Here is a 115,343-nt window from a genome sequence, read left to right on the forward strand (position 1 = left end):
ATGTATACCCAGCATTAAATAGTGGTATACTTAATAATTTTAACGCTACACTCACTGCAATCCATAGCAGGATTCCAAATGGACTTCCATCTATCGCCATATTAGCTGCTATTGCTCCAAAAATTGTCCATGGAATAACAACAAATAAACTATCTCCTAAACCTGCTACTGGTCCCATCAATCCTGTTTTAATTGAGGTAACAGCCTCTTCAGTGTCTTCACTTGATAATTCCTCCATAGCTACATTAATACCCAAAATATAAGGTGCAACCCATGGGTTAGTATTAAAAAATTGTAAATGATTTAATACAGCATTTTTAAGTTTTTCTGGATTATCTTTGTATACTACTTTTAGAAATGGTAGTACTGCATAACAATATGCTAAAGCTTGCATCTTCTCATAATTTGAAGAAACAGAACTAGTGAAAAACCAACGCCACAGAACACTTTTTTTAACTTTTTCATTTGATTTATTTACTGATACATTATCACTCATCTTCATCCATACCTCCTGCCACAGTATAATGTTGTGCTTGATTTTCTACATTCTTTTTGTAAATTATAAGTGCAATTGCTCCTCCAATTAAAGCTACACCTAACAATGGTACTTTCATATATACTGCTAAAACAAAACCAATTACTAAATAACTAAAATACTCCTTAGCAGGAAGGTATCTAAGTAATAATCCTATTCCTACCGCTGGAAGTAGTCCTCCAGCTACTGTTAAACCACCTGTTAACCATTCAGGTGTATATTTTAAAATTGTGTTAATTAAAGAAGGTCCAAATATTACAGATAGAGCTACTGGAATACCTGTTGTAGCTGCTGTTAATAATACTCCTAACATTTGCATATATGTTATATTTTTGTAATTTCCTTTTCTAGCTCCATCTTCTGCTTTATGAACTAGCCATATACCAATAGTATTTCTAAGAACATCTAACTGTACCATCAATAAAGCAACTGGAATACCTATAGAAATTCCTACAGATGCTTCTTGCTTAGTTGTAATAGTTATAAATGTAGCTACTATACTTGCTGTTTGATAATCAGGTATTGATGCTCCACCAAAGTTACTAATACCTAATGATAATAGTTGTAGTGTACCTCCAATATATAAACCTGTGTTTATATCACCTAAGATAAGACCAGTAATAAAACCTGCTGTTACTGGTTGATATGTCCCAAACATTGTTGAATTTTTTTCATAGTTTATAAAAAATCCATATACTACTATTAATAATAATTGCCATAATTGTGGCTCCATTATGATTTCACCTCACTCAAAATATTTTTTAGTTCTTCAAAGTTATACTTAGAATTTTGCTTTAAGAAAATAGGAATTTCTTCAAGTGGGCATTCAATTTCATAAGTTTTTCCACCTTCATAACTAACACCACTAAAGATATTCTCCCATGTATATCCTTTTGGCAAATATACTTTTCTACTTCTATCTTTATAATTCATTATTGGAGCGACCAAAATTTCATCTCCAAGCATATATGTATTATCAATCTCCCAAGTTTTATCATCTTCAGGAAATTCATAAAATAAAGTTCTCATAATTGGTGTTCCTTCTTCATGAGCTTCTTTCATCAATTTTGATAAATAAGTTTTTATACTTTCTCTAATTTTGATGAACTTTGTAAGAATTACTTCAACTTCTTCACCATAAGACCATATCTCATTAGGAGCTCCAGTTACCATTGAACCTCCACCTTTATTTGATAATGGTTTGCTATGAGGCAATCTATCTCCATGCATTCTTAAAATTGGTGAAAAAGTAGCATATTGGAACCATCTTACCATAAGTTCTCTAAATTCTGGGTCTTTAGGATTTCCTCCGTGGAAACCTCCAATATCTGTCGTCCACCACGGTATACCTGCTAGCCCCATATTTAATCCTGTATTCACTTGATTATTAAAAGCTTCAAAACTAGAATCAATATCACCAGACCATACTAAAGCTCCATACTTTTGAGCTCCTGCCCAAGCTCCTCTTACAAGAGTTACAACTGACTCTGTATCATCATGTAAACCATGATAAATCATTTTTAAATAATCAATAGGATAAATGTTACCACAACTTAAAACATTTCCTTTTTTATATCTATAATTATCAAAATCATAAACAGAATATCCAGGTTCAGCTACATCTAACCAATAGTAATTAATTCCAAGCTGTTTATAATTTTTATCTATTCTATCCCAAACATAGTCCCTTGCATCTCTGTTTGTCATATCTACAAATACTGTATTTCCTTGAATTTGCATTGTCATTCTGACACCGCGATTAACATTAACTAAATAACCATTTTCTAAATAATCATTGTAGTTTTCTGCATCACTTTGAACTGTAGGCCATACTGATACCATTGGCTCTACTGAATACTCTTCTTTTAGTTTCCTAACTAATTCCTTAGGATTTTTCCAATAATCTAGGTCAAATTTATATTCACCTTGTTTAGGCCAATGAAAATAGTCAATTGCAATTGATGAAAGTTTAATTCCTCTTTTCGAGTATTCTTCCACAACATCTAAAACTTCTTCTGAAGTTCTATATCTTAATTTGCTTTGCCATAACCCCAAAAGGTTTTCAGGCATCATAGGAACAGTTCCTGTAACTTGAGAATAATTTTTGTTTAACTCTTTTGGACTTTCTCCACAAGTAATCCAATAATCTATAAATTTTGTAGAAAACATCTTCCATTCTGTCATATTTTTGGCAAAAGATACTTTTCCAATCCCTGGATTATTCCATAAAAATCCATAACCTAAACTAGAAATATAAAAAGGAACTGATATTTGAGAATTTCTTTGTGCCAGTTCTAGCACAGTATTCTTTAAATCTAAAAATTTATGTTGATATTGTCCCATTCCAAAAACCTTTTCAGAAGGCTCAGACTCAAATCTAGTAGTTACTTCAAAGTCTCCACTGTAACTTGGTCGATATTCTCTTGACTTTAATTTAAGAGTAGAGTTAAAGTCTTTGGTAATTTCAATTGTACCTACATCCTCTCCACCGTCATCATGTTTTACAGCTCTTAATCGAATATACTCTTTCAATAATATTTCATTTTTATCATTGTAAAAAGTAATTCTATCTCTATGGTCTAAGACAGCCTTTATCTTTCCATTTTTAATGATTACACTATTATCTTCATTTTTATTAATTATAATATCGTCTTTATTTAACTTAGGCTTTTCGTTAAGAGCATAGTTTTCGTCAACAAAATTTTGGTCTACAAATGACCTGATACGTAAGGAATTTTTTCCCCATGCTTCTATTCGCAATAGTTCATTGTCAAATCTTTTTTCAATATAGTCTTCAAATATTCTTACCACAGCCACCCTCCTAAATTGATGATATAGTGTTATATTTAATGTACTTTTAGGTCAACTACTTTAATATATGAATTGATGTAGAAGATTTTATATTAGTATTTATTTGTACGTTAAACTAACTTACCAATAATATACTTTATTTGACTCTATTTGTCAATCGTTTTCCATAATTTAACGTAATTTTCCAATTTGATAAAAGGTAATCATTTTTAATACCCTAAATTTCTTTTAATTTACACTTTTTTGGTTTCTCATGATTGGGTAAGATAACTAATCATATATTTCTAGTAGTTTTTTATGGCACTAACCCATACATATTAAATCATTCTATAATAGTAATGGTCATAATTTAAATTTGTTTGTAATTCAATTAACCATACATATTTTAAATGTAATTTATAGATTTCATGACAAAAAAAGATACTAGTTTTACCAAACTAGTATCTTAAAAAAATTCTACTCTTTTAATTTTAAAATTATTAAAAACTTAACTTATATATAAATAATACTTTTATAAACTTATTTATAGCATTATAGATATTCAATATTCTTTTAATTATAAATAATTATCATACTTTCTAAAAATATATTTATAATATATTTACTTATCTTCTCCAGATTCATCAAAGCCAACTATTGGTATATTCAAATTGTATTCATTAAGTAACTTCTCCAACTCTTCTATAAAGATTCCTTTACCATTTACTACTTGCACATCATTTATCTTGTTCTTTAAATCACGACAACCACTCAATTCACCAAACCACTTTTTAGAACTACACGTCTTATTATAACCACAACTTGGACTACCATCTATTGCAATAATACTTTTTATATCATAATTATTCTTTAAATACTCATCAAACTGCATTATATAAGGTAATAACATTTTTCTACATTGTTCTCTAAAAAACATATTGTCAAACTGTTCTTTTACATGTCCCCATCTATTTATTCCATACATAATTATCTCTGGACATGGCAGTTGAATTATTCCATATCCATTATTTATTAAATCTATTACTATACTTTGTGCACCTTTAAATTCTGATAGCCCCTCCACCTTAGAGTTACAGTTTAATATACAATGACATACTACTACAATCTCTCTATTTCTTTTCATAATAATCTCCTTAGTTATTCTTAATTTTAATAATACTATATATTTCGCCAATTATATTATTTATTTGCTCTATATTTGTAATATTCTATATAGAAATATACAATTAGTAATCTTTTATAATCTATAATATGATAAATGTATACATTTTTTTAGGAGGTATTATAATTGAATACTAAAAAAATCACATTTTCTTCAATGTGTATAGTTATTAACATTGTCTTAGGTATGTTTATATCTATGATAAACATACCATTATTATTTTTAGATACAGTTGGTACTGTACTTGGGGCTGTTGTATTAGGTCCTTTTTGGGGTGCTCTTATTGGTGGATGCACAAATTTAGTTTTAGGTGTTATATCAGGGCCTACAAATATACCTTTTGCTCTTGTAAATATTGCTCTTGGTCTTATTGTTGGTTATATTTCTAAGAAAAAAGGTTTTGGTTATAAAGAAGCTATTATCACAGGAATAATTTTATCTGTTGTTTGCCCTTTAATTGGTACTCCTATTTCAGTTTTATTGTTTGGTGGTTTAAGTGGAAGTGGTGCTGATTTATTGGTTGGTTTTTTAGTTCAGTCTGGGCAGAAGATATTTACTGCTGCGTTCTTCCCAAGAATTCTCAGCAATATAGTGGACAAGCCTTTATCTTGCATAATGGTTGTATATTTTATAAGTAAAATGCCTAAAGGTTTTATAAGTCAATATAGTAGAAATACGTCTAGTTCGTCTTAATGAGGTATTTATACATATGATTTATTAGTCTTTATAATGAAGTCATCTACTAGTTTTTGGATAATATTTTTTATTAATCTTTAATATTAACAATTTAATTAAAATGTATTTAGATTAATTTGACTATCTAGTTTATTAACCACAAAAAGAGATATTGCATAATTATTCAATATCTCTTTTTATATATCTATATTATCCATATTCAACTGTTTATTTTAATCTAATATTAAACTATAAATTTATTTAATATCCTCTGGTATATTCCTCATATAATCCACCTTATATTTATTATCTAATGTTACTTAGTTAAATAAATATATCCTAAATCTCCTCTAATTTATTTCTTAATTTTCATGTAATTGTATATAACTTTATCTCAAGTGTACATAAAATTATTTTATCATAGAAGTATATCCTCACCTTAGACAACTATCTCTCTATTATGCTATTAACTATTGACTTAAATATAACAAGAAACTTTTTGTTTAAGTATATCATCGTCATTATTTCAAACTTATCAATTACAATTCTAATCAAAAAATAAAATAAAGGTTCTACTATAGAACCCTTACTCTAATCTTACTTATTATTTTATTATTAACACTCTACTGTCCCTAATGCTTTTCCTACACATCCGCAAACTTCCATTCTACTCTTAACAAACTCTCTAACTGAATCTAAACCTTTTTTACCATACTTCTTAGGGTCAATCACTTCTGGGTCAGAATTAAGCACATCCTTAACTCCATTACTATAAGCAATCCTTAATTCTGTTGCATAATTAACCTTACAAATTCCTCTTTTTATAGATTCCTTAATCATCTCATCTGGTATTCCAGACCCACCATGCAACACTAATGGAACTGATACAACCTCTCTAATCTCGGACAATCTATCTAAATCAAGCTTTGGCTCTCCCTTATACAGCCCATGTGCAGTACCTATTGCTACTGCTAAAGATGATACTCCCGTTCTCTCCACAAATTCCTTTGCTTCTAGTGGGTCTGTGTATGCTCCACCATCACCACCATCTAAGTCATCTTCCTTACCTCCAACTTTACCTAATTCAGCTTCAACAGGTATATCTGAAGGCATACATGCATCTACAACAGATTTAGATATTGAAATATTATCTTCGTAACTTTCATGGGAACCATCAATCATAATAGAAGTATACCCAACTCTAAGTGCCTGCATAGCTAGTCCAAAACTTGAACCGTGGTCTAAGTGCATCGCTACAGGAACACTTGCTTTTTCTGATGCTACCTTTACATTTGCTAAATAATAATCTAGTCCTGCATACTTTATTGTTGAAGGTGTCGTTTGTAGTATTACAGGTGATTTAAGTTCCTCAGCAGCCTCTATTACTGCCATAACCATCTCCATATTTTCAACATTAAATGCTCCTACTGCATAATGTCCCTCTTGTGCATCTAATAATATTTGTTTAGTTGTCACTAATGCCATAATTCATCCTCCTATATACTTATAATGATTTAATTTCTTCATTGTTTAATTTTGATACTATTTCTCTACTTGTCTTACTATTTAATAACTCATTTAAAAATTCTTCATTCATTAACTTTGAAGATAGTTGAGATAATGTCTTTAAGTGTAAATTATCGCCATTATCTGTTGCAGCTATCATAAATATAATGTGTACTAAACTTCCATCCTCTGATTCAAAGTCAAATCCTTCTTTTGATATACCAACCGCTACACGTGGTATTTTTACTGCATCTGTTTTTGCATGTGGTATCGCTATTCCCATACCAAAACCTGTAGAAGATATTTCTTCTCTCTTAAGGATTTCTTCTTTAAACTTATTTTTATCTGAAATAACACCTGATTTATCAAGTATCCCAATCATTTCATCAATTACATCTGCTTTATTTTTTCCCTTAACATTTAAAACTACTGTTTCTTCACTATATAAAGAGATATCATTAGATACGTTTTCCGACTTTACATTTTTATGTTTGTTTTCATTTTTAATTTCACTTGTATTTTCTGTAGTATTTTTCTTATCTACTACCTTAGGTGTAACCATCATATAAAGCACAGCACCTACTAATGAACCTACCAATATACATCCTACCCATAAAAGCGGTTTATTGACTAATCCTAGAACTAAAAATCCTCCATGTGGAGCTGGTACCTCTATTTTCATTATATAAGTTAAAATTGCTGATATTGATGAACCAATCATAAGTACTGGCAACACTTTTAATGGATTCTTCGCTGCAAAAGGTATTGCTCCTTCTGTTATGTGAGTACTACCTAGTATATAGTTAATTAACCCTGCTGCTCTATCTTCTTCTGTAAATCGGTTTTTAAATAAAGTAGATGCTATTGCTATTACTAATGGTGGTGTTATACAAGCTGCAGATACACCTGCCATAAATAAGTAGTTTCCTTGTCCTAGAAGCATCGTTCCAGTTACATATGCTGCTTTATTTACTGGACCTCCCATATCAAATGCTGACATACAACCTATTACTATTCCCAAGATTATAGGACTTGAATTTTGTAATCCTGAAAGGAAGTTCATCATAGCATTGTTAAGTGCTGAGCATGGACCTCCAAGTAATAACATAACTACACCAACAATACCTACACTGACTATAGGAATTATAAAAATAGATTTAAGTCCTTCTAATTGTCGTGGTAATTTTCTTAATACATGTACAAATAAATTTACTAAGTAACCTGCTAAAAATCCTGCTATAATTCCACCTAAGAAACCTGAACCTGTGTCAAAGGATATCATTCCTCCAACAAGACCTGCTAACATACCAGGTCTTCCCGATATAGATTGAGCTATAAACGCTGCTAATACAGGAACCATCAAATTCATAGAATATCCACCAACAGATTTTAATGTAGCTGCTATCTGGTTATACTGTTCTGAATTTGGGTCAAATGAGTAAATCCCCCATAAAAATGATATAGCAGTTAGTACTCCACCTGCTACTACTAAAGGTAACATATGAGATACACCATTCATTAAGTCTTTATATAACTTTTGACCAAAGGACAAATTACCTTCTTCTTTAAGCTTACTACTTGACTTATTTCCTTTTCTAATAGGTACTTTCTCATCAATGCACCTTTGTATAAGTTCATTAGCTTTGTGTATACCTTCTTTGACAGGTACTTCTATTACTGGCTTTCCATTGAATCTATCCATATCAACATTTTTATCACAAGCCACTATTATTGCATCTGCCATTTCGATATCTTTTGCTGTTAATTTATTTTCTACTCCTATAGCTCCATTCGTTTCAACTTTTATATCACAACCTAATTCTTTGGCTGATTTTTTTAAAGCTTCTTCTGCCATAAAAGTATGCGCTATTCCAGTTGGACAACCCGTTACCCCTAGAATCATTTTCTTCCCCATTTTTATACCACCTTTCTGACTTTTATATTTTTTATATAATCTTCTACATTTTCTAGATTGCCTATCCCATTACTTTCAGCTACACTTGCTCCTGTTGCTGATGACCTTTTCAATGCATTTTCAATATCTTCTGGATTTTTCAACCATATACTTAGAAAAGCAGCCAATGCAGAATCTCCAGCACAGGCAGAGCTAACAACTGTAACTGGTTGAGTACTCGCATAATAAATTGATTTTCCATTATAGAAATAAGAACCTTTTTCTCCTAAGGTTAACAATATATTTTGAGCACCTTTCAAGTGTAATAACTTAAGTACATCTTTAATATCCTCTTCATCTCTTACAATAATTCCAAATATATCTTTGATTTCTTCATCATTTGGTTTTATTAAATATGGATTATATTGTAATAGTTCTCTTAATTTTGGTGAACTTATATCCAGTATTATTTTTATATTTTTATTTTTACATATCTTAAATATATCTTCATAATAATTATCATCAATGCCAGGTGGTAGACTCCCACTTATTGATAAATGACTTATATCTTCTAGAGCCTCTATCTTCTCTAACATATCTAGTTTTTGTTTTTCATCTACATATGACCCAGAGTTAACAAATTTAAACTCATCATTTCCATCATTTAAAAATATATTTATACGGGTTGTATCTTCTACCCAAGTGGGTAATACATCAAACCCTCTCTTTTCACTTTCTTCAACTATATATCTTCCTGAGAATCCTCCAAAAAAACCCAATATTTTAGATTCTATTCCATAATGACCTAGTACAAATGATACATTTAGACCTTTTCCATTAGGAGAATATATAGCATTGGATGTACGATTTACTAATTTACTCTTTATACCATTAGTAGATATATTCATATCTATTGCTGGATTCGTAGTTAATGTATATATCATTGTCTTCCCCCTTGCTTCTGTTGTGTATGTTTTCATTATAATAAAAAAGTCTATGAAAATCTTTTCACAAATAGAAAATCGATTTTCATAGACTTTTTAATTTAGTTTTCAGAATTATTATATCTGACCATATAGTCTATAATTATTCTAGATATAATATACAATGGTAACCTAGATGATACTTCATATTCAGAAATTGAGATATGCTCATGCTTATATCCAACAATATATAAATCTGAATAATTTATAAGTTTTGCATTTTCACTACAACAGCAAGTTATAACTTTAGCTCCTCCTAAGTTGGCATTTTGTGCTGATTCTACAAGTTCTACAGTATTTCCGTTCAATGAAAATATAATTATAAGCTCATCTTTTTTTATTGATTTAGATTTTATTTTCATTATATTTGGGTCATTTATAAACACTATATTGAAGTCGAGTAGTTGCAATTTAAGACTAAACTCTTTTGCTACATACTCAGTAAGTCCTCTTGCTAAAATGTATATCTTACTAGATTTATTTATAGTTTTTATTATATTAATTAATGTAGTTAAAGATATTTGTTCTATAACCCTCTGTGCTTCTATAAAAGATTTATTTATTATATCCCCCATATTTTGTATATCATCATTTTCATCTTTTACTGTTAACCGATACCTAAGTTCATTAAAACCATTTAAACCACATTTTCTAATTGCTCTTGAAACAGTTGCTGGAGATGAATATGTTTCGTGAGCAATCTCTACTATAGATAATTCTGGCAATATCGACTCATTTTCATTTATAAATTTAATTATTTCAAGTTCTGTTTTTGTTAGATTTTCAGAGTTGCTTTTGTTTAACTCAATTATCATATTTTTTATCTCCTCGTATATAGTTTTATTTTTCTAAATTTATCAAGTATTTATAATAATATATTACCTCTTAAGTATTAATTTTTATACACAATTAAGATTTAGTCAATGTCTATATATGTAAATTTATAATATCATAATTTTATGCTTTAATTCATTATGTTATTTTGCAATAAAAAAGGAATTATTCAATTACTAGTACTGATTAATCCCCCATTTTACAACCTTCAAGTAACTTAAACTATTAGAAATGATTTACAAACAATAAACTTTATCTTCTGCTTATATACTTGAGTAATATCTTTTTTTATTAATAGAAATTACCTTACTAACAATTGAAATTGTAGTGCCCGTACATAATATTGAAAATAGAGTTCCAAACCCTATATTTCCCCCTAAATATATACCTAAAATTAAAAACAATACGTCTGCTATAGTTTTTAAAACTTTGTATGAATATCTAAAATTATCTTCAATATAGATTAATATAGCGTCTAAGGGGCTCATCCCAATATCAAACTTTATGAGCATTGCAAATCCAGTGCACATAAGTATATGACCAATTATGAAACTCATTATTTTAATAGTAGTCCCTAAACTACCTATATTAAAATCTAATAATAAATATATATAAAAATCTATAAATATTCCTGCTAGTAATACATAAACACAGCTTCCTAATCCCAAATTTTTTTTATTCAATAACAATGCTATAAATAACAAAGTTCCATTATATATTAATCCTGCTATTGTATAATTTACACCTAATTTTAGATGTATACCTTCATTTAATAGTGTAATTGAATCACTACCAAGACCTGACTGAAGTATAAGAGATATACCACATCCCAACATATTTATAATTAAAAATACAAACATAAATTTTTTTATAACACTCATAATTAATAAACCACCTTATTTATAATTATAATCCCCCTTATAAAACTATATTAATAATATAGTATTTATAAGAGGGATTATTTATATTTAGAAATTATTTACTTTTTCTCCTAATTCTTCTCCATTAGTTTTTATTACATTTTGATACCAATAAAAACTATCTTTTTTATGACGTTCTTTGCTTCCATTTCCATTGTTATCTATATCTACATATATAAATCCATATCTCTTTTCCATTTCTTGAGATGAACAACTTATTATATCTATCGGTGACCACATACAATAAGCTAGTATTTCAGTCCCATCAGCTATAGCTTCACCTATTTGCTCTATATGTTTTCCTAAATAATCTATTCTATAACTGTCATGGATTTTTCCATCTTCAAATTTATCATGCATTCCAAATCCATTTTCCGCTATCATTATTGGTTTTTGATATCTATCATAGTATTGAGATAAAGTATGATATAATCCTTTTGGGTCAATTGCCCATCCCCATGGATTTGCTTTTAGGTATGGATTTTTTATATTGTCAATTGGATTCATAGTATTTTTACTTGCTGAAACCGTTGTAGAATAATAATATGATAAAGCTAGAAAATCCATAGTATTTTCTTTCAATACCTCTTCATCACCGTCCTTCATAACTATATTTATATTATTTTCTTTGAAAAACCTCTTAATATAAGCTGGATATTCCCCTCTAAAACTTACATCAGTAAAGAAGTATTGTATTCTATTTCGTTTTAAAGCAAATACTACATTTTCGGGGTCACAGTCTTCTGGATAGGATGTACAATCTGCCATCATCATACCTATCATCATATCTGAATTTATTTCTTTTCCAAGCTTCTTAGTTAAAGCTGTAGCCATAAATTGGTGATGAATAGCTTGATATTTAGCATTTTCTACATCTTCTACCTGATCTACACAAAATGCAACTGAATTAAATGATTCATGATACATCAAATTTATTTGGTTTATAACTATCCAGTACTTAACTTTATCTTTGTATCTATTTAACATTAATTCTGCATACCTAACAAAGAAATCTACTACTTTTCTATTAACCCACCCTTTATATTTCAATGTTAAATTTAAAGGTGTTTCATAATGAAGTAGTGTTACAATAGGCTCCATGCCATTATTTATTACTTCATTTATAAGATTATCATAGAACTTTAACCCCTCTTCATTAGGCTCTAAATCATCTCCATTTGGAAATATTCTAGCCCAATTTATTGAAAATCTAAAACACTTTAATCCTAGTTCTTTTAAAAGCTTTAAATCTTCCTTGTATGTATGATAAAAGTTTATTCCACTTCGCTTAGGATAATATCCATTCTTATCTTTCATAGCAAACTTTATTTTTTCTATAGTCATATCAGACTCATAATGTTTAGATATATCTCTATCTTTATCATATATATGTACATCAGCTAAACACCACCCTTTTCCACCTTCATTCCAGGCACCTTCTAATTGGTTAGCTGCTACGGCCCCACCCCATAAAAAACCTTTAGGAAACTTACTCAACTTAATCACTCCTTATTCTATTTGTTATTTAAATCATTTACTTTGTATTCTATAGACTTTACTATTCCTACTAAAGACCTAGTTATATTTAATTCGCTGAATATTGTCATAAGAGTATCTTGAGCATGTGCAAATAACAGTGAGTGAGCTCTTTTCTCTCCACTAGCTTCTCCTTGTATAATTTTAGTTTGAGCTCTATGTGCTTCTGTCATAAACTCTTTTGCTTTAGCTAGTTTCAAATCAGCATTTTTATAATCAAACTTTTCCAAATCACTAAGAGCTTGTTTAATTTCAGTTCTAGCCTCTCCTGCACTAAGTATTATTTGCATTGCTACTTCTACTAACTCTTCATCTATTATATGTTCTTCAATTGTCATAGTTATAATTTCCTTTCAACATCTAAATTTAAGCTTCTTGACTCTCTAATTTTAGTTCTTCTTTTTCATAAGCTTTAAAAAATGGATACCATATCATAAATAATAATACTATATTTATTGCTAAAACAATGAGTCCCTTAACATCTTGATTTATCATAAAAGTAGATATACCAAAAGGAAGATACCATAAATTAAACACCTTACTTGGAATTGCAACGAATCCCATACTCATTGATAAGTAAGTAGTTATTGATATTAACACTGTTCCTATCCACATAGGTAACATTAAAAAAGGGTTCCATGCTACTGGAGCTCCAAACATTACTGGTTCATTTATGTTCATTATTGAAGGAACAACACATGCTCTTCCTATTGCTTTTATTCTACCAGCTTTGGATATACACATCATTAATACTAGTGGCAATGTCGCTCCCCATCCACCTAAAGTTATCCATCCTGTTTGAATAACTTCATAAGTATATATATTAGTTGCCATGCCACCTGATGCTACAGCTGCTGCATTGGCGGCAATTGCACTAAGCTGAATTGCATAGGTTATTGGGGATAGTACCCAGCCACTTATACCTAAAGAGTATAAAAATACTACTAAGAAATTTAACAGCACAAATCCAGGCAATGTCTGTGCTATGTCTGATACTGGTTTAAATATTCTAACTATTATCTCAAACATATCAAAATTAAGTCCATAAATTAATCCCCAACCTATAAACATTATCACTGCTATAGGTAACATACTGTCAAACCATTTACTTACGAAATCAGGAAGTGCTGAATCTTCACCGAAAAATGAAAAAGAGCCAAATAAGGACATTATTAATCCAGAGAACAATCCTGCAACTAGTGCCACAAGCATCCCCTCTCCTCCAAATCTATTGAAGTTAAATAAAGCACCTTGTTCTGTAATCTCTGGACGAATCATCATCAGCATCAATCCAGCTCCTGCAAGGCCTGCAACTATACTCATATTTTCAAATTTCTTATTCTTCATTATTTCCATAGGTAATAAAAATGCTATAAACAATCCTAAAAGCCCAAATGTATATTGATTTATTGGGCTTAAATCAGGTAAAAAACTTATGTAATTTTTCAAGACAGAAACGATAGTTACTAAAGAACCTACAAATACCATAGGTAAAACTTTCATTATAGTTGATTGAACTGATTGTACCCATATATTCTTAGTTATTTTATTTACAACAGGAGTAAACTTTTCACTTAACAAATCTATAAATCTATTCATAAATAATCTCCCCATAAGTATTTTATTTGTTTGATATTAACTCTAATGCTTCTTCTAAAGCCTTAGCACCATCTAATCTTCCATATGCAGTTTTAGATATACATGCTACTGGCACATTATATTCATTAGCTTTTTGTTGAATTTCTTCCTTCATATAATCTAAGTGTGGCCCTAATAATAAACAATCTATTTCCGATAAATACTTATCTATTTCTGACTCACTTCTCGCTTTTATATCTGCTTCTATGCCCTTTTTCTTTGCACTCTTTCTCATACTAGTTGCCATAAAACCTGTACTGGCTCCTGAACCACATGCCAATAATACTCTTATATTTTTCATATTAATACCTCCAGTATTTTTATCCATTAGTTTATTTCTTAATGAATTTTTTATTTGATTATGATTATATTGTACTTCCTAAATAAGTTCATTTCACATAAATATATTTCCTAATAATAGGAAATCATTTACTCTTAACTAAGCCTATTAATATATAGTATAATGTACTTTATAATACGCACATTCAATTATATAATATATCATATCATGCAGATTTTATTTTAAAACTATGCGAGGGAATACTAATGAAAACATCTAAAAAAGAGCTATTTTTAAATTATATAAAAACGCAACACGATTGGATAGATTCATCCACATTAGCTAATTACCTTAATGTATCAACACGTTCGATTAGAAAATATGTAAATGAAATTAACTCCACTGGTGAATTTATACTGTCCTCTAAAAAAGGATACAAAGTAAATCTTAATAATAATTGTCAAACTAAAATTGATAGTTCAGAAAATACATCACCTGATAATAGGTTAAATTTAATTTTAAAAGAACTTATAGTTAATAGTAGTGGAATTAATATATTTGATTTAAGTGAAGAATTATTCGTTAGTTCAGCTACCATTGAAAGTGACATAGTTAAAGCTAATAAATTTATAGGAAGTTATAATTTAAAGATAAAACAATCAAGATTTTTATTGAAACTGATTGGAAATGAATCTGAAAAACGTAAATTAATGAGTTCCATAATATTTAAAGAAACAGGAAGTGATTTTTTAAGTTTATTTGATGTACAAAAAATATATCAAGAATATAATCTAACTAAATTAAAAGAAAACATAATATATATATTAAAAAAATACAATTTATTTATAAATGAGTACTCTATAAATAATATACTTCTTCATCTAATGATAACTATAGATAGAATAAAAAAGAATAACTACATAGAGTCTGTTGAAGTAGTAAACTATATAGACAATAATATAGATGTAAATATTGCAAAAGATATATCAAATTTTTTAGAATCAGAATACAACATAACTTTAACTAGTACAGAGTTATACTATTTAGTATTTCAGTTAACAAACAAAACCACAGTTTTAAACTATCATAAAATGGATACTAAATCTTTATCAAATTATATAAATGAACATTTTGTTAATCTAACTAAAAAAATAATTAAAAATGTGTATGATTTATACTTTATAGATTTATCTGATGATGAATTTGTTGTTAAATTTACTCTTCATGTAAAAAATTTAATCAGTAGGGCTAAGAATAATCAAATTTTGAGAAATCAAATACCTCAGAAGTTAAAAGATTCCTATCCTCTGATATATGATATATCTGTTTATATTTGTAATCAGATTCAAATTTTAGAAAACATAGAAATAGATGAAGATGAAATATCTTATATATCTCTACATGTAGGCTCATTTTTTGATAGACAAAAACTACTAGAAGATAAAGTTCTTTGTGCATTAATTACTCCAAATTACTATGATTTACAACTAAGAATAGTAAGAGACCTTGAAAAAAGATTTAATGAATCTATAGAAGTTATTCAAATTTTTTCAGATATTCATAATCTAGACTTTGATAGCAAAGTAGACATGGTCATCACTACCTTACCAATTAATAATAGATGCCCCATACCTTTTGTATATATAAATCCTTACCCAAATAGAAAAGATTATGATAATATCCAAAGTAAATTTATTCAAATCAAATATAGAAAAAACATACTTACTGTACAAAATCATTTAGAAATGTACTTCAGTGAGTCTTTATTTATGAAAAATATATATTTAGATAGTGCTAAAGATTATATAAAATTTATGGGAAATATTCTGCACAAAAATAAATATGTTAAAACTACTTATGTAGATGATGTTCTTATAAGAGAAAACATGTCTTCAACTGCTTTTAATAACAATGTAGCAATTCCTCATAGCATGAAAATGGATGCTTTAAAAACTGGTGTCTGTTTAATTGTCAATGATAAACCAGTTAAATGGGGTGAGGAAAAAGTACAAATTATAGCCATGATACCCATAAATGAAAATGAAAAAGAAAAATTCAATTACATATTCGAAAGCTTTATTGAAATACTGTCTGAGTGGAATAATGTTAAAGAACTTACTAAAGCAGATAGCTATAGTAGTTTTATGAATAGAATAGCTTATCTTATTCAGAATATCTAAATACATGTATTTACAATATATATTGTTAAAACTATTAATACAAAATAAAAAAGCTATTACACTAAAAGTCTAAATTTCTACGTGATAGCTTTTTTTTCATAATAGCTTTCTTCTTTAATTAATATATCTTATTTTTATTACTTATTTCATAGTTATTGTACACTAGTTATAAGATTAAATATTTGTATTGTTGTGGCAGTCATATTATCAATGGCAGTTTCTTTATCCATTGCTTCTTCTATTGTCATAGCCCTATTTACTATAGAAAAATAAGCATCTATCCCCTCTTCATTACACTTAACTGCATCTTCTGTTGTCGCTCCAGCTAAACCTATTACTTTTGCACCATATTTTTTAGCTAATTTTGCAACTCCTATTGGTGCCTTTCCCATAGCAGTTTGATTATCCAATCTACCTTCTCCCGTTATAACAAAATCTACACCTTTTAATTCTTCCTCTAATTTAATCTCTTCTAATATTATTTTTATTCCAGATTCTAACTTTGAATTTAAAAATGCTAAAAACGCAAAACCCAGCCCTCCTGCTGCTCCTACCCCTTCCACATTTGCTATATCTTTGTCTAAGTCATTTTTGACTACATTAGCAAAGTTTCTAAGCCCATTATCTAACTCTTCAATTATTTCTGCTGTTGCACCTTTTTGAGAGCCATATATATGTACAGCTCCATTTTTCCCAAACAGTGGATTGTTTACATCACAAGCTATTTTAAAATTACATTCATCTAGTACTTTTAATCTATTATCTATTTTTATATGTCTTATTTCATTTAAAACTTTTCCACCTAATCCTACTAGTTTGTTATTTTCATCATAAAACTCAAATCCTAAGGCTTGAAGCATACCTACTCCAGCATCATTGGTGGCACTTCCTCCTAAACCTACTATAAAGTTTCTACATCCCTTATTTATTGCTTCCTTTATTATTTCTCCAACACCATAAGTTGTAGTGTATAAAGGATTTCTAAGTTCAATTGGAACCAATGTCAGTCCTGATGCTTGAGCTATTTCTATTATTGCTGTATTTGTCTCTTTTAATAATCCATATGTTGCATTTACTTTTTTAACTATTGGACCAGTAACTTCTATGATTTCTTTTTCACCATTCATTCCTTGAACTAAAGCATCTACTGTTCCTTCTCCACCATCTGCAAGTGGTAATATCTTTACTTCTGCATCTTTTTTAACTTTTAATATTCCTTTTTTTATTGCATTCGCTGCCTCTATTGAAGATAAGCTTCCTTTCAAGGAATCTATAGAGATTAATATTTTCATATTTATCTACTCCTTATTTTATTATAAGAATAATTTCATTTTTATTTTATACCCTACATCTTTCTTTGTATATAACATATACTATTTATCTTATTTTTATTTTGTAAAAATACAAATATATATTAAATAGATTTTCGTTTGTAGAACTATTTACGTAATTATTATCATACATGTTTCTCTTTATACACCCAAATTGGTTATAGCAAGCCTTCACTTCCATCATATAAAAAAGGTATTACCAATTTTTAGGTAATACCTCTTTGTTTTATTTTCAATTTAAATTAATTTAAGTGATTTTTCTTAATCTCATCAAGTAGCCCATCTTCCAGATAAATCTCCAATGCACAGCCCACCATTGCCTTTACTGATTTATGAAGTTTATCATAAGCTTCCTCAGAATTTGCATAATTTAGAAACTCTTTTTCATGAACATATACCATTGGATTTATATCTAAAGCTATTTCTGTATACATAGTAGGACAAACTTGACTTACATTACCTATATCTGTAGAACCTACTGGCCCATCTTTCCCTTCTAGTATATCTGTTATACCTGCTTCGATTAAATTGTTTTTTGTTATCCTTTGAAGTACTTTATTGTTTATTATATTGTCAAAAGAATTTTCAAAATATCTATAAGAAAGTTTAGCTCCTGTCATTAACTCTGCTCCTTTTGCACAGTTTATAACTTTTTTAGTTACTTCATCTAAATAACTTCTTTCAGCAGCTCTTACAAAAAACTTACAAGCTGCTTTTTCTGGAACTATATTTGGGGCTTCTCCTCCATTTGAAACTATACCATGTATTCTAACATCTGATTTTACATGTTGTCTTAAAGCGTTTATTCCAGCAAAAGTAAGTTGCACTGCATCCAATGCATTAACTCCCATATGAGGATGACTAGCTGCATGTGCTGATACCCCTTCAAAACTAAACTCTAATGAATCTATTGCCAAAGCCTTGCAGTTTATATTATTGAACGCTTCTATATGCATCTGATAGCTTACATCAACATCGTCAAAAGCTCCTGCTTTAACTAAGTCACATTTTCCTCCTGTTGTTTCTTCAGCTGGTGTCCCTATTAATACAATTTTTCCTTTAAAATGTTCTTTTAACTTACTTAATACTATACAGGCTCCTAGTGTAGATGCCGCAATCCAGTTGTGTCCACAAGCATGACCTGGCTCTTTATCTTCTCCATATCCAGGAAGTGCATCATACTCAGCTAAAAATGCTATAGTAGGACCATCACTATCTCCTAATTCTGCTCTAAAAGCAGTATCCATATTGCAGTACGGATAAGTTGTATCAAATCCATATTCCTTCATTTTCTCTACTAAGTACTTTGATGATATATATTCTTCTTCGCCTAGTTCTGGGTTATTGAATATAAAATCACATACTTCTTCAATTTCTTTTCCAAGTTCATCCTCTATCTCATAAGCTCTTTTCTTTACACTCTCTATCATAACTTACCTCCTATTAGAATCCTAGATATAATCCTATTGTCAAGAATACCATTACAAGAATTGTTAATACTACCATTAGAGGAACTACGAATCTAACCCACTTTGACCAAGGAATATTAGCTACTGCTAGTGCTCCCATTAAAACACCTGATGTAGGTGTTATTAGGTTAGTTACACCTATACCAAATTGATAAGCTGTAACTATCATTTGTCTAGATACATCAACTAAGTCTCCAAGTGGTGCAAGTACAGGTATTGTAAGTGATGCAAGTCCTGATGCTGATGGTATTAAAAATGCTATTAAACCTTCTATCAAGAAAGTTAAATTTATAAATATAGTTTTTGGTAGTCCATTTAATAAATTTGCTGCAGAATTTAAAATTGTATCTATTATAAATCCATTTTCTGCTATTATTACGATTCCACGTGCAAATGCTATACATAACCCAGCTGTCATTAAATCTCCTGCTCCACTTATAAATGAATTAACTATTTCATCTTGTTTAAGCCCTGACGCTATTCCTGATATTATACCTATTGCTGTAAATATCATTGCAATCTCAGTTATATACCATCCTAACCTTAAAACTCCAAATATCATAATTGCCATACCTATTACGAAAATTGCTATTACCATGGCTTCTCTTTTTGTAAATTCTTTTATGTTTGTATCAGTATTAGTCATTGATTCTTGATTTAGTGATATATCGTGTACTAAAGACTTTTTAGGGTCTTTTTTAACTCTATTGGCATACATCATAACAAATCCTATGGATATAGCCATATATATTATAAACATAACAACTCTAAACTCTATTCCAGAACCTGGTGTTATTTGTGACAATGCCTGTGCTATTCCTACAGAGAAAGGATTAGTAGTTGCCGCTCCAAATCCAGCTGTTGCTCCTATAAACACTGTTGCCACCGCAGTTAATGAATCATATCCCATGCTGGTCATAAGTGGAATAAATATCATATAAAAAGGTAATGTTTCTTCACTCATTCCAAAAGTTGTACCACCAAGACCAAACAAAATCATTGATATAGGTATTATTAAAAATTGAAACTTCTTCATTTTATTTACAGTGTGTGCTATAATGGCTTCTATTGCACCTGTTTTGTTAACTATTCCAAAAGCTCCTCCAACTATCAAAACAAATCCAACTACTTCAGCTGCATCTATAAATCCCTTTATAGGAGCTGAAAATACATCAGTAACACCTTGTGGATTTGATGGTGCTTTTTCATAAGTTCCAGCTACAACAACTGACCTTCCATCTATATCTACCCTTTCAAAATTTCCACTTGGTACTATCCAAGTAAGAACTGCCATTACCACTATTAATAAGAATATTATAGTAAGTGTCTGTGGCATACTAAACCTCTTCTTTTTTAAACTGCTCATTTGTAATCTCCCCACTTTTTAAATTAAAATATTTTATTATTGCATCCCTTTTCTATCCTATTTTGCATAGATGTAAAAAAGCTCAACATGGATACATGTTGAGCTAAATGTGCTAAATACAACATACCTACATCTTCCCTTTATCTTATCTAAGATAGCTCTCCATCAAAATTCGGGCTGATTTTGATGACAGTACTGTACTTATTAAATACAGTCCCAGCACTAGCTTTGGACACTAGCACTTCGGCACTTACTCCTTTTATATTGCTTCATTGGTTTCCGACCTCTTCAATATTAATCTTAGTAAATGCAACCTCTACCTCAATCTTTTTATTAGATGAGGTAATGCTTATTAAATTTTATTTATTGTAAATAATTGTAGCATAATATGTCGAGATTGTAAATATTTTCAATATAATAATACTTACATTTAATGACATTGACAAGTTTAATTTATACTATTCCAGTATATAATTATAACTTTAGTTTTATGTTTAAAAATATATTTATCTTCTCTTTTTTCTATATTATCTATATATTTATCTACCACTTCACCAAAATTAATCTTTTTATTTAATTCAGTTTCCATTTTAAGATGTATATCTTCTATGCTATCAAATTCAATTTCATTTTCTACATCAATAAACTTTGTGTCTGCACATATATTCAAAGAATGTAGTATATTTGGAATATATATATAATCTGGGCAGGTTCTATCTTTCTCCCCTAAATCAATATACAAGTCATTGAATAATGGCTTTTGAATAGTCCTTACTATAATTACTTTTTCTTTAGCCAACTTATTCATTTTATTCAAGGCATCTTTAATATTCCAAATTCTATAAAGTGAATTCACAGATAAAATGTAGTCACTGCACTCAATATTGACATCTTCCCACTTACCTTGTACTGTGTTTATATTAGTTATATTATGTTCCCTAATCTTTTGTCCAAGTACATCAAGCATATCCCTTGAAAAATCATTAGCAGTTACGACCTTGCATTTTTTAGAAAGTGGTATAGTAAATTTACCTGTACCTGCACCAATTTCTATAAGATTTTTTCCTTCATCTATTAATTTATCAATAAAATCAAATACTTCTTTTGAATAATCATAAAGTGTTGGATTATCATCATACTTATGAGATAATTTTTTTAAAAATAGTCTTTCCACCTCATCATCAAATGCTCTTTCCTTTGCATATCCTTCTTTATTTTCAATATACTCATGCAATTTTTTTTCGAAATCTATATCTTTATAATACATGATTAATCTTCCTTTCTAAAAATGTTAAGGTTGAGATTTATCATTTTCCATAATCAAAGTAAACCACTTTTACTAAATTAATGCTATATTAATTAAGTGCTTAACTAAATAATTGATTACTCTGCTCTAAAAATTAATAAAATTCTCAATAAGCTCTTTAGTGTAAGTATGCTTTGCACTTTTATATAATTCTTTGGAACCTATAATTTCAACTATCTTACCATTTAACATAACTGCAATTTCATCACTAAATTCCTTTACTAAGTCTATATCATGAGATATAAATAAATAGGTTATATTAAATTGTTTTTGAGCTTTTTTCAGAACTTGTACAACTTGAGCTTGTACAGATACATCTAACATTGATGTAGGCTCATCCAATATTATAAATTTAGGCTTTAATAAAAGGACTCTGGCTAAAGCAACTCTTTGTATTTGTCCTCCACTGACTTGATATGGGTATCTAGTTAAGATTTCCTCGCTAATTCCAACAAAACTTAAGTATTCCTTTATATATTCTGTTGATTTATTCTTCTCATAGATTTTATGAATCTTTAATGGTTCTACAAGGCTATCATATATAGTTTTCTTAGGACTTAGAGCTGAATCTGGATGTTGAAATATTACTTGCATCTCTTTTCTTAAATTCCTCATCTGAGAAAAATTATAATTACTTATATTTCTACCATTAAAATAAATTTTACCTCCATCAGATTTAACAAGTCTTAAAATAATCCTTGATAAAGTTGATTTTCCACATCCACTTTCTCCTACAAGACCCAAGGTTTTTCCTTCTTCTATTTCAAATGATACATCATCTACTGCCTTAACTATTTTCTTATTAATTATTCCGCTCCTAAATTCCTTATAAAGATTACAAACTTTTATCATAAATAAAACACCTCACCTTTGAGCCATTTACATCAAATAGCACTGGCTCATAATCAGAACATGATTTTTTTGCAACTTTACATCTTTGAAAAAATCTACATTCTTTTGGTAAGTTTATTAGACTTGGTGCTATCCCATCAATAGGCATTAATTTTTTATTTGGCTGTGAATCAATTAGACCTTTTGTATAAGGATGTAAAGGGGTATTAAATACACTATCTTTAGAACCCCTTTCTATGATTTTCCCTGCATACATAACCATAACTTCATCACAAAGTTTTTTGGCTAACATTAAATCATGAGTTATAAGTATCATGCTAACACCCATATTACTTCTTAAATCACAAAATACCTCGTATACTTGTTTTCTTATTATTGCATCTAGCCCTTTAGTTGGTTCATCTGCAATTATCCAGTTTGGGTTTAGTGCTGTCCCTATAGCTGCCAATACTCTTTGGCTCATTCCTCCACTTAGTTGGAAACCATAAGAATTGTAAATTAAATCAGTATTTGAAAATGAAAATTTTCTTAATATATCTAAGCTCTTACTCTTACATGAGCTCTTTTTTTCTTTTGCATGATAATAGAAAAGTTCATTAATATGACTTCCTATCTTTAATATAGGATTGAAAGAACTCGATGGATTTTGTGGTATTAATGCTATCTTTTTTCCTCTAATTTCTCTGAGTTCTTTTTCCTTAAGTTTTAATAAATCTTTGTCTTCATATAAAATGCTACCTGAGACAATTGAATTATTGGATACAAGGTTTAAAATTCCCAATCCTAGTACTGATTTTCCACTACCAGTTTCTCCAATAATTCCTGTAATTTTACCACTTTGAAAAGTTACAGATACTTCGTCTACAGCTCTCACTTTTCCTTCTTTAGTATTAAAATAAATTTTTAAATCTTTTATATTTATATCTCTGCTCATATTTTTGATTCCTTCTAAAGATATTGACTTAAAGAGTTGATTTTTTCATCAAACATATCCCTTAGCGCATCACCAACTAAATTTATACTACAACACAATAATAATATGCTAAAGCCTGGTGCCAGCAACAAATTAGGATAACTTCTAAAATGTGTTTTAGCATCATTTATCATAACTCCCCAATCTGCCTGTGGAGGTTGTATCCCTAATCCTAAAAAACTTAGCGATGCCATAGAAAGTACACTCTTCCCTATTCTTATTGTAAATAGTACTATAAATGGAGCAAATATGTTTGGAATTATATAATGAAAAATTATATGAAGATGGCTGGCACCTAATGCTCTTGCACCTTCAACATATTTTTCCTCTTTTACCTTTAGTACCTCTCCTCTAACTACTCTTGAAAACCCAGCCCAAGAAGTAAATACTATTGCTATTAATAAACTTTTTATTCCTGGACCAAGAACTCCAGCAAGAGCAATCATAAAGCTAAGACTTGGAAGACCTTGAAATATATTTACAATCGACTGAATTATCATATCTACTATACCACCACAATACCCTGCTACTATACCTACAAAACTTCCAAATATCATTGTTAATAAGGTTGCTACAAATGCTAAAGATATAGACACTCTAGCTCCATACAATATCCTACTTAAAATATCCCTTCCTAGAGTATCAGTCCCAAGTATATGCTCTCTAGATATTCCCATTAACCTATCAGCCATTTGCACCTTATTAGGGTCATATGGAGCTAATTTAGGTGCAAAAAAAGCAACAAGTATCATAATTATTAACACTAAAAAAGCTACTTTATGTATAAATAACATTCCTTTAAATTTCTCCATATCATTTACCTCCTATCCTTATTTTAGGATTAAGAAATAGATAACATATATCCACAACTAAACTAAATAATACAAATATAATTCCTGTAAATAGTACGTATCCCTGTACAACTGGATAGTCTCTACTCATTATCCCTTGTATTACATAGCTTCCCATACCTGGAATACTAAAAATAACCTCAACTACTGTAGAACCTCCTAAAATTGCACCAAAATAGTTTCCTAAAACGGTTACAATAGGCATTAAAGAATTTAAAAAAGCATATTTAAAAGTAATTATCCTATTTGGCAATCCTTTAGATTTTGCTACTGTTATATAGTTTTGTCCCATACTTTCTATTAAAGTTGCTCTATTTAACCTAGCTACAGTTCCTATTGTACCAGCTGCTAAAACAAATCCAGGCATTATTAAGTGTTTAATTGTTCCATACCCACTCGTAGGTAGCCACCTAAGAGTTTCACAAAATATACCTAGCATGATAATTGCTAACCAAAATCCTGGGATAGAAGTCAGAAATAATGATACAAAAGTACCAATCTTATCTATAGCTGAATCCTTTTTAAGAGCCATGATTATAGCTAATGGTATAGATAATACTATAACAAAAAACATAGCCATTAAAGATAAAGAGAAGGTTATTGGCAACCTTCTCAATATATCTTCTGTGATAGATGTATTTTTGATATAGGAAAGTCCTAAATCTCCAGTTATAGCTTTTTTAGTCCAATTAATATATTGAACTACAATACTATCATTTAATCCTAACTCTTCTCTAACTATTTCTATTTCTTCTTCTGTAGGAGCAGAAACACCATCCATGCTTAAATATTCAACTGCTGGGTCACCAGGAGCTATAACACCCAATATAAATGCTAGAAATGTTATTCCTACCAAAATAGGAATAGTCATCAATATTCTTTTAATTAAATATTTAAATGAATTTTTCACTACTCACTCCACTCCATACTTACTAATGTAGTTCCATATAATGTCGGCTTGTACCCAGCTATTTTTTTATTATAGGCAATTAAGTTAACATCTTCAAATAATGGTATAGCTGATGGATGTTCTGCTGATATATCTTGAAGTTCATCATATATTTTACTTCTTTCATCTAAATTCATTGTTTTTTCTAATTTAGCTATTAACTCATCTGCTCTTTCGTTCTTATAACCTAACGAATAAGCTATATTACTTGACCCTGTACTTCTCATATAACTATCAAATATAGAAAATGGTTCTGCATTTGGAAGCCCTTGTGTGTGAAGTGCTATATCATAATTTCCTGTTTTTTGTGCTTCCTTAAAAGCAGCTCCATCAAGTATAGTTATTTTAGAATTTAATCCAACTTCACTTAATACAGATTGTATATATTCAGCAACAGTTTTATATGGGTAACGGTCTACACCATAAGATGGAATTATAAACTCTAGCTCCTTTATTTCCCCATTTAGTTCGTCCTTTATTATTTTCTTTGCTTTTTCTGCATCATAAACAGGTTTAATTTCCTTACCAAAAGGAGAACCTTGATTCAATATATTCATAGTTGGAGTTCCGTATCCTCCATAAAATTTATCTACTATAGTTTCTCTATCTACCAGCAAACTTAAAGCTTCTTTTATTTTCACATTATTAAACGGTGCTCTAGTACCATTTGTTGATATAAATTGAGTTATTGTTGATGGAGACGATTTAATCTCAAAGTTTTCATCCTTTACTAGTTCACTAGCTAACTCTGGAGTAATTGCCCCTAAATCCATAACACCCATAATTTCTTCTGATTTAAGTGCTGTGTAACGAGTTTGAGCATCTTTAATTACGTTTACTCTTACATTTTTAATTTTACTTTTTTCTCCATAATAATCTTGATTTCTCTCTAACAAAACATATTGTTCTTTTTCTCTTTCTTTTATTTTAAATGGCCCAGTTCCTTGTGCATATTTAGTAAAATCTCCAGTTTGTACATCAAAACACTCTGGACTATACATAGCACTTCCAAACCTAGCCATATTATATATTAAAGTTGATATCGGTTTACTAAAAGTAAGTTTAACTTCATAGTCTGAAACTTTACTCACATCTTGTAAATTAGGATATGTTTTTTCTATATCAAATGAATAAAAAGGCGAAGATTTAGTTTTCATACTCATATAACGCTCAAAGTTTTTTACTACTGAATCTGCATTTAATTCTACTCCATCATGGAATTTTACACCTTTCTTTATTGTAAATGTCCATTCTTTATAATCATCTGAATTTGACCACTTCTCTGCAAGCTCAGCTTTTGGTTTTCCGTCATCGCCTAACCCTATTAATGGCTCCCAGACATAAAGTATTGAACTTGTGTAATACGCATCTTGCTCTCCTGGAGCCAAATCCCTAGCTGCTGCTAAAACTACTTCCTTTTCATTATTCATCTTGCTAACATCATTATTTTCTTTTGGTTTGCCACATCCAACTAATAAGGACAACATTAACACAACTGTTAAAACTATACTAATCAGCTTCCCATTTAAATTCTTCCTCATGATATACTTCCCCCTTATTTATAAATATGAGCATTAAAAAAGTTATAGCAAATAATGCTATAACATCCCATTTTAATATGTATACTTTAGTTTCCAAATTCAATATACAAAATAATAAATTTAGTTGCTCCCCCCTAAATTTATTTACTAATATTTAATGTAGGTATCTGACTTACATTTTATACCTCAACCTTACCAAGTAACCTATGGTAGATATGAGGAATTTATTCATGCTTACAGTGATGGGTTCGTGTTGGACTTTCACCAACTTCCCTACTCTTTAAATATGTTTATTCAGTTATTAACTTAATTGTATGCAATCTTATATGGATTGTCAACTTAAATCAAAATATATCACTATTTGTAAAGTAAAATATTGTACTTATCTATGTTACGTACTTTAGAAATTAAAATTCTAAATACTTACTGTATCTCTACTGAATATTTTCCAAGTGATAATGATATTAATATTAATGCAATTAATATGATAACTAGACAAAAAATATTTTATATATCTCCCCATTATGTTTTATTTTACAACTTAATTATTATTAGACAACGTATAGCTAAAATGCCTATAATATACTATTTAAATCAAGTAGATATTTTTTTACTAGTCTTCTATAATTAAAAAATAAAGCCATACAAAATAATCTAATTTGTATGGCTCTACATCTATTAATCTACACCTAACACAGCTTTAACCTTAGATGCTATTGTAATAACCCTTGGTCCAAATATAACTTGAACTGAGTTTTTCTTTTTAACAACTCCACTTGCTCCTAACTCATTTACCCAAAAACAATCTTCATAAAATCCATCTATTGAATTTAACTCCACTCTAAGTCTAGTTGCGCAGTTCGTAATGTTTTTTATATTGTCACTCCCTCCTAAACCTTCTATTATAGAATATACAAGTTCTGTATCCTTATCTTCTACTGTCCCGTTGTCTGTAGATTTAACAGCACCTGCAGATTGTTTTTCTCTATATTCTTTCTTACTGTAAAGCTTAACTTCTTCTGAACTTCTTCCTGGTGTTTTTATATCAAACTTCTTAATTGCCCATGTAAATATTACATAAGTAACTACAAAGAATATTGGTATTAAAAATAATAGAGGTAATGCATCCACTTTTTGAGGTTGTAATAAGTTAGGGAACATATTTCTAAATGATTCACCCATTATAGAAACATTAAACATCTCTGTAAACACATATGTTAATCCTGCTAGTGGAACATATGCCACAAAGTACAATAATGGTGCAACAAACAAGAATGTATATTCTATAGGTTCTGTTACTCCTACTAGCATAGCTGTCACTATTGCTGGTATCAATATACTTAGGGCTTTTTTCTTATTAACATTATCGGATAATTTGTACATAGCTAAAGCTGCTGCTGGTAATATTGCAAAATGTATTAGTAATCGCCCTGTTGTAAAATTACGAGTAATATAAGATAGTGTATCTGGGTCTCCCATTTGAGCCAATCTGATATTGTTAACACCTTCGTAAATTGCTCCACCTACTTCCATTGTTCCACCTACTCTTGTGTATTCTATAGGAAATGCAATTAAATGGTGTATCCCAAATGGTAATAACGCTTTATCCATTGCTCCAAAAGTAAATGTTCCTAATAATCCACTTGAACCTATCCAATTACCAAGCTTAGATAATGCTAAACCTATTGGTGGCCATATGAAGTACATTCCTGTGCCTAACACTATTGCTGCTATAAACATCATAATCATTGAAGACCTTGCTCCTGAGAAAAAAGATAATGCACTAGGAAGTTCTGTGTCAACAAATTTGTTATGTACTGCACTAGCCACAAAACCTGCTATTATAGCTCCAAATATACTACAGTCATATGAGAATATTCCTAAGAAAGAACCATATAATGAGCTACGACTATATGCTTCTGCCTCACCTAATCCAGATGCCATAAATGCTTCCGCTGTAACTGTGTCTGAATTTATACCATTTGCTACTAATAATGTGTTTATAACTGTGTGCATTCCTATGAATAAAACAATTCCTCCTAATGCACCCCACCCTTTTTCCTTTTTAGATAATCCAAAAGCTATACCAGTAACAAAGAATATAGGTAAATATCTCATTACCATAAATCCTAGGTCATTTATTACTTTAAAGAATACATTTATAAATGAACCTTCCTGTATTAACCCGCTGAGCCCTAAAGCAGAAACGTTTTCCATATTTGCAAAAGCTGACCCTAATCCTATAAATACTCCTGCTACAACAAGTAATATAACAGGAATCATCATTGCTCCAGAAAGTACTTGTAATTTATCCTTCATAGTATTATTTCCTCCATTTTTATTGAAATGCTAAACTATATAATGCATATATATAAACTTCTATAGCTTTATATAGTGTGTCCATACTTATGTTTTCATTTGCCTGGTGTGAATTTGGAATATCTCCCTCTATTGTGGGACCAAATGCAACTCCATTTTCTAATACCCTTGCATAAGATGCAGCTCCTTTTGTAAAAAGTTCTGCTTCTTTTCCAAAAACTTGTTTATATGCAATTGATAACTTATTTATTAACTCACTATCTGGTTCTACATACAATAGTTTTAAATCCTTATATATATTAACTATTAAATTTTCTTTTTTTCCAATTTCATTGATTTTATTAATTATAAATTCCCAACTTATACCCTTAGGATATCTAAAATCTATTTTCATACTTAACTCATTTTTTTCTAATAAAAGGCTCATTATACATAGTGTAGAAATTCCCATATCTACATCTTCTGTATATAATCCTAATTTTTTTCCATGATTATCATCTGTAAAGTATGAATTTAAAATATCTTTTATTATGATTCCTTTATCATTTAGCTTTTTGATTTTATCTAAGTCTTTTGCTAAATTGAATGCACAGTTATACGACCTGTGTGGGTTCCTTGATAAAGCCCTTTTTCCTATATACCTTACTAATATTTTATCTTCTTCAATTTCTTCTATCTCTGTATAATAAACCAATAATTTTATTAAATCTTCCTTATCATTAGTTTTAAAAATAGCTTCAATTTTATCACATACAAATCCATCTTCTTTATTTGACTTTATCTCAACTAAATTGTGATTTCTAAGTCTATCTTCTTTTATTTCCTTTTTTAGATTAAAGTACAAAATACCCTTCTCTCCATTTACTATTGGGAAGTTTCCATCTGGAGAAAATGCAAACTTTGGCTGTTCATTGATGCTAAAGTAATGCTCCATACATTCCCAAGTTGTTTCTTCAGCTCCACCTACTATCAATCTAATCTTTCTCTTTGGTTTTTCATTAAGTTGCCTTAAGAAAAGTAATGCATATAAAATTCCTACCAAAGGTCCTTTGTTATCATTAACGCCTCTACCATAAAGATAATTATCTTTTTCACAAACTTTAAAAGGTTCACTCTTCCACAGCTCTTTAGTATATATTGGTACAACATCTATATGATTAAGTACCCCAACTACTTCTTCGCCTTCTCCATATTCTATATGGATTGCATATCCATCAAAATCTTTTACAACAAAATCTTTGTCTTTTGCTATTTGAATAAGCTTATCAAATGCATTTCTTATTTCTACCCCAAATGGCTGATTTATATCTGCTGTACTTTCATCTCTAACTGAAGGTATCTCAACTAGACTCGCAATATCTTTTACTATGTTCTCTTGATTGGATTTTAAATAATCAATAATTAGCTCTTTATTTACTATCATCTTAATTATTTATCACCCCTTTATATTAGTTTTACAAAGCATTTAAGTTCATATCTACATTATAAATTTTGAATATTGTTTTTTCAATATTTCAAATACTTCTCTAAATTACCATAATGATACGGTAAATAATCAACAGATTGTGACAAAATCATAATCTACCATTTATTAGCATTTTAATTAACTGTTATCTCTAAATTTAATGTAACTTACTTCTAATAAAATATCTCAAAAAAGAGAGTCTCTCAAAATGAATTTTTTAGTCCATGAGACATTCTTTGTTGTGTGAAATCAAATATATTTTCACCATTTCAACAATGAAAAAGAGGCTTATCTCTATTTTGAGATAGCCTCTTTATATCTATTCAATTTCCATTATCACACTATTGATATCTACATTTCTAGGTTCTAGCCTATACTTTATTATTCTCTTAACAGCATCCACATCATCCATTATTACTACAGGAGTTATTACGTGTAAATCATTTGATTTTATAATATCCAAATCTACTTCCATTATTAAATCTTTAGCTTTTACCTTATCTCCTGCCTTTACCTTAACATCAAATGGTTTTCCTTCTAGTGATACTGTCTCTAATCCTACATGTATTAACATGTTTGTTCCATCAGCACTCTTAATCATTACAGCATGCTTTGAATCAAATATGCTGACTATTTCACCATCAACAGGAGAATATAACTTCCCCTCGCTCGGTATTATAGCTACTCCATCTCCCATCATCTTTTGAGCAAAAGCTAAATCTGGGACATCTTCTAAATTAACTAAAATTCCCTTAAATGGACTATATATCTTCTCAGTCTTATTTTCTTTTTTCTTAAATATGTTAAACATAACACACTCTCCATACTATAAAATTTTATGCTAATACTTTTCTTAAAGCTTTTGCTACTCCATCATTTACATTTGTATCAGTTACAAAATCCGCCTTAGACTTTACTTCATCTATAGCATTTCCCATAGCAATACCAAGACCTGCAAATTCAATCATAGATATATCATTTTCATTATCACCTATACAAATAACTTCTTTGCTATCTATACCTAATATCTCACAAAACTTTTTAACTGCAATACCTTTTGAAGTACCTTTACTCATAACTTCAAAATTTATCTTTCCAGAACTTACTACTTCTAAATCTCCTTGTTTTTTAAGCTCACTCTTTGCTTTTTTTAGAGACTCTGAGTCTTCTGAAAATAGTATACACTTTAAAATCTCATCTTCAGCTCTTTCTAGTAAAATTTCACAGCTTGCATTTTCTATTATTTCAATTCTGTCTTCTTCTTTATTTTTACTGTTTACTAATCTGTATGGATGTTCTTCTCCTATTTCATTGTTAGCTATAATTCTTCTACATCCCTTAAAATGTCTATTTAAATTATATTTTTCACCTATTGTGTATATCTTTTCTAGTGCATCTTTACTTAAAGCTTTTTTATACTCATATCCTGGTAAATTAAAATATGTTCCATTAGTTGAAATAACATATATATCATCACCTAAAATGCTTGTAAAGTATTTCATAACATTATAAGGTCTTCCTGTAACTAATGCTACCTTAATTCCCTTTTCCATAGCTTCTTTTAATGCTTTAATATTTTCTTCTGATATTTCAAATCCTTTACCCATTAAAGTCCCGTCCATATCAGTGCAAATTAATTTATAGCTCATTTGTATCACATCCTAGTAAGATTTTTCTAATATTTCAACAAGGTCTTCTTTCTTTCCAAAAGGTAAAAATCCTAAAACTGGACAACTTATTATTTCTTCTAACTGCTCTCTTGTAACATTAAACTCAGACATTTTTGTCTTAAGGCCTACATTCTTTAAAAAACTTTCTATTTCATTCTTTAAAGCTTTAGCTGCTTCATTATCTTCTACATTTTCTAATTCTTTGTTGAATATTCTAGCTACTTTAGCAAATTTAGCTATATTATTGTCACAGAACTTTTCTGTAAATGCTGGGAATACTATAGCTAAAGCTTCACCATGAGGAATATGTGTAACCCCTCCTATTATCTCACTTAGTGGATGTGGTGCTGCTGCTCCAGCATTTGCTAGTGAGCTTCCACCTAATGTATCTGCTACTGCTAGTTTTGTTCTATATTCTATATTGTTTTTTTCTTCCATTACCTTAGGTAGATAGTTAACAACTAATTCCATAGATTTTTCAGACATTATCTCTGTAAAATCATTAGCATTTGGGTTTATGTAACTTTCAAATGCATGAGTAAAGGCATCAAATGCTGTTGATGCAGTAATTCTCTCTGGTAAAGTCAGCATAAGTTCTGGGTCTACTATACATTCTCTTGAGAAACAATTTTGATGGAATATTGTATTTTTCTCGCTTCCTCTTGATATTACTGCTGCTTGTGTAACTTGGCTTCCTGTTCCAGAAGTAGTTGATACAGCTATTAATGGTAATTCTTTTTCACTTACTTTATCATATATTTTAAATGCATTTGTATATGTATTAAACATATAATCCCAATCTATTTTTTCTAGTCCAAAAGTTAAGGCTAATATTTTAGCAGTATCTATACTTGAACCTCCACCAACAGCTAAAACAACATCTACAGATTCTTTTTTAGCTAACTCAAAGCCTTCATTTATTAGCTCTACAGTTGGATTTGGCTGTACCTTATCAAAGTGTACAACTTCTATACCTTTTCCTGTTAAATCTAATCTAACTCTTTCATATAACTTGTCTAATGGCTCTACATTTGGAGTAGTAACTAACAAACATTTCTTTCCATATTTTCCTATTATTCTAGGTAACTCACTTAAAGTTCCTTGTCCAAAATTGATTCTTGATGGTTGATAAAAGTTAATCATATTTTTCCTCCCTTAAATTATTGCCTTCATATTCAAATTATACCTATCACAGGATTTTTAAGGCAATACTTTAACTGTTAACTCTTATTTACTAAAGCTTATGGCAATTAATAAACAATCAATGTTTTATTATTACCATATCATTATGTAAATTTTATTAAGTAGTCATGTGATAATTTTATAAACAATCTTATTGTATAATTAACTTAATATCTTATAAATAAAAATTATTGTATTCAGAGGACGTCTATAGCTAATAAAAGAGTACTTTTATTGTAATAAATAAATTAAAGGAGAATTAAATTATGAAATATTTAATAGATAGTGCAAATCTTGATGAAATTCAAAAGTGTTTAAGGTATGGATTTAAAGGAATAACAGCTAATCCATCTATGTATCTTAAAGAAAATGTAAACTTTTATGAATTCATTGAAGCATGTACTAATTTAAATCCAGAAATATTAACTGCTGAAGTTATAGGAAATGATTTATATGAATTACTTGAGTCTTGTGATAAGATATCAAATATAAACAAGAACACTATAATAAAAATAAATTTTTCTGAAGTTGGCTTAGAACTTATAAACATATTGAATGGTAAAGGTGTAAAAACTGCATGCACCTTAATTTTTAATACAAATCAAGCGTCATTAGCTATAAATGCAGGTGCTGATTACCTATTCCCTTTCATAGGTAGAAATGATGAAAATGGATATGATGGTATAAAAAACCTTACAGAAATATGTAACCTTATATCAATAAATGGATATAATACTAAAGTTGTTGCAGCTTCTATTAAAAATGTATTCCACTTAACTCAAGCATCTCTTTGTGGATGTGATTATGCAGCTGTAACATATGATTTATTTAAAAAAGCTTCTTTTAACCAGCTTACAGTAGATGGTACCAATACTTTTGAAAAAGATTGGTCCCAAGTTAATAAATAGCAATTAAGATTTAGGAGGGTTTGCATTGAACAAAAGATTATTAGATATTGCAGAATTATTGCTAAATAGTTCAGACTATATTACTGTAAATACTATTGCTGAAGAATTAAATGTTAGTAATAAAACTATTCGTAATGACCTTGTTATTTTAGATGAATGGCTTTTAGAGTTTGACTTATCCTTAGATAAAAAGACAGGTTCAGGAGTTATTATTCTAGGTAATGAAGATATAAAACTTAAAGTTATTAGAGATATCAACGATAAATCAAATTGTATATATGCGTACTCTCCTGAAGATAGAAAAAGATATATTTTGAGTAAATTGTTTATTAAAAATTCTAAGTTTAGGATTCGTGATATTTGCAATGAACTACATGTTAGTAGAGCCACTGTGCATAAGGACTTGGTAGTTATTCAAAAATTTTTGCAAAACTTTAAAGTAGTACTAGTTAGAAAAACCAATAATGGTGTATATCTAGAAGGTAAAGAAAAAGATATTAGAAAGGCAATTTTTGAACTTGCTACTTCTAATAAAAGTTATACTGAACTTAAAGAAATATTATTCTCGATATCTGATAAAGATAAGGATACTCCTTCAACAAAAATATTTAAGGAGTTATTCAATTATGATTTCGAGAAATTATCTCAAATTACTCTACATACTTTACAAGTAGAAAAAAGTAATCTCAGTGATGAGTATTATATAAATTTCTTAATACATATAGCTATCTGTATTAAAAGAATTTCTATTAACAGATATATTAACTTATCTGAAAGTTTTTTTAAAGAATTATTAGAACATGAGTGCTTTGGAAAATCAAAAACCTTATGCTCTAATCTAAGTGAAGCTTTTGATGTAGAATTTATTGATGAAGAGGTTTGTTATATTCTTCTTCATATAGAGGGATTACTCAAATCAATAAAGAAAATAACTACTCTTGAACCCCTTAGAAGTGAAGAAATTACAGAGTATAATCTATCTGAAGCAATAGCTACTTATTGGGGTGATATACTAAATCTAAATTTAAAAGAAGATTTAGTATTAATAAAATCTCTTGCTAATCACCTTAAGTCAGTTTTACACCGAATAAATTATGGATTTACTATTACAAATCCCATATTAAATGATATAAAGAGAACATTTCCATACACATATAAGGCTGCCAAAGAGTCTAATACTGTTATTAAACGTTTGATGAATTACGAGGTCAATGAAGATGAAATAGGATATCTTACTTTATATTTAATATCAGCAATAGATAGAAACAAAGCTCCCTTAAATACTGTTTTAATATGTCATTGTAGTGCTGGTGTATCCAACTTATTAGTTCAAAAATTAAGCTTTGAGTTTAACCAGATTAATATAGTTGAATCTATCCCCATCTCTTCTATTTCATTTACAAATTTTGAAGATGTAGACTTAATACTAACTACTGCTCCTGTAGACTTTGAACATCATGCTGAGTTGATAAATATAAATGCTCTTTTAAGCAAGCATGATATCTCTAGACTTAGTACAATTATTAAAAAGCTATATTCTGAAAAAAATAAAATACTATCATTTAAATAAACATAAAAAATATCAAGATGACTTAAGTTATCTTGATATTTTTTATATTTAAAGTAAATTTTACTATTTTATTGAGTACAAGCACTATTCATATTGTTAGTTTCTTCAGTATTTTTTGCAAATTTTGTAGTTACAAACCCTATTGTTTTTATTATTAATAGCAAAGATATTAATGAATATATAGATATCATAAAGTTTTTACTTATGATTCCAGATGCCACTATTATAAATCCATCTAACATAAATAGTATAACTGGTAACTTCAAGAACTTAATTATCCTATTAATAAGCATGGCCACTAAATCAGTTCCACCAGTACTACATCCCCTTATTATCGCTATACCTATAGCAGTTCCCACTAATAACCCACCTATTACCCCTGCTACTAATAAGTTGTCAGTTATGTGAGTTTGTGGTATTACTTTTAAGAACAATGGACCCATAAGAGTTATATATAATGTTTTTATTCCAAAGCCCTTCCCTAAAAATAATAATCCCATTACTAAAAGTGGCATAGATATTCCTAAAGATATATTCTCAACAGGTATTGATAAGAATGTACTAAGCACAACTGATAATCCTGTTATCCCTCCTGGAGCTAGTGTATGTTCTGCAAAGAAAAAGTTAACTGCTAATGCCATTAAGAATGCTGATATTGTTATTAATAAATAGTCTTTTATCATTTCTTTTTTCATTTAATCTCCTCCAATAGTTGTATTATTTCAATATAAAAAAGCAATTAAATTAGTCTAATTTCCTATAGTTTTTCATAAAAGTAATGCTTCCTTAAAACATTAAGAAAGCATCTCTTTTATCATAGTTTATTTACCTTATTCTAAACCAAATTTTGCAGTTGCTTCATCTATAGCTTTTCTACAATTCTTAACACCTGCTGTTATACCATCTTTATCTTTGAATATTGCTGAAGATAATATTACAACATCTGGATTACACTCTATTAATGGTTCCATATTATCTGCTCTTAATCCACCATCTATTGCCAACTCACATTTAGGATTCTTTTCGTCTATCATTTTTCTAGCTCTCTTAACTAAATCAACAGAACTCTTTCTCCATCCCCAGTTATCTTTTCCATCTGTTTCATCAACACCATGAACAACTATTTGTAATCTATCTATATCATATATAGCTTCATCAACAAAACATAATGGTGTGTAACATCCAACTGTTAATCCTACTTTCATACCAAATTCTCTACAGTAATTTATTATGTATGCAAGAGGAGCTCCTAAGAATTGCTCAGCTGGTATTATTAACATGTTGCACCCTGCTGACGCTATTTTTTCTATAAATAATCTATCACAATCTCTTGTGTATATATGACATTCTATTGGCTTATCTGTTACTGGTCTTATTGCTTCTATTATTTGATGCCCACCCATAAGTTGCATATTTTTTAAGTCATGCATATCTGCTGCATCTGAATGTACGTAGTCTACACCAGCATCCATTGCTTCCTTAACTACTGCTGATATGTGCCCATAATTTACATGTGCTAATCCTGCTGCTATTTTTATGTGTTTCATATTTATATACCTCCATATTTTACTTTAATTAGTATTAGATATTAGTTTTTGATACTTTTTAACGTATTATTACTTTTATTGATGTCTGTATTTCTTGTATGAACTTATTCTGCTTTTGTGAACTTATTTTGCTTTGTAAATTAATATTACACTGATATAATTCTTTTCACAACAGTTTTACTACTCCTTAAAATTACCTTTATATTGTGGCAAATTATAGACATTAATTATGTATAAAAGTTAGTTTTTTACCACATTCTTATGGCATTTATTGTCTATACTAGGTCAATTGATATCACTAGTTCACTTAATATATAATCAGACTATAAATACAAATTTGCTTAATAAAAAGCATCATTCATAATAATATTAATAAAGGGGAGATGTAAAATGAGAAACTGTATTATTGCTCAATCTGGAGGCCCTACAGCTGTTATCAATGCTTCTGCCATTGGTATTTATGAAAAGAACTTAGAAACTAAATACTTTTATAAAGTGTATTTTGGTATCAATGGAATCGAAGGTATATTAAATAAGAATATAGTAGATTCAGAATATTTAAATAAGGAAGACGTACTAAATTTAAAACAAACCCCCTCTTCTGGTCTTGGTTCATGTAGGTATAAGCTAGCTGATTATAAAATAAATTCTTATGATTATGACAGAGTTATAAATATACTAGATGAGTATGAAATAGATACATTATTTTACATAGGTGGAAACGACTCTATGGACACAGTCATGAAATTTTCTCAATACTGTAAAAACACTACTTGTAAAATAAAGTTTATAGGAATTCCCAAAACAATAGATAATGATTTATTGGGAACTGATAACTGTCCTGGATTTGGTTCCGCTGCAAAGCTTATTTCTACACTAATAATGGAAACTTACTTAGATTTTTCTATATATAAAAATAATGGAATATTCATACTTGAAACTATGGGTAGAGATACTGGCTGGTTAGCCGCTTCTTCTGCACTGGCTAGACTCAATGACGACAATCCACTAGTTGATTTAATATACCTTCCAGAAATTGAATTCTATGAAGATAAGTTTGTAGAAGATGTTAGAAGAGTATTTAAAGAAAAAAATAAGGTTTATATAGTTGCATCAGAAGGTATAAGAGATAAATATGGAAACTTTATATGTGAGCAAAAAACTTCTACTCATGATAAATTTGGTCATTCTCAATTAGGTGGAGTAAGTAACTATCTAAAGGACCTTATAGTATCATCATCAATTACAACAAGAGTAAAAACTTTAGAACTTGGCGTAATACAAAGATGTGCTATACATTTAGCTGCAGATACTGACTTAAGACAAGCTGCTGAAGTTGGTGCACATGGATTAGAACTTTCTCAAAAAGGATATACAGGTGTTATGGCTACTATTAATAGAATAAGTAATACTCCTTATAAGTATGAAGTTAATCATACTGATATTTCTAAAATAGCTAATAAGACAAAGTACTTCCCTAGAGAGTGGATAAATAAAGAGTGTAATCATGTAACTGATGATGCTTTGGATTACTTATCTCCACTTATTCAAGGCAACCCAGATATCAAATATAAAAATGGGCTACCTTCTTTCTCAGTACTTTAATAAGCAATAGTCAAGATGTGGAATATATTCAATAGACTTACATTTGAATACACAAGGGACTGTCACTCTAACAATTATAAATCGTTATTTGACAGCCCCTCCACGGATTTCAATGGTAGATACAATTCCAAGGGATAGTATCCTTAATTAAATTTCGACAAAATTTTTCTAACATTCTTAATCAACTCACTATACTTTAATTTACCTACTATCATGTATAACCTGTAATATTATATCAGCTGCTTTTTTTGAACCTCCTGCATCATAAAAGCTTTTTGAGAGTCTATTTGCATTTTGTTTGTATTCACTGTCATTCATAACTTGAAATACTGCATCCTTAATATATTCTGTATTATTTTCTTTTAACATAAGTCCTGCCCCCAAATCAGCAACTCTATTAGCTACCATTCTCTGCTCTGAATGTTGTGGAAATAATACCATGGGTACTCCATAATATAAACTTTCATTAACACTATTCATTCCACAATGAGTAATAAACACATCAGCTTCTTGGAGTATGATAATCTGTTCAACACTATTTTCAACCTTAAAATTATTTGGTATATGTCCTAAATTTTTAATATCAGTATTTCGACCCACAGACATAATTACATCAACATCATAATCTTTAAATGCACTTATACAGTTTTCATAGAATTCAATATTTTTATTATTAATTGTACCAAGTGAAATATATATTAGTTTTTTCTTTCTCTCTTTAGATTCGACAATCACCTTTGATATTGATGGTCCTACAAAAGAATACTTACTAGAAAAAGTTTCTACTCTCGGTTGAAATTCTTTTGATGTATATACAATAGTATTCACATCGTTATCATTAGAAACTATAGAAATAAAATTTTTTACCTTATATCCTTTTTTTCGTAAGAGCTTTACTTTTTTATTAATGCGTCGCATACCAAAACTCATACGAATAATTTCACTAAAACTTTGCTTCATCATTTTTGCGGTATCTTTATTAATTGCAAAAGTTGTTGTAGAGCATATATATGGAATATTAAGTTTTTGTGCAAATAACTTTCCCCAAAAACTTAATGAATCTGATACAATACAATCTGGATTAAAATCTTTAAGTTCTGTACAAACTTTTACATCAAAAGATATCGTAGTATCTACAATCATCTCAATTAATCCAGCAAAATCCTTGCCTATTTTGCTCTCATCTCCAGGGTGTAATTCTGGAAGATACTTATCACAGCAAATAAATTTTGCTCCCGCACCCTCAATTTTATCTTTGAATTCTTTAAAAGAATAATACCATACTTCATTACCTCTACTTACCAATTCACGAACTACTTCAATCGTAGGATTAGTATGACCATATGCTGGAATACTGAAAAAGACTACTTTACTCATATTTTAATCCTCCTTTTACAATCTCTCTAGAACTCACTCTTCTTTACTTACCACTCCTATACTACCTACAAAATTTATCAAATCACGTTGATGAACAATTCCTAATCCTCTATCTTCATCTCCAAGTATCAATAATTTATCTCCTGCATTTATATTAAATATATCTCTGGCTTCTTTTGGAATAACAATCTGACCACGTTCACCAACTATGACAGTTCCAAAGAAAAATTTTCCTTTAGGTGGTACTATAATACCTGTTTTTTCTTCCGAATGATTAACTAAGTCATCTAGTTTGACATTGTACAATTTTGTAAGTTTAATGCAACTATCTATATCTGGAGTAGATTCTCCACTTTCCCATTTTGCTACTGATTGCCTAGAGACATCAAGCTTTTCAGCTATCTCTTCTTGTGTGTACTGGTGTATTTTTCTTAGTCTTTTCAAATTCGTATTAATCATATTTTTCATACCTCCTATATTTATAGTATTGGATTTATCACCTAAATTCTATCACCTAATCTTAACATTAATGTGTATACTTATATACATTTAGCTAACATATCTTCTTAAATTATAATTAGTTAGACAATAAATATTTAGTCATGCTATTATTATGTATAATAGTAAAGAGAGAAATAGTTTTATCATGACTAGAAAAAGTAAAAATTATATAGAAGATTTAATATGAAATAATTATACTAATTGAAAAGGAAGTAATATATGAAAATAGCAATCATAACAACAGAATTTTTAAAAGATTTTGTAGAGAATTCTATAAAAAAGTTAAATATTAATGCAGAAATTGAAATATATATTTATAAAGATTTTTCTCATGTTGGAGATTTGTATCTAGAAATCGAAGATAAATTTGATGGATTTGCAGTTAGTGGTCCTATTCCTAAGGAAGCTATTACAAAAAAGGCTGGGACTATAAAAAAACCTTTAGTTGATTTTGGTACTGATTTACAAAGTTACTATGATATGTTTCTAAAGCTTATTTTCAAATATAATACATTAGATTTTTCTAGAGCATACTTTGACCTAATGGATTGGGCAGATAATCCAAAAGACATCTCATATTATTTATCAAATGGTACATTTGGAGACTTAATGAATAGTATTAATAGAAATGCGTCTAAAATGAGTTTATCTGATATAGCAAAACTCGAAAAAAATATTGCAAAAAAACATATTAATTTATGGAATGAAGGTAAAATTGATTTTTCTACTACTCGTTTCAGTAGTATTGTTCCTATGTTACAAGATGCAGGAGTAAATTTTCATTTCATATACCCTGATATAGGTTTATTAAAAAGTACTTTTAACAACTTAATAAAAGATATTCATTTACATAGAATGAAGGGAAATCAACCAAGTGTAATATATATAACAGTTAAAGATACAAATTATGATGATTATACTTTAGACCAAGTTTATAAAATATTAAATAGTATAAAAAAAGATAAATTAACCGATTTTATAATTGAAAAAAATAGTAATTCTTTTAAAATCTTCACTAAATGTGAAACTATTAAATCATTAACTAAAAATTTTACTACGTGTTATATAAAAGAATCTATTGAAAATAGTATTGATATTAAGGTATGTGTTGGATATGGAATTGGTAATGATATAAAACAAGCTATGTCTAGTGCAATAAGTGCTAATAAGGAGTCTAAAATAAACCCTTTAAACTACAGTTTCTTAGTTAATGAAAATTATGAGACAGTAGGGCCTTTATTATCTGATAAGCTACTTACTGTTTCAAATAAAGTGACTCCACACATAAATACAATTGCTAAAAATTCTAAACTTTCTACTCTTACTATTCAAAAGATTATATCCGTTACTGAAATCCTACAAAGAGATGAAGTTACTCCTAAGGAATTATCTTCTTGTTTAAATGTAACAGTAAGAACTGCCAATAGATTTCTAAGTAGTCTATTAAAGTCTGGAAATGCTACTATATTATATGAAAAACAAAACTCAACAAAAGGTAGACCTGAAAGGGTATACAAATTATTTATATCAGAAAATGAGTATTAAAATATAGAATGCATAAAAATATTTTATATTTGAATGATAAATAAAATTATATAATTTTTTAAAAGGTATATCTTAAAAACACAAATATAAGATATACCTTTTGTAGTATTTATAATCAAACAACCAACAAAATTTCACGTTTTTTATAAGTATATAAACTAGTATAAAAATTATAATTCTATATTTTGAACTTTACATCTCTTTTAAGGAGTCGGAATACCCTCTGGAATAGGGCATTTGTATGTTCTTCCATTCATAGATTTATCAAATTCTTCTTTTGCTTTTTTAGCTATTTCTGGATTATTTAATATTTTAGCTCCAAACATAGCCATAATTTTCGCTGCATATATCATACCTTTTTCTCCTATAGAACTTCCTGCACAGGATGTAAACTGCCAACTATGACCTGGTGCACCTAGATTTGTACATCCTGTAAAAAAGTATGCTGTTGGAACTATATGCATTACATCTCCAATATCAGTAGAGCCATAACTATTAAAGTTTGTAACATTTCCTCCACCATAATATAGATGAGTTCCTTCTGGTAAATTATATTTACTTATCATAGCCTTATATTGTTGTGGGCTTTGTCTATCTAACTCAGCTGCAAAATCCAATTCCTCTTGAGTCCAAGGCTCTTGTTTAATATCATTCATACATTCTGATACAAGATTTGCTAAAACATGATTGTTTAAAGTATTATAGCATCCTCCTAAAAACTCTACTTCAACCTCAGTTTCAGTCATCATTGCAGCTCCTTTTGCTACTTTTATAAGTCTTTCATATGTACTTTCTACAGCTTCTCTACTTAAGGCTCTTGTATAATACCATACTGATGCTTTATCAGGAACTATGTTAGGTGCTACTCCTCCATCTGTAATAGTGTAGTGAATTCTTACATCAGAAGTAACATGCTCTCTCAAATAATTAGCTCCTACATTAGTAAGTTCTACAGCATCTAAAGCACTTCTTCCATTTTGAGGGTCTGACCCTGCATGTGCAGTTTTTCCCTTAAAATGAAATTTTACAGAGTTAACAGCTGTTGATATACCAACCGTAGCTTCACTAATTTTATTTGGATGGAAATTTATAGCTAAGTCTAGACCTTCAAATGCACCTCCTCTAGCCATAAATCCTTTTCCTGTTAATTGTTCTTCTCCTGGACATGCATAAAATACTATAGTTCCACTTAAATTCTTTTCTATCATTTCTCTTTTAAGTCCTACTACTGCTCCTACATGTGCAGTACATAATAAATTATGCCCACATCCATGACCATAAGCTCCCAGTTCAAATGCTTCTTGCTTTGTTGAAACTTTTTGATTTAAACCAGGTAATGCATCAAACTCTCCCATAAAACCTATAACTGGTTTGCCTGAACCAAAACTAGCTTTAATAGCTGTAGCTAAGCCTCCCACCCCTACTTCCACATCAAACCCTTCACTTTTTAGAAAATTTGCTGTATTTTCACATGCTTTGAACTCTTTAAATGCCTTTTCTGGATTTTTCCATATCTTCTTACTCAAATCATCAAGTTTAAATCTTTTTTCCTCTATCTCACTTATAGATATACTTCCTATCATTATTTCATACCCCCTATAAATCTATTTTAATATTAACCAAATATAAGTGGACCTATTATACTAGCAAATGCCACTGAGGCAATAGTAACTGTAACAAATCCCCCTATAATCATCTTTGGCAATAAATAATCTGTTGCCCTTTGTTTTTCTTCTAAAGTGCCTTCCATAGCATCAATACCTTCATTAGAAATTATCTGTGTTGCTGGATAAGCAAGCATACAAGTTACACCAATTGCAGCTGACATTCTTGGAGAATATCCTAATAATTTTCCTACGATTGCAGTAAAGAGTATGATAAATACAGCTCCTACAACAAGTATTCCTACAGTTGGAACAATCATTGAAAACAATGCAGTTGGAGTTACCTTAGCAAGTCCTCCAGGTAACATTAACATACAACCAAACATTATAATCCCATTAGATTGAGATTTATCTAAAATTCCTTTTTCTAAAAATCCTATTCTTGTAAAAATTAATCCCACTAACAAACATGCTATATTGGGATTTAAATAATAATTTGCAGGAGTAAAACCTGGTATTATAGTAGCCAATCCTACAAAGTTACCAATCATAGCAACAAATGAAAGTTTTGCAAGATATACTAAAGTAGACGATTTTTTACCTGATTCTTCTTTAAAAATCCTCATACTTGGAAGCTTAAAATCACTTTTTGATTCATCTTTTAAGAAATCTCCTTTATCTCTTTTAAATTTTAGTTCTTTATTTATACAATATGTAGTTATTGGAATACCAAAGAATTTTTGAAATGATAATACTAGAATTACAAATGCTGCAAGTTCAGGTCTATTTGCTGCTTCTGCAACAGTTGTTACAATAATACCAGCAACAGTAGAACCTGCTATTGGAGGTGCTGCTATTAAAGCATACTCTCTACCAAATAACATACTACCCACTGTTAAACAGCCAACCCCTATTCCTACAATACCTACTAATGCAATTACAACCGTTTTCCATTCATGACATAAGTCTTCAAGATTTATAAGTGTCCCTAAGTTAGTTATTAATAAAGCTATACCAAAGTTACTCATTGCAGCTAATATGCCTGATGCTCCTGTAATGTCTTTTGGTAGAATATTTGTCCAAAATCCTATTAAAAATATAATACATACAAATAGCAATGTTGAAATTGCACCTTTTGTTTTCTTAGATAAAAACTCACTAAAAGCATAAATCATTACACATACAGTAAAGCAAGTAAGTGGATTCCAAAAATTTTCCATTGTTGTTTCCTCCTGAATATAATAATTTTTTATCAATAAAACAATAATTATAAAATGTATATACTGTAGTTATTTTAACTACAAATAGTACAGCTTGATATTTCTCGTTTTTTATACGTCTCAAATTATTCTTAAAATAGTTAAATAAAGACAACTATAGTTAGCTTTTAAATATTAACCATATTTATTAATTTGCTAGATTTCTTTTAAGTATCTAATTTTCTGAGTCTTTATTTATTAATTTACTAGATTTCTTTTAAGTGTTTATCTTTCTTCGTCATTATTTATTAATTTGCTAGACTTCTTTAAGTATTTAGCTTTTTGCGTCATTATTTATTAATTTACTAGACTTCTTTTAAGTGTTTATCTTTCTTCGTCATTATTTATTAATTTGCTAGATTTCTTTTAAGTGTTTCGCTTTCTTCATCACTATTTATTAATTTACTAGACTTCTTTTAAGTATTTAACTTTCTGCATCATTGTATAAATACAGAATTATACTACAATCAGCTTCAATTTTAATATACATGTTAGAATACTTATATTAATTTAAATATTGAATATGTAATTTACGTTGTATATACGTCTCAAATTATTCCTAAAATATCTAATATAAATTAATAACATGTACATCATCACAGTTAAAACATATATTATTTCAATTCTTAAATTTAAACCTTCCTTTTGGTGCAAATTCTATCTGCTAGTACATCCCCCCCTCATTTATAAATTAGACTATCTCTAGAGACTTTAGAAATCATATGTCCAAAAACAAAAATTATTTATCATATTAAATCAATGATGAACTATATATTCATAGTAGTCCTAAATTATTCTTAAAATAAAAATAAAAAAATTTATTAAGTTCTAAAGTCACTAGTTTTTATTTTGTCAAACTATTCTTGATATAAATTATAATTTCAAACGTTATATTTGTCAATATATTCTGACAATAAATCGTAAATTTATAGTTTTATATAGTAAATAAATCATATTATGAACGTGTCCATCTCTTTACTTAAACAAAAACATAAAAGTGTCTATCCCTTTCATTGTCATAATATTTAATACTTTAATTATCACAATTCATTATATTTTAAACGAATATGAAGCCTATAAGACCGAATACTTTTACTATACATAAAAATGTGTACCTCCAGTTATAGTAATTAGATTTAATTTCTTTAATTACCACCATATTTAGGAGAGTACACATTTTATTTTACATATCTAATGAATTTAAATTATCTCCATTAGATTTTATTACTTCTTTATACCAATCAAATGATTTTTTCTTATATCTCTTAAAACTACCTTTACCTTCATCATCTAAGTCAACATAGATAAATCCATATCTTTTACTCATCTGTCCTGTAGTTGCACTAACTAGGTCAATTGGTCCCCACATTAAATATCCAAAACATTCAACATTATCCTCTTCAATTGCAGACTTCATTTGAGATAGATGCTTACTTAAATACTCAATTCTATAATCATCATTTATAGACCCATCGTCTTCAACTTTATCGTACGCCCCTAACCCATTTTCTGTAATTAAGATAGGTAATTGATACTTTCTGTAAATATAGTTTAAAGTAAATCTTAAACCTATAGGGTCTATTGCCCATCCCCACTTACTTTGTTCCAAATATGGATTTTGAATTCCACCAAATAAAGATTTATCACTTGATAAATTTTCTTTTGGAGTAGACACACTTGAAAAATAATAATTAAGCCCTATAAAATCTAACCTACCTTCTTCAAATGCTTTTTTATCTTCATCAGTCACTTCAATATTTATATTATTTTTTTCATATTCTCTTAATTTATATTGAGGAAACTTTCCATTACACATTGCATCAATTTGATAATAGTCACGGTCATTATCTAAAAATGCATTTAATACATTACTAGGATTGCAATTATATGGATAAATTGGATTTAATCCAAACACACATCCAACTTTATTATTTGGATTGATTTCTCTAGCCAACTTTGTAACCTTTACACTTGCTAATGTCATATTATACCCTACATTTGCCAATGTCTGAACCTTGTCTTGCATTTCACTATACTTAATCCCCGCTATCATATAAGTAAAAATATCAGAGTGCTCTGTTTGAGGGTCAATATGATTCATCTCATTAAATGTAACCCAGTACTTTACCTTACCATCAAACCTTCTTATTACAGTCTCACTATACTTTAAATACAAATCTATAAGCTTTCTGTTATTCCATGAACCATATTTATGTACTAAGTTCATAGGTAATTCAAAATGATATAATGTTACAATAGGTTCTATATTACTTTCTATCAATGTATCTATCAAATCTTCATAATATTTAATTCCTAACTCATTAGGATTCTCATCATCCCCATTTGGAAAAATTCGTGACCAGTCTATAGATACTCTTAATGCGTTAAAGCCCATTTCCTTAAATAAAGCTATATCTTCTTTATATCTATTATAAAAATCAATTCCATTATGAGATGGATAATCTAATTTTTCTTCTATTTTATCAGTAATTACTCTTGGTGTTTCATAAGAGCCTTTAGTTACAAAATCCATAATTGCAGGCCCTTTGTTATCAACATCCCATGAACCTTCACATTGATGAGCTGCAATACTTCCTCCCCAAAAAAATGTATCTTTAAAATTCATGAATTTCTCCTCCTAAAATTTATACTATTACAGTTAATAGCTCTTCTGATTCATCATTTGATGAAATTACATCTAAATAATCACTAGTATTTGTAACTACAGTTATTATAGTTGAATCAAATCCTTCTTCTATAATTTTATCAGATTCAAATACTGCTAAAGCATCTCCTTTTTTAACTCTTTGATTTTGTGTTACAAGACTTTCAAAGAACTTTCCATCTAGATTTACAGTATCTATACCAATATGAATTAATATTTCTAATCCTTCATCAGTCACTATCCCATAAGCATGTTTAGTTGGAAATACTATAGTTATAGTTCCATCTACAGGAGATATAACAGTTGATTTTGATTCACTAGGTGTAATTCCAACACCTTTGCCTAGTGCTCCAGATGAAAATGCCTTATCATTAACTTCTTCAAGTGCAATTATCTTACCTTTTGCAACACTTCCAACACTAATAGTTCTTGAGTCGTTTTCATTAACTACTAATTCTAATCCTTTTTCATTATCATTCTTAACTTCTTCTTTCTCATCTGAAGGTATTCCTAATAAATAAGAAGCTACTGTTGCTACTACAAATGCTACTACTACACCTATTATCATAAATGTAAAGTTGGATAGCTCTCCTCCAACAAGATACGTTGGTAATGCTGCTAATCCCCAAACCATTCCGTATGTTTTAACTTGTGCCAACCCTGCTATTAAACCACCTAGACCTCCACCTATCATTACTGCTACAAATGGTCTTCTATATTTCATAAACACACCAAACACTGAAGGCTCTGTAACTCCCATAAGTGCACTAAAACTTACCGTACCAAATAACTGCTTTTGTTCCTTATTTCTAGTTTTTAAGAAATATCCAAACATTGCACCACAAACTGCAATATCAGATATTGTTGCTGCTCCCATAAAAATTGGGTCATATCCTAATGCTGTCACAGAATTTAAAGCTATAGGCATAGTAAAGTTTGCTGCACCAAAAACTATTAAAAGTGGTTGGAAAGCTGCATACAGTGCAACAACACTCCAATTTCCTACTGTATCAATTAAAAACATACATGCATAGTTTAGTCCATCACCAATCCACATACCAATAGGTCCAAATATTGTTAATGTAACTGATAAAGTTATTATTAAAGATAGTACTGGAACTAAAAAGTAGTGTAATGCTTTAGGTAGGATTTTTTTCAAACCTGCAATTATAATTCCCATTGCCCATACACCTAAAAGTATTGGAATAAAGCTATTTGCATAAGTTGTTGCTTGTAAGTTTATACCAAAAATACTCAATCCTTCTACACCATCTATTGATGAAGACAATAACGTAACTGCTAATACTACTGCTATATAAGGATTTACATTAAGTCTTTTTGCTGAAGCTATTGCAATTAATACTGGTAAGAAGTGAAATGTAGCACTTCTTAATGTATCTAATATTTGATATGTAGGGCTATCACTATGAAGTATACCTGACATATTTAAAAGAGCTAATATACTTGCAAGTATACCAGCTGCAAGTAGTACCTCAATTACTGAAGTCATAGTCTCTGAGACTACTACAAATATGGAATTAAATATACCTTTGATACCTCTAACTCCTTTTTTTCTTTCACTCTTTATACTTGATTCACTTGAACTTAAACCTATCATAGACATAAACTCATTATATACATCTACAACATGAGTTCCTATTATAATTTGATAAGCAACATCATTAGAAACTACATCAATTACCCCTTTTAATTTTTTAATTTCTTCTGTTTGAGCTATACTCCTATCATTTAATGTCAATCTTAAGCGAGTAACACAATGTGCTACCGACTTTATATTTTCTTTTCCTCCTATGAATTTTATTATATTTTCATTTAACTCTTTATACTTCATCTGATTTTACCCCCAATCTTTGAGTCACCCTATTTATATGCAACATTAAATAAGTTTCTTCACTTATAGATATATCAACATTAAATTGTGATTTTACATATTTTCTTATTTTTTGAACACTTCCAAATGATTTTGGATAAAGTTTACTTACTTGTTTATATAAGTCTATTGAACCATCTTCATCTATTGAAGCTTCCTCTGATATAATTCTTTGTATGAAGTACTGTAGATGAGTTGTAAATCTCATATAGTTTGTTGAAGTTTCATCTAACTCTACATTAAAATGATATTTTATTATCGAAACTATATCTCCTAGAGTTCTTAATTCTACAATTGTGTCATCATGAGATTCTTTATTTACTTCCATATTTACAAAATGAAGTGCTATTGATACTGCTTCATCATCAGGAAGATTAATCCCCTTACTATCACCAATTAATTTTAGTGCATACATACCAATTTCAAAGTGCTTTGGATAAAATCTTTTGACATTCCATACTAAGGGACTTTTTATAAACTGATTCTTTTCACACCTTTTAAGCAAAAACTCTAGATGGTCTAGTAACGTTAAACTTAGATAATCACTTGATTTTATATTTAAAGCTTTCTCCCCATATTCAATTATTTCATTAATAAGAACTATGTTGTTAGAATCTGAGTTTTGTAGTAAGTAACTAAAGTGTTCCAACATATCATATGAATCTAGTATATAAGTTCTCTCTATTTCATTTTCACTTATTACTTGTCCTACTCTTTTTTTAAAACCAATGCCTTTGACAAATACAATAATTTCGTTTTTACCTCTTTTTACTAAGGCTACATTATTATTTAAAATCTGAATTATTTTCATATCTTCCTCCCTTCAATAAAAAGAACTCAAGCATATATGTATAGAGTATTCCTCTATTTTTTACATATATACTTGAGTTCTGCCTGCTAATCAGTAACATACTCAAAATTATGACTACGTCGCCATAACTAGAATTCTTTTTCGTTTAATTTTATATTCTATATATTATACTATCTATATAAATCTGTCAACGATTTCCTAGATATTTTTTAAACTTGATAAGTATAGGCTTGTTAAACAATCCTCTATAAAATTTACATCCTAAATTGATATTATTAAATGTTATATTATAGTCACTATGTAAATCCTTTGCCTATCTTATTTTAGAATAATATCTAGAATTCCTAATTATCGAAAAAATTAGTATTATTTTCAATACAAATTTTACTTTTTTCATAGAAAATCATATTCACAATTATTAATTTGTTAAAAAAAGAGTATAGATAGATTTATTTTCACAAAAATCTACCTATACCCACTATTCAAACTTTATTATTTTATAAACTTCACATATATTATATATCAAGTGCTGCATGATATCCTTGATATACTGCAGTTGTTATAGTAGATGGACGTACACAGTCACCTATTTGTGCCACATGTGGAGCACAATCTATTAACTCATCTACTATATTTCGATTAGCTCTTTGACCAAGTGCACATATAACATGTGTTCCTGAAACTAAAATTTCATTACCATCTTTATCAGCACAAAGAACACCCTTCTCTGATACTTTTAATCCTTTAAACTCTGTATGTACTTTAATATCTTGTTTCTCTATTTCACTTAAAAGTATTGGACGATGTCTTATATTTGCATCTGGAGCAAGTTCTCCTCTCATTTCTACTAGATTAACCTTCTTACCTTCTTTAGATAAATGTATTGCTGTTTCACATCCAGCAAGACCTCCACCAAGTACTATTATTTCTTTTGCAGTTTCTACTTTATCTTTTTCTAGATAATAATTATTTACAACTACTACATTATCACCATCAAGTCCTGGAATTGGTGGAACTAAAGGAGACGAACCTACTGCTATTATTAAGGCATCCACATTTTCTTTTTCTACATACTCTTTAGTAACTTCTGTATTTAAACGAATCTCTACACCTTCATCTTTTGCTAATTTGCTAAAAGTATTTCCAAGTTCATACATTTCGTATTTAAATGGTATAGCTTTTTCTCCTTTTAATATTCCACCTAATGCATCTGATTTTTCGCAAAGTATTACTTTATGACCACGTTGTGCTGCTGTTATTGCTGCTTTTAATCCACCTGGCCCTCCACCTGCTACTAAAACTTTTTTAGGTTTTAATACTGGATTTATTTCCATACCTTCTATTTCACGACCTATAAGTGGATTTACTGTACATCTTCTAGTGGAAGTTGCAGCTCTTTCAGCCATACAAGTGAAACATCTTAAACACTTAACTATATCTTCATCTCTATTTGACATTACCTTTCTTGGAAGTTCATGGTCTGCCAATAATGCTCTTGCCATTTCAACTACATCAGCTTTTCCACTTGCTATTATCTCTTCCATTTGAGATGGGTCATTTAATCCACCAAGAGTTGCAACTGGTACACTTACATGTTTTTTGATTTCTGATGCAAGATAAACATTACAGCCATGAGGTACAAACATAGATGGATGTGTTATTCCAAATCCTCTTTGATACGTTCCTGCTGAAACATGAAGTAAGTCAATTCTTGACTCTAATAACTTAGATATTTCAATACCCTCATCTAAATCATATCCACCTTCAAATAATTCAGAACCACTTAATCTAAATTCTATTGGGAACCCTGGACCTACAGCTTTACGAACACTATCTAATACTTCTTGTGCAAAACGTACTCTATTTTCTAAAGTACCTCCATATTTATCAGTTCTTTTATTAAAGTATGGTGATAAGAATTGATTGATTAACCATCCATGTCCTCCATGAACCATTATCATTTCAAATCCAGCTCTTTTAGCAAGACCTGCAACTTCACCATAAGATTTTACTATATCATCAATTAATTCTTGAGTTAATTCCTTTATTTCTAGACCATCAGCCCTTATACTTGGACTTACTCCATATTGTGACAAACCTTGCTTTTTATTTTTATCCACTAGGTAAGTCCCCGCATATTGACCAGAATGTGATAGTTCTACACTTGGTATTGCTCCATGGCGTCTTATAGCATCTGCTGTATATGTAAAACTAGCTAAAGAATCAACTATTTTTAAATCTAAATGATACGCATGTGAACCATCAGTTTCTGGATGAACCATGCACTCACTTATGGTTACAGCTCCAGCTCCACCCTTTGCTCTTAATTCATAAAATGCTGTTGACTTTGGTCCTATTGTACAATCAGCTGTTATATCTGTTCCACCCATTGGTGCAGAAAACATTCTATTTCTGAATACTACATTTCCTATTTGAATTGGCTTACATAAATTTGGATATTTTCTTTTCATAATATTATTTCCCCCATATTAACTTATTTTTTTACCTTGATATTTTGATACTTCTTTATTATTTACAAATCTATAAACAAATGTTAATCCTAATCCTATTATTGCCATAACAATTCCTATTGTGAATGCTCTTGTATAATTACCATCTACTGCATAAACATTTTTCATTACTGTAGGTCCAATGTATCCTGCAAATGCAAATCCTATAAACATGATTCCATAATTAACACTATTATTTTTAGGGCCAAACTGATCTACTGTAAATCCTGGGAATACACCCATAAATGACCCAAAACATACTCCTATAATAGAAATCCCTATGTAAAACTTCACTACATCTCCTTGTACTGAAGTTGATAGACATAATAAACCTACAATTGAAATTAGAAATGCCATTGATAAAGTATTTATTCTACCTATCTTATCTGATATATAACCTGCTACAATACGACCTGCTGTATTGAATAAAGCTAAAATAGAAACTGCCATCGCAGCTGTTGCTGATGTCATTCCTATCATATTTTGTGCTAAAGCAGATGCCATTGATGTACACATCAATCCGTAAAACGCTCCACATGTTAATAAAATAATCATCACATAGAATATAGATGAAGAAAGCATTTCTCTCCAATCTTTATTTTTTAATTGTTTGCCTTTCATAACTGGTGGAGTCCATCCCTCTGGTGCAAAATCATCTGGGCATTTTTCAATAAAAAATGATGCTCCACATACAATTATAAGAAATACAACTCCTATTGATTTAAATGCTGTTGTAATACCAAAGCTAGTAGTTATGCTATTTGCTATTGGTGGTATAATTACAGAGCTAAATCCATAGGCGGCAGTTGTTACTCCCCCTACTAACCCACGTTTGTCTGGGAAAAATTTAACAGAGTTACTTATTGTACATCCATATACCATACCTACCCCAAGTCCTAGTATGATTCCATATGTTAAAATTAACATTGGTAAGCTTTTTGAAAATCCAGATAAAATCATTCCAATACCAAATATAAGACCACCTACAAAAATAACTTTTTTAGGCCCAAACTTATCATTTATTCTTCCTCCAGTAATCATAGTTATAGGTCCAACAGAATTAGTAACCGTGAATACTATTGCTAAAGTTCCTGCAGTAAATACTGTTCCATTAATTCCACTTAAGTATTCTGCCATAGGTGTAGCAAATACACTCCATGCATAGATTGACCCAATGCACAAATTAATAAAACAACTTGCGATTAATATAATCCATCTTTTTTTAGTATAGTTCATTATTTTTTCCCCTCCAAATAATTCAATCTATTCCTTTTATTTAGGTTAATATTATCATAATAATGTTTTCATGTAAATACAAACATGTAATAAATTACATGTTTGTATTTATATTTTTTTTATTTAACCTATTTTTTTATAAATAATGATATAATAGACTTATTGATAATAAAACTAAAGAGGTGAAACATGGGAACCCTTAAATATGCAATATTAGGACTATTAAATAGAAAACCTATGACAGGATATGATTTAAGTAAAGAGTTTAATTTTCAACTAAATGAATTTTGGAGTGCAAAACATAGCCAAATTTATCCAGAACTAAAAAAATTAACTAATGAAGATTTGATAGTTCATGAAGTTGAAATTAGTGGTGATGTATTAGAAAAAAAAGTTTACTACATAACAGAAAAAGGAAAAGATGAATTTTTAATTTGGTTATCTAAAGATATTCCAATGGAACCTACTCCTAAAAATAAGTTTCGCTTGAGAGTGTATTTTTATAATAATTTAGATTTAGAAAATCGAATTGCTTTACTTAAACACCAACTTGTTCAGCATAGTAAACGACTTGAATTCTTAATAAGTCAAAAAAATGCTTATACTGAAATTCCTGATTTTTATGATGATTATTTTGGTGATTATCTTGTATTAGATGGTGCCATTATAAGAGAAGAAGGTCAAATTAAATGGCTAAATAACTGTATAGATATTTGTTTAAATCAAAGTAAAAAATAAATGTTTTTAAAGAGCTATACAACATAAAAAAGATGATTTCCATTTTGAATAGGAGTCATCTTTTTTATTCTCAATGATTCCTTTAACTATTACAGTAATACATATACTAATCTATCTCATCTTTTAACTATTTAAAATTAGAGCATAATTTTATATTTGATTCATTCTTAAAGTTATAAAAACTACTACAGTTCATATTAAATCATCCACGCTATATTTATTTTATATGTAAAAATACCCTACAAAATAGACTTTTTCGGTATCTACTCTATAGGGTACATTTTAATTTAACTCTATTTTCATATCTTTTTATGGATATTAAATCGAATCTTCGTCACAATCAATCTAATATAATAATTATAAGTTATTTCTCCAATATCTTTTTGTGAGTTTAAATAGTCGATACAAGGATGAAAAATTATACCCACTATTAGTTTTATATTCTTTTTATTTAATATAAATCCTCACCATTTGAAGCAATTACTTTCTTATACCATTCAAAGCTTTTCTTTTTCGTTCTTCTTAAACTTCCATTACCACTATTATCTCTATCTACATATATAAACCCATAACGCTTTTCCATTTCACCCGTACCAGCACTTACCAAATCAATAGGTGCCCATGTAGTATAACCTAATAAATCTACACCATCTATATAAACTGCATCACGCATAGCTTTTATGTGTTCTCTTAAATAATCAATTCTGTAATCATCTTCTACATAACCATTTTCGTCAGCTATGTCTTTAGCACCCAATCCATTTTCTACAATAAATAGTGGTTTCTCATATCTATCATATACATGATTTAATGTAATTCTTAAACCTAATGGGTCAATTGGCCATCCCCATCGGCTGTATGAAAGGTATGGATTTTTAGCAGATGTAAATATATTTCCTTCAGCCACATCATCTGTATTTTCATCAGTTCTAACACAACGACTATTGTAATATGAAAATGAAATAAAATCTACTGTATATTTATTCAATAATTCAATATCAGCAGGTTCCATTTTTGGTGTAATACCTCTTTGTTCCATATACTTTAGTGCATAGTTAGGATATTTTCCTCTAGATTGTACATCTACAAAGAAATAATTTTCTCTATCTAACTTCGTAGCTTCCCATACATCATTAGGATTGCAACTATAAGGGTATACACTTCCAGCTGCAAACATACACCCAACTAAGTTATTTGCATCAACTTCATGTGCTATCTTAGTTGCAACTGCACTAGCTACAAGTTCATGATGAGCAGCTTGATATTTTATCTTTTCAACATCTTCACCTTCTTCAAAATAAATACCAGCACCCATAAATGGAGCATGTAAAATCATATTTATTTCATTAAAAGTTAACCAATACTTCACTAATCCTTTATATCTTCTAAAGATAACATTACATAGTTTATCATAGAAATCTATCATTTTACGATTACGCCATCCACCATACTTTTCAATTAAATACATTGGACAATCAAAGTGTGTAATAGTAACTAGTGGCTCTATCTCATATTTTTTACATTCTTTAAATATATTTTCATAAAATTGAAGCCCCTTTTCATTTGGTGTTTCTTCATCACCTTTTGGGAATATTCTGCTCCATGCGATACTCATTCTGTATACTTTGAATCCCATTTCGCCAAACAACTTTATATCTTCTTTATAATTATGATACATATCAATACCAGTTTGAGCTGGGTAGTAATGCTCATCGTCAAAATTAAGCATTTTTAATTTTCCTGTAATAACTGCTGTTCTATCTTTTCCTGTTGGGCATACATCTACATTTGCTAGACCTCTTCCATCTTCATTATATCCACCTTCACATTGATTAGCAGCAGTAGCTCCTCCCCAGAGAAAATCTTTTTTAAAACTCATAGTTAAGCCTCCTAAAATTACAACTAAAGCATTAACCTATGCGAATACTTTAGTCTTTTATTAATACTTTAATATTTTACTAAAATATAACTGTAATCAGATTATCTTCTAATTCAGTATTTTTACTTTCTGTTTCTACTACATCTAAAAACTGTGATGAATTTGTAATAACAACTGGAGTTACAACACTATATCCTGACTCTTTTATTACATTAATATCAAATTTTAGTATTGTTTGACCTTTTGTAATCCTGTCACCTTGTTTTATACATGCCTCAAAACCTCTTCCTTCTAACTGAATCGTATTTAATCCAATATGAATAAGTACTTCAACACCTTCATCTGAAAGAATTCCTATAGCATGTAAACTTGGGAATAAAGTTGTAACCACACCATCTACTGGCGCGACTACTTTTCCATCACTAGGTATTATTGCCACACCTTGACCTAGTACACCAGATGCAAATGCCGCATCCTCTATATCGCTTAATTTTAATACTTCTCCTTTTATAGGGCTTGCTACTATCTCTTTTTCTAATTTAGCAGACTTAACTTCTTTTATTTCTTCTTTTACCTTATTTTCTACCTTTTTAGCTTCTTCTTTTTTCTCATCTTTATATAAAACCATAGTTAATACAAAAGCTACAACCATTGATATGGCTATACCAGAAAGAGCTACTATTAAGTTGCCCATTCCCCCATCTGGCTCAATCATCGCTGGAAGTTCGAATATTCCCATACCTCCAGTTATAAACTTTCTAAGATTAAAGAATCCATAGAAAGCTCCTCCAATACCACTAGCAATACAACTTATTATAAATGGTTTCTTTAAAGGTAGTAGTATTCCATAAATTGCTGGCTCTGTAACTCCAAATATACCAGATATAAAGTTTGGTATTGCCATCTCTCTTAATTTCTTATCTTTAGTCTTGAAAAATATCGCTAATACAACTGCTGAACTTGCAAATGTACAAGCAAAGAATGGCATCATAACATTATCGTATCCTAAAGTCATAACATTGTTTATATATACAGGAATAAATCCCCAGTGCATACCAAAAATAACAAGAATTTGCCAAGTAAATCCTACTATAGCACCTGCTAATAATGGACTAAAATCTCTTACTGAAAGTACAACTTGTGAAATAAGTGTAGAACCAAATGTTGCTATAGGACCTATAACTATAAGTGCAACAGGTAATGTAACTAATAATGTGAGCATTGGTACAAAGAAGAACTTAACTAAGTCTGGAATAAACTTATTAAATAATTTTTCACACCTAGATGCAAAATACACTATAAATATAATTGGTACAACTGTTCCAGTGTAATCCATTGATATTATTGGTAATCCAAGGAAATCAATATATACTGGTGATGCAAACATCGTTCCTTTAAATAGAGTGTACATCGCATCTGTACCTGCTGATATACTGCTACCTTGTATAGAAGGATAACACATTGTAGCTCCTAGTGCTAATCCCAACATTGGTTTTAAACCAAATTTTTTAGCTGAAGTATATCCTAAAAATAAAGGAAGAAATGTAAACAATGCATCTCCTGTTGCATTTATTACCATATATATACCAGATACATCACTGTATAGTCCCATTGCTACAAATAGAGCATTAAAACCTTTTAACATACCACAGGCTGCCATTATTCCTAATACTGGCTGGAAAATTCCTGATATTATATCTATACATTTATCTAACATACTACCTGACTTTTTCGTTTCTGAATTTGTACTTGAGTCATCTAAGTCAATTATTTCAACTACATCTTTATATACAGCTTCAACATGATTTCCTATAACTACTTGATATTGCCCTCCACTTTTCATTACAGTAACAATACCTTCCATATTTTTCAACACATCGTCATTTGCTACACTTTCATCTTTTAAAGTAAAGCGTAATCTCGTAATACAGTGTACTAATCCACTAATATTTTCTTTTCCTCCAACATTTTTTACTATGTCTTGTGCTAATTGTTTGTATTTTCCCATTTTCTCCTCCATATTTCGTTTAAATTAAATTTTTGAAATTTGAAGGTTTGGCCAACTCAATGTTACCATCCAACCATAGGTATATCTTTTTAGTATCACTCCTTTCAATGGCTATTCCTATATAAACTACTACAAGATTATTCAACTTATATTTTTGAATCTTTAACTACTTTAGCTAAATGTATAGTTAAATATATAAGTTCATCATCTGTTAATATGTAGTTATATTGTTTTTTAATAAAATTCTTAATCTTAATTACACATTCAAACTCTTTATTGTACTTAGACTTAATAATACTTAATAACTCTTTATCTGTCTCACCTTCATGTGCACTATTTAAAAGTAATCTCTGTGCAAAGAATTTCAGATGCATTATAAATCTATAATAAAATACTGATTCTTCATGAAATTCTATCCTAAAATGATATCTAACTATACTAAGTACTTCTTGTATTAGCTTTGTAATATCAGATGCCAAAGTATGACCTTCACTTAGCTGGGCATTTACTATATGAAAAGCTATAAATCCAGCTTCATCTTCGGGTAATTTTACACCTGTTTTGCTTTCGATAATGTCTAGTGCTTTCATTCCAATTTCAAATTCTTCTTTGTAAAATCTTTTAATTTCCCAAAGTATTGCATTTTTTACGTTTATTCCTTCTTTCATTCTTTGAATTGCAGAATATGTATGGTCACTTAGTGATATATAAATACTTTCATTTAAGTTCTTGTTTAACTTTGTCTGTGCATATTCTATAATTTCACTTGATAATTTCATGTGTTCTATAGGAATGTTATTAAGTAATTCTTGTAGCTTATTTGATATTTCTTTGTTTGATATTCTAAATACTTTGTTAACTTTAGTTTTATCTATTAGACTACCTTTTGATTTTTGATAACCAATGCCTTTACCCATGACGATAATTTCTTCATCATTTTCATCTAATGTGATTACAACATTATTGTTTAATATCTTATTAATTATCATGATTATCCTCCTTTTAAGCATAAAAAAAGCTTATCCATAATAATGGGCATACTCCTTCCTAGGATACTGCTATTATTAATGAATAAGCTTAGCTTGTACTTAAACAATTACTACCTAATTCCAATTATTATGATAAAACATTAGACATATTTTGTCAACGTTTTCTATACATTTATTTAATCTTCTAAGTTAGTCAATTATAATTACTTCTGTGATATTAAATTAAAATAATTTATTCTTCATATCTTTATTATATTTTTAAAATCAAAACTATTAAATTATATGATTCACTTATTTCTCAATAAATTACGTATTATTGTCTATTTTAGATTATATTTCAATTTTTCTATCTAAGTTATTATCTATTTTTTTATTTTAGGTATTAAAATAACTCTTTGTAATAATTTTATCTATCACAGTATACCATTTTTATGATTTACAAATTCAATTACTAACTTCTTAGTTTGACTTAAAATCCACTTAAAGAATAAAAAAATTTATGAATCTAACTTAATATTTTTTTGAGTAAATATAAATATAAAACAATTTATACTCAATACTACTAGAAATTCTATTAAAATCAATAAACAGTTAATACTATACTCTCTCTGTAGCAAAGAAATCAACAAAAATCTGAAAGATTCATAAAAAACTGCTATAAGAATACTTTGTACAATTGATATAATTATCCTTTCTAATAATCCTATTTTTATTAATTTTTTCTTACTCATCCCTACCCTATACATAATTTGATAATCTGGTACTCTCTTTATAAAAATAATTATTTGTGATGTTAGTATTAGAAGTATGCTTGATAATGACACTGCAAATATAATATTCAAAAGTAGTGACTTTTGGTCATCAACATATGTTTTCATAGAATAAGCAAAATCGTCATAGTCTTCTAAATTAGCATATTTATCATTATGTAATAATTTACTAAGTAAACTGTTATCTAGTTTTTCTTTAAAAATGTATATAACTGACTGATTTTTAGGTAAACCAAGGTTTTTGGGTGAAATATCTTTACTTGTATTTATATATCCTAAATCTATACCCTTGTTTAATGATTTTGGACTTAAAAAACCTATTACTTTAAAACTTATATTTTTTCCATTAATCTTTAATTGTACAGTATCTCCTAATTTATAATCTATTAAGTATCTATGCAGATAATTATTTATAATTATACTATTATCATTACTGTTTTCTTTAAACCAGCACCCATATTCTAAATCACTCTTCAATGTTGCTTCTTTATCATCAAATAAATCAACATTTAAATTATTTAAATCATTTATTACATCTTCTCTACTCTCCTTTGGCATTTTACTTATATAATTATTAATAGAAATATTGTTTACTGACTCTATGTTATCTATTTTTATAGGATAATATTGAAAATAATCTAGATTATTTTCAATAAGTTCTTTATCAACAATTAATTTTCCCTCTAGTGTTGTTTGATATATAACTGAATTTTTTATATCATTACCGACTTCATAATTGCTAAACATAGCAAATGTTATTTCAGATATCACAAATATCAACAAAACAAATATTATTGTTATCGTCAGTAAACTGGAACTAAAGGCATTCATTCTACAATCATTATTAAGATATATAAAAGTAATTGAGTATTTACCTTTAATAAATTTTTTAATTGTGCATACTATTTTTAATAATATATGTATCAAGCTATATACCAATAAGTTCAGTAGTATTACTCCTAAAATAAATAAAATACCTAGAAAGGACTTCACATATATTGTAAAAGAAATACTTGTTAAGAGTATTACAAGAATTATGTCTGGAATAAGATTGAACTTATATGAAGACAATATATTATCATCTCTATTTATCCCTTCATAAGGTATATTTTTAACAAAGCTTATTGGAATTAATGAGAATATTGATGTTTCAATAATTATTATAATTATTGAAATAAAAATATTTTTAATAATACTCAAAATAGAGATATCTAATAAATTAATATGCTGTAAGTTAATATAAAATATACTTATAGGTAGTCCCAAAATAATACCTATTATAATCCCCTTTATAGTAAGTGACATAAGTTCAGTAAATACTAACAAAGACAAAGTTCTTTTTTTAATACCTAAAGCTTTAAAAGTTGAAAAATCATTTATTCGATTCAAAATAAATACAATAAATGTAGAACACAAACAAATTCCAGTAATTAGTAACGAAATAGCTCCAATTAAATTTATCGAATCTAATTGCATAGATATTCTCTTCATTATTGACTGTTCTAGTTCGTCAATTGTTCTAACTTCAAAATTATTTTTAAATTTACCTTTTATTTGATTTTTAATGTTTTTCACATTATCTTTGTTTATTACATTTACATAAGCTACATTATATTTAGTTTCATTAGGTAAATACACATAACTTTCTCCAACTACCTCTTGACCAACCTCTGCTTCTTTTTGAGCTGTACTTAATGAAAACCTTTTTGGTATTATATCAGTAACTTTGAAATATGTATCATCATAAACTAAAGAATGTAGTTTTAAAAACACTTTATCTCCTATATTTACGTTTAATTTATTCGCTATTTTTTGAGACAAAATTATATCGTTTTCATTTTTTAATTTTAAAGGTTTATTTTGCATTTTTATATTATTTACTACGGTAAGCTCAGTACTTTCAATCATAGCGTTTGACAATATATTTGTGTTCATACTATTTCCTAACTGAAAGTCAATATATTTTTTATTTTTTAATTCTTCTAATTTATCTATTTGTTTACTTGTAAAATAGTATTTATTATATTCTATGTTTTGTATCTTTATATCCCCACCATTTGTTATAAGCATATTTTTTTCAACTTCATTTGAATATGTATCAGTTAGCACTCTTGTAAAGAGTAATATGGCTGTGGCAAATACAATAGATACTATACAAGATAGTTTTAATAATTTATTATTTTTCAAACTATTTTTACTATATATTTTATAAACATTGTAAAATATCAATTTATCACCACCTATTTTATAATAGTTCCATCTTTTATGCTTATAATTCTATCACTGTACTTTGCCATTTGGATATCATGAGTAACCATTACTATTGTAGTACCATATTCATTGTTTATATCCTTAAACAGCTGCATTATAGCATTACTATTAGTACTATCTAATGAACCAGTTGGTTCATCAGCAAATAGTATACATGGAGTGCAAATTAAAGCTCTTGCAATAGCAACTCTTTGTTTTTCGCCACCAGACAATTGTTTAGTATTGTTTTTTGTTTTTGATGTTAGACCAACTTTTTGAATCATCTTATCTACTATTTCACATTCTTTGTTGTCAGAAAAAATCAATGGTAATTTTATATTTTCTTCAACAGACATTGATGGAATTAAATTAAATGATTGAAATACAATTCCTATCTTTTTATTTCTATATTCAGCAAGTTGATTATCATTTAATTTTGATAGCTCCTCACCACAAATATTCACATCTCCAGTGTAAGCTTTATCAAGACCACTTAAAACACTTATTAGGGAACTTTTTCCGCTACCACTAGCTCCCATTATAGAAACAAATTCTCCTTCTTCTATGTGTAGATTTATATCCTTTAGTATGTTAAGTTCTATATTCAATAAGTTTACAACTTTAGATAAATTTGAGACCTCAATTATTGTTTTTTTCATAATATAATTTCCTTTCATATAAAACCTTTAAGATTAATTAAAACAGAGTATATAGGATACCTCTTTAATAAATATTCATGTTCTCCCATATACCATCTATATAGTCATTATCTAAAATGTAAATATTAGGTACATTTGTTATAGACGTAATTCTACAACAAATTATTATAATTGTCTTTTTCTTTAATAAATTGTTTAAAAAATACATAATCTCATTTTCATTTTTTTGTACATTCTACTTACTCATCCTTATTTAATTGAATTATATTAACATTATAACTAAATGTCAAACTCATGCTAAATCAACTATTTTAGGTTACACTATTATCAATACAATTTAAATTCTTAATCATCATCTAAGTAATATATTGACACAATCAAGTTCCACTCTTTAAATAATATATACATTAATAGATTATTTAAATCTGATGTCTTTTATAAAACAGTTCAACCTTTGTTTGGTCACTCTTACATTATCATAGCTATTGATATTTACACTTATGCTATGCAAGATAAAAAATAAAACTATATAGAAATTAAACACTGTATTCTCTTTATAAAGTAATTAGATTATTTAATTATGAATTAGTTTCTTTTTTGCACTTAATTTATATACTCAATAAATAATTGATTTCTCATAGAAGAGTATAAATGCATATTTAGAAAATAAAAAAAGGAATTTTTGATTTATACAATGAAGTAATTCTAGTTAATTCATCAATATTATTTTTTAATACTAACTCTTCCAGCTTTCTTCGATTGAGTTTTAAAATTTTATGAAAGTTAACTTTAATTAATACTTAATGCTATTTTTTTGAATTTCTTGTATCAATATAAATAAATATACATTAAAAAAATATCTTATTATATAGTCTATTTTACACCTTAGTTAATACAAACTATCTATTAGATTAATAAAATCTATATTTTCAAATACATCATTTAAATCATTATAAATTTGACCTTAAAATTTAATGGTAATCAAATTCTTTACCAATAAATATAAAAAAGATTAATGTGCTATAATTTCTTTAGCTAGTAAATTTTATATTTATTATAATGCAATATATTCATAAATTACTTTATTACAAAAAAATATTAAAGGTTAACATAAAAAATAGTTAGGAGATATAATTATGATTTTATATTTTAGTGGTACTGGCAATAGCCGATATGTAGCTCGCAAAATTGCACAAGAATTAAACGATGAACTAATATCATTAAATCAACTTATAAAAGAAGAAAAAACAAATGACTTAATATCAACAGATAAACCATTCATATTCGTATGTCCTACTTATGCATGGAGATTGCCAATAGTAGTTACAGATTTTATAAAAAGAACAAAATTTTTAGGAAACAATAAAGTTTACTTTGTAATGACTTGCGGAGGAGATACAGCAAAAGCTGTAAACTATATTAAAAAACTATGTAAATATAAAGATTGGCAACTAAAAGGCATGGCAGAAATTAAAATGCCAGAAAATTATATAGCTTTATTTCCAACAACAGATAAAGAAACCTCAAAACAAATGATTAAAGAGGCAGATAAACAAATATATAAAATTATTTCTGATATACGTAATGAAAATGAATTTGAAACCATTACCCCTAGTGGCTTAGGCGGTACAATTAAAAGTGGTATAACAAACATAGCTTTTTATAAGATAATTGTTCATGCCAAAGGATTTCACTATACTGATAAATGCATTGGCTGTGGAAAATGTGTAGCACTATGTCCTTTAAATAATATTAATTTAAAAAATCAAAAACCAGATTGGGGAAATAACTGTACTCATTGTATGGCATGTATTTGTGGTTGCCCTACTAAAGCTATTGAGTATAAAAATAATACTCAGAATAAAGAAAGATACTATTTAAAATAATACATTTTTGCCATTTAAACCATTATAAAAGGGGCAGTCTCAAAATTGAGATAAGCCCCTTTTTCATTGTTAAAATCATAGAAATATATTTGATTTCATACAAAAAAGAGAACCTCATGAACTAAAAAGTTAGTTTTGAGATACTCCCTTTTTGTTAAATTATTTTACTCACCTTTTCTTGCATCATTTTCACCAATATGTTGTATTCCAATAAATATAAGATTTATTAATTCTGTTAGTGATTTCCATTGTGATTCTTTTGAATCAAGATAATAATAGTTTTTTGTTCCTTCTCTACGTACATTGACAATTTCTGCTTCTTTCAATATTTTAAGATGATGAGATACAGCAGGACGAGAAAGATGTGTTTTTTCTGTAATTTCTCCCACTCTTATTCCATTAAAATCACTCTCTAGAAGTGTAATTAAAATCAACTGTCTAGTTTCATCACCCATAGCAGAAATAGCTTTACGACATTCTTTAAATTTAGATGTTATTTCTTGTATTCTTTGCTGACATTCTTTTTCCATAAAATCCTCCACTTCTTATAAGTACTTAACATTTGCTGATTCTTTTTGTGCTGTACGTCTATATTTAACATCTGGATATCCAATCACTAGTGTCATAAGTACATGATCCCTGTGTTTTAGACCTAAAAGTTTTTTTAACTTTGGTGAATTATTTGCTACATCTGAAAAATATCCACTAAATAAAACTCCTAGACCATAAGATTCTGCCATTAGTGCCATATTTGATGCTGCAAGTGAACCACTAATCTTATCTTTTGTAACTATAATTATTGCAGTAGGAGCATTCTTGAAAAAAAAGTTACCATCAATCGAAACTTCCTTTGAATATTTAACAACTATATTTGCAATAGGTTTTATTTTTCTAAAAAATTTCACTGCTTCCTTTTCATATATTGCTTTTTTATTATCCAAAACAATATATGATACATCTTGTGAATTTTTAGCACTAGGTGTATACCTACCTGCCTCAATAATTTGCTTTACAATTTCTGGAGAAACTTCTTTATCTTTGAATTTACGAATACTTCTTCTAGATTTAATTGCCATTAATAATTCATCTGAGTCTAATTTTGGCCTATTTGTAAGTTCTATTGGTGGTTCATCAAACCCTGTCAGTGTAATAGCTTCTTTTGGACAAATCGCTGCACAATGTCCACACATTAGACAGTCTTGATTTTTAATTACTGATTTTTTATTTTTTATATCTATATTATTTACTGGACAATCATTTTTGCAAAGTCCACATCCAATACAAAGTTCTTTATTAACTTCAATTATATGCTTATATCTCATATGCTTTTATCTACCTTTCGTTCATTAGTTTAAACTATTATAACACGTAGATATTTTTTATATTCATTGGTAAAGAATTTGATTACCATTAAATTTTTACCATCTCTATTACACAAGCTTTTCATAGATTTTAAAGCATTATTGTTTTCATATAGTAACTTTCTTTTATTTAAGCCTAATAACCACCTTCATAACTTGATACATATTTAGAATAGGCACCTATAACAACACATTTTATGTCTTTATGGGTTAAGTTTTGAAAAATCCTCATAATTGTTATCTTTCATTTGTAGTTATAACAAACAACAAAAAAGCACATCCCCAATCAGATGCACATTTTAAATAAATATATTTTTTATAAAAATTATAATCCATGTAGATTTCACCAGGTTCTTTTATATTAATTCAATATCCAAAAATAAATTCAAATTTATAGTTTATATAATATTTAAGCTTCATAAAACACATCTAGTATTTCTTTTTTAGTATGTGCATTTAAAAGCTTTTCACTTACATATTTACCACCTAAAATATAAGCTATTTTAGATATTAACATTATATCCTCATTGCCTTCAGATTGTGGCATAGCAAACATAATTATTACTTTTACAGGCAATCCATCTATACTTGGCCAATCTACACCTTCTCTAGATTTACCTATTACTACAGATGCTTTCTTGACATACTTTGTTTTTCCATGTGGCATAGCCATCTGATAACCTATACTTGTAGAGCCTATTTTCTCTCTATGCTTTAGTGATTTTATGAACTTGCTTTTTGAAGTTATACTTCCTTTATCGTATAATTTATCTACTAATTCTTGTATTATGCCTTCTTTTGTAGTTGATTTTAAGTCTAAAATAATACTTTCTTCGCTTAATATATCTCTAATTTTCATTTATTTTCTCCAGTACATTATTATCAAATAATATTTTAATATCCTCTTCTCTTTCGCAATCTATTATATAATTTACATAGTTTTTTTGCCTATATAGATTTGATACTTCAATCAGTATATGCTTTAAAAAACTATGATTACTAGTTTCTAAATAAAGATTAATCACTCTATTAACATTATCAACATTCATTATTACCTTATTTACTTTACTTTGATTGCATATATATATATTTAAATCTTTTCCTAATGAGATAGAATCATATTTACTGCTTAAATTCATACCCATTAAACTTCCCATCTGTCTTACATCAAGATTAAAATATATATTATCTTTTAAATACACTCCTAATAAGTTTGTATCTAAGTTCATACTCTTCCTAGGTTTATTAAGTAAAGCATTTTTTATATTATTGATATCACTTTCCATTAATAGCACTGATACAACTATATGTAATTTGTCTCTCAAATCTAAATTTACAGTAGATATTACAAAATCTACATCATCTAAATTTCGCTTATTCAACTGATGCATAGGAATTATATCAACTATAGTCCACTCAGGAAATTCTCTTTTTAATCTAGCTGCAAGAAGCTGAGATGTTCCATATCCTGTATTGCAAACTACTATTACTCTCTTACTACTCATATTTCTTTCTATAGCCGCTTGAAAATATGTAGCAATATACGAAACTTCGTCTATACTAATATCCTTCAGATTATAATGTTCTTTCATAATGTTTATAGTCATCATGCACAATCCCAATACCTCCGAAAATCTCTCTTGTATCTCTTCTAACAATGGGTTTTTTATTTGGATATCATATCTTAATCTGTTTAACATGTGCCTTACATGAGATACTAGACTTTTTTGTAATAGTTCATCATCTCTAAGACTTATATTTAAAAACTGTGACATATTCTCTATCATTATAGATGATACTTTTTCACTGTCACTTAATATATATGATTCATCATTGCAACTCCTATTACTTTCGCTACTAAATCCAGATGATACTAAATAAATATATATATATTTAATTTCATCTTTAGTTATTTTTACTCCATATCTATTTTCTATTTTACCTATAAGTGTAGTGACTTTTTGATATACTAACTCATCCAAATTACATATGGAAACTTCCTTTTCTTCCTGAAACTCTATTTGATTACCTTCTTTAACTCTCTTTAAACATATAAGTATATGCGTAATTAAATTTATATAGTAGGGCTGACTTATAACATAGCCTAAATTGTTTTCCAATTCTGTAATTATAGTTTCTACAAATATGATGGAATCAATATCAAATAAATTTATCAATGCACTAAATGTAGCAGAATCTAATCTTGTTAACTCAGATATATCATGCTGTTCATAATTTTCATCTAATAAATCATCTACCATCTTAGCAATCGATTTCCTTATGTCTACTTCTTTACCTATAATTTTAGTTCCCTCTAGGGTTTTATTAAGTTTTAAATTATATTCTTTTATCCATTCCTCTATATATTTAAAATCATTTACTATAGAAGTTTTACTTACATAATATTTATCCGATAACTGATTTATTGAAGTTATATTACTTGAATTTAATAATAGATATTTTAAAATTTCCATTCTTCTTTGCTCTACTGATAAAGATTTATTTCCCTTTGGTTGTATATTTAAACTATTAATTAGGTCTATATTTTTCTTTGCTGAAGCTTCGATTAATATTCCACAACCTCTTTTTATATCAATTTTTATATTAAAAGTTTCTAGATATATCTCAATAATCTTCAAATCTTTTTGTAATGTTTTGTCTGATACATTTAACTTATCTTTAAAGTATTTTATAGGTTTATATTCATTTTCATTTAATATCAATTTAAGAAATTCAATTTGTCTTGATACAAGCATACTTATGCCCCCTACCTATTTTTTGATATTTCTATTAAGTACCATTTTAGCATATTTTATCACTATGTAAGAATACTAAGATACTTCTGTATCATAAAAGAATTTATGATACACTTTACAAAATTAATATAATATATAATATAATTTCAAAATAAAAAGTAAGGATATTGAGATGTAGCTGACTACTTCTCAATATCCTTATTTTCAATCTTATTTATAATTTAAGCGCTAATTAATTCAAATTCACTACTTTCACTCTTTACAGTAGGTTTTGTTATCCCTATAATTAATGTTGTTATTACTGTTCCAGCTAATATGCAAGCTATATACGCAACTGGTGCACTACATGCAAATGGTATTACAAATATTCCTCCATGTGGTGCCATCAAGGTTATATCTAAACTCATACATATTGCCCCACCTATACAAGAACCAATTATATTTGCTGGAATCATTCTTAATGGGTCTGCGGCTGCAAATGGTATTGCTCCTTCTGTTATAAAAGATGCACCCATTATAGCAGTTGGCAGTGCTGACTTTCTTTCTTCTTTAGTAAACTTATTTTTAAATATTAACATAGCTAATGCTATTGCTAATGGAGGTACCATTCCACCTACCATTAATGCTGCTGATGGTTCAAATACATTACTAGAGAACATAGCTAATCCAAATGCTGAAGCTGTTTTATTAATAGGACCTCCCATATCTGATGCCATCATTCCTGCTAATATTGCTCCTAATAATATTTTATTAGTTCCAGACATACTTTGTAACCATGACTGTAAAGCTTCATTTAACCATGATGCTGGCGTATTAACTATGAAGAACATTATAGCCCCACTTGTGAATGCAATCAACAATGGACATATCAGTACGGCATTTACTCCCTTTAATACATCTGGTAAATTTTCTGTTATCTTCATTACTCCTAAAGCTATATATCCTGTTGCGAATCCTGCTACCATACCCCCTAGGAATCCTGAACCTCCAATAACTGCCATAAAACCAGCTATCATAGCAGGAGCAAAACCTTGCCTTCCAGCAATTGATTTAGCTATAAAACCAGCAAGTATTGGTATGAATAACTTAAATGCTGAGTCGCCTCCAAGTTGTCCAAAGAATCCAGCTATAGGGTTGTATGTTTCATGAGTTGGGTCTGATGCAAATATACCAAACATAAACGCTATAGCTATACCAATCCCACCTATTACTACAAATGGAATCATTTCAGATACACCATTCATTAAGTGTTTATAAATACCTTTTTTCTCTGACCCTTGAAGTATTTCTTTTGAATCTTCTAAAGTTTTTCCACCTGCCTTAATTTCTTTGGCCATGCCGTTTTCAGCATTTATAATTAGATTTTTTGCTAGTGAAATATTCTTAGCATCTGCTACTTTCTTTTGTAATACTTTTTTTCCTATAAATCTACTTGTTTGAATTTCTCTATCACAAGCTATTATCACGTACTCCGCTCTTTTTATATCCTCTTTAGTTAACTTATTTTCTATACCTATAGCTCCATGTGTTTCTATTTTAACTTCATATCCAAGTTCTTGTCCTGCTTCCTCTAACGCTTTTTTTGCCATAAAAGTATGAGCTATCCCTGTTGGACATCCTGTTATTCCAACTATAAGACCTTTACTTTGATTATTACTTAAATCTCCTGATTCTACAGCCTTACAATTAAATATATTTAATATTTCATATGGAGTTTCTGCATTTAGTAGATTCTTAATAAGATTTTCATCCATTAAATATGTAGCTAGTTTAGATATAATCTTAAGATGAGCGTCCAAACCTGATTCTGGAATTGCTATCATAAAAAATGACCTAAGTTTTTGACCATCATTATCCACAATGTCCTTATCTGTTCTTAAATACATCATCACAGGTTGATTTACTGCACTTGACTTAGCATGAGGAATAGCTATTAAATTTCCCATGTTGGTTGGTGATTCTTCTTCACGTTTATTAATATCAATTATGAACTTTTCTTTATCATTTATATACTTTCCATGATACAAATGATTTGCCATATAATCAATTACTTCTTTCTTAGTTTTAAATTGTTTATCTAATACAATACAATCACTACGTAATATTTGCTCTATCATAGACTCTCACCTCCTCGTAGTTTATTATCCAATCACTAATTCTTCTTTTTGTGAAAAGCATTTTAATTTATCTATGTCATTGAATAAATTCATTTTAAACTCTATAACTTCCCTTGCAGCCTCTATACATTGTGGATATATAGCATCTGGTTCATATAAACTTGGATTTTGTTCTAATACTTCTCTACACTTCTTATAATATGCTGATTTAACATCACTTGAAATATTTACTTTACAAACTCCTAGTTTAACTGCTTGTGCTATTTCTTCATCTGGATTTGATGAGCCTCCATGAAGGACTAAAGGTATATCTACTACTTCTTTTATTTCTTTTAATAAATCTAATCTAAGTTTTGGTTTAAACCCTTTTGGATATATACCATGTGCTGTACCAATTGCAATGGCTAGTGTGTCTACTCCTGTTTTTTCAACAAAATCCCTAGCTAATTGTGGATTTGTATATATTATTTCATCAGAACCACCTTCTCCTGATGTTCCAGTTGTCCCTATTGTGCCAAGTTCTCCTTCTACAGATACATTTAATCCTTTTGCTATTTTTACTACTTCTCTAGATATAGCTACATTTTCTTCATATGGTAAATGTGACCCATCAATCATTACTGATGTAAATCCACATCTTATAGCTCTTAATATTTGACTTTTATTTGCTCCATGGTCTAGGTGTATTACCATAGGTACCTTACTCTTATTTGCTTCTTGTATACAACTAGCTACAAAACTATCTTCTAGAAAGCTTAACTCATTTGGGTGTATTGCAAGGATTACTGGTGCATTTTTTTCATTAGCACTCTGTACCACTGCTTTAAGTATTTGCCCACTCCCTATATTAAATGCTGGTACAGCGAATTGATTTTCTTGTGCCACTTGTAACATTTCCTTCATATTTATTAACATATTGTACCTCCTGATATTTTTAATTTTGATTTATTTGTTATTGGTTTTGTTATTGTTTATATTTAAATAATATCAGGGTAATAAAAGTCAGAAAATAACAATCGTTTTCCTTATTGAAAAGGAACTTTTATTATATACTCTTAGTTCCTTTTCAATAAGGAGTTTTTAGAAGTCTGTATCATAGTTAATTATATTTCTTAGGTACAACTTCTCTTCTTAACTGTTTTAACATGCCTTATCTTTCCTAATTATTTATAATAATCAATTAGATAAATACAATTACAATGCCTTTAGTGTTTCAAATTATTACATTCTAACAAATTAATATTATAAACTAGAATAATAGTTCATAAAGCAAAGATATACTAAATTATAAAATTTTATGAAATCATTTAATGTCCTAATTTCGTAAAGTTATTTATTACCAATACTCAATAAGCTTAAAAGCTGACTCTAATAATTACGGTTCTTTGTAAGTATTCATTTAAATTCTATCCTATAGTTATATCATCTAATTTATCAAAAGATATAAGGCATATCAAATATCCTACTTTTATTTACTAAAAAATTAACAGGCAATAATAACATATTTTATATAGATGTTATATTTTACATACCTATAGCTATAAATTTTAAAATACTAGCACTATAGTTAATGCTATATTGATATCAAAAAAATTAAAAAGATATTAGCTATTTAGCCAATATCTTTTTGTAGATTTCGATGGTAGAAATGATTTATAGGAATCATACTCACAATTATCTAATTTTTTATTCACATAATCTTGACATAAAACACCAAAATTACACTCCTTAAGTTCAGTTCTAAGAAATGAAGAGACTTGGTTTTCTAACCACTAATTTATAAATTAGTATCTGTTATTTTATGTAAATCTTTTTCTATCCAATTTAAAAATTATTCCTAACGCTATATAGCATATACCAATTACTAATACACCATAAGCCATAGATACTCCTATCTTAAATTCTTGCATATTAGTTACAATAGAAATTGAAATAGGTCTATTGTAAACACCATAAAGTAAGGCTGACATTGTATATTCTCCAATTGTACGAATGAATACTAATATAGCTCCTGAAATTATTCCTGGCATCATATTGGGGATTATTACATTATAAAAGGTTTGTATCTTTCCAGCACCTAAACTCCTTGATGATTCTTCTAGTCCTAAATTTATTGACTTCATAGCAACCTCATTGGATGAAAATAGTAATGGCAAGGCATAAATTGTATATGCTATAGGTAAAATATAAAAACCACCTATTAAGGATTCATTAAAAGCAAATATACTTTTTTGATTAAATGTATTAATTAGGTTAACTGCAATGGCACTTGCAGGCATACTCCAAGGTAACATTATAATAAATTTTGCTAGTCGATTATATGTATTATCCTTTTTAATTACTAAATATGATACTGGTACAGTAATTATCAATCCTAATGCCACTGCCATTAAAGACATTTTCAAACTGTTTAAAATAGGCTGTAATACACGTGATTTTTGGAAAATCATCTGGTAGTTTTCCAGCGTAAAGTCCCTAGGAAATATGGTTGTCATAATTGAATGTGTACTTACAAATGATAAGTATACAATAGTAATTATAGGAAGCATAATCATAATAATTTGTATTTCAATAATAATCTTACATACAAATGTAAATAAGTCTTTTTTTCTATTATCGACTTTATAACTTTGAGATTTTAGAGATGATACTACTCCATATTTTTTGCCATAATACTGTAACAAAAGCATAAATGCAATTCCCATTAGTAATAAAGTAATTACTTGAACTGAGGCTATATCCATATGGTTATTAGCCTTAGACCTAACAATCTGAGTACTTAAAACTTTAAAACCACCACCTATAAGATTTGGTGCTGAGAAAGAACTAATACCTGATGCAAAAGTTATAATAGTGGAGGTTATAACAGCAGGTGTAATAACAGGCCATATTACATCAAAAAATACTCTTAGCTTTGATGCTCCCATTCCTTTTGCAGCCTCAACTGTTGAGTAATCCACATATTTTAAGGCAACATATACATTTAAATAAAAATACACATACTGAGTATAGGCAACCACAAATAAAATTCCCTTTAACCCACTAAAATCATAAGGTTTGTTGATAAAGGAGAGTAAAATTTCTATAAATTTTGTAACTATACCAGTTTCTCCATAAAGCTGAATACATGCAATTACCATAATTACTCCAGGAATCATCATTGGACTTAGTAAAAGAATATGTATTATTTTTTTGTGTTTATCACAAATAAATGTCATATATAAGGCAAGTGATATTCCCATAATTCCACATACGAATACAGAACCCAACCCCAAAATTATAGTATTACTTACTACCCTTAAATTATTAGTATTTGAAAAATATTCTTTGAAAACTTCAAAAGAATATCCTCCTTCACCTTGGAATGCTTGTGCAAAAGTGTTACCTATTGGAACGATAATATATCCAATCAGAATCCAAAATAATATACTGTATAAAATAATAGAAATAATATTTTTAGGTGTGAATTTACTATGGTTTATTTTTTTAATCATATTGTTCACCTTGTAACACACCTAAATATGCCATATCCCCTACGTTTAATTTATTACTATTATTCAGTCTATTAAGTTCAGTTACTTGATACTTTTTTCCATTATTTGATACTGTATATTCTAAAATTGGACCTAAGAAATTCTTAGATTCTACTTTTACTTTTACAAATCCGCTTTGGTTGGTATTTTGTAATAATACCATTTCTTCAGGTCTTTTATAAATATAGGGCTTTGTCTCTTTTTCAATGCTGAAATTAACATAATCCTCTTTTTCAATACAGTTTGAAGTACCTACAAAGTTTGCTACGAAATCATTCAATGGGCTTTTGTAAACTTCCATTGGCATACCAATTTGAAGAACTTTCCCCTTCTCCATTATAGCTATTCTATCAGAAATAGCTAAGGCTTCTTGTTGATCATGAGTAATAAATAAAGTAGTAATACCTATCTTTTTCTGTATCTCTCTTATTTCCTCTCTCATTTTGACTCTTAAAGCTACATCTAGATTAGACATTGGCTCATCTAATAAAAGCATAGTAGGCTCAGTAGCTAATGCTCTTGCTACTGCTACTCTTTGTTGCTGTCCACCAGATAATTCATCAATCTTTTTTTTCTTAAAATCTTTCATTCCTGCCAATTCTAAATAAGTATCACATTTTTCCACTATAATTTTTTTAGATAACTTTTTTATTTTCAATCCATAAGATACATTTTCTTCTACAGTCATATTTGGAAACAGTGCATAGTTTTGAAAAACAGTCCCCATATTTCTATTTTCTGGTTCTAGATTGGTAATATTCTTATCACCAACATAAATACTTCCAGAAGAAGGTTTTATAAATCCACCAATTATTCTTAAAATAGTTGTTTTACCACATCCAGAAGGGCCTAATAAAGTAAAAAATTCTCCTTCCTTAATGGATATATTAATATCATGTAATACTTTTTCTTTTCCATAATAATGATTAATTTCTTTTAATTCTATATTCTTCATATCGTCTCCACAAATTATCTAATATTTATAAATCTCTAAATATACACATGATGAATCATCATAGATTTTAAATCTAGGAAACTCTATTGCCATTTCATCATCCTTTTCTAGCTTCCTAACTTTTCTATATATATAGTCTATACCTTTAACTTCTGCTATTTTCATCATTTCGTCTTTATCAAAAATCTTATATCTATCATATCCACATGAAAAACCATCACTAGATATCATAATTTTCATTTTATATTCTATATCAATAAATCCACTTACACAATTATCAACAGCATCTTTAGAAAATTCTAAAGCCCAATATCCACCTACAGTATTTTTCTTAAGTCTATTATCTATTATAATTGGCATTGCCTTAGCTTTTCTCTCATTTAAGGTAAGGTTTAAAGAGTCTTTGCCATCTTGCATAAAATCAAATACTTTTTTATCAAGCCTACATAGAGTCTCATCTTTTAAAACTTTCACAGATTCATTATAGCTAACTAATAAAGTACAATCTCCCAAAAGTAAATACTCTATCTTATCTTTATAAAACTTTAATATAGAGCATGAACAAGAAGGAATATCTATTGCTTCTATTTCTTTATCACCTATTAATTTGCGATACTCTTTTGTTATTTCCTCAATGCCTTCTTTAATAATTACTTTTAAGCTATCTTCTCTTCCCACATTATCATGAAGATAACTATTCCACCAACTTACATACCATTTGGCATCACTTTCTGTAGAGACTAAGTTCTTATTATTTAAACCTGTAGCTCCATCAAGTACCCATGCTCCATAAGGTGATAAACCTATGATATCTTCGTTAAAATTGCCACTACCTTTATTGCATAATAATTTATAATCACTAATTTTCAGTCCCATTTTTATCTCCTTGCTCACATAAATTGTACCTTTACTATAATTAAAAGTTTTACATAATAAAAAATTTGCTTCAATTGAGCGACTACGTCTAAGAATCACTTCATATCTCCAACTACTTCGTCAGTTGCTCAAAAGCTATTTTATTTAATATTGGTGTATTAGTATCATTTGTTTGTATGAGCTATACAAAAACTATGAGATACCATAGTTCCCTTATACGTAAAATAGCGAGGAAAATCCTCACTATTTTTGTATATAATATTAAATTATTTAATTAGGCTATTTTATAGTTTTATTGTTATCTATTATATCTGTTTCCCATTTTTCAATCCAGTTAGACTGATTTTTTCCAATTACAGACCAATCTACATCCATAGCTTTATATTCTTTCGACATCCACTTTGGTGAATCTTTAAGTGCAGAATCTAATGTCGGAATACGGTTAAAATCATTTGCAATCATAGCTTGAACCTTAGCACTTCCAACAAAATCTACAAATTTAGCTGCTGCTTTTGGATGTGGTGCATTTTTTAAAGCTGCTACACAGTCTGTGATTACTACAGAACCACTCTCTGCATCCACAACTTCTAATGGCATATTATTTTTTTCTCTATTATCTATTATATCACTTAATACTGCAACAGATATAGCAGCTTCACCTTTACCTATTGCTGAATACATAACACTTCCACTATTGTAGTAGTTCTTTATATTTTTATTTAAATCTTCAAGGTACTTCCAAGCTTCATCTTCACTTTTAGTAGTTGAATAGTAATTGATTAAGTTACTAACAGTAGAACGCATAGATGATGATAATGAGTCTCTAGTAACTATTAAATCTTTATATTCTTCTTTTGTTAAATCGCTCCAATCTTTTGGTGCTTTATCAGCTGATAATAGTTTTGTGTTATAAAACATCATTACTGGCGTTTTTATAGTTCCATACCAATATCCTTCTGAATCTTTATAAGACTTGTCCAATTCATTATTCCAGCTTGGTTCAGTCTTTTCATATAATCCTTCTTCTTTTAATTGCATATATGTAGATGTATCTCCACCAAACATTATATCTGCTTGTGGATTATCTTTTTCACTTCTAACACGATCTGCTAGTTCACCTTTTAAGTTTATAAATTCAACATTAACTCCTGTTTCCTTTTTAAATTCTTCAGAGATTGCTCCTAGCATATCCTCTGCATGTGTAGTATATACTACTAATGTATCCTCTAATTTATCACTTTTTGCTGTGCTATCATTGCTACAAGCTACAAGTGATAATGATATTGCTACAGTTAATAAAATAGCTGCTATTTTCCTCTTCATATTGATTCCTCCCTCATATTCTCCATGTTCATTTTAAATGTTATTATTCTTATAGTCAACGATTCGACAATAATCTATATAATTGTATTTTTCTATAACAACTTATTTTATTATTGTTTTTTTCTATAATTACACTTATTTTTATACATATAATTTTTTTATTAACATTAATCCATTTTTCAATCTGGATATCTTATTTCTTTAAAACCTATTTTAAATATTAGTATTATTATCATTTATATACATAAAAAATGACCTATAAATAGGTCACCTAAAATAATGCTTATATAGTATATGAGATACTTTCTTAAATCACTTATTATTTTTTTATCTAGTCCACTTTCAGTAAATAGTGCATGTATGTGTATGGTTTCCATTTTAAGTCTTAATTAAAAGTGTGAACTACTGTAAAACCATACCTCATCCTCACATCTAAACTTTAAAGTTTTATCTATTATTTATTAATTGGCTGTATATTCACTAATTTTTATCATTTACAGTAGTCTTCTTATCTTAAAATAATTACAACCTAACTTTACTCATACATTATATTATATATAAATATTTTTAACAAAATTAATAATTAAATAACTATATTTTATTAACCATCTTATAAATGTTTATAGCCTATATACTAATCTTCTTCAATAAATTCAAACAAATTTTCGACTGTGGTATCGAATACTTTAGCAATATCCATCGCTAACTTTAAAGAAGGATTATATTTTCCATTTTCTAAGTGTACAATAGTCTCACGTCTTACCCCAACTGATTTAGCAAGTTCGTTTTGTGTCATAAGGAGTTTTTCTCTATATTCTTTAATTTTTGTTTTCATCGATATTGCCACTTAGTTACATATCCCCCTTTTATCAAAGTATATATACAAAATTAATTTAGATAACGATTGTATAAATAAAACTGCAATAAGAATTATACCAGTATCCAAGTTTGATATATTTATATTACTTGTATAAGGTGTTGCAAAGAAAATAGCTATTATAACTATAGAATACATCATTATTGTTATTGCAATCTGATTAACCTTTGATAGTATAAATTTAGATGATTCATCAACTAAATCATTATATTTTTTATTATAAACTGAATAGCATCCAAAGACTATTAACCAACTCAGTCCTGGAAGAGATGCAGTACTTGGACCTTTAAAAATATACTTAGTAGCTAATATAGCTATAAAAAGATAAGTTATTACAAGTAATTCCAATATGAGTTTTGATTTTACACCAGTTTCTGATTTAGACATATAAAATCCCTCCTTAAAAGTTATATATTCTTTAGTTTTTGTTTTCATTAATATAATTACATATCCCTCTTTTATCAAAATATATATACAAAATTAATTTAGATAACGATTGTATAAATAAAACTGCTAATAGAATTATACCTATATCCAAATTTGATATATCCAAAGCTCTTGCATGATTAGCTGAAAAGAGAACAGCTATTACAAATATAGAGTACAGCATTATTTTTGATGCAATTTGATCAACCTTTAATAACATAAGTTTTGATGCCTCATCAACTAAATCATTATATTTTTTATTATACATGGAGTCAAATACCCAAAAAACTAATAAGATTATAAAAGTAATCCAAATACCTTCTCCTTTAAAAATAAACTTTTCTAATAATAAGTCTATAAAGAAATAGGATAGCATCAGTAATTCTGAAACAAGATTTGCTTTAACACCAAGCTCTGATCTAGACATATAAAATCACCCCTTAAAAGTTATATATTTATAACACCTCATGTTATAAATATATAACTTTTCCAAATAAATTGCAAGAAAATATTGTAAATACTTAATAACATTTTTACAAGTATAGTCCATAAAAGATTTCATAATAGACATCTAATGGTTACAAATAATATTATAAAATTACTTTTTTATTCACTCCTATAGAACCAACTCTCTAAAAAATTCTTATACCATAAAAATATATTCTTTAGTAAGCATTACAGTACAGTACTAGATTAGTTTATTATATCTATTGTTTCAATCATATCATTTACCAACTATTATCCTAATTAATATAAGATATTGAAATGTATAATTATACAGCCTAAGTTCACTCCAATACACCCTCAAAAATACCTCTTTTTTTGTGGATTAAGTACAGTTGGGGATTTCATTAATGAAATAAAAAATACTAGTCAATATTGACTAGCATTTACAAGTATTTCTAAGTATTTCATTATTTATTTTTACAAATCATTGGACACGAATCTCAGGAATAATACACAGGATTAATTCATTTCATATACAATCCTATGTTTTCATCAAAAATATACGTCACTTTACTATCCCATGATATAATACAACAGAAAAAACTACAATCTATGGTGGTTTCATATATTCTTAGTTATATTAGTAGGAAAGAAGTGTACTCCATATTGAACTAATTATAAATTTTATTATTGGAATTATCATTTCTATTTGTGTTGGTATAAGTACAAATTATATATATGATAAAATTCTAAACTACTTATCTATTGCCATAGAAAAAGTAGTTTAGAATTTGAATTTAAAATTAAATCTTAAATTTATTTATTACAATTCATTAGTTCGAAAAAATATTTAGAGTCATGAGTTTTATAAAGGTTCAACCAAGAACTTAATGCTTCTTCTTTAAAAACATCTAAAACTTTTAAAACTTGTACTGTAAATTCTAATGGTGCAATTCCAGAAGCAGTAATTAAATTTTCATCATTAACCGCAGATTCCATTTTATAATATTTTTCTCCAGAATAACTTGGTATCACCATTTTTAAAAATTCTAAATCATTACTTGTATGATTTCTAAAATCTAGTAAACCTGTTTTAGCTAACCCTAAAGTAGCACCACAAATAGCTGCAACTATAGACCTTTGTTTCAAAGCCTCTTTAGATTTTTCTAATATTTTCTCATGACCTATAGATGTCCAAGTATTTCCCCCTGGCAAAATTAATAAGTCATTACTTTCAGTATTAAGCTCATCAATTGTAATCTCAGGTAAAACTTTTAATCCACCCATTGTTATAATAGGATTTTTATCAACTCCTACTGTAATTACTTTTAGTGGTTTTAATCCTTTTTTAAAATATCTTCCTGTATTTAATTCAGCAGTTAGATATCCAACTTCCCAATCTGACATAGTATCGAATACATACATATATACTTTTCTATTTTTCATTTTTTTGCTCCTTCTATAATTAACTAATATACCTAATTGTAAAATAACTTAACTGACATACTCTGTCAGTTAAGTTATTAAATTTGATAGTGATTAATTAATTCGAGTAAATCTTCAACCATTTTATCCCTAAGGCTTAATGGTTCAATTATTTGTATAGATTTTCTATAAGGTATAAGTATATTTGGTACATATGTAAATATTATCTCTTCTTGAAGTTTAAATATTGCTTTATTTGGAGTCCTTTCTTTTAAATAATATCCTAGAAGCCAATGCTGACATAAGTTATCTAATGTATTTATCCTTCCTTCTATAACTAATGGTATAATATTATCCTCATCTTTTGTTTCAGCCATAATCCCTCTTATAAAAAATTCACTTGCTGAAAATTCCTTTGGTCTATTAAAGGTATTTGATGTTTCTATGACACTAATAATTCTATCTACCCTAAAACTACGAATCTCATTTCTCATTTGACAAAATGCTACTATGTACCAATTATTATTCCAACGAACAATTCCATATGGATTTATAATCCTACATTTTGATTTTTCTTCACGAGCTGTACGATAGTTGATTTCTACAGATAATTCATTTGCTATACTATTTTTTAACTTTTTAAGTACAGATTCTATGGATATTTTTCCAGTTGGTTTTATTACTTCAAAACCTATTAAATGTTTTGTTAAAGTTTCTTCTTGTTTTTGATTTGAATACATTTTTAACTTTGATGTTGCTTTGTCTAGTGTATCATCTAAGAAACATCCCTCTTCTTTAGCAAATATAGCTGCATGAAGTAACGCAGTTTGTTCTTCTGTATCGAAAAAAAGAGGTGCTTTGATGAAATTATTCAAAAGTGTATATCCACCATTATGACCTGTATCTGAAATTATAGGTACTCCACTAGCAGATAATGCATCAATGTGTCTGTAGACAGTTCTTATATTTATTTCTAGTTTTTCAGATATTTGTTTTGCGGTGATTTTTTTATCTGAGTTTAGCATCCATAATATGGACATCATATTATCAATTTTAGCCATATAGTTTTACCTCTTCATGTGTGTTTTATAAGTTAATTATATAGGTTATTAGATTAATTTTCCAAAAAAGATATTAGCAATTTGCTAATATCTTTTTTGGATTTCAATGGTGGAGAGGAATCTCAGAAATAATACCCACGATTTTTAAATTCATCTATATGTAATAATAACTTAGTTTATTGAGTATACTTATAATAAAACACTAGGAGGTTTTATGTATTTACAATTAACTAAGGAACAAATTTTAAATTTAGAATCTAGTGGTAAAGCCTTATTCATATCTCTTTGGGATACTACTTATAATACTTTTAATTATTATAATATTCAAGATGGTGTGTTCTCTTCATATACTGAGCATCATAATAATCTATCTACTGCTTATTCAACACCTATAAAAGTATTTAAAATTTATTCTAGTGCTTTTGATATTCTATGATATCTATTATTTAAAGCTACTTTTCCACCTTCCATTACATCACAAATAGCTTCCCTTACATCTTTTTTCTGTAAAGCACCATATGTTCTTTTATTTATTTGACCATTAATAAAACCTAATTGAACAACCTGTTCTGATGCCCCATTTACAGGTATATTCGGATTATGAGTAACAACAATAACCTGTTGCTTTAATTTTAAATTTCGGATTCCAGTCACAACTAGATCTGAAATTCGTTTTGTATCTAAATCATCCTCTGGTTGATCAATTATCAAAGGTCTATCATCTAAGGATAAAATCAAAGCTAATATAGCTGCCGTTCTTTGTCCTGCTGATCCTTGATCTACATCAATTTCTCTTTTGTTATCAACAATCGACAATTTAACTTTATCCTCTGGAACCCAAAGCATTAATTCATTTATATCTTCTCTATTTGTTTCATATATTCTTCTCATATGTTTATTAAAATTTTTACTATAATTTTCATAAATTTCATTATCAACATCGCATAGATTTTTCATTTTACTTGTTAAACTTTCAAGTATCTTTTCTACACTATCCTCCGATTTATGTATATTACATATATCGTACATTATACCTGATTTAATTACTCCATCATCATCTATTTCACATATATCTTTCTTAAACGTAGTATCTGTCTTTCTTATTATCTTTCTAAACTCTTGTTCTGCATTTATTATATCTCCCATTAAATTCAACTTAATTTTTATACCTAAATTTTTATTATTCCATTCTTCAATTAACTCTACCCTTTTTTTTCTAACCTCTATATTTAGTTTATTTATTTCTGCTAATAAATCATCTGATTTATTTACCTGACTACTATAAGATTCTTCTATAGATTCTATATTTTTTAAATATATTTCTAAGCGTTTTTTATCTTCTACGAGTTTAGTGTATAGATTAATATCAACGGGTGCATCACTTCCTATTCTATCAACTAATTCTTGGTACTTTAGTTCTACACTATTCCTAGTATCATTCCATGGTAAATTTTCAGTTATGTTTTTTGTTTCCTCTTTATCCAATAATAAACTATCTATTTCTTGTAATATATTTCTTAACTTGCTATTTATACTATCTATTTTTGATTTAATAATTTCTTTTGATTTATCATCTAATTTTTCATTTATATCTTCTGGCATACTCAATAAATTAATTAACTTAGACATATCTTCTATCTTTTTAATACTCTCTTTATGCTCTTTGAATAAACCATTTATGCTATACTCTAAACTTTTTGTATTTTTATATTCTTCTATTATAGAAGCATAATCAGATTCCTCAAATACCTTCATTTTAGCTTCTATATCTGATAGATTAATCTTTATAATGTCTTTATTTACAATATCTTTCTTTAATTTGTTCTCTATTCTTTTAGACTCTTTCCATTTATCTTTTAAATTTTCTAGAATTATATCTATATCTTCTTTCATAGTTAATCCATCTATAAGATTAAGTATTACCTTAGGATCTTTAGTTATCTCATATAGCTCCTTTTGATTAAAAATACGAATAGGGAATCTTTTATTAATATCCATTGCCTTACCTTTTTCAACCCAGTGGTCATTTATTTGATCATAATGCTCTTCATATATATCATATTTATCCCAAATTAAAGCAATTTCTCTATTGTCTTTCAACATTTCTATTCTTATTTTTGTATTTTCTCTTAACATACCTATTTTATTTCTACCTTCAGATACTTTAGCAAATTCCTCAAACTCGCTTTTTAATGAATCGGTTAGTTCCTCCTCTCCATTTATTGCTAACCTAATATAATTTAATATACTAGATTTTCCAGATCCCCTTCCTCCTATAATAGTAGACATCCACGGACTAAACTCAAGTTCAAATTTATTTGGTCCTAAACCTATTTTAGCTCCATCTTCTATTTTTAACTTTTTTATAAAAAATCTACTAGTTATGTCGTTTGGATTATATCTGATACTATTATCATCATATCGCAATACTCCATCTTTTCCATCATGTAATGCCAACCATAGTGCATCCAAACTAGGTTCTTCCATTTTGACCCATGTAAAAAATCTACCTATATCTTTAGGTTTATGACTATCTGATCCTATAACCTCAGAATGATTTAACATAAGTTCTTTATATACTTGTGGCTTATTAAATTCAGGGTCATGCACTTCTAACGCTAATATACCTTCACTTTTTATACTATCTCTTAATGAAATGCCTGATTCTTTTTCAAATATACCTGATTCTATATCTACATGAGCAGGTATAGGTATCCCACCTTTATTTATAATATCTTGAATTACATATTCAAATGACTTTCTAGTACATCCGTCTGAATCCCCCTTGGTTCCGCTATACTCAATAGATCCTATTAACTCTGCTATATCCTCACTACCTTTATTTAAATCAAATATAGCTAAAAGGTGAATACCTCCATTAACTGTAATCTCAATGCCTGGAAATAGATATAAATCACGATAACCTTCACATTGTTCTTCTTCCATATTTACTAATTCATTCTTTAATACATCTATCCATGCCCCTGTATTATGATCAGTTATCGCTATACAGTCTATTTCCTTAGCCATTACATTTAATAGCCATTCTCTAGGTCTTATTTTTTTTAGCTCAACTTCATCTTTCCCATAATCAACTGATGCTGGTGTATGTACATGAAAGTCAAATTTCCACCATTTAGATCCTTTTATTTTCATATATTACTCCCTTCAACAAACATATCTAGATATAATTTTACACTATATTCCATATATTTTCTTGAATTTTTTAGTATCTAAAATTTTCTCTTAATGCAGTAATATGTAAATCATGAGTTATTTCATTGTCAGCAAAAGAAAAGACCACATTGAATATCATTTCAACGTGGTCTCTATATACTACTACCTCTTTAACATAATCACTTATAAACTTCTTACATTCTGGTAAATTTCTAGTTAAAACAAACTCTTTGAACTTTCCAAACATACTTCTAATCTGATTTTCTGTTATATCTACCCATCCTACATCTTTACTTTCTATAGATAGTTCATCTATCTTTAAATCTAAGCTCAACTTTATCTGCTCTAATTCATCTAATTTGTCTTTAAGCATATTGTTAACTATACCATTCATTATGGCAGTAAGTATATTTTCAATTTCTTTGTTTACTTTCTCCAGCTTATTTCTAAGATTATTTAACATTTCATGATTATCATTAGACTTAACTTTTAATCTTTCATTCAATTCCTTACTTAAAACTGGTATAGCTTCATCGTTTAATACATGCTTTTCTAACTCTGTAAGAACAAACTCTTCTAAATAATCTCTTTATTCTTACAGTCTCGTTTCTGTTTCCTACTACCACACCTATATGAGATGTAATCATTACCGTACTTATCCTTCCTTTTATTCCCCTGCATAGCATGACCACATTCACATTTTATTAAACCTGTTAGTAAATAAAGTGTAGTTGCTTTGTGTGATCCTGGTGATTTCTTCCTCTTTTGCATCATCTCTTGAGCTTGTATAAACACTTCTTTATCTATTATTTGTGGCATACCTCCTTCTATTTTGATGATTTCTTCTTCACTTTTTTGCTTGTGACCATTCCTTTTTCCATTAACCCCTTTCCTTTGTGTCTTATTAAATACATATACTCCTGTATATTTCTCATTACTTAATATCCCATGTAAACTGTTCTTCCCAAACTTATTGCCTCTTTTAGTCTTATATCCTAAATCATTAAGCTTATCAATAATATTGCTATATGAATATCCATTAACATACATATCAAATATTATTTTAACAGCTTGAGCTCCTTCTTCATTGACTAAATATGTTTTATCAAACGCAACATCATAACCTAAAGGTGCATCACCTCCATTATGTAGGGCTTTTAGTGCATTCTCTTTTTGACCTTTAGCAACTTCTCTAGCTAAATTTGCAGAGTAATATTGAGCCATTCCCTCTATGACTGACTCTAATATCAAACTTTCAGGTGAATTATCTAGATTTTCTAACACACTTACTACTCTTATTCCTTTTACTTTTAGCTTTTGCTTATACATTGCTGAATCATATTTATCTCTAGAAAATCTATCTAGCTTATGAACTATAACCATTGATATTCCAGTATTGTCCTCTTCACAATACTTAATCATATTTTGAAATTCTGGTCTATTAGCTGATGTTGCTGATTTAGCTCTATCTATAAATATTTTAACTATTTGTATATTATTCTTTTTGCAATACTCTTCAATAGCTCTGACTTGGGCATCTATAGATTCATCCCTTTGATTATCTGAGCTAAACCTTGCATATATTACTGCTTTTGCTGTTACCATTGATATTGTCCTCCATCATATTTATTTTTATAAACTATTTATCTAGTAAAAATATCTTAGATAATACTTCTACTAAGCCTCTTTTGATTACTACTTTACTATCACCTACTTCTTCATCTTTTTTTGACTTATAGTATTCCTTAGAATATAAATCTTTTCTGCTTATTGTTGTTTTTATTTCTTTGATCATATTTATATCCTTCCTATATATAATATATATTTGTAATATATTTTCATTCATTTCCTCTAATATGGCATGGTGGCTAAGGTGACATATTATTACAAAAAAATAATTGCCCTATATATTAACTTGATTTTTTTATTTTTTATATGCCACCTAGCCCCCTAAGCCACCCAACCTAAATGCTTAATAAATCTATCATTCTTTGACTTAGTTTCTTCTATACCTTCAGTTGCCGATACTCTTCTTAACTCATTCCAAAACTTAGATGGTTTATCAGTTCCTTTAGTGTCTATTAAATTTTGAGTCGCCCAAAATACATACTTCTCTAATATTTCTTTTCTATTAATTCTATTATCTCTTTCTTCATTCATATTTTCTCTAAAGAACATATACACTGGATCTTGGCTCTCCTTATATGATTTTATAGCTAATTTCAGAGCTTCTGACTCTGTAAACTTATGGTTATTTTCTATTAATCTATGAAGCCCTTCTAATGCCCACATTAATATTCCTTCTCTTTCTTTTATTAACTTATCAATTAAATTAACATCTTGCTCATTATCTTTAAATATCCTATTAAATGGTATTATCATCAATCTTCTATAGAAACCATGACTATTATCATAGGTATTAGGTAAATTATTACTTGCAAAAATCATCTTACATGTGGGTCTATACTCATATGGCTGAACATATTTAACATCTACAGTTATAACGTCTCCACTTGTTATAGCTTTCAATTTTTCCGTTTCAAAGTCAGCTTCGTTTTCTGATGATATATTAGCTTTCTTACCAACTATACAAGAAGCTGTGAAATTACCTTTTATTTGTTTAATTGATACAGATGATATATTATCCCTTCCTATCATATTTATAATCACATCACATAGTACACTTTTTCCATTACTACCAACACCATACAGTAAAAAGAACTTCTGAGCTTTATTACTATCCACTAATATATAACCTATTATTTCTTGTATGCTTCTTATTAAATCCTCATCTCCACACATACAATCATTTAAAAACTTTAGAAATATGGGGCATTTAGCACTTGTATTATAGGCATTATCAATTTTTTTATTTACAATAAAATTAGTTGAATATTTATCTAATGTTTTAGCATGAATATCATATACACCATTATTTAAAAATATATAGTTTGGATATGTTGGCATTTTTTCAACTTCATCAAAATCTCTATTTATCAATGCTATTATTTTTGATTCGTCTTTCCACTCCAAAATTTTGTATCAACAGAGTCTAAAATCTCTTTTAATAGCCTCTTTAAAGCTCTTATATCTAACTGATCTGATAATCCAGTTTTATAGTTATATACTAAATATGCTTCTCCATAACATCTTACTTCACATGTATATTTAAGTACTTTAACAAATTTCTTATAACTAAATATTTCTTCCTCTTTTTCATTATAATAAGTTATTTGTGATCTATATCTTTCATCTTTTATATCTAAATTGGGATTTATATATTGTTTTGCGAATTCTCTTCTTGTCTTTTGCATTACACTCTCTCCTTTATATAGGCTATCTTACATAAGATAGCCCCCATAAATTTATCTTGCTACTATTCTATCTATGTTACTATATACCGTTCCATTAGCTTGACTATTCTTTATAGTTACTACAACTTCTTTTCCAACTAATGTATCTACATCAAAAGTTTCATCTGATGTGTTTATCTTCATATCATTTAAAAATATATAAAATCTACTATTTACATAATCAGATATGTAATAACTAGTCATTTTAGTTACTTTAGTTACCATAAGGTCTATCTCAATCTCTACTTGTAGTACATTCTTAAATCCATACTGAGTTACCTGATCTAACTTTAATGTAACATTTGTAATTGTTGCATTATATTCACCTTCCTCTATTCCTTTACTGTTATTTTCTAATCCTACTATTAAATTACTTTGCTTTAATTTCATATTTATTTCCTCCTACTTACACCAACTATTACTTATATTTATATCGACCTTACAAGGTACTAAACTTACAAATTTACTCATTCCTGATTTCATGCTTGCTAATAGTACTTCACAAGCACTATTAGCTTCTTCTTCTGGTACTTCAATTACAATTTCATCATGCACTACTGCACATAATTTATAATTTTCATTACGATTTTTCATAAATTCAATCAATGATTCTTTTAATATATCTGCTCCAGTTCCTTGGATACAGTAATTTAACTTTTGATTTGGTTTTAAACCTTCTCTCCAAACTCTACCTCCTAAACTTTTTATCTCCTCTGATTGAAGTAATATATTTTGTAATGAGTATATGTTTTTATATGCATAAAAAAAATTAATTCTATATGTCATTGCTTCTTCTATACTTATTTCTTGCTTAGTACTTTTCTAATTTGATTTTGAATACCAATCTCAGTAATTCCATATACTATTCCAAAATTCAAAGACTTACCTATTTTTCTTTCAACATCAGTCACTTCATCTATATGCTTATTGAATACTCTAGAAGCAGTTATAGTGTGCAAATCCATATCATTATTAAATGCATCTATCATAGTTTTATCTTTAGATACTTCTGCAAGTATCCTTAATTCAACTTGACTAAAGTCTGCTACTACAAATGTTTTACCTTCTCTAGCTTTAAAATAAGGTCGCATTATACTAGGTACTGCTTGTAATGCTGGTTTAGAGCATGACATTCTACCACTTACTGCTCCCATTTGAATCCAATTAGGTCTTATAACACCATTATTATCTAAATATTCAGTTATTTTGTAACCAAAAGTATTTATATTTTTTGATAACTTACGATACTTACATAATAATTTAACTTCTTGGTAAATATCTTCAAATTGGGCTAAGACTTCATCAGCAGTAGACTTTATAGGTATATTCCTATTTTGAAAAGCATCTACTATTTGCTTTGGTGAATTTAAGTTTATGTCATAATTGCCTAACGTTAGTTTAAACTCTCTAGCTACTTCATTTGCTTTAGTTTCTAATACTTTTACCTCTTCCTGCCACCCTTCTAAATCAAGTTTTATCCCATTAACTTCAACTCGACCATAGCTGGAAGTATTTTAAGTTCTCGGTCTAATACTTCTAATAATCCTTTCTTAGATATTTCATCATAAAACACCTTATATAGTTCAAATGTGTACTTTGAATCTTTCAAACAATATTCTTTATGAGCTTCTGTGATTTCTTCATCAATCCAGTTATCAGAATCTTGAAGAGTCTTATCTAACTCTACATCAAAGTATTTTTTTACTAAGAATTTTAGATTAGCTTCTTTTAAATTAAGAATTTTAGCCATTATCATGGTATCTACATAGTTGGTTACACTAATCCCATTATGAATTAACCAGCTAACATCAAATATTGCATTGTGGAATATTTTAATAACTTTATTATTTTCCAATATATCCTTTACTTCAAGAATATTTTCATGTACTATTGAATAGTCCTCTTTACTATATAAGGATATAAGTTTTATATCTCCTTTAGTAAAATCTAGATTATTAGTTTCAATATCAACTGCTACATATTTCATTTCTTTAATCTCCTTAATATTAAATTTTCAAAGTTCTTATTTTGTCTTTAGTGAGTTATCTCTCACAAGTATTATTAAAACATATTTCAAATAATCTGAAAAAAGTGGTTATTTTTTTATTTTTTTCCCATCTCTTGACATAAAAAAAATACACCTTCATTCAGTGTATTTATCTTGAGTTTAATAAATCTTTTATTTCATTTAATTGTTTATAACTTATCTTTTTATCAACTACTTGCATGTTATTAATTTCTTTTTCAGCTTCTTCAATACAATATTTTATCTTTTCTTCTATATTAACATCATGCTTAAGTCCTAGTATAATATCTTGATTTTCTGCATCTAATATCTCATTGGCTAAATTTAACTCTTCTATTAGTTTATCCATCTTCTTATAATATTCTTTAACTAGCTCTACTCTTTCTTTCATATTCATTATAAATTAAAAGAATTACCTCAATCGGTAATTCACTTTTAACTCCATTAGTTATGTATCTATTTTCTTTATTAAACATATCTTTTTTACTCCTATCTACATCTTAATACTCTACTGTTGAATACTTATACTCTATTCCATTACTAATTTTAAATGCATATTCTGGATTAATATCTAACACTTCTTCTAAATCATAATTCTCAAGTATTTCATCCATTATCTCATGCTTGTCAGTTTTATTTAACCAAAAATCTATTATCATGTCCTTATCAAATAATCAATCTATTGTATGTTCATCATCTAGCATTGCTTCTAAAGCTTCTTTAGCATATTCTTTTAAGTATTTCTCACTTCTATATATTAAATATTCTTCTATTTCTAAGTATCCATTTATATCTAATGTTTCATAATTAGTAATAGCATTTTCTATACTCATATCTTTTATCTCTGAGTTATACCAAATGAAAAATGGAATAACATCCATATCTATATCTTTAATCTTCATTGTACTTACTACTTCATCTAGCTTACTAGGATTATTTAATAAGTATTCTCCTAATTCTTCATCATCTATATGATTAATTATTGATTCTATTACTTCTTGTGTACTACTTTCTATTTCATTGTATTTTCTTATTAGTTGTTGAAGTTCCTTGAAGAACAATCTATTCAAAATATCTGATTTTATTTTTATCATGTTACCCTCCACTACTCTTATATTTTTTATTAGGGCTTCTAGGGCTTTATTTTCTTAGCCCTGTTAGCCCTAGTTAATTACATAGGGACATAGAAAAAGTCTTAGCTTCTATTCCTAAGCTAAGACTTCCTATATCTTGTTATTTTCTTTAAAACTAAAGTATGTACCATTATCTCCTACTATAATATGGTCCACTAACTCAATCCCTAATATTTCTCCTGATTTGCTTAATCTCTCAGTTATTGATTCATCTTCTTTACTAATAGCTACACTGCCTGATGGATGGTTATGGAAGCATATTATTTTTGATGCATTTGTAAGAACTGCTGTCTTAAATACTTCTCTTGGATGTACTATAGCTGAATTTACAGTGCCAACACTTACTACTTCTATACTTACTGGCTGATTCTTTGTATCTAAACAAGCTACTATAAACTTCTCTCTATCACTATCTATTAAGAAGTTCTTTGCTAATCTATAAGCATCATATGGATTAGTTATCTTCCTAGTTTCATACAATACTGAACTCTCTTTAACTACTTTAAGAGATACAACATTTACTCTTTTTGCTGGTACTTCCTTCTCCATTTTTATCTCCTGTTATTATATTTCTTTAAATCAATCTATTATTCTATTTTAGTAATACATAGTTACACTTCTAAGCCCTATTAACTGTATGTACATTTTAGTTAACTCTATTTCATACTTATCTTGATAAACTCTAGCAATTATAATACTTGATATACCATTATCCATAATTACTCTTATTAGATCTTCTTCTCTATATGTAGGTAATATATTTACTTTCTCATTTGATTCTATCTGTATACATAGTTGTCTGTCATACTCATCTAAGTATTTTATTATGAACTTTTCTTTACTATCATTTATCAAACAGTTTTTTACTAATCTATCTACTTCATTATGATTAATGATATCTTTATGTCTATATAAGATAGATTTATCTTCAATTAACTTAAAAGATATTTCATTTAGCTTCTTATCAATTTAATCACTTCCTCTATTTCGTAATCTATATTAAAAATATATCTATAATTGATACCTTAGACTATAATCTATCCCATATATCGCTTGATTAAACTCCATATTTCGAACAAGCTTTACTTACAGCTTCACTAGGATCTAACCCCTCTGCTATAAGTCTTAAAACAAGTGCTATTATTAATGTCCACATATTTACTTCTCCTTTCAATTATTAATAGTTGCTTTATGTCTTACCATTAAATCAAAATAAGCATCTATACCTTAATAATATAATAAATACTTATTTTAGTAATTCATCTGTTGCTTCATTCTTAGTTATAACAGTAACTGCATAATCACTAGATAATAGGTATAGTGTTGAATTATACTTATCAATATCATCTTCATGTATAACAGCACTAAATTCTTCAATTAATCCCTTTAGTATGTTTACTTTTAGATACTCTACTTCTTCAATATCCTCAATTACACACACATATCCACCATCATCTGTTAATTTTCTGCTCTCTCCATAAGATTCATCTAAAATAATAATAACGTTGTCCACATTATCAACAATTTCTCTAGGATACTCAGATAATAGGTTTAAATCTTCTTTCTTCCATAAGTTAATCATATTAACTCCCCCTTTTAATTTTTGTACTAAAAAGAGATGTTAGTATTTCTACCAACATCTCCATGTATTAGTTTTTTGTATTCCTATCTAGTAGGATATCTATTTAATATAGATCAAGAATATAATATATATTTATATTTTTAATTATAACACTTATATAGCCTTTTTAGAAATATCCTATATTTAATATATCACTTTCTATGAGCTCTTCCTCTTTTATCAATGCAAATATATGCTCTACAAACCTTAAGATAATTTTATAATCATATGGATTATTTTCTAAATATCCTTTATACTCTTCTCTATATTTAATTCTTCCCTCTACTTTACTATAATGTTTTCTTTTATGTGAGCCTATTCTTCTTGCTTTTCTTAGTATTAATATTTCTTCAATATCAGTTATACCCGTACTTATAGGAGTCATATCTAGCCAATCACACAATAAGAAATATTTTGAACCACTTACAGCAATTTTTAGATCATGTGCAGTAGCTGAAGCCTCTTGAAACATGGTTTTATCTAAATTTGTTTTACATTCAGCAACTACATAACCTATGTTAGTAGCTTTTACTATAGAGTTATCGTCTCCAAAATTCGGTGAATAAGATGATTTCATATATATCTTTCTACTTATACAAAAATCTTGATCTTTTTCTTTAACTTCCATACCACCACCAATTTCAGGTTTGTTTAAACTAGAATTAAAATAAACTGATGAAAATGTATGTGTTTGTGAACCTATATCAAAATTTATATCAGAGTATTCCTTTCTTATACATTTATCAACTAAAATAGGTAAAAATTCTTCTATAATCGTATTATCTAACTTTAATTGTCCTTTTTGTCTATATAAAAAATCTTCTGGACTATCAAAGATTAGATTTAAGTCAATATATAACTTATATTCATTTAATAATCTTACCATTTTTTCTACTATTTCTTCTACCGTATTACCTTGTACATTTATTAACTGCTTGTACCATTTTTTATAAACTTCTATAGCCTCTTCTAATCTAAGCCTGTCATTAGTTGGCAATTTATCATTCTCATAACATGCCGCAACTAACTTATCATAATGTACCCTTGATTCTTCTACCACTATTTTCTCCTCCATATTATCATCTTCAATTTTAATTTTATTTATTTTATTAATAACCGTTGGCTTACTAATTGGTGATGTTTCTATATTTTCTACATTTTCTACTGCTTGATTGATTAACTCTTCTATATTTTTTTCCACACTAGTATTTACATTTTTTAACTCTTCAACAGCTATGCAACCAGCTTGTCTTATTTCATTATCTGTGTTAGTATCTATTTTCCTATTATTTTCAAAATGTAATATATCCTCATAAATCATTTGTCCATATCTATTTTTAAAAACTCGTTCTTGCTTACATATAAGATTTAAGTTTAAAACTTCAATTGCAATTCTATATACAAGTTTACTATTACTAATACTTACACCATTAATTTTCGATTCTCTACCTACTACAAATATAATTCTTGAATTATCTTTGCATACTCTCATTAATTCTCTTAGCACTTGACATATATCTTTAGCATACTGAATTGCAGTAAAAAATCTATTTGATCTATGTTTTCTATTTGACCCTACTTCTGATTTTGCATATCCTAAAACTTCATACCCTAAAGTTTCCACTGATTTTCTATACTGCTGATGATAATTATATACATTTATATATGGTGGCGATGTTATTACTAAGTCAATACTACCTTTAGATACTGGTATATTTCTAGCATCCCCATTAATAATATTGATATCGGAATTTCTAAAAGGTAATTCTAGTATTTGTTCTTTTAATTGCTCCCATTTTGAAAATAGTATATCATAATCTAATTTCTTATTATCTATGTCTATTAATACAAAGAATCCTCTTAATAAAATTTCCATATCACTTCCAATATAATCAATATATATTTTTTTTATGGTTTCTTTTATGCTACTATTGATAAAATTTTCAATAGTGATTCTTTTTTTTAATACACATTCTGTCGAATCTAATATTTTTTTTCTTTGTTCAATAGGTAAATTAATAAATGTATATAAATTTGCCATACTAAATGCACTAATATTTAATTCTATACCATATGCGTTATATCCTTTTTTAGAAGATTCATAAATTACCGTTCCACTACCCAAAAAAGGATCTAAAATGGAGTATCCTTCCTTTGCATATTGGTCAATTAATACTTCTACAAATTGTGGTGAAAATTGACCATTCCATGTAAATATATTACTTCTTTCTTTATTTTCTATATTAAGTAAACTTTGTTCTATGTCTATCTTATTAAATTCTATATCCTCATAAGGACTGTTTCTCATATATATTTTGCCTCCTAAATACTGTTCTATAATAATTCCTATTTCTTTTTATCATTTTAAATCTATACATCTTATTATATCTAATAATATTAATCTTTATTGACTATTTAGTCCCTTAGTATTTATATTCATAATAAAACCGTATTGACTTTTCGTCAATACGGTTTTCGTGGATTTCAATGGTGGAGACGAGGGGAGTCTATAAGTGGTTATTTGATTGTTTTGTTGGTTTTTGTAAATGTAGGTATATAGCTATTTATATAAAGTTAAATTTTCTTTTTTTATAACTTTTTTATGCATATATTTGTGTAATTGGGGTATGATTGGGGTATGATTTCTTAAGTTCTATAAATTGAGTCATTAATAAATGTCTATTGTTTAGTCAATCTATAATATAATAAATCTTAAATAGAGTAACTATTCTAAGTAGATACTATTTTTATTTATACATATCTTTATATACATTTATGAGATTCAAGTATGTACATTCTTATACTCTAATTTTTAAATATATTTTCTTAAAATTATAACAATTCTATGTTTAATTAAATTTATATTTTATTGTACTTATGTAAATGTAAACTAATCTATTCTCTAAATATATATTGTGATATAATTATATATAAATTAAAATAGGAGTATTATGTAAAGATCTTAGCTATACTCTTATAGAAAGGATACTTAATATATGGCTGTTAATTACCTAGATAACAACAATTTAGAGGATTTATATGATGAAATGCAGGCCGTATATCTTAATGATGATAGACCTTGGATAATCGGATATAGTTCTGGAAAAGATAGTTCTTGTGTAGTTGAACTTACATTTAGAATGCTTAAAAGACTACCCAAAGAAAAAAGACATAAAGAGATTTATGTAATCTCATCTGATACACTTATAGAAAATCCAATAATACTTGATTATCTAAAAAATAATATAGACAAGATAAATGAAAGTGCTACTGAACATGATTTACCTATAAGTGCACAGATTGTATACCCAGAACTCAATGATAGTTTTTGGGCTAATATAATTGGTAGAGGTTACCCTACTCCAAAGTCTATTAAATATCGTTGGTGTACTGAAAGGCTTAAGATAAAACCATCAAATAAATTTATAAAAGAAAAACTTGAACAAAAAGATGTTATTGTACTGCTTGGAGTTCGTAAAGAAGAAAGTTCCGCTAGAAAATCAAGGATAGAAAAAAGAGAAATAGAAGGTTACCTTCTTACCCCACATGAAACCTTAAGAGGTAAAAATAAACTAGCTTATGTGTATACTCCTATAGTCAATTTTAGTACAGCAGATGTTTGGGATGTACTCTATCATCAAAATGATAATTTCATAGATTTTGGTGGTGAATTTGGACCATCTCCATCTACTTCATGGGGAACTGATGCTATGGAATTATTTCAGATGTATATGAAAGGTTCTGGTGACTCAGATGAATGCCCATTTATAGCAGATGAAGCTAGTGCTAAAAGTAGCTGTGGAAATAGTAGGTTTGGATGTTGGATTTGTACTGTTGTAAAAGAAGACAAATCATTAAATGGATTTATTGAATCTGGTCATGATGAATTAAAGCCACTTTTGGAATTCAGAAGTTGGCTAATTTCTGAGAGAGATAAACCTAAAAATCGTAAAAAACATAAAAGAAATGGCTCTGTCATCAAAAAAGATGGTAGAATCATGTTTGGACCATTTACATTTGAAGCAAGACAAACTATTTTAAGAAAACTTTTAGAAACTCAACTTGAAATGCAAAAATTTTATCCTGATTTACAACTTATACAATTAGGAGAACTTAAAGCTATAGATGAGATTTGGGATAACGAAGAAGACTTAACTGGTAATATATTATCAAAAATATATAAGGAAGTTGTAGGTAAAAACCTACCATGGTCTGAATATAAAAAACCAGTATTTGATGACCTTACTTTAAATATTATATCTGAAAAATGTAGTGAGTATGATATAAATATTGATTTATTTAATAAATTAATGATAGATACAAATAAATACAAATATTTTAGTAATAATACTAAATTAAAAACTTCCATAGAAAGAATATTAAATCAACAGTGGCTTCATCAAGATATTATTGAAAAGATTGAAGAAGAAAGCAACAAGGAGTTAAAATATGAAAATAAATAAACTTGTATTAAAAAATTTCAGATCTTATGAGGAAGAAACCACCTTCAATCTAAATACTACTAGTGACAAAAACATTATATTGATAGGTGGTAAAAATGGTGCTGGTAAATCCACAATATTTGAGGCTATAAAGCTATGTATATATGGACCTATAGCTTATAAATATCAAGGTTTCAACTCTTCATATATATCTCGAGTTAAATCTAATATAAATAATAATTCTTTAAGAAATAGTAAGGTTGATACTTTAGTATCAGTAGATATAGAAATCAGTGAAGGTACTGAAAAAAACACCTATACTTTAATTAGACAATGGACTTTTAAAGATAAAAAATTAAATGAGACATTTTCAGTTTATAAAAATTTTTCAATTACACCATTAAATACTGATGAACTTAACTATTTTGAGAATTATATTACATCTATTATTTCTCCTAAAATATTTGACTTTTTCTTTTTTGATGGAGAACATTTGTATGATTTCTTTATAGGTAAAAATTCAAATATACATCTAAAAGAATCTTTATTATCTCTTTGTAATTTTGATACATTTGATATTTTAAAAAAAATGTTAATCTCAACTAACAGATCCAATAAGAATGTTTCAGATGAGATTAATGTTATAAAAGATGACTATTTAAATTTAGAAGCTGAAATCAACAATTTAAACTCTCAAGAAAAAAATCTATCTTATGAATTAGAAAAAATTTCAAGTGAAATTGAGAAGTTACAACAAGAACAATTAAAAATAAAGAAAGAATTCAGAAAAAAAGGTGGAATTTTAGCAGAAGAAAGAGAAATACTTAATTCTAGAATTGCTGAATTAGAAGGAAATAGGTTTATAATTAATCAAAATATAAAAGATTTTTGTAATGACATACTTCCCTTTTTAATTATAAAAAAACAAATATTAAACTTAGAAAAACAACTTAAAGTAGAGAATGATAGTATATTATATTCTCATCTTAAAGATAAATTAAATATTGAGTATATAAAAAGTCTACTTTCAGATAAGATCATGTCTTCCTCATTAGATGAAATAGCTCTAACTGTTTCTGAGGCTTTAATAGAAGATATAAAACCAGATAGTTATGAAGAGAACTTTGAATCTATCCATAACCTTTCTAATGATGAAAGTAGTAAATTATTATCTTTGATAAATACCATTCTAAATTTTGATAATAATTCTATCGTTAATTCCTTTGAAGAACATAGAAGTATTTCAAATGAATTAGCAGATATAAGACATAAGTTAAATACTAGCTTTAAAGATGAAACTTTGAATACATATATAAATGATATATCTAGTTTATCAAATAAAATTGATTCTTTATTAAAATCAAAGAATTTGCTAGTTACTTCTTTAGATAAATTAAGACTTGAAATAGCTGAGACTAGCACTAAAAGAGATAAATCTAAGGCTAAATATATATATTTACTTCAACATAATAATATTGTTGATATATCTTCTAACCTTATACTTATGTTAGATGAAATAATAACAACATTAACAGAAACTAAAATTAAACTAGTTCAAGATAATTTTATGTATATATTTAAAAGGGTTATTCAAAAAGACAATTTTATTAGCTCTATAGATATTGATGCCAACTTTAATATTTCTTTATATATAAATAAAATATATAACTCTTTAGAACTTGAAAATTTAGTAGAAAATATAGGATCTGAAGAAATGGAGAAGAAGTTGGGAAAATTATTTTTCGAGGATTTATTTAACTTATATAGTGTAAAAGATAAGGATGATCTATTCAATGCTATAAAAGTTAATACTCAATCTACATTTTTAAATCTAAGAACTAAAGTTGACATAGACGAATTCTCTAGTGGTGAAAAACAAATATACATTCTTTGTTTATATTGGGCTTTACTTAAATCTTCAGAGATAGAAATACCATTTATTATAGATACACCTTATGCTAGGATAGATGATACTCATAGAAATAATATTACTAGTGAATATTTTTCTACAATAAGTGATCAAGTTATAATACTATCTACTAATACTGAAATAGATGAAAAATCATATAAGATAATAAAGCATAAGTTAAGTAATGAATACTTGATTGAATATGATAACAAAAATAAAAAAACTATACAAAATAAAGGATACTTTTTCGAGGTGTAATTATGGGATTTAGACTTAAAACATCAGTGCAGACAAAAGAAATATTTGAAGAATTAGGATCTAGAATGAATTTGAAACCATTTGCTCTTTGCAAACTAGCTATCTCAATCTCACTAAGTGATAGTGAGACAATTGATCACTATGAAAGCATTGATAATAATGGTCTTGAACTTAATAGACAAACTATAACCAATCAATATGATGTTCTATTTAAAACTTTACTTGAACAGCATGCAGGTAGACATTTAAGTGATGATGAATACTTTCCTAATCAAGTTAAGCTTCATATAGATAGAGGTGCTCTTATGCTTAAAAACAGATATAATTATTCAAGCAACTTAGAACACTTTATCACCCAAATAGTAAAGGAAAATAATAATCTATAAATTGATTAATATTTATTAAAACATAAATAAATTAAAACATAGGATAGACAATAAATAAAATTGTCTATCCTATATTTTAATTATAAATATTTTTTCTAAATTCACTTATTTTATTTATTAAGTTCCCAAAATGCTTTATCTCTAATATATATAGGTGCGTTCTCACTAGGCATTTTGACTAAGCTTTCATGTTTAGCTAGATTCTTTATCTTATTATATATGTTATCTTCTTCACTTTTATTCTTAGAATTAAATATATATCTTATGTCTTTGTTATTTATATCTGATACATTATGTACTATCCAAGTTGAAATATAATTCTGATACTCATTTTCTGAAGTTGAAAAATGACTTAGAAGTTGTGTTGATAGAATAGTTCCTACTCCAAACTCTCTACCTTCTTTCAATATATTTTTTATAGATGTAAAGTTTCTACTCAAAAAATTATCAGCTTCATCTACTAATATCATTTTATTTAATTGTCTATACTCTCCATTTCCAGTTATATCACTTGATCCAAGTGCTTTCATTTGGCTATAGAATAAATCAAGAGTTATAGCGACTACTAAATTTTGTATTCCTGAATCATAATATGATAAATTTATAACTGTAACTCCATTTATTAAATCAAATAAATTTTTAGTCTTGTCACTATCTGGCTCAAATATTTCAAACTCATTAAAACTTGAAAGAGCTGCATACAATTTATCTTCTTTTTTTATATCTTGATCATCAAGGTATATAGATAGTACATCTTGCATTGTAGGATATGATTTTACCCATGTATTTTCATCATCTTTTTTTATCCCTTTTTTTTCATAAGCTTTCATAATTAATTCTCTCAAAGTAACTTCTTGCTTAGGTCCTAAACCAAATGCTTTTGCTATTGTCTCTTTTAAAGAATTCGCTGTGTGAACAGGTAGTAGTGGCTTTCTTCTTTCAGGTATTATTAAAGTTAGTGGATTATAAGGTAAATGATATATTTCATATACCTTAGCATTTGTTGCATCTACAAAATCATCTTTTATATAGTCACCTTTATAATCAAAAATCAGTATTCCTATTGGTTTACCATTTATATTATGTTTTTGTTCTCTATGAATTTGTGTTACTAAGGATTTAGTAAACTGTGTTTTCCCAGTTCCCATTGTTCCTATTATACCAGTATTAGGATGAGGCACTTTAATCGAATTTGTTGGATCCCAAACAAGTTCTTTATTATTATTTTTTATATTTCCAAATATAATTTTCATTAAGCCACTTCAATCATAATCTTTTGTTTTATTTAGCTTAACATCAGGATCTAAAATAACATTTTTACCCATATTTTGTATACCTATTGTACTATCTAAATACTTATTTATAAGCATTTCTTGTATAACAAAATCACTCTTTCCTCTAATATACTTCTCCTTCATTTCCTCTAAATCCATTACTATATTATTATATCCTTCTTGTTCTGAGAGATTTAGTATAGTTATATTATCTTCTTTACCTAAATTCCCATTATAATAAGTTCCCTTTTTAAATGATATTACAGCTCCTCTTCCTATAAATTCATCTAAATCATTACTTATCTCATAATTATCATTCAACAAGTTTGTTCTTATATCACTATTTATTATATCATCCCAATTTTGTTCATCCCATATATTATATAACTTCATTTTTTGTGCACTTACTATAGCTAGTTGTATCATAAAATTCCTGTACATAAGCTTTGTAAATTTTTGGGAATCATTTTCGCTTTCAGTCAAGTACTCTTCTATTAAATCTCTTGTCTTATTAGCCTGAATTATTGCCTTTTTTATGACACTTTCATTATTATCTCCAATTTTCACTTCAACAGGATAAAAATATACTTTTATTTTATTATTTTTATTTTCTATCCCAACAAGTAATAAGTCATCTGAATAAGATCCAGTATCTCCTGTTAGTTTCTTAACAGTAAACGGACCACCTGCTTGCTTTAATCCAGCTCCACCAGATACTCTAAGTATTTCTTCAAGAGATATTGGTATCCATATTATATTTGGATGATAAAAATAAGCTAAGCTTATTTTTATAGCTGATAATATGCTTAATTTTTCTCTAGGAAACTGAGATTTACTAGATATAAGCCTTAATAACCAATCTCCATTTATAGCATTGAAATAATTGATCAAATTAGGGACTGTGTCTTCTTCCACTTTAATATCTTTACTATTTAGAAATTCTTCAATTATAAATTTATATTGTTCAGATTTTCTAGTAACTGTTATAGCATCATATCCACTAGATGTTGTATATTGATCACTATAATGTATTATTAATAAGTCATTTGAATTCTCATCATCCTTAAAAAAATTTAAATCCACTTTTGGATCTATAAAAGTAACCCAATGAGATGTCTTATAAATTTTATTTAAAAATGAACTATTGTTTTCACTTATTGATGTTGTCACACTCAGATTATCGTTAAATGGATCTCCAGTTCCTATTGATTTTGTAAGTGAATTAAACTTCATTGAAATATTTAACAGTTCATTTTTAGTTGTAGCCATAAACTTAGATCCAAATCCAGTCCTATAAGTATCTTCTAAATATATTGATGGAACTCCTGCAACCAATCCATTTAATGATACACCTGTTTTTATATCACCCATAGAGCTACTTGTTATATTTACATCCTTATCCATTTGATATAAAGTCAAATGGGAATACTCATATAAATCTGACATTTTATCTTTTTTGTAAAATTTAACTTTATCTCTAAATAAATTTAATACATCTTCTTCAGAGTAATTGTCTACACTCAAATTTACATTAAAATGTTTTTTTATATCATTTATTGAATTATAAAATGCTATTTCTTCAAATGAATTTATAATACTTTTATCTCCATATATATAAATATCTATCGATATTAAGTTATTTATTTCCTCACCTTTCCCTAATTTCTTTACGTAATAATCAAATATACCAAGTAATACTTCTTTACAATCACCTAAATTTATTAGCTTTATCTTCATTACTGATTTACTTATATTCCTAAATAAATATGTAAAATGTTCTATAAATTCATTTATTTTTTCCTTTGTCAATTTAGAGACATAATCTCTAGATCCCTTATATCTACTCATGTCATGATCAACATAGTATGTCCACTCTGGTGAATGTCTTTGATCTACTACCTTATATAAACTATTCTTACCTTTATATATATAGGGCATTAGATACTTCGAGCCCAATAGTTTTAAGATTCCTTCTTTAACTTCTTCATCACCTATAACATTATTTATCATTAATTGGTAAGCCACATTTACTGGATGTAATGGCGTTAAAAATAATTCTTCTTCTTTATCTATTCTATGTATAGTCCCTACCTTAGCTATATTAAGTCGCTCCTTAGATAATACTTTGCCATTTTTTATATCTTCAAACACTTCTAATATAGTATTTATATAATTTTTTGATATGTTAACTAAATCCACATCATAATATGCCAAGCTTGGGATACAATCATTTACTTTATAGTAACTTATAAGGTTTTTGTATGCTTCTTTTATTCTGGAATCTACATCTAATTCTATTATTTTATATTTTTCTTCTGAAATAGTACAATGCATTATATTATTTTCTATGATATATTTTTCTATTTGCAAATTTTCTTTAAAATTTTCTTTTGGAAAATATTCACTAGTACCTTGTACAATTTTACTATTACCTAAATATTTAAAACTCTCCTTTCGTTCTCTCTTTAATTTCCAGGTTTTCATTCCACTTATAGAAATTGGTTGTTCTTTTTCTTCTTGTTTAACTATGGTAATTACAGATTGATCATATACTACATCAATTTTTATAAATTCAACATCTTCTTCCAATTCAACATTAAGTTCTAAATCTAGCCTTTCTTCTTCTTCAAGATTAATTTCATTTTCAAACTCATCTATTTGTATTTTTCTCTCAATTATACCTTTTGGGTTTATTACTATTGTATCATTATCTGTGTTAGTAACTAACATACTTCTTTTTGAATTAATAACAATTCCATAATTACTTTTTATATCATTTAATATATTCTCATCACAAGATACTATACAAATTCTAAATTCATATTTTATTATACCATCATTATATTTAACTTTAGTAAATGTAGTTTCTGAAATATTTATATTTATACTTATATAAGCTTTATTTCCACTTGCTTTTACTTCTGTATATGTTTTAGACATCTTACCTATAGAAAAACTTGTTTTTTCAATTTTCTTATCAAATTTTATGCATAAATTTATAATATCAAGTTTGTCTTTATTAAATAATAATATGTTTTTTCGTTTTGACTTATTTTCAATATCTGGTTTACTCCAAAGCTTTAGGTTTTCAACACATTCTATACATAATAACTCTACCTTATTGTTTTTCATTCTTTCTTGAGATGACTTTATATCTTTATAGGTAGAATACTTCCAATTCTCATCTTTTAAAAGATCTATACCTTTTGAATCAAAATGTTTCTCTAATTCCAGCTTAGGATCTCCATACTGATGTATAGAGTTTACAATAGAAAACAGATTTTCATTATCTAATAGTCTTTCTTTTATTGCCTTGCTACTTTTGTTGTCTAACATATTATCATCATAAAATAATCCAAATTTACTATATTCGCTCTTTTCAATTCTTCCTTTATTTAATATATCTAATATATTTTCATATTGAAATATTGATGAATTATCTTCTAATATGCTTTTATTCATTCTATCAAGTACAAAATAAAGTATATGTTTAATATCTTCTTTTAATTTATCATTTTCTAATTTATTTTGTATGTCCTTTTCTAAAGTTTTTGTATGAAATGGCATACCTTCTTTTTGCAAACTTTCTGTTCCTCTTATTAAACTATCTAATGTCATATTATGTATAAATAATATGGCTGAATCTTTAAATTCATCGCTAGCTACATTTCCTATAAGATTTCTAAGTCTAATTAAAAAATCATTGGTTGTATTATTATTTGAAGCAACTATTAATTGAATACCACTGACATTCATACTAAAAGTCTGATATTTTGATCCATTCATTATATTATATGTAAATGGTCTACTATTACTTTCTTTCTCTAAAACATCATACATAATTTTAACTTGTTCTTCTCTTTCAAACTGTATATTAAATTTATCACCACTTTTTATTTCTCTAGATTCAAAATATTCAACTAGATTTTTAGCTATATATCTATAAAATTGATCTGACATATTGTGCATCCCCACTATCACTCTTTTTTTCTATTATATTTAATTTTTCAAATAACTCTACTACTTTACTTTGAGAATCTCTATCAAAATAAATTCCTCTTTTTTCATATTCTTCAAATAATTCCTTTAATTTTATCTTTGGCTTATTTTTCATACATAATTTTGTCATAAATAACAGTTCTTCTTGATTAATTTTCAATACATTTCCCAATGGCCCTGCTTTTTTTAAAAAATTTAATTTACAATACTCTTCAAATAAATTTTTATACCTCTTATAGTTAGCCTCTCTTGAAGATTTCTTGAACTGATAATCTATTCTTTTATGTAAATCATATATTTCTTTTTTTATGTTATCATTCTTATAACTTGGAGTTTGTTCATCATAATCATCCCATTGTACATCAGTAATTGACTTGACATAAGTATCTTTTATATCTATTATATTTTCATATAACCTAAGTCTTTCATTTTCTGATAGATTTTTTATAATTTTATTTAAATCTACATAATCATACTTACTGATGTCATTATTAGTATTTAATATCTCCAATGTATGAACATGACTAAATAACATTCTAATATGACTTTCTAACTTTTTCCATCCCATTTTATAACTTATCCTTGTTTTAGATGCTTTTTCCCAACTTAAAATAAAATATACTTTTTCAGTTCTATCTTTATCTCCATCAAAAAAGTTAGATAATTTTATTGATAATTGTGATACATAGAAAAAATAATAGTACTTTAATAATCTTTCAAACTCGTTTATAATTAATTCTGGATAATTAAGCATAAATTCTAAATCTTCTTGGAATAATTTAGATACATTTTTACATATACATTTATAAATTGATTCAGATGTCTCTTCATTTTCAAGTTCAGGAAGATTTTTTAATATAATAAGTTCCATAATATTATCAGGTTCATATTCAAAACATTTATTTATTTTATTTTTTATAGTTATATTATCTGTATTATTTAATAAAACATCATATAAAAATCTAGATAATTTTTTATAATAACTATCAGATGGCATATGTATATAATTTAAAAGCTTTGGATGAAATATATACATATTTTCTTCTTCATCCAAAAATAATTCTCTTATTATACTCTCAAGTTGTACACTATCATCAGAAGAATTCACATTTATGTCTTTTATAAGTGACTTTATATCTTTTAACTGTCTTTCTTTTATGTTCATTTTCTTGTTATATACCAACCTACAGAATTCTCCAACACAATACTCAAATCTTTTTACCTTTTCTTTAAGTTTCGATTTTTCTTTATTTGTAGTTGTATATGGGAGTATAACTATGTTTTTGACACTATTATGTCTCGCGATACCTTTATCTATCATATAATTTTGTTTAAAGTATTCTTTATTTATTATAAGTTGCATGCCTTCACCCCATTTACTCTTATAAATTTGAATTTATCGAATTCTTTATCATATGTTAATTTATATTTAGACACAGTATCTCCTAATCTATCTTCTATATATAGTTCTCTGTTTTGATTTCCTAATTTATGTATCTTATTCATAAATACTACGAAATTTATGTAAGTATATTTATCATTATTGTTTGGCGTATATCCATATTTTACTCTCATTAATAACTTATATAAATTAAAATCTATATCTATTGTACAAGTATCTTGATTTTCTTTTTCATCATTTTTATACCCTATCTCTAAACTTGGCTTAAACTTGTGTAATTCTTCCTCACTACATTTTCTTAATTTGCTTAAATCTGGAATTATATTTAGCCTTTGACTTATTTTATATCTCATCTGATTTTTTCCAATGGACATATTTATTCTGTCATCCTGAACACTTCCATTCCAACTATACAAAGCTTCTTTAATATCATCATATAAATTACTTAAATAAGTTTTTTCTCCTTTGTTAAAATGGTATAAATTTCTCATGTAACTTATATATATCTCGTCTCTTAACTGTAAATTATTCTTAGGTATAAATATATGTAGTCTTATAAATGTATTTATTATATTATATTTTAATATTTTCCTACTCATTTCATTCTCTGAAGAATTCAAAGCTGACTCTATTATTTCTCTATTTGTCATAGAACTTTCTAGATAACTGTTTTTACTCAAATTCAGATATTGATTAAATAGTATTGTCATATCTTTTGTATTACTAAGCTTAATGATTATATTGTCTAGGTTTTCTGATGTGATATTTATAGGGTCAATTTTATTTACTGCATTTAAAATATGAGATAACTCACTATGATTATATAAATTAGATACAAATATATATTTTATGAATGCTTCATAATTTAGTTCTTCTATAAACTTAATTAAGTTTTTGTTATTTTTATTATCTAAATCAACATTAACAATAAAATCATATATAAAATTCAAAAGAGACCTTGTTGAAATTATAATTTTATATTTAACTGTAGATTCTATCAATATGTCCACCAAGGTTTCTCTCACTGAGTCTCTCATTAACATTTCATAATTATTTTTAATCGGACATTTATAATTGACAATACAATTTGTACAATTTGTTTTATAACTATTTATAAATATATTTTGATTATCTTCTGCTATTATTTTATTAATTATAGATTCTATATATCTAGATTTAGGTTTATCTGCATTCAAAGTATATATATGATAATCACTAAAATTAACAAAATGAAAATTCGAACTTTTATCATAATCATCTTCTGATATAAATATATTAAGTATTCCTTTATTTTCAACAAACTCTCTTAATTTAGTAAATTTATTAACATATTCTGATTCAAGAAAATTACTAAGTGCCCCTAAATTTATTGCTAATACTAACTTTTTATCTGAATTATCCATTTTCTTATCTGAAAAATCATCAAGTACATCATTAAGTGTATCTATTGATGTTTTATTTGGTTCAAAACTTTCTGTAGCATCATTATGAATTATAAACTTTGACATAATTTCTGGATATTTGTTATTTAAATATGATATTAAATGCGATTTGCCATCTCCTACTCCACCACATACCAATATCAACTCAGCTTTATTAGAATCAGCTGTATATCTTATAATATCAAGTAATTCGTTTTCTACTTGTCTTTTAACATGCATATATTTTTTAAAACTACTAAAATCTGAAATATTTTCTACTGCTTCCTTTGATGATTCTTTTAATTTCTTTAATTCATCTATCAAACAATCATTTGACATAATTTTAAAACTCCTTCTAATATACTCTTTTATACTACACTTATATTATAAATGCTATTTATTTCTTTGAGATCCCTTTATGTAAAAAAAACCATTATTTTATATTATAGTAAATTATAATTATATATAAAGTATAAATATATATAATTTTGTTTGTTATGTAATAGATATATTTATTCTGTCATCCTGAATACATACACTCCTACTATACAAAACTTCTCTAATATAATCATAATTTTGTATTGTATAAAGAGTTAATAACATATAAATATTATAGTGACTATAATAAATTCAAAAAACATCTTAAATTTCAAATATAAAAAACGCATTATATATAGTATACAATGTAATAATAAATTAAAGAGGACATTTTTAATGTCCTCTTTAATTTATTATTATAGAATTAACTTACAAGCATAAGTAAATTAATCCATTAATTCTATTATAAATTTTGCTCCTGCTTTAAATCCAAATTTATAACCAAGTTCCCTTTCAAATTCTATTAATGAATTAAACAAATCATTTAATTCAACCAACACACACTTCTTATCATCTTCTAAACTTTTTTCCAATAACTCATTAATTTTTTTAACCTCTTTCCAACATTCAATATAATACTCATCTTTTTCTAAAATATCTCTATACATGTGTTCATTTATCCAATAATCAAAATATATTTCTATAATTTCATCATACATTTTAGTACCTCCTTGACTTTCATCAAGCACTTAATATATACTTAAGTTGTTAGGTTAGTGTACATTAAGTACCTAATTTATAAAGGTAGTTGTTATATTTATATGGCAACTACCTTTTTCTAATAAGTGTTTAAATCTAAACTCAATATATTTTAATCTATATTACATCTAATTAAGTTTTATATATTTACCATTCAAAACTCCTTGAAACATAATTTATCTATTACTCAATAAATCATGCTTCTTTTTTATATCTCTTGTATCTTCTTACATTCTTCAAAAGAAAACAAATTTCCTATATACCAATATGGCCTAAATCCTGACTCACCATCTCTATTTTTAGCAACAATAATCTCACTTAAATTAGCACCAAAACCTTTTTCTCTTCGTCTCAGCTCTCTTATATCCTCAATTCCCATTGTCTTACAATAATTAAGAGCTTCTTTTTCTGTAGGTCTATGAATATATATAACTGAATTAGAATCCATATATATCTGCTTTGAGCTTCTCATTACTCTATCCCCTTTAGGTCTTTCATCTTTCAATTCATCATTTAATTGAGCAAGCTGAATAACTGGTATATTAAAATCTAAAGTAATCTTTTTTATTTGCCTTGATAAGTCAGCGAATTTAGCTTCTCCTACTTCTTTACCCTCATAATCCAAAATCTGCAAATAATCAATTATTACTAAACTAGGCTTAATATTCTTTATTTCTCTCTTTATTCCTGATACTGTATTTACAGAGTCATTTATATAAAGATTATTTTCTTGATTTATTATGCTTAAAGCTTGTATATATTTGACTATTTCATCATCATTTAGATTTCTATTTTTCATTTTTACAACTGATATTCCAGTCAGTGATGCTATATTTCTAAACAAAATCTGTATATCGCTCATTTCTCCACTTATAAAAAGTACTTTCTTACCTTGAAATATTACATTTCTAAGTATTTGTAACGCCAATGCTGTTTTACCTCTTCCACTTTTAGCTGCTATTGTAGTTAGTTCACCACCATATAAACCTCCTATAGTATCATCTAAGAACTTTATTCCAGTTTTAATACCTTCATTTACTTCATCATTTATATATTCAAAGGCTCTCTCTGATATGGCTGTTATACTTGAATCCTTTTTTATTAATTTCTGATTAGCTTTATTTATATCATTTTCTAACTGATATATAAGGGTATTATCATCTATTTCGCCAAGACTGAATTTATTGAATTTATCAATTATATTTCTATTTTTATATTTTTCAATAACTATACTGACATAACTCATAAAATTTGATACTGTTGGGACTATTGTTGACAAACTGGTAATATAGCTTATACCTCCAATATTATTCAAATGACCTTTTCTCTTTAATTCTTCTGTAAGAGTTATTATATCTATTACTTCATTTCTCTTATTTATTTCTTTTATAGCATTAAATATGTATTTATGTTCCTCATGATAAAACATGTCTTCATTTAACATTTGCTCTAACTCTTCTACTATTGTTGAGTCTAATAAAATGCTTCCTAATATTGATTGCTCTGCTTCTGTATTTTTAATTAAGTTGTTTGAATTATTTATAATATAACCTCCTTACCACTTTAATTGTGAATCATCTGGATTATATATTCCTGTCTCTTTATTTATGACAATTTCCTTGCTATGATAATTGCCCTCTAGTATCTTGGTAAAATTACTTGAATTCATTATCCAATCAAAATTTGCTTTCCATCCTGTATTATTATTTCCATTCAGAAAACTTGTTTTACTAACTATATTTATAACCTCTAATACAGCTTCTTTATCATATTCTCTTATTATTGAATTTATTCTCCTCTTTCTTGTGTCTGTTAGTTTCTTGACCTTTGAAAGTTCAATACAAGTTGAGTTAAATTTGCTTATAATTTCACTATATATAATATTATTTTCATTCTTTATATTCTTGATTGTTGTTGATTGATTGTTAATCGTCTGTTGATTAGGTTGTTGATTTTCTATGTTCTCTTGGTAAAGCTCCCAGTTTTCAATAGTTATGACTATATATTTGTTTGTTGTTTCGTATGTTAGAAAACCAGCATTTTTAAAAACCAACAAACAACTTCTAACCATTTGATAACTAACTCCTTTACCACATCTTTCAGCTATTTTGCTATAAGAAGAAATAAATTGTCCAGACTTTATTTTTATCCTTTTATTATCTATAAAAACATGATTTTCTTTATGACTAGCCATAAGTAATAGAGTTATTAATATTACTTTTCTTTCTGGTTTAATATCTTTCCAAATTGATTTATCCAACAACTCCCTGTAAAGCTTTATCCACCCTTTATTGCTCAATTGCAAACACCTACTTTAAGACTATAACTTGATACCATTTGCATTTTCAATAAACCAATCATCCAATTTGTTTTTTATTATGTATACTCGATTATTTATCCATATACAAGGGAAACCTTTATTTTTAGAATGACATAACTGCCTAAATTTTGATTCTCCTATAGGATAAAGCTTAGATGCTTCTTTACATGTTATAAGTTCAGCTTTATTTCTTTTCGCATTTTCAATAATTTTATATCCTTGCTTTTTTTCTTGTGCTTCTTCTTCATTCTTTACAATAATGTTTAAAGTAGCTTGTAATGTCTTTAAAACTTCTAAATTATTATTCTCTTTCATATTTTACTCCTCCTTACTAAAAAATAATTCTTCTACTGTTGTATCTAAAGCTCTAGATAGTTTAATCATCAAATCATTGCTTGGATTATTAGCCTTACCTGTTTCCAAGTTTGACAAATAATATCTTGATATACCAACTCTATCTGCCAGTTCTTGTTGCTTTAAACCTTTTTTAATCCTAAATATTTTTAAATTGATTCCCATACTTTTTCCTCCTTTTTTCTAGTTTACATTCGTAAACTTTACATTTTAATTATAATGTCGACATATGTGTGCTGTCAATAAGAATATATTATTTTTCTGTTCTCATTTGTGTACTTTTGGGATATACTTTATACGAGGTGATAATATTGCAAATTGGAAAAAACTTAAAAAAGATAAGAAAACAAAAAGAACTAACACAGATTCAACTTGCTGAAATTAGTGGCATCTCAAGAAATGCTCTAATAAATTATGAAAATGATAAAAGAATACCTAGTATAGATACCTTATCAAAACTCGCTAAAGCTTTGAAAATTGAAAAGACTATCTTTTATTTTGATATTGAAAATGAAGTAATGACTAATGAAGATGTTTTATACTTTTTACAGTCTTTATTCCCAGAAGAATACTATTCTTTTGATGAATTTTTAAATGCTATTTCAAATCTTATGGAAGATGATGATATTAGGATTACCTCAAGTTTATTGCTAGGTGCTTGGTCTGATAAAGACCAATATTATAAACTTGGTGAAAAATTAGAACTAAATGAAAATCAAGTTTATAATTGGATACTTTCAGATTGTGTATCTAATACTGAATTAGATTTTTCATTACATCCTGATGATATAAAAGAAATTATTAAAAATGATGTTCTTATAAAACAATCAATTGATGAATTATTAGATATTGGTCTATCAGAAGAAAATATAGAAGCAATCTATGATTACTTTAGTGAGGCAACAGATAATGGGAGTAACATTCGACTAAAAAAGTTAATATCTCAAAAAGAAAATATGACTATTAAAAATAATGATTACTTTAAATTATTACAAGAAAATAATGAATTAAAGGAAAAAAATAAAAAGCTTGAAAATACACTTAAAGAAATAAAAAAACTACTAACTAAAATATAAAAATATATCAATAGTATCTAAAACAATGGTAAAAAACTATGAAAGGAGCTACAATCATGAATAAATCATATATACCAAAATACACACATAAATTCCCTACTAATCTACCTCATGGAGATAAAAAATATACTTTAACATACATTAGAAGAATGATAAGTGAATTTGTATATGATATGAGTAACCTAGAAAATAACCCCTTTACATTCCCAGAAGTACAAACATTACTTGATGGTATAACAGTAGGTGGACATAAATTAAGTGACCAAAATCAAATACTAAATATAAAATCATCATGGGATTATGTAATAAAATTAAGTAACAAAGAAAACTTATCTTTAAATAAAGATACAATTTGCTCTATACATAAAATAGTTGCAAGAGATGAAGCTCTAATCGTTGGAGATTTCAGAAATGGTAATATAGGTATAGCTGGTACCACTCAATATGAGTGCATAGAAGCCACTCTATTAAATGATTTATTTGTAAGTGACATAAGTATCATAAATAAAATAACTAACCCCT

General features: G+C 27.9%; 100 protein-coding genes, 1 pseudogene and 2 riboswitches (2 of these 103 running past the window's edge). Of the genes and pseudogenes, 14 read left to right on the forward strand and 87 right to left on the reverse strand.

The window, feature by feature from the left end; all coding sequences use genetic code 11:
• The 4 genes from ACTG44_RS17030 to ACTG44_RS17045 form a co-directional block, all read right to left on the reverse strand.
• Positions 1–502 carry the 5' portion of a PTS system mannose/fructose/sorbose family transporter subunit IID gene (locus tag ACTG44_RS17030; RefSeq protein ID WP_227835629.1) on the reverse strand. Its footprint begins 314 nt before the window's first position, so the window shows 502 of its 816 coding nt (coding positions 1–502); it begins with the start codon at positions 500–502; its stop codon lies off the left edge, out of view.
• Positions 489–1,268, reverse strand: a complete 780-nt coding sequence (locus ACTG44_RS17035) for a PTS mannose/fructose/sorbose/N-acetylgalactosamine transporter subunit IIC (RefSeq protein ID WP_021385973.1) — start codon at positions 1,266–1,268, stop codon at positions 489–491. The genes ACTG44_RS17030 and ACTG44_RS17035 overlap by 14 nt, the downstream gene beginning before the upstream one ends.
• The gene (locus ACTG44_RS17040) at positions 1,268–3,346 is read right to left on the reverse strand and encodes a glycoside hydrolase family 31 protein (RefSeq protein WP_479920889.1); all 2,079 of its coding nucleotides are present in this window, start codon (positions 3,344–3,346) and stop codon (positions 1,268–1,270) included. Before ACTG44_RS17040 ends, ACTG44_RS17035 begins: the two co-directional genes overlap by 1 nt.
• 601 nt (positions 3,347–3,947) lie before the next feature.
• On the reverse strand, positions 3,948–4,469 hold the full coding sequence (locus ACTG44_RS17045) for a CD3072 family TudS-related putative desulfidase (protein ID WP_479920890.1): 522 nt from the start codon (positions 4,467–4,469) through the stop codon (positions 3,948–3,950).
• A gap of 165 nt (positions 4,470–4,634) precedes the next feature.
• Between ACTG44_RS17045 and ACTG44_RS17050 the strand changes: the two genes are divergently transcribed.
• Positions 4,635–5,201, forward strand: coding sequence for a CD3073 family putative ECF transporter S component (locus ACTG44_RS17050; RefSeq protein WP_021386034.1), 567 nt, complete (start codon positions 4,635–4,637; stop codon positions 5,199–5,201).
• 597 nt (positions 5,202–5,798) lie between these two features.
• Here ACTG44_RS17050 and gatY read toward each other — a convergent pair.
• From gatY to ACTG44_RS17095, 9 genes are all read right to left on the reverse strand, one after another.
• Positions 5,799–6,668 carry a tagatose-bisphosphate aldolase subunit GatY gene (gatY, locus tag ACTG44_RS17055; protein WP_021386042.1) on the reverse strand — a complete coding sequence of 290 codons (870 nt, stop codon included), beginning with the start codon at positions 6,666–6,668 and terminating at the stop codon, positions 5,799–5,801.
• A 19-nt stretch (positions 6,669–6,687) separates the two neighbouring features.
• A complete protein-coding gene (locus ACTG44_RS17060) occupies positions 6,688–8,604 on the reverse strand; it encodes a fructose-specific PTS transporter subunit EIIC (RefSeq protein ID WP_479917492.1) in 1,917 nt (638 codons plus the stop codon).
• Between the two features lie 2 nt (positions 8,605–8,606).
• Complete coding sequence (locus ACTG44_RS17065) at positions 8,607–9,527, reverse strand: 1-phosphofructokinase family hexose kinase (protein ID WP_021386048.1); 921 nt, start codon at positions 9,525–9,527, stop codon at positions 8,607–8,609.
• Positions 9,528–9,628: 101 nt separating this feature from the next.
• Positions 9,629–10,381, reverse strand: a complete 753-nt coding sequence (locus tag ACTG44_RS17070; RefSeq protein WP_021385975.1) for a MurR/RpiR family transcriptional regulator — start codon at positions 10,379–10,381, stop codon at positions 9,629–9,631.
• Positions 10,382–10,663: 282 nt separating this feature from the next.
• Positions 10,664–11,281, reverse strand: coding sequence for a YczE/YyaS/YitT family protein (locus ACTG44_RS17075; protein ID WP_021385968.1), 618 nt, complete (start codon positions 11,279–11,281; stop codon positions 10,664–10,666).
• Between the two features lie 87 nt (positions 11,282–11,368).
• Positions 11,369–12,817, reverse strand: a complete 1,449-nt coding sequence (locus ACTG44_RS17080; RefSeq protein ID WP_479920891.1) for a glycoside hydrolase family 1 protein — start codon at positions 12,815–12,817, stop codon at positions 11,369–11,371.
• 17 nt (positions 12,818–12,834) lie between these two features.
• The gene (locus ACTG44_RS17085) at positions 12,835–13,194 is read right to left on the reverse strand and encodes a PTS lactose/cellobiose transporter subunit IIA (RefSeq protein WP_021385998.1); all 360 of its coding nucleotides are present in this window, start codon (positions 13,192–13,194) and stop codon (positions 12,835–12,837) included.
• 28 nt (positions 13,195–13,222) lie between these two features.
• Positions 13,223–14,455: a PTS sugar transporter subunit IIC gene (locus tag ACTG44_RS17090; protein WP_021385988.1), complete on the reverse strand. Its 1,233-nt coding sequence runs from the start codon at positions 14,453–14,455 to the stop codon at positions 13,223–13,225.
• Between the two features lie 22 nt (positions 14,456–14,477).
• A complete protein-coding gene (locus tag ACTG44_RS17095) occupies positions 14,478–14,795 on the reverse strand; it encodes a PTS sugar transporter subunit IIB (RefSeq protein WP_009898152.1) in 318 nt (105 codons plus the stop codon).
• 245 nt (positions 14,796–15,040) lie between these two features.
• On the opposite strand from ACTG44_RS17095, the gene ACTG44_RS17100 reads away from it, so the two are divergent.
• Positions 15,041–16,954 carry a BglG family transcription antiterminator gene (locus ACTG44_RS17100; protein WP_021386068.1) on the forward strand — a complete coding sequence of 638 codons (1,914 nt, stop codon included), beginning with the start codon at positions 15,041–15,043 and terminating at the stop codon, positions 16,952–16,954.
• Positions 16,955–17,106: 152 nt separating this feature from the next.
• On the opposite strand, the gene ACTG44_RS17105 is transcribed toward ACTG44_RS17100, so the two are convergent.
• From ACTG44_RS17105 to ACTG44_RS17175, 15 genes are all read right to left on the reverse strand, one after another.
• The gene (locus tag ACTG44_RS17105) at positions 17,107–18,246 is read right to left on the reverse strand and encodes a glycerate kinase family protein (protein WP_021386019.1); all 1,140 of its coding nucleotides are present in this window, start codon (positions 18,244–18,246) and stop codon (positions 17,107–17,109) included.
• Between the two features lie 281 nt (positions 18,247–18,527).
• Positions 18,528–19,715 carry a M20 family metallopeptidase gene (locus ACTG44_RS17110; RefSeq protein ID WP_479919446.1) on the reverse strand — a complete coding sequence of 396 codons (1,188 nt, stop codon included), beginning with the start codon at positions 19,713–19,715 and terminating at the stop codon, positions 18,528–18,530.
• 13 nt (positions 19,716–19,728) lie between these two features.
• Positions 19,729–21,120 carry a YfcC family protein gene (locus tag ACTG44_RS17115; RefSeq protein WP_021386101.1) on the reverse strand — a complete coding sequence of 464 codons (1,392 nt, stop codon included), beginning with the start codon at positions 21,118–21,120 and terminating at the stop codon, positions 19,729–19,731.
• 147 nt (positions 21,121–21,267) lie between these two features.
• A riboswitch (Lysine riboswitch) is annotated at positions 21,268–21,447 on the reverse strand.
• A 121-nt stretch (positions 21,448–21,568) separates the two neighbouring features.
• Positions 21,569–22,387 carry a class I SAM-dependent methyltransferase gene (locus ACTG44_RS17120; RefSeq protein ID WP_479920892.1) on the reverse strand — a complete coding sequence of 273 codons (819 nt, stop codon included), beginning with the start codon at positions 22,385–22,387 and terminating at the stop codon, positions 21,569–21,571.
• A gap of 126 nt (positions 22,388–22,513) precedes the next feature.
• Positions 22,514–23,278: an ABC transporter ATP-binding protein gene (locus ACTG44_RS17125; RefSeq protein WP_479920893.1), complete on the reverse strand. Its 765-nt coding sequence runs from the start codon at positions 23,276–23,278 to the stop codon at positions 22,514–22,516.
• Entirely contained in the window at positions 23,262–24,212 is a 951-nt protein-coding gene (locus ACTG44_RS17130; protein WP_479920894.1) for an ABC transporter ATP-binding protein, read from the reverse strand. The genes ACTG44_RS17125 and ACTG44_RS17130 overlap by 17 nt, the downstream gene beginning before the upstream one ends.
• Positions 24,213–24,226: 14 nt before the next feature.
• Positions 24,227–25,063 (reverse strand): ABC transporter permease, encoded by an 837-nt coding sequence (locus tag ACTG44_RS17135; RefSeq protein WP_021385969.1) that lies wholly within the window; start codon positions 25,061–25,063, stop codon positions 24,227–24,229.
• Position 25,064: 1 nt separating this feature from the next.
• A complete protein-coding gene (locus tag ACTG44_RS17140; protein ID WP_479920895.1) occupies positions 25,065–26,012 on the reverse strand; it encodes an ABC transporter permease in 948 nt (315 codons plus the stop codon).
• On the reverse strand, positions 26,012–27,592 hold the full coding sequence (locus ACTG44_RS17145) for an ABC transporter substrate-binding protein (RefSeq protein WP_479920896.1): 1,581 nt from the start codon (positions 27,590–27,592) through the stop codon (positions 26,012–26,014). Before ACTG44_RS17145 ends, ACTG44_RS17140 begins: the two co-directional genes overlap by 1 nt.
• Positions 27,561–27,689, reverse strand: a complete 129-nt coding sequence (locus ACTG44_RS17150; RefSeq protein WP_479917502.1) for a hypothetical protein — start codon at positions 27,687–27,689, stop codon at positions 27,561–27,563. Before ACTG44_RS17150 ends, ACTG44_RS17145 begins: the two co-directional genes overlap by 32 nt.
• A gap of 50 nt (positions 27,690–27,739) precedes the next feature.
• Positions 27,740–27,905: riboswitch (cobalamin riboswitch) on the reverse strand.
• Between the two features lie 365 nt (positions 27,906–28,270).
• Positions 28,271–29,911 carry a PTS transporter subunit EIIC gene (locus tag ACTG44_RS17155; RefSeq protein WP_479920897.1) on the reverse strand — a complete coding sequence of 547 codons (1,641 nt, stop codon included), beginning with the start codon at positions 29,909–29,911 and terminating at the stop codon, positions 28,271–28,273.
• A 19-nt stretch (positions 29,912–29,930) separates the two neighbouring features.
• Complete coding sequence (locus tag ACTG44_RS17160; RefSeq protein WP_479920898.1) at positions 29,931–31,334, reverse strand: Sapep family Mn(2+)-dependent dipeptidase; 1,404 nt, start codon at positions 31,332–31,334, stop codon at positions 29,931–29,933.
• Positions 31,335–31,695: 361 nt separating this feature from the next.
• Positions 31,696–32,187 (reverse strand): PTS sugar transporter subunit IIA, encoded by a 492-nt coding sequence (locus ACTG44_RS17165; RefSeq protein WP_479920899.1) that lies wholly within the window; start codon positions 32,185–32,187, stop codon positions 31,696–31,698.
• A 25-nt stretch (positions 32,188–32,212) separates the two neighbouring features.
• On the reverse strand, positions 32,213–33,025 hold the full coding sequence (locus tag ACTG44_RS17170) for a Cof-type HAD-IIB family hydrolase (protein WP_479917506.1): 813 nt from the start codon (positions 33,023–33,025) through the stop codon (positions 32,213–32,215).
• A 12-nt stretch (positions 33,026–33,037) separates the two neighbouring features.
• Complete coding sequence (locus ACTG44_RS17175) at positions 33,038–34,189, reverse strand: iron-containing alcohol dehydrogenase (protein ID WP_021386097.1); 1,152 nt, start codon at positions 34,187–34,189, stop codon at positions 33,038–33,040.
• 305 nt (positions 34,190–34,494) lie between these two features.
• On the opposite strand from ACTG44_RS17175, the gene ACTG44_RS17180 reads away from it, so the two are divergent.
• Entirely contained in the window at positions 34,495–35,136 is a 642-nt protein-coding gene (locus tag ACTG44_RS17180) for a transaldolase family protein (RefSeq protein WP_021385967.1), read from the forward strand.
• 25 nt (positions 35,137–35,161) lie between these two features.
• Positions 35,162–36,706 (forward strand): BglG family transcription antiterminator, encoded by a 1,545-nt coding sequence (locus ACTG44_RS17185; protein WP_479917507.1) that lies wholly within the window; start codon positions 35,162–35,164, stop codon positions 36,704–36,706.
• A 68-nt stretch (positions 36,707–36,774) separates the two neighbouring features.
• Here ACTG44_RS17185 and ACTG44_RS17190 read toward each other — a convergent pair whose 3' ends face one another.
• Together ACTG44_RS17190 and ACTG44_RS17195 are read right to left on the reverse strand one after the other, a co-directional pair.
• On the reverse strand, positions 36,775–37,401 hold the full coding sequence (locus tag ACTG44_RS17190) for a YitT family protein (RefSeq protein WP_479920900.1): 627 nt from the start codon (positions 37,399–37,401) through the stop codon (positions 36,775–36,777).
• Positions 37,402–37,536: 135 nt separating this feature from the next.
• Positions 37,537–38,253 (reverse strand): ribulose-phosphate 3-epimerase, encoded by a 717-nt coding sequence (locus ACTG44_RS17195; RefSeq protein ID WP_479920901.1) that lies wholly within the window; start codon positions 38,251–38,253, stop codon positions 37,537–37,539.
• Between the two features lie 390 nt (positions 38,254–38,643).
• On the opposite strand from ACTG44_RS17195, the gene ACTG44_RS17200 reads away from it, so the two are divergent.
• Positions 38,644–39,858 carry a 6-phosphofructokinase gene (locus ACTG44_RS17200; protein ID WP_479920902.1) on the forward strand — a complete coding sequence of 405 codons (1,215 nt, stop codon included), beginning with the start codon at positions 38,644–38,646 and terminating at the stop codon, positions 39,856–39,858.
• Between the two features lie 201 nt (positions 39,859–40,059).
• Here ACTG44_RS17200 and ACTG44_RS17205 read toward each other — a convergent pair whose 3' ends face one another.
• The 3 genes and pseudogenes from ACTG44_RS17205 to ACTG44_RS17215 form a co-directional block, all read right to left on the reverse strand.
• On the reverse strand, positions 40,060–41,235 hold the full coding sequence (locus tag ACTG44_RS17205; RefSeq protein ID WP_479920903.1) for a macrolide family glycosyltransferase: 1,176 nt from the start codon (positions 41,233–41,235) through the stop codon (positions 40,060–40,062).
• A gap of 33 nt (positions 41,236–41,268) precedes the next feature.
• Positions 41,269–41,484: an AbrB/MazE/SpoVT family DNA-binding domain-containing protein gene (locus ACTG44_RS17210; RefSeq protein ID WP_479918803.1), complete on the reverse strand. Its 216-nt coding sequence runs from the start codon at positions 41,482–41,484 to the stop codon at positions 41,269–41,271.
• Positions 41,485–41,511: 27 nt separating this feature from the next.
• A pseudogene (locus tag ACTG44_RS17215) lies at positions 41,512–41,703 on the reverse strand (helix-turn-helix transcriptional regulator); the annotation flags it as partial.
• 252 nt (positions 41,704–41,955) lie between these two features.
• Here ACTG44_RS17215 and ACTG44_RS17220 point away from each other — a divergent pair.
• Positions 41,956–43,281 carry a hypothetical protein gene (locus tag ACTG44_RS17220; RefSeq protein ID WP_479919456.1) on the forward strand — a complete coding sequence of 442 codons (1,326 nt, stop codon included), beginning with the start codon at positions 41,956–41,958 and terminating at the stop codon, positions 43,279–43,281.
• Between the two features lie 203 nt (positions 43,282–43,484).
• Here the strand turns inward: ACTG44_RS17220 and ACTG44_RS17225 are convergent, their stop codons facing one another.
• The 7 genes from ACTG44_RS17225 to ACTG44_RS17255 form a co-directional block, all read right to left on the reverse strand.
• On the reverse strand, positions 43,485–44,864 hold the full coding sequence (locus ACTG44_RS17225; protein WP_479917512.1) for a M20 family metallopeptidase: 1,380 nt from the start codon (positions 44,862–44,864) through the stop codon (positions 43,485–43,487).
• 32 nt (positions 44,865–44,896) lie between these two features.
• A complete protein-coding gene (locus ACTG44_RS17230) occupies positions 44,897–46,105 on the reverse strand; it encodes a hypothetical protein (protein ID WP_021386030.1) in 1,209 nt (402 codons plus the stop codon).
• 1,222 nt (positions 46,106–47,327) lie between these two features.
• A complete protein-coding gene (locus tag ACTG44_RS17235) occupies positions 47,328–48,770 on the reverse strand; it encodes a glycoside hydrolase family 1 protein (protein WP_479920904.1) in 1,443 nt (480 codons plus the stop codon).
• A 19-nt stretch (positions 48,771–48,789) separates the two neighbouring features.
• Positions 48,790–50,661: a beta-glucoside-specific PTS transporter subunit IIABC gene (locus tag ACTG44_RS17240; protein WP_479920905.1), complete on the reverse strand. Its 1,872-nt coding sequence runs from the start codon at positions 50,659–50,661 to the stop codon at positions 48,790–48,792.
• Complete coding sequence (locus tag ACTG44_RS17245; RefSeq protein WP_021385957.1) at positions 50,651–51,511, reverse strand: PRD domain-containing protein; 861 nt, start codon at positions 51,509–51,511, stop codon at positions 50,651–50,653. The genes ACTG44_RS17240 and ACTG44_RS17245 overlap by 11 nt, the downstream gene beginning before the upstream one ends.
• A gap of 515 nt (positions 51,512–52,026) precedes the next feature.
• Positions 52,027–53,982 carry an oxidoreductase gene (locus ACTG44_RS17250; protein ID WP_021386012.1) on the reverse strand — a complete coding sequence of 652 codons (1,956 nt, stop codon included), beginning with the start codon at positions 53,980–53,982 and terminating at the stop codon, positions 52,027–52,029.
• A gap of 18 nt (positions 53,983–54,000) precedes the next feature.
• Positions 54,001–55,257 carry an L-lactate MFS transporter gene (locus ACTG44_RS17255; RefSeq protein ID WP_479920906.1) on the reverse strand — a complete coding sequence of 419 codons (1,257 nt, stop codon included), beginning with the start codon at positions 55,255–55,257 and terminating at the stop codon, positions 54,001–54,003.
• Between the two features lie 189 nt (positions 55,258–55,446).
• Between ACTG44_RS17255 and ACTG44_RS17260 the strand changes: the two genes are divergently transcribed.
• Positions 55,447–55,995 carry a PadR family transcriptional regulator gene (locus ACTG44_RS17260; protein ID WP_021385958.1) on the forward strand — a complete coding sequence of 183 codons (549 nt, stop codon included), beginning with the start codon at positions 55,447–55,449 and terminating at the stop codon, positions 55,993–55,995.
• Positions 55,996–56,446: 451 nt separating this feature from the next.
• Here the strand turns inward: ACTG44_RS17260 and ACTG44_RS17265 are convergent, their stop codons facing one another.
• The 6 genes from ACTG44_RS17265 to ACTG44_RS17290 form a co-directional block, all read right to left on the reverse strand.
• On the reverse strand, positions 56,447–57,874 hold the full coding sequence (locus tag ACTG44_RS17265; RefSeq protein WP_479920907.1) for a 6-phospho-beta-glucosidase: 1,428 nt from the start codon (positions 57,872–57,874) through the stop codon (positions 56,447–56,449).
• Between the two features lie 79 nt (positions 57,875–57,953).
• Positions 57,954–59,882, reverse strand: coding sequence for a beta-glucoside-specific PTS transporter subunit IIABC (locus ACTG44_RS17270; protein WP_479920908.1), 1,929 nt, complete (start codon positions 59,880–59,882; stop codon positions 57,954–57,956).
• A gap of 146 nt (positions 59,883–60,028) precedes the next feature.
• A complete protein-coding gene (licT, locus tag ACTG44_RS17275; RefSeq protein ID WP_479917520.1) occupies positions 60,029–60,871 on the reverse strand; it encodes a BglG family transcription antiterminator LicT in 843 nt (280 codons plus the stop codon).
• Between the two features lie 497 nt (positions 60,872–61,368).
• Entirely contained in the window at positions 61,369–63,870 is a 2,502-nt protein-coding gene (locus ACTG44_RS17280; protein WP_479920909.1) for an ABC transporter permease, read from the reverse strand.
• Positions 63,871–63,881: 11 nt separating this feature from the next.
• A complete protein-coding gene (locus ACTG44_RS17285; RefSeq protein WP_479920910.1) occupies positions 63,882–64,550 on the reverse strand; it encodes an ABC transporter ATP-binding protein in 669 nt (222 codons plus the stop codon).
• 64 nt (positions 64,551–64,614) lie between these two features.
• Complete coding sequence (locus ACTG44_RS17290; RefSeq protein WP_479920911.1) at positions 64,615–64,758, reverse strand: hypothetical protein; 144 nt, start codon at positions 64,756–64,758, stop codon at positions 64,615–64,617.
• Positions 64,759–65,686: 928 nt separating this feature from the next.
• Here ACTG44_RS17290 and ACTG44_RS17295 point away from each other — a divergent pair.
• A complete protein-coding gene (locus ACTG44_RS17295; RefSeq protein WP_479920912.1) occupies positions 65,687–66,436 on the forward strand; it encodes an EFR1 family ferrodoxin in 750 nt (249 codons plus the stop codon).
• A gap of 164 nt (positions 66,437–66,600) precedes the next feature.
• On the opposite strand, the gene ACTG44_RS17300 is transcribed toward ACTG44_RS17295, so the two are convergent.
• The 15 genes from ACTG44_RS17300 to ACTG44_RS17370 all read right to left on the reverse strand — a co-directional run bounded on the left by ACTG44_RS17300 (position 66,601) and on the right by ACTG44_RS17370 (position 83,593).
• Entirely contained in the window at positions 66,601–66,966 is a 366-nt protein-coding gene (locus ACTG44_RS17300) for an ArsR/SmtB family transcription factor (RefSeq protein WP_479917522.1), read from the reverse strand.
• A gap of 15 nt (positions 66,967–66,981) precedes the next feature.
• Complete coding sequence (locus tag ACTG44_RS17305) at positions 66,982–67,758, reverse strand: nitroreductase family protein (protein ID WP_479919465.1); 777 nt, start codon at positions 67,756–67,758, stop codon at positions 66,982–66,984.
• A 448-nt stretch (positions 67,759–68,206) separates the two neighbouring features.
• Positions 68,207–68,656 (reverse strand): PTS sugar transporter subunit IIA, encoded by a 450-nt coding sequence (locus ACTG44_RS17310; protein ID WP_479920913.1) that lies wholly within the window; start codon positions 68,654–68,656, stop codon positions 68,207–68,209.
• Complete coding sequence (locus ACTG44_RS17315) at positions 68,646–70,553, reverse strand: BglG family transcription antiterminator (RefSeq protein ID WP_479920914.1); 1,908 nt, start codon at positions 70,551–70,553, stop codon at positions 68,646–68,648. The genes ACTG44_RS17310 and ACTG44_RS17315 overlap by 11 nt, the downstream gene beginning before the upstream one ends.
• A gap of 221 nt (positions 70,554–70,774) precedes the next feature.
• The gene (locus ACTG44_RS17320; RefSeq protein ID WP_479920915.1) at positions 70,775–72,670 is read right to left on the reverse strand and encodes a PTS fructose transporter subunit IIABC; all 1,896 of its coding nucleotides are present in this window, start codon (positions 72,668–72,670) and stop codon (positions 70,775–70,777) included.
• A 24-nt stretch (positions 72,671–72,694) separates the two neighbouring features.
• The gene (locus ACTG44_RS17325; RefSeq protein ID WP_479920916.1) at positions 72,695–73,585 is read right to left on the reverse strand and encodes a ketose-bisphosphate aldolase; all 891 of its coding nucleotides are present in this window, start codon (positions 73,583–73,585) and stop codon (positions 72,695–72,697) included.
• 884 nt (positions 73,586–74,469) lie between these two features.
• Positions 74,470–76,164 (reverse strand): ABC transporter permease, encoded by a 1,695-nt coding sequence (locus ACTG44_RS17330; protein WP_479920917.1) that lies wholly within the window; start codon positions 76,162–76,164, stop codon positions 74,470–74,472.
• Positions 76,157–77,158, reverse strand: a complete 1,002-nt coding sequence (locus ACTG44_RS17335; RefSeq protein ID WP_479917529.1) for an ABC transporter ATP-binding protein — start codon at positions 77,156–77,158, stop codon at positions 76,157–76,159. The genes ACTG44_RS17330 and ACTG44_RS17335 overlap by 8 nt, the downstream gene beginning before the upstream one ends.
• An 18-nt stretch (positions 77,159–77,176) precedes the next feature.
• The gene (locus ACTG44_RS17340) at positions 77,177–78,034 is read right to left on the reverse strand and encodes a hypothetical protein (RefSeq protein ID WP_479917530.1); all 858 of its coding nucleotides are present in this window, start codon (positions 78,032–78,034) and stop codon (positions 77,177–77,179) included.
• A 279-nt stretch (positions 78,035–78,313) separates the two neighbouring features.
• Positions 78,314–79,357, reverse strand: coding sequence for an extracellular solute-binding protein (locus tag ACTG44_RS17345; RefSeq protein WP_479919468.1), 1,044 nt, complete (start codon positions 79,355–79,357; stop codon positions 78,314–78,316).
• A gap of 634 nt (positions 79,358–79,991) precedes the next feature.
• Positions 79,992–80,192 (reverse strand): helix-turn-helix transcriptional regulator, encoded by a 201-nt coding sequence (locus tag ACTG44_RS17350; protein WP_021386112.1) that lies wholly within the window; start codon positions 80,190–80,192, stop codon positions 79,992–79,994.
• A gap of 12 nt (positions 80,193–80,204) precedes the next feature.
• Complete coding sequence (locus tag ACTG44_RS17355; RefSeq protein ID WP_479920918.1) at positions 80,205–80,621, reverse strand: hypothetical protein; 417 nt, start codon at positions 80,619–80,621, stop codon at positions 80,205–80,207.
• A 31-nt stretch (positions 80,622–80,652) separates the two neighbouring features.
• Positions 80,653–81,087 carry a hypothetical protein gene (locus ACTG44_RS17360; protein ID WP_479920919.1) on the reverse strand — a complete coding sequence of 145 codons (435 nt, stop codon included), beginning with the start codon at positions 81,085–81,087 and terminating at the stop codon, positions 80,653–80,655.
• Positions 81,088–81,923: 836 nt separating this feature from the next.
• Entirely contained in the window at positions 81,924–82,553 is a 630-nt protein-coding gene (locus ACTG44_RS17365) for a type 1 glutamine amidotransferase family protein (protein WP_479920920.1), read from the reverse strand.
• Between the two features lie 77 nt (positions 82,554–82,630).
• On the reverse strand, positions 82,631–83,593 hold the full coding sequence (locus ACTG44_RS17370; RefSeq protein ID WP_479920921.1) for a helix-turn-helix transcriptional regulator: 963 nt from the start codon (positions 83,591–83,593) through the stop codon (positions 82,631–82,633).
• A gap of 214 nt (positions 83,594–83,807) precedes the next feature.
• Here ACTG44_RS17370 and ACTG44_RS17375 point away from each other — a divergent pair, with 214 nt between their 5' ends.
• Positions 83,808–84,029: a hypothetical protein gene (locus tag ACTG44_RS17375; RefSeq protein WP_479920922.1), complete on the forward strand. Its 222-nt coding sequence runs from the start codon at positions 83,808–83,810 to the stop codon at positions 84,027–84,029.
• Here ACTG44_RS17375 and ACTG44_RS17380 read toward each other — a convergent pair.
• The 17 genes from ACTG44_RS17380 to ACTG44_RS17460 all read right to left on the reverse strand — a co-directional run bounded on the left by ACTG44_RS17380 (position 84,002) and on the right by ACTG44_RS17460 (position 97,211).
• Positions 84,002–86,749: a TrlF family AAA-like ATPase gene (locus tag ACTG44_RS17380; protein WP_479920923.1), complete on the reverse strand. Its 2,748-nt coding sequence runs from the start codon at positions 86,747–86,749 to the stop codon at positions 84,002–84,004. The genes ACTG44_RS17375 and ACTG44_RS17380 overlap by 28 nt on opposite strands.
• A 70-nt stretch (positions 86,750–86,819) precedes the next feature.
• Positions 86,820–87,275, reverse strand: a complete 456-nt coding sequence (locus ACTG44_RS17385; RefSeq protein WP_479920924.1) for a zinc ribbon domain-containing protein — start codon at positions 87,273–87,275, stop codon at positions 86,820–86,822.
• Between the two features lie 71 nt (positions 87,276–87,346).
• On the reverse strand, positions 87,347–88,375 hold the full coding sequence (locus ACTG44_RS17390; protein ID WP_479920925.1) for a recombinase family protein: 1,029 nt from the start codon (positions 88,373–88,375) through the stop codon (positions 87,347–87,349).
• A 34-nt stretch (positions 88,376–88,409) separates the two neighbouring features.
• On the reverse strand, positions 88,410–88,565 hold the full coding sequence (locus ACTG44_RS17395; RefSeq protein WP_479920926.1) for a hypothetical protein: 156 nt from the start codon (positions 88,563–88,565) through the stop codon (positions 88,410–88,412).
• 155 nt (positions 88,566–88,720) lie between these two features.
• Complete coding sequence (locus tag ACTG44_RS17400) at positions 88,721–89,803, reverse strand: DNA primase family protein (RefSeq protein ID WP_479920927.1); 1,083 nt, start codon at positions 89,801–89,803, stop codon at positions 88,721–88,723.
• Positions 89,776–90,084, reverse strand: a complete 309-nt coding sequence (locus ACTG44_RS17405; protein WP_479920928.1) for a hypothetical protein — start codon at positions 90,082–90,084, stop codon at positions 89,776–89,778. Before ACTG44_RS17405 ends, ACTG44_RS17400 begins: the two co-directional genes overlap by 28 nt.
• A 51-nt stretch (positions 90,085–90,135) precedes the next feature.
• Positions 90,136–90,513 carry a hypothetical protein gene (locus ACTG44_RS17410; RefSeq protein WP_479920929.1) on the reverse strand — a complete coding sequence of 126 codons (378 nt, stop codon included), beginning with the start codon at positions 90,511–90,513 and terminating at the stop codon, positions 90,136–90,138.
• A gap of 12 nt (positions 90,514–90,525) precedes the next feature.
• Positions 90,526–90,909 (reverse strand): DNA polymerase, encoded by a 384-nt coding sequence (locus tag ACTG44_RS17415; RefSeq protein WP_479920930.1) that lies wholly within the window; start codon positions 90,907–90,909, stop codon positions 90,526–90,528.
• Positions 90,910–90,923: 14 nt separating this feature from the next.
• Positions 90,924–91,601, reverse strand: a complete 678-nt coding sequence (locus ACTG44_RS17420) for a DNA polymerase (RefSeq protein WP_479921704.1) — start codon at positions 91,599–91,601, stop codon at positions 90,924–90,926.
• Positions 91,598–92,128: a 3'-5' exonuclease family protein gene (locus tag ACTG44_RS17425; RefSeq protein ID WP_479921705.1), complete on the reverse strand. Its 531-nt coding sequence runs from the start codon at positions 92,126–92,128 to the stop codon at positions 91,598–91,600. The genes ACTG44_RS17420 and ACTG44_RS17425 overlap by 4 nt, the downstream gene beginning before the upstream one ends.
• Before the next feature lie 151 nt (positions 92,129–92,279).
• Positions 92,280–92,540, reverse strand: a complete 261-nt coding sequence (locus tag ACTG44_RS17430; protein WP_479920931.1) for a hypothetical protein — start codon at positions 92,538–92,540, stop codon at positions 92,280–92,282.
• A gap of 109 nt (positions 92,541–92,649) precedes the next feature.
• Positions 92,650–92,808, reverse strand: coding sequence for a hypothetical protein (locus tag ACTG44_RS17435; protein ID WP_479920932.1), 159 nt, complete (start codon positions 92,806–92,808; stop codon positions 92,650–92,652).
• Between the two features lie 15 nt (positions 92,809–92,823).
• Positions 92,824–93,243 (reverse strand): hypothetical protein, encoded by a 420-nt coding sequence (locus tag ACTG44_RS17440; RefSeq protein ID WP_479920933.1) that lies wholly within the window; start codon positions 93,241–93,243, stop codon positions 92,824–92,826.
• Between the two features lie 129 nt (positions 93,244–93,372).
• A complete protein-coding gene (locus ACTG44_RS17445) occupies positions 93,373–93,831 on the reverse strand; it encodes a JAB domain-containing protein (RefSeq protein ID WP_479920934.1) in 459 nt (152 codons plus the stop codon).
• 48 nt (positions 93,832–93,879) lie between these two features.
• A complete protein-coding gene (locus ACTG44_RS17450; protein ID WP_479920935.1) occupies positions 93,880–94,137 on the reverse strand; it encodes a hypothetical protein in 258 nt (85 codons plus the stop codon).
• A gap of 391 nt (positions 94,138–94,528) precedes the next feature.
• Positions 94,529–94,864, reverse strand: a complete 336-nt coding sequence (locus ACTG44_RS17455) for a hypothetical protein (RefSeq protein ID WP_479920936.1) — start codon at positions 94,862–94,864, stop codon at positions 94,529–94,531.
• A 166-nt stretch (positions 94,865–95,030) separates the two neighbouring features.
• The gene (locus ACTG44_RS17460) at positions 95,031–97,211 is read right to left on the reverse strand and encodes a Bpu10I family restriction endonuclease (RefSeq protein WP_479920937.1); all 2,181 of its coding nucleotides are present in this window, start codon (positions 97,209–97,211) and stop codon (positions 95,031–95,033) included.
• Between the two features lie 688 nt (positions 97,212–97,899).
• Here ACTG44_RS17460 and dndC point away from each other — a divergent pair.
• From dndC to ACTG44_RS17475, 3 genes are read left to right on the forward strand one after another with little or no spacing between them, the layout of a single operon-like run.
• Positions 97,900–99,366, forward strand: a complete 1,467-nt coding sequence (gene dndC / locus ACTG44_RS17465) for a DNA phosphorothioation system sulfurtransferase DndC (RefSeq protein WP_276198327.1) — start codon at positions 97,900–97,902, stop codon at positions 99,364–99,366.
• Positions 99,353–101,512 (forward strand): AAA family ATPase, encoded by a 2,160-nt coding sequence (locus ACTG44_RS17470; protein WP_479920938.1) that lies wholly within the window; start codon positions 99,353–99,355, stop codon positions 101,510–101,512. The genes dndC and ACTG44_RS17470 overlap by 14 nt, the downstream gene beginning before the upstream one ends.
• Positions 101,513–101,514: 2 nt before the next feature.
• On the forward strand, positions 101,515–101,898 hold the full coding sequence (locus ACTG44_RS17475; protein WP_169469082.1) for a DndE family protein: 384 nt from the start codon (positions 101,515–101,517) through the stop codon (positions 101,896–101,898).
• Positions 101,899–102,008: 110 nt separating this feature from the next.
• On the opposite strand, the gene ACTG44_RS17480 is transcribed toward ACTG44_RS17475, so the two are convergent.
• The 9 genes from ACTG44_RS17480 to ACTG44_RS17520 all read right to left on the reverse strand — a co-directional run bounded on the left by ACTG44_RS17480 (position 102,009) and on the right by ACTG44_RS17520 (position 113,910).
• Positions 102,009–103,151, reverse strand: coding sequence for an ATP-binding protein (locus tag ACTG44_RS17480; RefSeq protein WP_479920939.1), 1,143 nt, complete (start codon positions 103,149–103,151; stop codon positions 102,009–102,011).
• Between the two features lie 9 nt (positions 103,152–103,160).
• Positions 103,161–107,132, reverse strand: a complete 3,972-nt coding sequence (gene dptH, locus ACTG44_RS17485) for a DNA phosphorothioation-dependent restriction protein DptH (protein ID WP_169469077.1) — start codon at positions 107,130–107,132, stop codon at positions 103,161–103,163.
• Positions 107,113–108,534, reverse strand: a complete 1,422-nt coding sequence (gene dptG / locus ACTG44_RS17490) for a DNA phosphorothioation-dependent restriction protein DptG (RefSeq protein WP_479920940.1) — start codon at positions 108,532–108,534, stop codon at positions 107,113–107,115. Before dptG ends, dptH begins: the two co-directional genes overlap by 20 nt.
• Complete coding sequence (gene dptF / locus ACTG44_RS17495; RefSeq protein WP_169470060.1) at positions 108,522–110,333, reverse strand: DNA phosphorothioation-dependent restriction protein DptF; 1,812 nt, start codon at positions 110,331–110,333, stop codon at positions 108,522–108,524. Before dptF ends, dptG begins: the two co-directional genes overlap by 13 nt.
• Positions 110,334–110,758: 425 nt before the next feature.
• Positions 110,759–111,031, reverse strand: coding sequence for a DUF6809 family protein (locus ACTG44_RS17500; protein WP_479920941.1), 273 nt, complete (start codon positions 111,029–111,031; stop codon positions 110,759–110,761).
• A gap of 248 nt (positions 111,032–111,279) precedes the next feature.
• The gene (locus ACTG44_RS17505) at positions 111,280–112,617 is read right to left on the reverse strand and encodes a replicative DNA helicase (protein ID WP_479921706.1); all 1,338 of its coding nucleotides are present in this window, start codon (positions 112,615–112,617) and stop codon (positions 111,280–111,282) included.
• A 9-nt stretch (positions 112,618–112,626) separates the two neighbouring features.
• Entirely contained in the window at positions 112,627–113,331 is a 705-nt protein-coding gene (locus ACTG44_RS17510; RefSeq protein ID WP_021407451.1) for a hypothetical protein, read from the reverse strand.
• A 60-nt stretch (positions 113,332–113,391) separates the two neighbouring features.
• Positions 113,392–113,706 (reverse strand): hypothetical protein, encoded by a 315-nt coding sequence (locus ACTG44_RS17515; protein ID WP_003433761.1) that lies wholly within the window; start codon positions 113,704–113,706, stop codon positions 113,392–113,394.
• Between the two features lie 3 nt (positions 113,707–113,709).
• Positions 113,710–113,910, reverse strand: a complete 201-nt coding sequence (locus ACTG44_RS17520) for a helix-turn-helix transcriptional regulator (protein WP_009891540.1) — start codon at positions 113,908–113,910, stop codon at positions 113,710–113,712.
• 137 nt (positions 113,911–114,047) lie between these two features.
• On the opposite strand from ACTG44_RS17520, the gene ACTG44_RS17525 reads away from it, so the two are divergent.
• Together ACTG44_RS17525 and ACTG44_RS17530 are read left to right on the forward strand one after the other, a co-directional pair.
• Positions 114,048–114,821, forward strand: coding sequence for a helix-turn-helix domain-containing protein (locus tag ACTG44_RS17525; protein ID WP_225532654.1), 774 nt, complete (start codon positions 114,048–114,050; stop codon positions 114,819–114,821).
• A 56-nt stretch (positions 114,822–114,877) separates the two neighbouring features.
• Positions 114,878–115,343 carry the 5' portion of a Fic family protein gene (locus ACTG44_RS17530; RefSeq protein WP_479920942.1) on the forward strand. It continues 287 nt past the right edge of the window, so only the first 466 of its 753 coding nucleotides appear in the window; its start codon is at positions 114,878–114,880; its stop codon lies off the right edge, out of view.

This window comes from Clostridioides sp. LIBA-2809 (genome assembly GCF_056688965.1).

Excerpts from the sequence above, each read along its gene's own strand:
- ACTG44_RS17035 (WP_021385973.1), bottom strand. The coding sequence starts at position 1,268 with ATGGAGCCACAATTATGGCAATTATTATTAATAGTAGTATATGGATTT.
- ACTG44_RS17045 (WP_479920890.1), bottom strand. The coding sequence starts at position 4,469 with ATGAAAAGAAATAGAGAGATTGTAGTAGTATGTCATTGTATATTAAAC.
- gatY (WP_021386042.1), bottom strand. The coding sequence starts at position 6,668 with ATGGCATTAGTGACAACTAAACAAATATTATTAGATGCACAAGAGGGA.
- ACTG44_RS17060 (WP_479917492.1), bottom strand. The coding sequence starts at position 8,604 with ATGGGGAAGAAAATGATTCTAGGGGTAACGGGTTGTCCAACTGGAATA.
- ACTG44_RS17065 (WP_021386048.1), bottom strand. The coding sequence starts at position 9,527 with ATGATATATACATTAACTACGAATCCAGCAATAGATATGAATATATCT.
- ACTG44_RS17070 (WP_021385975.1), bottom strand. The coding sequence starts at position 10,381 with ATGATAATTGAGTTAAACAAAAGCAACTCTGAAAATCTAACAAAAACA.
- ACTG44_RS17075 (WP_021385968.1), bottom strand. The coding sequence starts at position 11,281 with ATGAGTGTTATAAAAAAATTTATGTTTGTATTTTTAATTATAAATATG.
- ACTG44_RS17085 (WP_021385998.1), bottom strand. The coding sequence starts at position 13,194 with ATGACAATTGAAGAACATATAATAGATGAAGAGTTAGTAGAAGTAGCA.
- ACTG44_RS17090 (WP_021385988.1), bottom strand. The coding sequence starts at position 14,455 with ATGAATAGATTTATAGATTTGTTAAGTGAAAAGTTTACTCCTGTTGTA.
- ACTG44_RS17095 (WP_009898152.1), bottom strand. The coding sequence starts at position 14,795 with ATGAAAAATATAAGAGTATTATTGGCATGTGGTTCAGGAGCCAGTACA.
- ACTG44_RS17100 (WP_021386068.1), top strand. The coding sequence starts at position 15,041 with ATGAAAACATCTAAAAAAGAGCTATTTTTAAATTATATAAAAACGCAA.
- ACTG44_RS17105 (WP_021386019.1), bottom strand. The coding sequence starts at position 18,246 with ATGAAAATATTAATCTCTATAGATTCCTTGAAAGGAAGCTTATCTTCA.
- ACTG44_RS17110 (WP_479919446.1), bottom strand. The coding sequence starts at position 19,715 with ATGATAGAGAGTGTAAAGAAAAGAGCTTATGAGATAGAGGATGAACTT.
- ACTG44_RS17115 (WP_021386101.1), bottom strand. The coding sequence starts at position 21,120 with ATGAGCAGTTTAAAAAAGAAGAGGTTTAGTATGCCACAGACACTTACT.
- ACTG44_RS17120 (WP_479920892.1), bottom strand. The coding sequence starts at position 22,387 with ATGTATTATAAAGATATAGATTTCGAAAAAAAATTGCATGAGTATATT.
- ACTG44_RS17125 (WP_479920893.1), bottom strand. The coding sequence starts at position 23,278 with ATGATAAAAGTTTGTAATCTTTATAAGGAATTTAGGAGCGGAATAATT.
- ACTG44_RS17130 (WP_479920894.1), bottom strand. The coding sequence starts at position 24,212 with ATGAGCAGAGATATAAATATAAAAGATTTAAAAATTTATTTTAATACT.
- ACTG44_RS17135 (WP_021385969.1), bottom strand. The coding sequence starts at position 25,063 with ATGGAGAAATTTAAAGGAATGTTATTTATACATAAAGTAGCTTTTTTA.
- ACTG44_RS17145 (WP_479920896.1), bottom strand. The coding sequence starts at position 27,592 with ATGAGGAAGAATTTAAATGGGAAGCTGATTAGTATAGTTTTAACAGTT.
- ACTG44_RS17155 (WP_479920897.1), bottom strand. The coding sequence starts at position 29,911 with ATGAAGGATAAATTACAAGTACTTTCTGGAGCAATGATGATTCCTGTT.
- ACTG44_RS17160 (WP_479920898.1), bottom strand. The coding sequence starts at position 31,334 with ATGATAGTAAATAAAGAGCTAATTATTGATTATTTAAAATCCAATCAA.
- ACTG44_RS17165 (WP_479920899.1), bottom strand. The coding sequence starts at position 32,187 with ATGTTTAACATATTTAAGAAAAAAGAAAATAAGACTGAGAAGATATAT.
- ACTG44_RS17170 (WP_479917506.1), bottom strand. The coding sequence starts at position 33,025 with ATGAGCTATAAATTAATTTGCACTGATATGGACGGGACTTTAATGGGT.
- ACTG44_RS17175 (WP_021386097.1), bottom strand. The coding sequence starts at position 34,189 with ATGATTAACTTTTATCAACCATCAAGAATCAATTTTGGACAAGGAACT.
- ACTG44_RS17180 (WP_021385967.1), top strand. The coding sequence starts at position 34,495 with ATGAAATATTTAATAGATAGTGCAAATCTTGATGAAATTCAAAAGTGT.
- ACTG44_RS17190 (WP_479920900.1), bottom strand. The coding sequence starts at position 37,401 with ATGAAAAAAGAAATGATAAAAGACTATTTATTAATAACAATATCAGCA.
- ACTG44_RS17195 (WP_479920901.1), bottom strand. The coding sequence starts at position 38,253 with ATGAAACACATAAAAATAGCAGCAGGATTAGCACATGTAAATTATGGG.
- ACTG44_RS17200 (WP_479920902.1), top strand. The coding sequence starts at position 38,644 with ATGAGAAACTGTATTATTGCTCAATCTGGAGGCCCTACAGCTGTTATC.
- ACTG44_RS17205 (WP_479920903.1), bottom strand. The coding sequence starts at position 41,235 with ATGAGTAAAGTAGTCTTTTTCAGTATTCCAGCATATGGTCATACTAAT.
- ACTG44_RS17220 (WP_479919456.1), top strand. The coding sequence starts at position 41,956 with ATGAAAATAGCAATCATAACAACAGAATTTTTAAAAGATTTTGTAGAG.
- ACTG44_RS17225 (WP_479917512.1), bottom strand. The coding sequence starts at position 44,864 with ATGATAGGAAGTATATCTATAAGTGAGATAGAGGAAAAAAGATTTAAA.
- ACTG44_RS17230 (WP_021386030.1), bottom strand. The coding sequence starts at position 46,105 with ATGGAAAATTTTTGGAATCCACTTACTTGCTTTACTGTATGTGTAATG.
- ACTG44_RS17235 (WP_479920904.1), bottom strand. The coding sequence starts at position 48,770 with ATGAATTTTAAAGATACATTTTTTTGGGGAGGAAGTATTGCAGCTCAT.
- ACTG44_RS17240 (WP_479920905.1), bottom strand. The coding sequence starts at position 50,661 with ATGAAGTATAAAGAGTTAAATGAAAATATAATAAAATTCATAGGAGGA.
- ACTG44_RS17245 (WP_021385957.1), bottom strand. The coding sequence starts at position 51,511 with ATGAAAATAATTCAGATTTTAAATAATAATGTAGCCTTAGTAAAAAGA.
- ACTG44_RS17250 (WP_021386012.1), bottom strand. The coding sequence starts at position 53,982 with ATGAAAAGAAAATATCCAAATTTATGTAAGCCAATTCAAATAGGAAAT.
- ACTG44_RS17255 (WP_479920906.1), bottom strand. The coding sequence starts at position 55,257 with ATGAACTATACTAAAAAAAGATGGATTATATTAATCGCAAGTTGTTTT.
- ACTG44_RS17260 (WP_021385958.1), top strand. The coding sequence starts at position 55,447 with ATGGGAACCCTTAAATATGCAATATTAGGACTATTAAATAGAAAACCT.
- ACTG44_RS17265 (WP_479920907.1), bottom strand. The coding sequence starts at position 57,874 with ATGAGTTTTAAAAAAGATTTTCTCTGGGGAGGAGCTACTGCTGCTAAT.
- ACTG44_RS17270 (WP_479920908.1), bottom strand. The coding sequence starts at position 59,882 with ATGGGAAAATACAAACAATTAGCACAAGACATAGTAAAAAATGTTGGA.
- licT (WP_479917520.1), bottom strand. The coding sequence starts at position 60,871 with ATGATAATTAATAAGATATTAAACAATAATGTTGTAATCACATTAGAT.
- ACTG44_RS17285 (WP_479920910.1), bottom strand. The coding sequence starts at position 64,550 with ATGAAAAAAACAATAATTGAGGTCTCAAATTTATCTAAAGTTGTAAAC.
- ACTG44_RS17290 (WP_479920911.1), bottom strand. The coding sequence starts at position 64,758 with ATGTATTTTTTAAACAATTTATTAAAGAAAAAGACAATTATAATAATT.
- ACTG44_RS17295 (WP_479920912.1), top strand. The coding sequence starts at position 65,687 with ATGATTTTATATTTTAGTGGTACTGGCAATAGCCGATATGTAGCTCGC.
- ACTG44_RS17300 (WP_479917522.1), bottom strand. The coding sequence starts at position 66,966 with ATGGAAAAAGAATGTCAGCAAAGAATACAAGAAATAACATCTAAATTT.
- ACTG44_RS17305 (WP_479919465.1), bottom strand. The coding sequence starts at position 67,758 with ATGAGATATAAGCATATAATTGAAGTTAATAAAGAACTTTGTATTGGA.
- ACTG44_RS17310 (WP_479920913.1), bottom strand. The coding sequence starts at position 68,656 with ATGAAAATTAGAGATATATTAAGCGAAGAAAGTATTATTTTAGACTTA.
- ACTG44_RS17315 (WP_479920914.1), bottom strand. The coding sequence starts at position 70,553 with ATGCTTGTATCAAGACAAATTGAATTTCTTAAATTGATATTAAATGAA.
- ACTG44_RS17320 (WP_479920915.1), bottom strand. The coding sequence starts at position 72,670 with ATGATAGAGCAAATATTACGTAGTGATTGTATTGTATTAGATAAACAA.
- ACTG44_RS17325 (WP_479920916.1), bottom strand. The coding sequence starts at position 73,585 with ATGTTAATAAATATGAAGGAAATGTTACAAGTGGCACAAGAAAATCAA.
- ACTG44_RS17330 (WP_479920917.1), bottom strand. The coding sequence starts at position 76,164 with ATGATTAAAAAAATAAACCATAGTAAATTCACACCTAAAAATATTATT.
- ACTG44_RS17335 (WP_479917529.1), bottom strand. The coding sequence starts at position 77,158 with ATGAAGAATATAGAATTAAAAGAAATTAATCATTATTATGGAAAAGAA.
- ACTG44_RS17340 (WP_479917530.1), bottom strand. The coding sequence starts at position 78,034 with ATGGGACTGAAAATTAGTGATTATAAATTATTATGCAATAAAGGTAGT.
- ACTG44_RS17345 (WP_479919468.1), bottom strand. The coding sequence starts at position 79,357 with ATGAAGAGGAAAATAGCAGCTATTTTATTAACTGTAGCAATATCATTA.
- ACTG44_RS17350 (WP_021386112.1), bottom strand. The coding sequence starts at position 80,192 with ATGAAAACAAAAATTAAAGAATATAGAGAAAAACTCCTTATGACACAA.
- ACTG44_RS17355 (WP_479920918.1), bottom strand. The coding sequence starts at position 80,621 with ATGTCTAAATCAGAAACTGGTGTAAAATCAAAACTCATATTGGAATTA.
- ACTG44_RS17360 (WP_479920919.1), bottom strand. The coding sequence starts at position 81,087 with ATGTCTAGATCAGAGCTTGGTGTTAAAGCAAATCTTGTTTCAGAATTA.
- ACTG44_RS17365 (WP_479920920.1), bottom strand. The coding sequence starts at position 82,553 with ATGAAAAATAGAAAAGTATATATGTATGTATTCGATACTATGTCAGAT.
- ACTG44_RS17370 (WP_479920921.1), bottom strand. The coding sequence starts at position 83,593 with ATGGCTAAAATTGATAATATGATGTCCATATTATGGATGCTAAACTCA.
- ACTG44_RS17375 (WP_479920922.1), top strand. The coding sequence starts at position 83,808 with ATGTATTTACAATTAACTAAGGAACAAATTTTAAATTTAGAATCTAGT.
- ACTG44_RS17380 (WP_479920923.1), bottom strand. The coding sequence starts at position 86,749 with ATGAAAATAAAAGGATCTAAATGGTGGAAATTTGACTTTCATGTACAT.
- ACTG44_RS17390 (WP_479920925.1), bottom strand. The coding sequence starts at position 88,375 with ATGGTAACAGCAAAAGCAGTAATATATGCAAGGTTTAGCTCAGATAAT.
- ACTG44_RS17395 (WP_479920926.1), bottom strand. The coding sequence starts at position 88,565 with ATGATCAAAGAAATAAAAACAACAATAAGCAGAAAAGATTTATATTCT.
- ACTG44_RS17405 (WP_479920928.1), bottom strand. The coding sequence starts at position 90,084 with ATGCAAAAGACAAGAAGAGAATTCGCAAAACAATATATAAATCCCAAT.
- ACTG44_RS17410 (WP_479920929.1), bottom strand. The coding sequence starts at position 90,513 with ATGAAATTAAAGCAAAGTAATTTAATAGTAGGATTAGAAAATAACAGT.
- ACTG44_RS17415 (WP_479920930.1), bottom strand. The coding sequence starts at position 90,909 with ATGACATATAGAATTAATTTTTTTTATGCATATAAAAACATATACTCA.
- ACTG44_RS17430 (WP_479920931.1), bottom strand. The coding sequence starts at position 92,540 with ATGAAAGAAAGAGTAGAGCTAGTTAAAGAATATTATAAGAAGATGGAT.
- ACTG44_RS17435 (WP_479920932.1), bottom strand. The coding sequence starts at position 92,808 with ATGATAATAGATTTTTGGTTAAATAAAACTGACAAGCATGAGATAATG.
- ACTG44_RS17440 (WP_479920933.1), bottom strand. The coding sequence starts at position 93,243 with ATGATAAAAATAAAATCAGATATTTTGAATAGATTGTTCTTCAAGGAA.
- ACTG44_RS17445 (WP_479920934.1), bottom strand. The coding sequence starts at position 93,831 with ATGGAGAAGGAAGTACCAGCAAAAAGAGTAAATGTTGTATCTCTTAAA.
- ACTG44_RS17455 (WP_479920936.1), bottom strand. The coding sequence starts at position 94,864 with ATGATTAACTTATGGAAGAAAGAAGATTTAAACCTATTATCTGAGTAT.
- ACTG44_RS17460 (WP_479920937.1), bottom strand. The coding sequence starts at position 97,211 with ATGAGAAACAGTCCTTATGAGGATATAGAATTTAATAAGATAGACATA.
- dndC (WP_276198327.1), top strand. The coding sequence starts at position 97,900 with ATGGCTGTTAATTACCTAGATAACAACAATTTAGAGGATTTATATGAT.
- ACTG44_RS17470 (WP_479920938.1), top strand. The coding sequence starts at position 99,353 with ATGAAAATAAATAAACTTGTATTAAAAAATTTCAGATCTTATGAGGAA.
- ACTG44_RS17475 (WP_169469082.1), top strand. The coding sequence starts at position 101,515 with ATGGGATTTAGACTTAAAACATCAGTGCAGACAAAAGAAATATTTGAA.
- ACTG44_RS17480 (WP_479920939.1), bottom strand. The coding sequence starts at position 103,151 with ATGAAAATTATATTTGGAAATATAAAAAATAATAATAAAGAACTTGTT.
- dptH (WP_169469077.1), bottom strand. The coding sequence starts at position 107,132 with ATGTCAGATCAATTTTATAGATATATAGCTAAAAATCTAGTTGAATAT.
- dptG (WP_479920940.1), bottom strand. The coding sequence starts at position 108,534 with ATGCAACTTATAATAAATAAAGAATACTTTAAACAAAATTATATGATA.
- dptF (WP_169470060.1), bottom strand. The coding sequence starts at position 110,333 with ATGTCAAATGATTGTTTGATAGATGAATTAAAGAAATTAAAAGAATCA.
- ACTG44_RS17500 (WP_479920941.1), bottom strand. The coding sequence starts at position 111,031 with ATGTATGATGAAATTATAGAAATATATTTTGATTATTGGATAAATGAA.
- ACTG44_RS17515 (WP_003433761.1), bottom strand. The coding sequence starts at position 113,706 with ATGAAAGAGAATAATAATTTAGAAGTTTTAAAGACATTACAAGCTACT.
- ACTG44_RS17520 (WP_009891540.1), bottom strand. The coding sequence starts at position 113,910 with ATGGGAATCAATTTAAAAATATTTAGGATTAAAAAAGGTTTAAAGCAA.